The following is a 115,343-nucleotide window of genomic DNA, read 5'->3' on the forward strand; positions in this document are numbered from 1 at the left end:
CTCCCCCTTGCAAGCAGGGGGAGCGGGTGGATTCAGCGGACTGATGCCTTGTCTCCCTCCCCTGCTTGCAGGGGAGGGCCGGGGTGGGGTCGCTCTGCACCCTCAACCTGACTCCAGGTTCCGTAGCACTTCCTCCAGCACCGCATCGGTACGCAGCAACACATCGTCGTTCCAGAAGCGCAGCACTCGATAGCCAAGCGCCTCGATAGCACGCGTGCGTGCCGCGTCGTAACTCACCGCCTCCTGGTGCTGACCGCCATCGAGTTCAAGTACGAGCCTCGCAGGAATGCAGACGAAATCAACGATGTAACCTGCCAGCGGATATTGACGGCGAAACTTGAATCCGCCGAGTTGCTCGCCACGCAGATGGCGCCACAGGTGTCGTTCGGCGTCGGTGGCTGCATTGCGCAGCTGACGGGCGCGTTCCCATTTCCGTTGCATGGCCAGTCCTTGCCATTGGCGAGCGGGAAGCTTTACCCCCTCCCGACCTCCCCCTGCAAGCAGGGGGAGGAGAATGATGTGCGGCTCTCCCTCCCATACAAGCGCTAGGGAGCGATGTGCTGCCCATGCAAGCAAAGGGGAGTGATGTGCCGCCCCATGCAAGCATTGGCAATGTGATGTATTGGGCCCCCGGTAAGCAGGAGGAGAAAACCAACATATCGTGCCGCGTGAACTCCCTCCCCTGCTTGCAGGGGAGGGTTGGGGTGGGGTGCTTCGGCTACTGCTTCGCCGCAGCCTCCGGTGCCGTCCACTGCTTCAGCCACGCGTTCACCGTGTCGTGCCACAGCACGCTGTTGTGCGGCTTCAACACGAAGTGGCTTTCATCCGGAAAGGTGAGGAACTCGCTGGGGATGCCGCGCCGCTGCAGCGCGGTGAACGCGCCCAGGCCCTGGCTGAGCGGGATGCGGAAGTCGTGGCCGGAGTGCACCACCAGCATCGGCACGCGCCAGTCCTTGACGTGGGCTAGCGGGTTGAACTTCTCGTAGTTCGCGGGGACCTCGAACTGCGGGCCGCCGTTCTCGTGCTCCTCGAACCACAGCTCGTCGGTGGCGTAATACATCATGCGCATGTCGAACACGCCGTCGTGGTCGACGAAGCACTTCCACGGCTGGCTCCACACGCCGGCGATCCAGTAAGTCATGTAGCCGCCGTAGCTCGCGCCCAGCGCGCAGGCGCGGTTGCCGTCGAGGAAGGAGTACTTGGCCAGCGCGGCCTGCCAGCCGAGCTTCAGATCCTGCAGCGGCTTGCCGCCCCAGTCGCCCGAGATCGAGTCGGTGAACGCCTGGCCGTAACCGGTGGAGCCGTGGAAGTTGATCGTGACCACGGCGAAGCCCTGCCCCGCATAGGTCTGCGGATTCCAGCGGTAGCTCCAGCTGTTGGTCATGGCGCCCTGCGGACCGCCGTGGATGATGAAGGCCACCGGGTACTTCTTGCCGGGTTCATAGCCCGCCGGCTTCATCACGTAGCCCTGCACCGGCTCGTTGTTCCAGCCCTTGAACGTGAAGAACTCGAAATCGCCCTCGTGCGCGTTCCTGAGCAGGTCGGCGTTGTAGTGCGTGACCTGCCTGAGATCCTTGCCGTCGGCATCCACGGTGTACAGATCGGTGGGACGCTTGAGGTCGTTGCGGGCCAGCAGCAGGCGCGAACCGGCCAGCGAATAGCCGTCCACCTCGCCATCGCCCACCAGCTGGCGCACCTTGCCGCTGGCCGTGTCCACCGCGAACAGCGGGTGCCGGCCCTCGTCGTCGGCAGTCACGTAGAGCGTCTTGCCGTCGGCGGAAATGCCCATGCCGCCCGGCGAGCGATCCCAGTGCGGATCGATCTCGCGCTTCGCACCGGTCGCCAGGTCCAGCGCCATGATGGCGAAGCGGTCGGATTCGAACGCCGGTGTCTTCTGCGCGAGGTAGTAGAGCGTCCTGCCGTCCGGCGAGGGCACGGGCCAGCCATCCCAGGCCTTGTTTTCAGCCGTGAGGTTCACCGGGGCGGACGAACCGTCGGCCGGCACCTTGTAGATGTCGAAGTTGGTGGACCACGGCTCGCTGTGGCCGGCGATGCGCACGTCGAAATACACCGTCCTGCCGTCGGGCGAATAGGCGAACTCGCTGTCGTCGCCGAATGGCTTGCTGGGCACGTCGCCGTCGATGCCGCGCGTGAGCAGCGTCGGCTCCGCCGGCAGCTGGCCGTGCGCATCGAAGCGGCCGAGGTAAAGCTGGTTGCGCGTGCCGTCGGACCAGGTATCCCAGTGCCGCACGAACAGCTTCTTGTACAGCGTGCCGGTGGCCTTGTCCGCCGCGCGCTGGTCCAGCTTCGCCTTGGTGCAGGCCAGCGGGCCTGCGCAGTCGGTGAACACCGCGTAGGAAAGCAACACGCTCTTGCCGTCCGGTGCCAGCTTGTAGTCCTGGATGTCCAGCGGACCGTGGCTCACCTGCACCGGCGCGATGCTCATCGGCGCATGGTGCGCCCCGCCCAGCAGGTCGCCCACGCCGCGCCGCCACAACTGGGTCACGCCCTGCACCGGCGCGAGGAAGTACAGGCTGCGCCCGTCCGGCGACCAGCGCGGCGAGGAAGCCACCATGTTCACCAGCTTCACCGGCTTCGCACCGTCCTGCGCCAGGTCCAGCACGTAGATCGCGTTGACGCCCTTGTTCGCCGCGTAGTCCGTGCTGCGCACACCGAACGCCGCGTAGCGCCCGTCCGCCGACAGCTGCGGATCGCTCACCCGCTGCATCATCACCAGGTCGCGCACGTTGAACGGGTGCGGCGCGTGGTCCACGGTGATCGTGGTATCGATCGGCGCCACCGTGTCGGTGTCCGCCGCCAGCGCGGGCGAGGCCACCAGTGCCAGCAGCAGCAGCGCCGTCAGGGCTTGCTTCATGGTCGTTCCCCTAGGTGATGTCAAAGAGGCAAGGTAAGCGGCAAGCCGGCACCACGCAAGCGACCCGGCTCGACACGCCGAAAACCCACTAGACTGGCGGCGCAGCGCCAATGGCGGATGGGTTTCTCATGTCCACACTCCAAGTACAGCGCGTACTTACGACGCACCCGGAGATCGGGCTGGCCTATGTGTTCGGCTCGGTCGCCCAAGAGCGCGCCCGCCCGGAGAGCGACGTGGATGTGGCTGTGCAGGCGGCCAAGCCGCTCGACACCGCTCTGCGCATGCAACTGATCGAGGAGCTTGCCCTCGCCACCGGCCGGCCGGTGGATTTGATCGACCTGCATGCGGTCGGCGAGCCCCTGTTGGGCCAGATCCTCAAGCACGGCAAACGCATCATCGGCAGTACCGCTGCACACGCGAACCTGATGTCCCGTCATGTCTATGCCATGGAAGACTTCGTGCCCTATGTGACGCGCATGCTGGAGGAACGGAGGCGCGCATGGACGCACTGATCGTCGGCCGCAAGCTCGACTCGCTGCAGCGCTTCCTCCTACGCGTCCGCGACAAATGCCCTGCCACCGCAGACGCACTTGCAGCCAGTCCCGATCTGCAGGACATCGTGGTACTCAACCTCAGTCGCGCCGTCCAACTCTGCGTCGACCTGGCCTTGCACGTATTGGCCGACTCGGGCCTGCCACCACCCGACACCATGGGCCAAGCATTCGAGCAACTGACCTCGACGCACAAGCTGGATGCCACGCTTGCATCGCAGTTGCGCAAGGCTGTCGGCTTCCGCAACCTCGCCGTACACAGTTACAGCGCCATCGACTGGGCCATCGTCCACGCTATCGCCACCCGCCACCTGGACGATTTCACCCGCTTCGCCGATTGAGTCAGGACGCAAAGCTGACGGGATTCGCCACCCGTGATGCCGCATGCCCCCGCCAGGCAAAAGTGACCATTGCGGATCAGCCATCCATTGCCTTGGCACCAAGCAGCACACGCTGGACGAATGCGGCGCAAGCAAGGGCTGCCGGACATCAATAGTGGCAACGTATTCCCGCTTGCGGGCACATCTGCCCAAGCTCTTGGCACTCCATGCCGGGCACCCCACGCCACCTCGATCGGCCGCAAGCTGACAAATTGCGTCACAAGCTGCCCAAAATGATCAGGCCTCACGAAGCAACCGAAGTGCCGGCAAGCGCACAAAACCAGGCGCCCCCACTACCGGTGGCACCCTTTCGTGATCGCATGCACAACACACAAGCGCCGCGACATGAGGCAATATGCCAGCGGTGGTCGTGGCATGTTAGATGCTTCGATACCGCCAGCTTCCTGGTCGTTCCTGACCAAGTCGTGTTGGGGTTCGATCCCGCCTAGGGGGTATCGGGGCCGGAACCCAGGGGGCACACCGCTAGCTAGCCAACAGAAGGAACCACCATGAAGACCATGCAGAAAGGCTTCACCCTGATCGAACTGATGATCGTGGTCGCGATCATCGCGATCCTCGCAGCCATCGCCGTGCCGGCCTACCAGAACTACATCATCCGCTCCAAGGTGACCGAGGCGCTTTCCGCCGTCGACATGGCACGCACCGCCGTGGCAGAAACGGTCCAGTCGACCGGTACGGTCCCCAGCAAAAACGCTTCGGCCGGCCTGCCGGCCACACAAGCGAGCGTCGCCTCGCAATATGTTTCCGATCTGGAAGTCGGTACGAACGGTGTCATCACCGCCACGGTCACCGGCACGAACAGCGACGCAGATACCAAGACCGTCGTCTTCACGCCGTATGCCAACGGCGCTGCCATTACCGCCACCACCCAGGTCACCGGTCCGATCACCTGGAAGTGCACTGGCACCGTGCCGACCAAGTACCTCCCGGCCAGCTGCCGCTGATCGTTGTTTCCCGTGTCACTCTCGAAGGGCCGCCTTGTGCGGCCCTTCTTTTGTGGGCCGCAGGGTCATCATGGTCGCTGATACCCGAACCACGGGTTGGTCGAACCCATGGTTTAGTTAACATGCCTCATCCCCTATTTTTGGATTGACCCATTGCACATGAATGAACGTGCCCGCCCATGGTTGCCTTGGCTGTTGCTGGCACTCGCTGCGGCGGCGACAGCCGCCGTGTACTGGCCGGGCATCGCCGGCGGCTGGGTGTTCGACGACTACCCGAACATCGTGGACAACGCGGCCATCCACATCTCGCAAGGGCACTCGACGCTGGCGGCCTGGGTAAACTCGGCGCTGTCGTCCCCGTCCAGCTTCCTGCGCCGGCCACTGGCCTCGCTCACGTTCTCGCTCAACTGGATGATGGGCAACGGCAGCCCCTGGCCGTTCAAGGTCACCAACGTCGTCATTCACCTGATCAACGGCGTGCTGCTGTTTTGCATGCTGCGGGCACTGCTGCAATTGGCAGGTTGGCGGCAAAGCCGGTTTTCGCAAGCCTCTCCCTCCCTGCCCGACGGAGAGCTGGGCCACACCGCTTTCGACCCTGCCGCCGCAACGCGCCTCGCGCTGATCGTGAGCACGGCGTGGATGGTTCTGCCGATCAACCTGATGGCCGTGCTGTACGTGGTGCAACGCATGGAAAGCCTGTGTCAGGTATTCGTGTTGGCCGGCTTGTGGGCTTACCTGCACGGACGTTGGATGATGCTGACGGCGCGCGACAAGCGCCGCGACCACCGTGGATTTGCGCTGGTCGTCGGCGGCATCGTGTTGGGCACGTCGCTGGGACTGATGTCGAAAGAAACCGCCGTCTTGCTACCGGTGCTCGCGTTCCTGGCCGAATGGGTCATATTGCGGTTTGCACGCGCCACCCCGGCGGGCCACCCATTGCCCGGAGCATCCGAAAAGCAGACGCGGGACGCACGCCTCTGGTGGACCTTCGTCGTCACCCTGTTCGTTCCGGCCGTGCTGGGTACGGCGTGGCTGCTGCGTGTCGCCTTGCACCCCGGCTCCTGGGTTGGCCGCGATTTCACGCTTGCACAGCGTCTTCTGACCGAAGCGCGCGTGCTGGTGGATTACCTGCACTGGACACTTCTGCCCAATCCGACGGTATTGAGCCTCTACCACGACGAGATCGTGATATCGACCGGGCTGCTGACGCCGTGGACCACCTTGGCTGCGATCGTCTCGTTGGCCGCGTTGGGCGTACTTGCGGTTTGGCTACGCAATCGCCAACCACTGATTTCACTCGGCATCGGCTGGTTTTTCGCCGCGCAGCTGCTGACCGCGACCATCGTCCCGCTGGAACTGGTCTACGAGCAGCGCATGTACTTCGCGTCGATCGGCGTGTTGCTGGCAGCCGGCACGTGGTTGCTTGGCCTGCGCTGGAGGATCGCATTGCCGATACTGCGCGGGTTTCTGGTCGCCATTGGGTTGCTTTGGTTCGCCTTGGTCACTCACCTGAGAGCGCAGGACTGGTCCAATCCGCTGCGCTTGGCCGTTGCAGAAGCCACCAACCACCCGGATTCGGAACGTGCGGTATACGAGGCCGGCCGCCAATTCCTGATCGCGTCGAACTATCAGCCCGGCAAGGCATTGGACGCGTCCTGGAAATACTTCCTGCAGGCAGCTGCGATTCCGGGGGCGTCCGTGTCGCCCGATCAGGCGCTGATCATGCTCGTCGATCACGGCCAGCAAGGCGACGATGGTGCTTTATGGGACTCGATGGCGCGCAAACTACTCAACCAGCCAACGGGACAGGGGGACATCAACGCGCTGGTTACGCTGACCGCCTGTTACGGCAAAGGCATCTGCAAATTCGATGCCGCGCAGTTGCAGCGCGCCTATCTGGCAGCGCTCTCTCGGCCACACCCCATCGCGCGGCTCAACGGCGCCTATGCGGACTTCCAACGCGACATCCTGCACGACGACATGCTGGCGGCAAAATACCTCAATCTGGCAGTCATCGGCGCACCGAGCGAACCCGCCTACCGCATCGATCTGGCAGCACTCTACGCGCGCGCCGGACAGGCAGCCAAAGCACAGGAACAGATCGACGCACTGAGGCACTTGAACTACGCAGGGCGCCTCGACAAGCAGATCTCGGAGCTTGAGCTGCTCGTCAGACGCAACATTTCCGCCACGACACTGCACCAGTGATTCGCCTCCCCTTGCAGAAACTTCTGACCGTCTGCAGAGCCGGTACTGACCAAGGGCCCCATACCCGGCTTCCCGACCCCACGCCGATACGACTGGTCATTGACCGCGGGAATCGGCAGAGCGCGCGGCCACACGCCAGGATGCCGGCCACCATGCTCCCGTTGTGACGACATGATCCATTCCCTGAAACCGCCTATCGTGCGCCGGTTGCTGTTGCTCGCCCTGCTCATTACTGCCGCCGTCTATTGGTCCGGCCTCTCCGGCAGCTGGCTGTTCGACGACTACCCCAACATCGTGGATAACCCCGGCGTGCAGCCGCATGCGGCCAGCGTGCCCGCACTGGTGCGCGCCGCGCTGTCCTCGCCGGCCAGCGAGTTCAAGCGGCCACTGGCTTCGCTGAGTTTCGCCGCGAACTACCTGGTGAGCGGCTTGAATCCCTGGAGCTGGAAGCTGTTCAACCTTGCAGTGCACCTGTTGAACGGCACGCTCGTGTTCTTGCTCGCAAGAATGTTGCTGCTGGCCGTACCCCACTCCAGCCCTCCCCTGCATACAGGGGAGGGGGATTGGCGACGCGCAGGCATCCTCGCGGCACTGATCGCGGCAGGCTGGATGCTGTTGCCGATCAACCTCACCGCCGTGCTGTATGTAGTGCAGCGCGAGGAAAGCATGGCGAACCTGTTCGTGCTGCTGGGGCTGATTGGGTATGTCGCCGGGCGTCAGCGCATGCTGTGGTGTAGGAGCGCACCCTGTGCGCGAATGCTTTTGGAAAGCGCGCCGCCTCAAGACAGCTCGCAACGCCAATTCGCGCACAGGGCGCGCTCCTACACAGAAGGCGTGTGGGGTGGCTTCTGGCTCTGCGCCGTCAGCCTCGTCATTTCCACCGTCATCGGCCTGCTGGCCAAGGAAACTGCGGCGATGCTGCCGCTGTATGCGTTCCTGGTCGAATGGATCCTGTTTCGCTTCAAGCGCGTATCGCTATCCGTAGGAGCGGGCCCTGGACGTGATAATGCTCCGGATGAGGCGGTGGTCGCGCACAGGGTGCGCTCCTACCGGGAATGGGACGGGCGGATCGCGGGCTTGTTCGTGGTGGTGTTGGCACTGCCGCTGCTGGCGGGATTGATCTGGCTGTTGCCCGGAGTGCTGAATACCGCCAATTGGGCCACGCGCGATTTCACTCTGGGCGAGCGCCTGCTTAGCGAAGCGCGCGTGGTCTGCGATTACATCGGGTGGACGCTGCTGCCCACGCCACAGGTACTGTCCTTCTATCACGACCAGTTCCGCATCTCGACTGGCTTGCTGTCGCCATGGACAACGCTGACCAGCCTGCTTGGAATCACCGCGCTGTTCGTTCTGGTGTTCCGGTTGCGTCGCCGCCAGCCGTTGGTGGCACTGGGGATCGCCTTGTACCTGGGCTGCCACGTGATGACCGGCACCATCATCCCGCTGGAACTGGTTTACGAGCACCGCAACTACTTCGCCAGCTTCGGCGTGCTGCTGGCCGTGGTGCCATGGCTGGCGGCCGTCTCGCCGGGTGCCGTGCAGCCCGCCGTGCACCGACATCGCTGGCGGCTACCCCGGCGCGTGCTGCTGGCCTGCCTGCTGCTGTGGTGGGCCGGATTGACCACGGCTACCGCCTACGCCTGGGGCGACCCGCTGCGGCTGGCTCAAGACTTGGCCGCGCGCGCACCCGACTCGCCCCGCGCCCAGTACGAACTGGGTCGCATCTACATCATCTACTCACACTACGATCCAGCTTCGCCGTATACGCGGCTGGCCTACGCACCACTGGAAAAAGCGGCGAGCTTCCCAGAGTCCTCGATCCTGCCGCAGCAGGCACTGATCTTCATGAACTCGCGTATGGGCCTACCGCTCAAGCCGCAGTGGTGGGACAGCATGATCGCCAAGCTGAAGGCGCGAAAGCCCGGCGTGCAGGACGAAAGCTCGCTCGCCGCGCTGGCGCAATGCGCCAGGGACCGCGCGTGCGCGCTGCCCACCGCACGCATGGTGCAGGCATTCGAGGCCGCGCTGGATCACCACACTCCCAGCGCACGGTTGCAGGCCACGTACGGCGACTATGCGTGGAACGTGCTGGACAACCACGCCTTGGGCCTGCGCATGATCGAGGGCGCCGTAAAAGACGCACCGAGCGAACCGGCCTACCGCATCACACTGGTCCGCATGCTGGCCGCCTTGGATCGCTACAATGAAGCACGCAAGGCCTTGCAACAACTTCGCCCGCTGAATATCGGTGGCCGATTGAACGGAAGCATCCGCGAGCTACACATACTTCTCAATGGCGATCTAAAGTTTGGGTCATAGCGATCTTAAAGAGCCCCTGCACATAGTTGCATGCCTACGGGTTAGGCCCATCTGCCCACCCCGTCATACCAAAGCCACTACCGACATCAGCCATGCCGATCAAGGTCATCCGCGACAAATTCGACCTCGCCATCAACGGCGCGCCACCCGCATTTGCCGAACCGTTGCATGTCGGCCGCCCCAACTTGGGCAACCACGAGGCATTTTTGCAGCGGGCCGCCCAAGTCCTGGATAGTAAGTGGCTGACCAACAACGGTCCAATTGTGCAGGAGCTCGAGCGACGCATCGCCGACCATCTGGGCGTCAAGCACTGCATTGCCATGTGCAACGGCACTGTTGCTCTGGAAATCGCCATTCGTGCCCTGGGACTAACGGGCGAAGTCATCGTCCCGTCGTGGACTTTTATTGCCACGGCCCATGCCTTGCACTGGCAGGGCATCACGCCAGTCTTCGCCGATATCGACCCTGCGACACACAATCTCGATCCTGACGCCGTGCGCCGCATGATCACCCCTCGCACTAGCGGCATCATCGGCGTACACCTGTGGGGACGGCCCGCGCCCATCGACGCACTGCAGGCCGTCGCAGACGAGCACGGCCTGAAGCTGATGTTCGATGCCGCGCATGCTTTCGGTTGCACATATCGAGGCCAGACCATCGGTCGCTTCGGCGCCTGCGAGGTGCTGAGCTTTCACGCGACCAAGGTGTTCAACACCTTCGAAGGTGGCGCCGCGGTCACCGACGACGACGATCTGGCCGAGACCATGCGTCTGATGCGTAACTTCGGCTTCGTCGGCTACGACAACGTGATCCACCCAGGCACCAAAGGCAAGATGCCCGAGATCAACGCGGCGATGGGACTGGTCAACCTCGACGCCTTGCCCGGTTTCGTCGAAGCCAATCGCCACAATTACGAAACCTACGCCGCCGCCCTGGCCGGCATCGACGGCCTCCGGCTGCTCGACTATGACCCCGCCACCAACCCGAATTACCAGTACGTGGTCGTGGAAGTCGATTCGGGGCGCGACGGCAAGCGCCGCGACGATCTCGTCGCCGCATTGCATGCGGAAAACGTGCTTGTACGAAAATACTTCTGGCCGGGTTGCCACGGCATGCTGCCCTACCGGGAACTGTTTCCCCATGCAGGCCTGCTGCTCGAACACAGTGTGGCGATAGCCAATCGGGTCGCGATACTTCCGACCGGCGTGTCGCTGGGCACCGACGACATCGAGACCATTGCGGCGGTTTGCAGAGCCTGCATGAGCGACGGCGCATGATCGCGGCGGTGATGCAGCCGTACCCCCTACATCGGCTACTTTCAGCTTATGCAGGCCGTAGATACCTTCGTGTTCTTCGACTACGTGCAGTACATCAACCATGGCCGGGTCAATCGCAACCGTATCCGCCGAATACCAAAATACGCACCTGTCGTGGCTAAACTAGCTCGCCGTTGTGTTCGGCGGGCTGCTTCTGGTGCTAGCAGCTCTTTGGAGTTTCGTGCCACAGGTCACGGTGCCCAACTAGTCGGTTAACCGAGTGCTCACCCGCTACGTGGGCTCGCACCGGTTACCTCAAGCGTTTGGCCATCTATAGAGACTCGATTACATGAACAATCCTTTCGATCCTGGCTATTTCTCAGACGAACAGCTCGTCGACTTCGGGTTCAAGAAAGTCGGGAAAAATGTGCGAATTGCCAGGAGCTGCACAATCATTGGACTGAACAACATTGAGCTAGGAGATAACGTTCGTATTGACGGCTACTGCTCAATCATCGCCGCCGGCAACGGCTTCACAAAGATTGGATCGTTTGTCCACATTGCCGGCTATTGTGGACTCTATGCAGGCAGCGGCATTGTACTTGAAGACTTTTCTGGCCTGTCCGCTGGAGTGAGAATCTACACCGCCACAGACGACTACTCCGGACGAACCCTGACCAACCCCACAGTGCCGGAGAAATATCTGGGGGTAACTTCAGGTCCAGTTATACTTATGAAGCACGTGATTGTCGGTACCGGCAGCGTGATTCTTCCAGGCGTCACAGCAAATGAAGGAGTCTCTGTTGGGGCGCTATCGTTGATCACAAAAGACCTCGATGCATGGTCAATCTACGCTGGCATGCCAGCGCGGAGACTACGAGATCGCTCCAAGGACCTGCTTTCACTCGAAAAATCCCTGCTCGCAGAGTTGGACAGTGAATTGAACTCCGAGGTGCACGACGGTTGAAGGGTGCCTCGAAAACCTGTCTCGGTGTACGGAGTCCTAACCGCATTCTCGGACGCTCGTTGAGCTTGTCTTCGAAAGCCTGGAGATATTTGTCGGTGACGGCACTTGAAATCCTGAAGGTAAATTCATCTTGCGAACCAATCCCGATCCACGTAAGCCAGCGCGCCCTGCCGCAACGTGAGTGCATGCAATCAATAGCGGCCAAGGCCACTCACGCCACCATGTGGAGCGCGCTGGAAATCCTCGCGCGTTACGGTGTGCAGATCGCAGTCACGATCGTGCTCGCACGTTTGTTGACACCGACCGACTTCGGCCTGATCGCCATGCTGATCGTGTTCACCAGTGTCGGCGTGTTGCTGGTCGATTCCGGCTTCGGCACCGCACTGATCCAGCGGCAGGGCATCACAGCCGACGACGAGACCACTGTGTTCGCCTACAGCATGACGATCGGTGCTGCGGCGGGATTCGCGCTCTGGTTCGCTGCGCCACACATCGCCGCGTTCTACCACCAGCCGCAGCTGGTCCCTTTGACCCGACTCGTCGCCTGGGTGCTGCCGCTGGGTGCGCTGGCGGCTGTGCCCGATGCCCTGCTCACCAAGCGCCTAGACTTCGCTGCGCGTGCGCACGCCGAAATCGTCGCATCGGGCATTTCCGGCTTTGTCGCCGTTGCGTTGGCGCTGAATGGGTTCGGTGTCTGGAGCATCGCATGGCAGTCCGTCATCGCAATCGGCTTGCGGGCGACCCTACTGTGGCTGTACGCCCGCTGGAAACCCGTCGGGCGTGTCAATCACGCCTCGTTCCGTCGCCTGTTCGGATTTGGCGGCTTCATGCTACTGGCCCAGTTGCTCGACACGGTATACGTACGCGCACAAGCGCTACTGCTCGGCCGGCTATTCGACGCCGCGACACTTGGCTACTACACGCTGGCGCAGAACGCGCAGCAGGCGCCGGTCGGCTTCGTCGGAACGGTGCTCAGCCGCGTTGGCTTGCCGGTGTTCTCGGAGCTCTCGGGCGAGCCCGTGAGGCTTCGCCAGGCCCTGCGCCTGTCGTTGCGCGTCTCGCTGTTCCTGTTCCTGCCCTGCATGATCGGTCTGGCGCTGGCGGCAAAACCGCTGATTGCACTCGTCTACGGCGCACGTTGGCTTTCGGCGGCACCGGTGCTGACCCTCCTCGCACTGGCCGCGGCGCCATGGCCTTTGCACGTGTTGAACCTTGCCGCCCTCACCGCCTGCGGCAGATCCGACCTGTTGCTGCGACTCGAACTGTTCAAGAAGCCGGTGTCGATCGCGCTCGTACTGGTGGCCGCGCCGTTCGGTCCTATCGCCGTGGCGGCAGCCGTACTGCTGGGCAGCATGCTCAGCATCGCCGTCAATACGTACTACTCGCAGCGCATGCTCAGCTACGGTGTGCTGGAGCAGATCGTCGACCAGAAGCATACCTTGCTGCTGTGCCTCGCCAGCGCGGTGGCCGGATGGGGCATCCTGCATTGGAGCGCGCCTACCATCGTCGCGACGCTTACAAGCATACTGGCGGCAGCCGTGGTCTACCTTGGCGGCGCGGCCATATTCCGCAACCCTGCGGCTACGGAGCTCACGCACCTGTCTCGATCCGCGCTGGCGTCGCGCTTGCCTGGCAACAAAGACACGCAGCCATGACATCCGACGTACCCGCCCCCCCTGACCGACGCGAGACAGGCCGCAGCATGCCGCCCTCATCCGTATCCGTTTGCATCGCTACGTGCAACCAGCGCGCATACATCCGGCAGTGCTTGGACAGCGTCCTGCAACAACGGACCGACCGGCTGCTCGAAATCTTGGTCGGCGACGATTGCTCCGACGACGGCACCAGCGAAATCATTGCCGAATACGCCGCCGCAAATCCGCAGCGGGTGGTGCACTTGCGTCGGCCACAACGACTAGGCGCAAGCGCGAATATTCAAGACCTGCTGCGACGCGCAAGTGGATGCTATCTGGCACACCTCGACGGTGACGATTACTGGCTGCCTGGCAAGTTGGAGCACCAGATCGAGTTCTTGGACACCCACTCGGAATGCCCGGCAATTTACGCCAACGCCGTAGCCATCCGTGAAGACGGTGAGCGCATCGGCGTATTCAACGACGCGGGTGACGGCCACCACAGCTTGGCGTCCCTGTATCGCCGCGGCAATTTCCTCAACACAAGCTCCATGCTCTACCGGGCCATGTTCAAAGAAGAGTTGCTTTCGATCGACCGCCCCTTCATCGACTATCGCATGCACCTGTTGCTTGCCAGGCATGGCTCGCTGGCACATCTAGGGAGGCCACTTGTGGCCTACCGATTGAACTCGGTCGGATCCATGACGACAACCTCAAGCGATCTGGTACGCGAGTTGTACTGGGAAGCAATGAACAGCGTACCTGCCGGCATGCTTGGCGCCGCCGACCAGGCATCTGGCTTGGCAGATTTCCTTCGACGAGTATTCGGGACGGCACGTCGCCAAGGACGCTGGAATCTACTCCGTGTTTGGGCGCCACGGGTATTCACCGCATCACCCTATGGCCGCTTGCGTACCTGCCTGCTGGCAGTCGGATCGCTCCTCCGCATCATCTACGCCGAGGCGATTCACCGACTACGCATGATCTGGCGCGGTGACAAGGGCCGGGTGTTGTATCACCGCTGACAGTATGATTCAGACATGATCACGAAGTTGTTTCGATTTGCCCAAGGTATTGCACTCGCACTGTTGCCTGGAGGCCCCCGGCGCTGCGTACTGTGCGGTCGCAGGGCCTGGAAATTCCTGCCATATTGTGGCGGCTCCAAAAACCAGCCTCCACTGATGCGTGAGCTCCATGTGGTAGGTAGCGACTTGGATCGCTTTGCCTGTCCCCACTGTCGCGGGCATGATCGCGAACGCCACATGCTGATGTTCCTGCAGTCGTCTGGATTGCTGGAAACAATGCGCGGCAAGGCAATTTTGCACTTCGCACCGGAGCGCAACTTGTCTCACTGGATCGCTGCGGCGGAACCATCTACCTATGTTCGTTGCGATTTGGAGCCAACATCCCCCGCTGTGCGGCGCATCGATATGATGGCCATCGATGCAGAACCAGGGTCATTCGACTTCCTGATTGCCAACCATGTACTTGAACACGTTGCCGACGACAGGCGCGCACTGCAGGAGGTCTACCGTGTATTGAAGCCCGGAGGCCATGCAATCTTGCAAACTCCATTCGCCCGAAAGTTGCATGCTACTTGGGAGGATCAAGGTATCGCTGACGACAAGGCACGGCTGCAAGCCTATGGGCAAGCCGACCATGTCCGGTTGTACGGAAGTGATATATTCAAGCGATTCGCTGCAAGTGGCTTGGAGCCGTTGGCGTACCTGCACTCCGAACTGCTTCCAGACACCGACGCCGACACCCATGGCATCAATCAAGACGAGCCCTTCTTTCTCTTCCGTAAGAAACTCTAGGAGCTCGCATGCTCCCTCGCGATCCCACTCCCATCACGTAACGCTCGCAGCGGCGTCAGGCTGCGGAAACGCAAACTCCGCACTAGGCCTCGTACACCCAGCAAGATGACATGCAGCACAATGATCAACAGACGGTCAGCCCACCCGTTCGACAGCTTGCGCGCAATGAGCAACTGCGCAGCCACCACACGCGCCTCGTAGAACTGCGAACCCATGCGGCTGCTGGCCGAGCCTTCGTGATGCACGAGCAGCTTTGGCACATGCACCATCGCGCCGTTGCGTCGTGACAATCTGGCACCCAACTCAATGTCCTCCCCATACATGAAGAAGTCCTCGTCGAACAATGTCGCCCCCGACTTCGGAAGATTCACCAGCAGGCAGCATCCACTGGCATAGGGGAAGGAGCCAGGCAAACGGCGGTCCGTGATCAGGCCAGTCAAGCGATGGTAGTAGACCGTGCCGCGTACCCAGCCGCCATGATCGATGTCAGGGTACAGGACTTCGGCATTCGGACTCGCCTCCAGCGCATCCCGGAACACTCGGAGCGCATCCGGCAGCAGGGTTGCATCGTTGTTGATCAACAGCACTGGACTGTCCGGGAATTCAACAGCCAGCGTTTCCAGGCCCCGGTTGACGCCCGCGGCGAAGCCAAGATTCCTATTCGCCGTGACAATCCGGCATCGCCGTTCGCTACCCATCAAGCGTTCGAGTTCTGCGGCACTCGCCTCGCCATCCGCGCTGTTGTCCCAGACGAGTACGTGCGAAACCCCGTCTTCAAGCAGAGAGCGCAAGCAGTTGAAGGTCCGTGATGCATCACGGTAGTGCAAGGTCAAGCCGACGATGACACCGTTGCTCATGGATTGGCCTCACCCAAGATGCTTGCGCGGAGTGCGGTGAACGTTATCCGGTTGGCCAGCACGGCACCGTAAAATTCGCTCGCACGGCTGGCCATCACGCCACGCAGCGCCTCGTCATCGGCGAGCCTGGCAATTTCGGCGGCAAGGGCTTCGGCATCTGCAGCCGTGACGGCCGTGAACGGCATCTGCCCGAACCTTGCTGCGGCTCGCTCCAACCACGCGGTTCGTGCGGTGATTATCGGGCGCCCCATGCTTGCATAGGCATAGACCTTGTATGGACACACGCGCTGCGTCTTTGGACCGCCCCCGAACACGCCAAGGCAGATGTCGGCTTGCCTGATGCAGAACGCAAGTTGTGCCGGCGTCTTCCACTCCCGCTCCCATGTCATGTTGGCCGCTCCGGCACGCAGAGCCGACTCCAGGATTTCTGCCTGCTGCCCAGTACCAACGATGGTAAACCGAATGTCCTGCCGCCCCGCCAAGAGCTTGGCCGCATCGACGATCGTCGAGATTCCGTGCAGCGGTACCAATGTGCCGACGAACAGGACGTTGCATGCCCCACGGTGGACAGGTGGCGGCGAAAGCGTGAACTCGCGCTCGTTGGTCGCGAGCGGAACAGCGATGAACAGCTCGCGCGGAAGGCGAAACAGCGACGCGTAGAATTCTGCATTCTGGTCAGTGTCCACTATCACGGCATCTGCAATGCCATATGCCCGTCGTTCGATGCGCCACAGAATCCTGGCCCGCCAATCGGCTGGTCGAAGCAGGCCGCGATCATTTACCACCGTATCGAACAGTGAGATGAATGCGTCTGCCACTATGCGCCGTGGCCGCAAGCCGCGCGGCACCAGCGACCATGCGAAGAGCAGTATCGGCGCAGGATAGGGCACGTATGCGCGCACCGGTCGAGGACGCATTGCCAGCCCCTTTGCGATGACGCGCGCATGAGCCGATACAAACTTCCACGCCTTCGACAGCAGGCCGCCACGGGCGCGCATTGCGCCGCCTTCCCGAGGAAGCAGCGGGATGTTGATTTCGTTGACGTCGAAGTGCCGTCGAAGTCCTTGCATCGAATGAAGCGTGTTCGGGTAGGCTTCGCTTGCGGTATGAACGCCAATCACGGCCAATTTTGGCAGCGTACTCGCCGCCGCTGATTCAGCGCGCACGACGCACATCCACCATCACGCCATCCCTGATACCGCGCAAGAAGGCGCCAATCTTGGTGAAACGGCCTGTCTCGAACAACAGTATTCCGACAGCCTCCGCAATGACGCGTGCAAATTGCCGCAACGACCACAGCGGATGACGGTACGCATGCAGGCGCACGGTCCAGAGGGCATTTCGCGCGATGAAATACTTCCGCGAGGCCGGGTGGGCGGAAGACAGCGCACGTGCCCAGCGAACACCAGCGACAGGCGCTCCGATGGCATGACGCATCAACGGTTCCCGTGTCACGAAGACACCAGCACCATGATCCGCTGCGCGCAGGCAGAATTCATGATCCACCGAATCGATGAAAAAGTCCTCGCGGAACCCATCGATGGCGAGCGCGAAGCCCACCGGTAACAACATCCCGGAAGTGATCAATGTGGTCCTGCGGACTGGCGCGGATCTTTGCGAGCCCACGTGGTGCGCCAAGCGCCTCCGATGGACATCAACGTAGTTTGCTCCCAGCAAAAGCCTGCATGTTTTCAACGCACGCACAGAGGCAAGCATGGCTTCAGCAAAGCCTTCCACCGGCTCGGAATCCTGATCAAAGGTTACCGCCCACGCATAGCCCGCCGCGTGCGCATCCCGCAAGCCACGGTTCAGCGCGGCGGCAATCCCGACGTTGTGGTCGTTTTGCAAAACCCTGATCTTGTCGTCTTCCCGAATCCGCAACGAACTGGAAGCATTGTCGATGACGAACACACGGCGAAATTCGGTGGACAAGCGATCCAATCGATCCGGAAACTCCGCGTCCGGCTGAAATGTGACCACGATCGCGCAGATGCTGTCCAAGGTCGGAGGATGGACTGTTCGCCATGGATCCGGCTCCGCACCATGTGTTGGACTCGATCCCGACATGTGAGGCTCAGGTCAGCCGCCTGTACGTCAGCGCCGTGATCTGCTCGGACACTAGCCCGATCAGGAACACGATCACGGCTGCGCTCCATAGCAAGGTGCTGCCGTTGGTGAGGCGCCCATCGTGCGCGAAGGTCCATGCGTAGTTCGCGCAACCGAGCAGGAAGAATGTCGCCGCCGCCGGCACGAACAGCTTGAGCGGCGAATACAGCGTGGCGATCTTGAAGATGATCAGCAGGAAACGCACGCCGTCCTTGATCGGTTTGATATGACTCTTGCCCACGCGCTGCGCGGCCTTGATCGGCAGGTAGGCCACCGGGTAAGCGCTGCGGAAGAACGCCATGGTGCTGGTGGTGGGGTAGCTGAAGCCGTTGGGCAGCAGATGCAGGAATTCGCGGAACTTTTCCGCGCGCACGGCGCGGAAGCCGGAGGTGAGATCGGCCACCTCATGCCCTGTCATGCGGGTGGCCAGCCAGTTGTAAAGCGTATTGGCTACTCCGCGGCCCACTCCGGCCTGGCTGCCCCAGTCGCGGGCACCGACCACCATGTCGTAGCCCTCGTCGAGCCTCGCCAGCAAGCGCGCCACGTCGGCCGGATCATGCTGGCCGTCACCGTCCATGAAGACGAGGAGGTCGCCGCTGGCGGCACGGGCACCACGCTTGATCGCCGCGCCGTTGCCCATCGAATACGGCGAGGAGAGACAGGCAACCCCGGCTTCGGTGCAGATCCGGCGCGTCTCATCCGTCGAGCCATCGTCCACCACGATGACCTCGGCCTCGGGATGGGCGGCGCGCAACCGCGGCAACAGGTCGGCCAGCGCAGGGGCCTCGTTCTTGGCGGGCAGGATGATGCTTAGGTGGCTCAACGGCGTGTTCCCCTAGTCTCCGCGAATCATAACGTGAAGCTGGCACCACGACCGTGGCTCATGCACATGTTCGAAGCCTCCCGATGGCACTCTTGGGGATTTGCGCGTAGCCCATGCAAAAGCCAAAGACACCCCATCCCTCCCCTGCACGCAGGGGAGGGAGTCCCGCCAGTGCCTCGCCCCCCGTTGGTTGGGAAGGGAGGCAAACGTCTTGCTTTGGAGACTCGGGCGGCCTGCAAGACGCTTTTCGCGGATGACCCGCGGCCCCGACTGGGGTAGATTCGGCGCCAATAGGGTCCGGGGATCGTCACTCATGTCATCTGCAATGCAAACGCCGCTCACTGGGCTGACCGGGCTTGCGCGGCGGCTGGTAGCCGAAGGCCTGCTGCCTGAGGCCGACGCACGCCGCGCGGTTGTGGAAAGCGGCCAGCAACGCGTCACCCTGACCTCATGGCTGCTGGACCAGAATCTGGTGGACGGCCTGCGCCTGCTGCGCCTGGCTTCGCTGGAATTCGGCATGCCGATGCTGGACGTGGCTGCAATGAACCCGGCGCAACTCCCGATCAACCTGGTCAGCGAGGCCCTGCTGACCAAGCATCGTGCGCTACCGCTGTTCCGGCGCGGCAAGCGCCTGTTCGTGGGCATCGCCGACCCCATGCAGCTGGATGCGTTGGAGGAGATCAAGTTCCACTCCAATTGCATGGTGGAGCCGATCCTGGTGGAGCGCAGCCAGCTCAACCGCACCATCGACATCGCGCTCAGCAGCATGCACGACGTGATGCCAGACATGGGTGGCGACGACCTGGAGGACTTGGACACCGAGGGCGGCGATGTCGATGAGGCGCCAGGCGGTATAGACGCTACAGGCATCGACGACGCACCAGTGGTGAAGTTCGTCAACAAGATCCTGGTGGACGCGATCAAACGCGGCGCCTCGGACATCCATTTCGAACCATTCGAGAGTCATTACCGCGTGCGCCTGCGCATGGACGGCATGTTGCGAGCGGTGGCCAGTCCGCCGCTGAAGCTCGCCAGCCGTATTTCCTCGCGCCTGAAGGTGATGGCGCAGTTGGACATCGCCGAGAAGCGGGTTCCGCAGGACGGTCGCATCAAGCTCAATCTCAGCAAGACCCGCGCGATCGACTTCCGTGTGAGCTCGCTGCCCACGCTGTTCGGCGAGAAGATCGTGCTGCGTATCCTGGACGGCTCGGCGGCGAAGATCGGCATCGAGAAACTCGGTTACGAGCCGAACCAGCAGAAGCTCTACGTCGATGCCATCCACAAGCCCTACGGCATGGTGCTGGTCACCGGACCCACAGGTTCGGGCAAGACAGTGTCGCTGTATACCGGCCTCAACATGCTGAACACCGCCGAGCGCAACATCTCCACGGTGGAAGACCCGGTGGAAATCCGCGTCGAGGGCATCAACCAGGTGCAGCAGAACGTCAAGCGCGGCATGACCTTCGCCGCCGCGTTGCGCTCCTTCCTGCGCCAGGACCCGGACGTGATCATGGTGGGCGAGATCCGCGACCTGGAAACCGCCGAGATTGCGATCAAGGCTGCCCAGACCGGCCACATGGTGCTCTCCACCCTGCACACCAACGACGCGGCGCAGACCGTCGCGCGCCTGATGAACATGGGCATCGCGCCGTACAACATCACCTCCTCGGTCACCCTGATCATCGCCCAGCGCCTGGCGCGTCGCCTGCACAGCTGCAAGAAGCCGCAGAGCCTTCCGCCGCAGGTGCTGCTGGCCGCCGGCTTCAGCCAGAAAGACATCGATGACGGCCTGACTCTTTACGAAGCAGGGGGCTGCGACGAGTGCAACGAGGGTTACAAGGGTCGCGTGGGCATTTACCAGGTGATGCCGATGCTGGAGGAAATCCAGAAGATCATCCTGCAAGGCGGCAATGCGCTGCAGATCGCCGAGGTGGCCAAGGCGGCCGGCATCAACGACTTGCGCGCCTCCGCCCTGCTCAAGGTGAAACAGGGCCTCACCAGCCTCACCGAGATCGACCGGGTGACCAAGGATTGAGCTTCCGACCCGGTAGGAGCGCACGGGTCATGCCGCGAAGCTGCGGTCGCCGCCACGGTTTCACGGCAGGAAAATGACGTAAGCTTCGGTATCAGAATGGTTCCGCGGTCCGAACGGCCCGCCGGAACGCACCATCAGGGGGACAGCGCATGGCCACGGCTTCCGCAACTGCCAAGAGAGACCCGCGCGCGCTCGGCGCCGAGCGTTCCGCGGTCAGCAAACTCACCGTCTACGAGTGGGTGGCGCTGGACAAGCGCGGCAAGCGCATGAAGGGCGACATGCCGGCGAAGAATGCCTCGCTGGTGAAGGCCGAACTGCGCCGCCAGGGCATGAACCCGCAGACCGTGCGCGAGCGCGCCAAGCCGCTGTTCGGCGCTACCGGCAGCTCGGTGAAGCCGCGCGACGTGGCGGTGTTCAGCCGCCAGATCGCCACCATGATGAAGTCCGGCGTGCCACTGGTGCAGTCCTTCGACATCATCGCCGATGGCCAGAAGAACGTCCGCTTCAAGAACATACTGATGGATGTGAAACAGGGCCTGGAAGGTGGTCAGGCGCTGCACGAGGCGCTTGGCCGCTACCCGGTGCAGTTCGACGAGCTGTACCGTAACCTGGTGCAAGCCGGCGAGGCTTCCGGCGTGCTGGACACCGTGCTGGACACCGTGGCCACCTACAAGGAGCGCACCGAGGCGCTGAAGAAGAAGATCAAGAAGGCGCTGTTCTACCCGATCATGGTGGTGGCGGTGGCCTTCCTGGTCTGCATGGTCATGCTGCTGTTCGTGGTGCCGGTGTTCGCGGAGACCTTCAAGAATGCCGGGGCCGCTCTGCCAGCCCCCACGCAGTTTGTGGTCGCCGCATCGGAGTTCATGAAGAGCTGGTGGTGGCTGGTGCTGTTCATCATCATCGGCAGCGTGGTGGGCCTGATCGCAGGCAAGCGGCGTTCAGTGAAGTTCGCTCATTTTCTGGACCGCGTGACGCTGAAATTACCGGTGTTCGGCAAGATCATGCGTGAATCGGCGATCGCTCGCTTCGCCCGCACCCTGGGCGTGACTTTCCATGCTGGTGTGCCGCTGGTGGAGGCGCTGGACGCGGTCTCCGGCGCCACCGGCAGCGTGGTTTACGGTGATGCCGTGAAGCAGATGCGCGACGACATCTCGGTCGGTCACCAGCTGCAGTTGGCGATGAAGCAAACCGGGCTGTTCCCGAACATGGTGGTGCAGATGACCGCGATCGGCGAGGAATCCGGCGCGCTGGACACCATGCTGTTCAAGGTCGCCGAGTTCTACGAGGAAGAGGTCGAGAACGCGGTCGATACCCTGTCCACCCTGCTCGAACCCATGATCATGGTGATCCTGGGTGTAGTGGTGGGTGGCATGGTGATCGCGCTGTACCTGCCGATCTTCAAGCTCGCCGGCACCGTGGGCTGATCGCGTTGCCGTAGGAGCGCACCCTGTGCGCGATTGCTTTTGGCCTTGATCGAAGCGCGAGGTCATTCGCGCACAGGGTGCGCTCCTACCGGCAAGTCCGTAAGCTTGGGCGCCCTGTAGCCACCACTCGACCCACATGCCCGATCTGCCCCTGACCGCCTGGATCACCCTCGCCGCCGTGCTCGGCCTGCTGGTGGGCAGTTTCCTCAACGTGGTGATCCTGCGCCTGCCCGAGCGCATGGCGGCCGAATGGCGGCGCGAGGCGCGCGACGTGCTGGAGCTGGAGGCTGGCGACGAGGCCCTGCCGCCCGGCATCGTGCGCGAGTCTTCGCACTGCCCGCACTGCAAGCATCCCCTGTCGGCCGCGGACAACATCCCGCTGTTCGGCTGGCTGCTGCTGGCCGGACGTTGCCGCTACTGCAAGGCGCGGATCTCGATCCAGTACCCGCTGGTGGAGCTGCTGAGCGGCGTGCTGAGCGCCGCCGTGGTGTGGAAGCTGGGTCCGACCTGGCCCGCGCTGGCCGGGCTCGTGCTGACCTGGACGCTGGTCGCGTTGTCCGGCATCGACTTCCGCACCCAGCTGCTGCCTGACCAACTCACCCTGCCCCTGCTGTGGCTGGGCCTGCTGCTGGCGCTGAAGCCGCTGTTCGTGGAGCCCACCACCGCGATCCTCGGCGCGGCCATCGGCTACCTCAGCCTGTGGAGCGTGTACTGGCTGTTCAAGCTGCTGACCGGCAAGGAAGGCATGGGTCACGGCGACTTCAAGCTGCTGGCCGCGCTGGGCGCGTGGATGGGGCCGCTGGCGATCCTGCCGATCGTGCTGCTGTCCTCGCTGATCGGCGCCATCGTGGGCGGCAGTCTGATCGCGCTCTCCCGCCATGAGCGTGGCGTGCCGATGCCGTTCGGCCCGTTCATCGCGATGGCCGGCTGGGTGTGGTTCATCGCCGGCGACGCCCTGCTGCACGCCTACCTGCAGTTCACCGGGCTGCGATGAACAGCTACGTCGTCGCCCTCACCGGCGGCATTGCCGCCGGCAAGAGCGCGGTGACGCGCCGTTTCGCCGCGCTGGGGGTGCCGGTGCACGACGCCGACGTCGCTGCACGTGAGGTGGTCGTGCCTGGCAGCGAAGGCCTGGCCGCCGTGGTCTCCGCCTTCGGCGACGAGGTGCTGGATGCCGAAGGCCGGCTGGATCGTCCGGCCATGCGTCATCGCGTGTTCGCCGATCCGGCGGCGCGACGCACGCTGGAAGGCATCATCCATCCCCGCGTGCGCCAGTGGCTGCACGAATGTGCGCTGGCCGGCACCACGCCTTACTGCCTGCTGGCGATCCCCTTGCTGGCCGAGAACATCGGGCACTACCGTTGGGTCGACCGCGTGCTGCTGGTCGATGCGCCGGTGGAGCTGCAACTGGCCAGGCTGATCGCCCGCGATGGCATCGACGAGGCGCTGGCCCGGCGCATGCTTGCACAGCAGGCCCGCCGCGAGCAGCGGCTGACGCTGGCCCACGACGTGATCGACAACAGCGGCGACGAGGCGGCGCTGGATGCGGCTGTCGCGAAGCTGCATCAACGTTACCTGGTACTGGCTGTGAACCGGTAAGACCGGCCACCAATCACCCCTCCTCCTGCGCGCAGGGGGAGGCTGGGAGGGGGTGAGGCTTTTGCCACAAGAGCACCCCACCCCGGCCCTCCCCTGCAAGCAGGGGAGGGGGAAACAGCCCAGTCTTCGCGCGATGGATTACTTGAGGTGCGGGTAGCCGGCGAAATCCAGCTGCGCCCCCGCGCCCTTCACACGCAGCCGCGCCGGCACGCCGAACGGCAGGGTGAACTTGTCCGGCACGTGGCCGAACGGCAGGCCGTCCAGCACCGGGATGCCGGCGACGCGCCGGATCTGCGCGAAGCCTTCGGCCAGGCCGTAGCCGTTGTCGTAGGTGCTGGGCCGGCAATCGGTGAAATCGCCGAGGATCAGCGCGCGCTGGCGACCCAGCACGCCGGACAGATGCAGCTGGTAGAGCAGGCGCTCGATGCGGAACGGCGGCTCGCCCACGTCCTCCACGAACAGGATGCCGCCGTCGATGCGCGGGAAGTACGGTGTGCCGAGCAGGCTGCAGATCATCGCGAGATTGCCGCCCCACAGCGGGCCTTCGAGGTCCAGTGCATGCTCGCCGCTGCTGGTCCACTCCGCACTGCCCTGCGCCGCGCGCACGATGCGCCAGAAATGCGGCACGGTCAGTGCGCTCAAAGTCTCGACGCCGAAGTCGGGCCCGAGCATGGGGCCGCCGAAGCTGACGAGGCCGCACTTCGCGTGCAGCGCCAGCTGGATCGCGGTGAAGTCGCTGTGACCTACCAGCACCGTATTCGTGCCAGCCAGCCGCTCGCGCAATGCGTCGTAGTGCAGGTGTTCCAGCAGGCGCGTGGCACCGTAGCCGCCGCGGATCGCCAGTGCGATGTCGGGCAGCGCGTCCAGCGCGGCGAGCGCGTTGAGGTCGGCGGCACGTTCGACGTCGCTGCCGGCGTAGCGCAGTTCGGTGCGTTCCAGCACGTCGAGGCCATCCAGCGTGCAGCCGGCCTCGCGCAGGCGGGTCACGCCGCGCGCCATCGCGGCGCGATCATGCGGGTAGCCGGAGGGGGCGATCAGGCGGACGCGGGTGGCGGGCATGGGAACAGCCGAGGGTTGGGACAGCTGATTATGCGGGCAAGCATCTGGCCGACGCATGACGAAAATGTTCACCAGGGCGGCGTAGGAGCGGCTTCAGCCGCGATTCGTGCAGTCAGTCGCGGCTGAAGCCGCTCCTACGGATACGCAGGCCGCGTCACGCCACGTGTTCGACGACTTCCAGGCCGAAGCCGGCGAGGCCCACCAGCTTGCGCGGCGTGCCCAGCACGCGCAGCTTGCGCACGCCGAGGTCGGCCAGCATCTGCGCGCCCAGTCCGAGCTGGCGCCATTCCTGCTGCTGCGCGTCCTCGGGTGCCAGCGTCGCCGGCTGCCGTTTCAGGCGCGCCAGCAGCGCTTCGGGCGTGTCCTCGCCGGAGAGCACCAGCAGCACGCCGCGGCCCTCGTCGGCGATACGCCGCAGCGCGCTGGTGACGGTAAGGCCGAGGTCGTCGCGCTTGAGGTGCAGCACGTCGGACAAGGTGTTGCGCACGTGCACGCGGCTCAGCACCGGCGCGCCGTCGTCCACCGTGCCGCGCACCAGCGCGTAGTGCAGGCCGTGGCGAATCGCATCGCGGTACGCCACCAGCCGGAACGGGCCGAACTCGGTTTCGACCTCTTCCTCGTGCACGCGCTGGACGGTCTTCTCGGTTTCCAGCCGGTAGCGGATCAGGTCGGCGATGCTGCCGATCTTGAGGCCGTGCTTGTGCGCGAATACCTCCAGCTCGGGGCGGCGCGCCATCGAGCCATCCTCGTGCAGGATCTCGATCAGCACCGACGACGGCTCCAGCCCCGCCAGCGCGGCGAGATCGCAGCCGGCCTCGGTGTGGCCCGCGCGTGTGAGCACGCCGCCAGGCTGGGCGGTGAGCGGGAACACGTGGCCAGGCTGGGAGAGATCCTGCGGCTTCGCATCCGACTTCACCGCCACCTGGATGGTGCGTGCGCGGTCGTGCGCCGAGATGCCGGTGGTGACGCCCTCGGCCGCCTCGATGGAGACGGTGAAGTTTGTGTGGTATGGCGAGGTGTTGTCACTCACCATGGGGCGCAGGCCGAGCTGGCGCGTACGCTGTTCGGTGAGCGTGAGGCAGAGCAGGCCGCGCGCCTCGCGCACCATGAAGTTGACGTCTTCGGGCCGCACCATCTGCGCGGCCATCACGATGTCGCCTTCGTTCTCGCGATCCTCGTCGTCGAGGATCACGACCATGCGGCCGGCGCGGAGGTCGTCGAGGATTTCGGGGATGGTGTTGAAGGGCATGGGATATATCCGTTCGTTTTTGTCGTCGTGAGTATCGTGGCGCCTTGGACATCCTTTCCGTCATCCCGGCGAAAGCCGGGATCCAGTGCCTTCATGCTTTTCGTACAGGAACGCAGTGCAAGGACTAAAGACGCTGGATGACCAGACATTCGTCTGTTGAAAACCCGGCTTTCGCCGGAATGACGGTCGGAAAGATCACGCGAAGCCGTGCTGCCTGAGGAAGGCCTCATCGAGCTTCGGCGCCTCGCCGCTGCCGATCAGCCGTTCCACGTAACGCGCGATCACGTCCACCTCGATGTTCACCGCATCATCCGCGCGCTTTGCATGGAACGCCGTGTGTTCCACCGTGTGGGGGATAAGGTTGACCCCGAAGCGGTGGCTGGCCACCTCGTTGACGGTGAGACTGGTGCCGTCGATGCACACCGAACCCTTGGCGGCGATGTAGCGGGCCAGGTTCGCCGGCACCTCGAAAGTCCATCGCTGCGAGCGGCCGTCGGGCGTGATCGACACCACCTTGCCCAGGCCGTCGACATGACCGGAGACCAGATGGCCGCCCAACCGGTCGGCGAGGCGCAGCGCCTTCTCAAGGTTCACCGGGTCGCCGGCCTTGAGTTCGCCCAAGGTGGTCAGCGACAGCGTTTCGTTCGAGACGTCGGCGCTGAAGCCGCGTGCTTCCAGCGTCACAGCGGTCAGGCAAACGCCGGAGACCGCGATGGAATCGCCCAGCTGCACGTCGGCAAGGTCGAGGCCGGCGGTGTCCACATGCAGGCGCAAATCGCCGCCACGCGGTTCGAGCCGCGCGATGCGGCCCACGGACTGGATGATGCCGGTGAACATCAGCGCACCTCCCGACAGGAGGCAGCCGTCTTGCTTGCAATGGAAGGAATCATGAAACGTTCTCCGCGTGTCGGCATGCGAGAACGCCCCAAGGCATGAGGCCGGCGCGTGGCAGGACCGCGCGTCGAACCGTCTTCTTTCATCCGGACTGTGAGCCGCCCCGGCAAACCGGGTTGACCTGACCGTCGGCTCCGGCGTTCGACCGGATCTGCTGACCCTTCGCCATGTGGCGAAGGCGCTCGCGGGCTCGCCTCGAAAGGCCTACCGCCGGTGGGGAATTCCGCCCCGCCCTGAAGACGTCGTGGTTGTCTGCCGGAAAACCGGCGACGCGAGTTTACCACCATGCCCCTCAGGCCGGCGCCAGCGCCACGGCCAGGTAATCGATCAGCCGCCGCAACGCCGGTGTGCGATCTGCGCCGGGCAGCCACAGCAGGTGGACCGGGAAGGACGGCAACTGCCAGTCCGGGAACAAGTCGACCAGCCGCCCCTCGGCGACCAAGCCGTCGGCCATGTAATCGCCCTGCAGGCCGACGCCCACGCCGGCCAGCACCGCGTCGCGGATGGCCTGCGAGTCGTTGCAGACCAGTACCGGATCGATGCGCACCGCGCGCCGCTGGCGCTGTCGGCTGAACGACCACAGCGTGCCGCGGCGATAGCCGCTGAAAGCGACGCAGCGGTGCGCCTTGAGATCGGCCGGGTCGCGCAGCGGCGGCATCGCGGCCAGGTAATCGGGCGAAGCGCAGGGGAACACGCGCACCGTGCCCACCCGGCGCGCCACCACTTGCACGTCGGCCAGCCGGCCCAGGCGCACGGCCAGGTCGACCTTGCCGGCCACCATGTCGACGTAGGCGTCGTCGTATACCGCCTCGATGCGCACCCCGGGGTGCTCGCGCATGAACCCGGCCAGCAACGGCGCGATGCGGTAACGGCCGAAGCTGGCCGGCAGGTGCACGCACAGCCGTCCGGCCAGCGCACCGTCGGGCGGGCGCAGGCCGGCGGCCAGTTCCGTCATCACCGTCTCCATCCGCTGCCACTGCGCCAGCAACTGCTCGCCGCGCGCGGTGAGTGCCATGCGCCGGGTGGTACGCAGGAACAGCCGCGCGCCCACGGCTTCTTCCAGTGTGGCGATGCGCCGGCTCAGCACCGACGCCGTGCAGCCGACCTCCAGCGCCGCGCGCGAGAAGTTGAGCCGGCGCGCGGCGGCGGCAAAGGCGCGCAATTCGCGCAGACGGGCGGGCGTGAGCTCGAAGGATTGATTCATGACGTGAACAAAAGATCACCCATTCGTGTGGATTATCGCAAGCCTCCGATGGCGGGACCATGCCCGCATCCCCACCACGGAGTCCCGTCATGCGTGCCATCCAGCTTTCCGCCTTCGGCCTCGATCACCTGCAGCAGGTCGACCTGCCCGCCCCGCGCCCCGGCTCGAACGAGGTGCTGGTGCGCATGGAGGCCGCCTCGCTCAACTTCCGCGACTGGATGCTGGTCGACGGCCAGCTGTATCGCGGCGTGTCGCTGCCCATCGTGCCGGTGTCCGACGGCGCCGGCACGGTGGTGGGGGTCGGCGCGGCGGTGACCCGCTTCAAGCCCGGCGACCGCGTCACCACGTTCTACAAGTCGCGCTGGATCGCCGGCGCGATGCGACCGGAATGGGAAGGCGCCGAGATCGGCGGCCCCGAGCCCGGCGTGATGCGCGAGCTGGCCTGCTTCGATCAGTATTCGCTGGCGCGTGCGCCGGCGCATCTGACCAGCCTGCAGGCCGCCACGCTACCGATCGCCGCACTCACCGCCTGGCAGGCACTGGAGCTGGCCGGCATTACCACCGGCCGGACCGTGCTGCTGCTCGGCACCGGCGGCGTTTCCCTGTTCGCGCTGCAGTTCGCCAAGCTGCGCGGCGCCCGCGCGATCGTGCTGTCGTCCAGCGACGACAAGCTGGCGCGCGCGAAGGTGCTGGGCGCCGACATCGGCATCAACTACGCGAAGCACCCGCAGTGGGGCGCGCTGGTGCGCGAAGCCAGCGACGGCATCGGCGTGGATGCAGTGATCGAGACCGTCGGCGCGGCCACCCTGCCGCAGTCGCTGGAGGCGGTGCGCATGCACGGCTTCATCGGCGTGCTCGGCTGGCTCGGCGGGATGGAGGCCACCCTGCCGCTGTCCAAGGTGGTGCTCAAGCGCGTGCGGATCCAGGGCATCTCGGTTGCCCCGCTGGAAGAGCACGAACGGATGGTGGCCGCCATCGAGGCCACGCACCTGGAGCCGGTGATCGACCACGTCTACGGCTTCGGCCAGTTGCGCGAGGCCTTCGAGCACCTCGTCGCCGGCCGCCACTTCGGCAAGCTCACCATTGACTTCAACCGCTGAGGTTGCGGGCGGCCCGCGCGGCGGCGGCCCGTGCGCGACGCATCTGCCTCCTCGGGCCTGCGACGCGACCGGCCCGATCAGACCAGCCGCTGGCCGCCATCGACATACAGCGTGGTGCCGCTGACGCCGCGGTTGGTCGCAGCCAGTTCGATCATCTGCGCCACGTCCTCGACCGTGACTATCCGGCGCGCAGGGATTTTTTCGCGCATCGCCGCGAACAGGCTCTCGCGGCGCTCGTCGCTGGCGACCCGCTTCCAGAACGGCGTTTCCACCCAGCCCGGCGACACCGCGTTCACCCGGATCGGCGCCAGCTCCAGCGCCAGCCCATGCACCATCGCGTTGATCGCGCCGTTGACCATCCCGGTCACGCTGCCGCCGGGGCTCGGCCGCTCGGCGGCGACGCCGGACACGAAGGTGATGCTGCCTGCCGCCGGCATCCTGCCCGCTATCGCGCCGCTCAACAGGTACGGCCCGACCACCTTGGAGCGCACCGCGCGCATCACCTCGGCATCGTCCAGATCGCGCGAGGGCTTGTAGACCAGATCCGCCGCCGTGAACACCAGATGGTCGAGACGATCCACTGCGGCCAGGATGCGCGCGCGCCCTTCCTCGCCGGATACGTCCGCGGAAAGCGCTTGCAGGCGCTCGTGGCCGATGCCGGCCGCGGCATCGCGCAAGCGCTCCGGATCACGCGCCACCATCCACACGGTGGCGCCGCGCTCCCAGAAGCGGCGCGCCGCAGCCAGGCCCATGCCCGAACTGGCGCCAACGACGACTACGGTCGAGTGATGCATGGAAGTTCCCTTTTCTTTCGGTCCTTGAAATCCGCGAGCATGGCGGCGTGCCGCACGATCTTCTTGCCGATGGTCGCCAGCGCCTGTTGCCGCACTTCGATCTGCCGCGTCAGCTCGGCCTGCCAATCGCCGAAAAACGCGATCCGCGCCTCCAGCGATGCGTCGCCCTGCTCCACCATCGCCGCCAGCTGACGGATGCGGCGGATCGACATGCCGGTGCCACGCAACACCTTGAGCATCTCCAGCCATTGCAGGTCCTGCTCGCGGTAGATGCGACGGCCGGCCTCGGATCGGCCGACCCGCTTCATCAGGCCCACGCTCTCGTAATAGCGAAGCGTGTAGCTGCTGATGCCCGTGCGCCGACAGGCTTCGCTCATCGAAATTGCTTGGCTCATGCGTTCGAGTCTAGGACTTCGAGCGCGCTCGAAGTCAAGCGCAGCCAGGCCTTGCGCAAACGCGCGGAACTCGGCGATATCGGCTTCCGGCCTTGCGCGCCGCAGAGGCGGATCAGGCTTCCGGCCGAAGCCGCCAACGCATGTCGCTCCCGACAAGGCGCTGGTCGCATACCGCCAGCCGCCAGCGCGCAGCCATGTCGGTGAGCGTCGGCAGTTTTAGCAGCGGACGGGCGGCGTCGCCCAGCAGCAGCGGGGCGACGTAGAGCAGCAGCTCGTCCACCAGGCCGGCGGCGAACAGCGCGCCGCACAGGGTGGGGCCGGCTTCCACGTGCACTTCGTTGACGTCGCGCGCGGCGAGTTCGGCTAGCACGGCGGCGAGGTCGAGCGCGTCGCCGCGCTCCGCCACCGCGGCGAGCCCGGCGCGCGCGTAGCGATCGTCGGCGCACGACGCACCCGCGCCATGCAGCACCAGCGTGGGTGCGCTGCCGTCCAGCACATGGCTGCCGGAGGGAGTGCGCAGTTGGCGGTCCAGCACCACACGCAGTGGGGCAAAAGCCCCCCCCTCACCCCGACCCTCTCCCCCGGCTGAGCCGGGAGAGAGGGAGTCAAGGCCCGCCCGAGGCGAGCCGCCTGCACCGCCAGCGCTACCCGCACCAAGCCGCACGGTAAGCTGCGGATTGTCCGCCAGCACGGTGCCGCTGCCGGTGAGGATGGCGCTGCTGCGCGCGCGCCAGCGCTGCACGTCGGCGCGAGCGGCCTCGCCGGTGATCCACTTAGACTCGCCGTTGGCGAGCGCGGTGCGGCCGTCCAGGCTCATCGCCAGCTTCACGCGCACGAAGGGGCGACCGCGTTCGATGCGACTGAAGAAGCCGCAGTTCAATGCGCGCGCCTCGTCGCGCAGCAGCCCGATGTCCACGGCAATGCCGGCAGCACGCAGTTTTTCGATGCCGCGCCCGGCTACTTGCGGGAACGGGTCCTCCACGGCAATCACCACGCGCGCCACGCCGGCGGCAACCAGCGCATCCGCGCAAGGCGGCGTGCGACCGTGGTGGGCGCAGGGTTCCAGCGTCACGTAGGCGGTGGCGCCGCGGGCGCGTTCGCCGGCCTCGCGCAGCGCGAACACCTCGGCATGCGGCCCGCCGGCGCGCCGGTGCCAACCGGCACCGACCACCTCGTCACCGTGCGCGATCACGCAGCCCACGCGCGGGTTGGGCTGGGTGGTGCAAAGCCCAAGCTCGGCCAAGCGCAGGGCGTGCGCCATGTGGGTGTGGTCGGTGGAGGTGAAGCTCATGCGGGTCATCCACTCCCAGGAAGGGTGAGGCGAGGCCGTACCCTCGCCCCGACCCTCTCCCGGCGGGGAGAGGGAGAAAAGCGTCAACCCTTGCGCGGGCGACGTGGCTCCGCAGCCGCGGCTTCGCCGCCGGCCAGCAGCGACAGCTGCAGTTTCTCCAGCTCCGGCAAGTCGTGCTCCAGCTTCGCGATTTCCTCGAGGAAGGCCTGCACGTCCTCGAACTTGCGGTAGACCGAGGCGAAACGCACGTAGGCCACCTGGTCGAGCTTCTTCAGCTCGCGCATCACCAGCTCGCCGACCTGGCGCGACGGCACCTCGCGCTCGCCGCTGCGGCGCAGGTCGTTGACGATCTCGCGCACCGCCGCATCCACCGCGTCACTGGCCACGGGCCGCTTCTGCAACGCACGCTCGAAACTCACCCTGAGCTTGCGCTCGTCGAACGCCTCGCGCCGCTCGCCGCTCTTCACGATCGCCGGCAGTTTCAGTTCCGCCGTCTCGAAGGTGTTGAAGCGTTCGCCGCAGGCAGGACACTCGCGGCGCCGGCGCACGGTGGAGCCGTCCTCGGTGAGCCGCGAGTCGATCACGCGGGTGTCTTCGTGCTGGCAGAAGGGGCAATGCATAAGTCAGGAGTGAGAGTAGAGAAGTGAGAAACGAGAGGGAAGCATCCGTGTCGGCTTTCCCTCACTTCTCACCCCTTTCCACTCACTGCTCGCGCTCAGCCATACACCGGATATTTCTTGCACTGCGCCTCGACCTTGGCGCGCACGGCGGCGATCACCGTCTCGTCGTTCGGCGCGTCGAGCACGTCGCAGATCCAGTTGGCCAGGTCCACACAATCGGCTTCCAGATAGCCGCGGGTGGTGACGGCGGGCGTGCCCACGCGCAGGCCGGAGGTGACGAACGGCTTCTGCGGGTCGTTCGGCACGGCGTTCTTGTTCACCGTGATGTGCGCCTTGCCCAGCGCGGCCTCCGCGTCCTTGCCGGTGATCGGCTTGCCGATCATGTCGACCAGCATCAGGTGGTTCTCGGTGCCGCCGGAAACGATCTTGTAGCCACGCGCGATGATGGCCTTGGCCATCGCCTGGGCGTTCTTCACCACCTGCGCCTGGTAGTCCTTGAAGGCCGGCTCCAGCGCTTCCTTGAACGCCACCGCCTTGGCGGCGATCACGTGCATCAGCGGGCCGCCCTGGATGCCGGGGAACACGATGGACTGCAGCTTCTTCTCGATCTCCTCGGCCGACGCGCCCATGCCCTGCTTGCTCGCCACGATCAGGCCGCCGCGCGGGCCGCGCAGCGTCTTGTGCGTGGTCGAGGTGACCACGTGAGCGTGCGGCAGCGGGCTGGGGTACACGCCCGCGGCGACCAGGCCGGCGACATGGGCCATGTCCACGAACAGATACGCACCGACCTTGTCGGCGATGGCGCGGAAGCGCGCCCAGTCCATCACCTGCGAATAGGCGCTGAAGCCCGCCACGATCATCTTCGGCTTGTGCTCGACGGCGAGGCGCTCGACCTCGGCCATGTCCACGATGCCATTGGCATCCACGCCGTACTGCACCGCGTTGAGGATCTTGCCCGACAGGTTGACCTTGGCGCCGTGGGTGAGGTGGCCGCCGTGCGCCAGCGACATGCCGAGGATGGTGTCGCCCGGCTGCAGCAGCGCGAAATACACCGCCTGGTTGGCCTGCGAACCGGAGTGCGGCTGCACGTTGGCGTAGTCGGCGTCGAACAACTGCTTGAGGCGGTCGATCGCCAGCTTCTCGGCCACGTCCACGTACTCGCAGCCACCGTAGTAGCGCTTGCCCGGATAACCTTCCGCGTACTTGTTGGTGAGCTTGGAACCCTGCGCTTCCATCACCCGCGGACTGGCATAGTTCTCCGAGGCGATCAGCTCGACATGGTCTTCCTGGCGGCGGCCCTCGTCGGCGATGGCCTTGGCCAGTTCGGGGTCGTAACCGGCAATCCGCATTTCGTGGCTGTACATCGGGATCCTCTGGCTGGGCTTGAAGGCAACTGGGGGATTCTAGCGGTTTTGGCCGTCCATCGGCTCGGGCCCTTCGGACCGGCTCAACGAAGCTGCTACATTCGATGCCTTCACACCAGGCGGATCCGCGCCCATGCGCCCCGGAATCTCCCGCATCCTCAAACGTGGCTGGCTGGCCTTGGCATTGTGCTGCGCGCCGCTGGCCCTGTTCGCCCAATCCATCACCGGCGTGGGTTTCCAACCCATCACCATCCACGACCCGGTCAATGGCGGCGCCATGCCCGGCTATGTCTTCTACCCGGCGGCGCATGCCGAGGGGGCAACCTGGGTCGGGCCTTACCAACTCCACGCGACCAGGAACGCAGCCGCCATCCCCGGCACCAAGCCGCTCGTGGTGATTTCGCACGGCCACGGTGGATCGGATCTCGGCCATCACGATCTTGCGGTCTATCTCGCCAGCCACGGATTCATCGTCGCCACGCTGGAACATCCCAGGGACAATTTCCACGATGCCAGCGGCGACGGGCACCCGGAAGTCGAGATAGGCCGGCCGATCCAGGTCAAGGCCGCCATCGACATGCTGCTGGCCGACCCGCGTTGGAAAACTTCGATAGATCCGCAACGCATCGGCGTGGCGGGTTTCTCGAATGGCGGCTACACCAGCCTGTTGCTGGTCGGTGCGGTACCGCGCTTCACCCGGTTCATGGACTACTGCAAGGCGCATCCGGACGATTCGAACCAGTGCGGCGGCTTCGGCGCCTTCAAGGCGGAGGCCGCGCGACACGGCCAGACGCCGGAACAGATGCTGGCCGCGATGCAGGGCGAGTTCCACCGTTGGGGCGATCCGCACGACCCGCGCGTGAAGGCCGCTTTCGCGATGGCGCCGCAGAGTCTCGTCTTCGACAAGTCGGGCCTGGCCTCGATCGACCGCCCCGTGTTCCTCTACTACGGTCAGGACGACCGCGTACTGGTGCCGCGATACAACGCCCTGCACATCGCGCCGCTGATCAAGACGCTGGCCGGCATCAAGATGATTCCCAAGGCCGGACACTACGTGTTCCTGAGCCCATGCTCGCCGCAGCTCACCAAGGACGTACCGGAGATTTGCCTCGATCCGCCGGGCGTGGACCGTGTTGCCGTGCATCGCCAGATCGATGCCGACGCGTTGGCGTTCTTCCGCAAGACGCTGACCGGCGCCGGACACTGATAGTCACGGGCAGGCCTCAGCGGGGGACCCTCGCCGGCGCATTCCGCCGGTGCAGCGCGGACACCATCACGTAGCTGATGATCATCAGCAGCAGCCACGCGCCCAGCTTGCCAAACGGCACCATGTGCCAGCCCTGCCGCTGCGCCGGATACAGCCAGGCGTGGCTGAAAGTGCCCACGTTCTCCGCCAGCCAGATGAACAGCGCCACCAGCACGAAGCCCAGCAGCAGCGGCATGTGCCGGTGCACGCGGCGGATGCGGTAGTGGATCCAGCACGGCCCGAACAGCCACGCCACCGCCACGAACAGCAGCGGCCGCGCGTCCGGCAGGAAGTGATGGGTGAAGAAGTTGAGGTAAATGGCCGCGGCCAGTGCCACCGTTGCGCCGAACGGCGGATGCCGGGTGAAGCGGAAGTCGAACAAGCGCCACGCGCGGGCGATGTAGCTGCCGACTGCCGCGTACATGAAACCGGTGAACAGCGGCACGCCGCCCAGCCGCAGCAGGGACGGCTCCGGGTAGCTCCACGACCCCACTGCCGTCTTGAACAGCTCCATCGCCGTGCCCACGACATGGAACAGCAGGATCACCCTCGCCTCCTCGCGGCTCTCCAGCTTCGTGGCCAGCAACACGCCCTGGATGGCCAGCGCCGCCAGGGTCAGGAAGTCGTAGCGCGACAACCCCGCATCGCGCGGATACCAGCGCCAGCTGGCCAGCAGCAGTGCCACCATCAGCCCACCGAACAGGCAGGCCGCGGCCTGCTTGAGGCCGAACACCACGAATTCGTGGGCGACAACGGCAAGCCGGCCGCGGGGGCGCGCCCGATGCGCGGCCCACCGGTCCAGCCGGGTCAGCACCCGCCTTGCTCCGTATGCCATGCCATCCATTCGCCCGCCCCAACCCCAGCCTCGTCGGCGAAAGCTTGCACGGGGAATCGGGCCGCGGAAGGCGCCCGGCATGGCGGCAAAACGACCTATCGGCGATAATTGGCGGTCTTTATCCCACCTACCCGTCCGGGCCGCGCCAGCAGTGGCCGGCGCACCGCAGCCAGGGAGCACGCATGCAATACATCTACACCATGAACGGGGTGAGCAAGATCGTCCCCCCGAAACGCCAGATCATCAAGGACATCTCGCTGTCGTTCTTCCCGGGCGCGAAGATCGGCCTGCTCGGCGTCAATGGCGCGGGCAAGTCCACCGTGCTGAAGATCATGGCCGGCGTGGATACCGACTTCCAGGGCGAGGCGCGTGCGCAACCCGGCACCAAGATCGGTTACCTGGCGCAGGAGCCGGATCTGAACCCGGAAAAGACCGTGCGCGAAGTGGTCGAGGAAGGCGTGTCGGTGATACTCGACGCGCAGAAGCGGCTGGAAGAGGTCTACGCCGCCTACGCCGAGGAAGGCGCCGACTTCGACGCGCTGGCCAAGGAGCAGGAGCAACTGGAAGGCATCCTCGCCGCGAACGACGCCCACGCGCTGGAGCGCCAGCTCGAAGTGGCCGCCGACGCGCTGCGCCTGCCGGCGTGGGATGCGGTGATCGGCCCGCTGTCCGGCGGCGAGAAGCGCCGCGTGGCGCTGTGCCGCCTGCTGCTGTCCAAGCCCGACATGCTGCTGCTGGACGAACCGACCAACCATCTCGACGCCGAGTCCGTCGACTGGCTGGAGCAGTTCCTGCACGACTACCCTGGCACCGTGGTGGCGGTCACCCATGACCGCTACTTCCTGGACAACGCCGCCGAGTGGATCCTCGAACTCGACCGCGGCCGCGGCATCCCGTGGAAGGGCAACTACACCGAATGGCTGGAGCAGAAGGACGCGCGCCTGAAGCAGGAAGCCAACCAGGAGAAGTCGCGCCAGAAGGCGATCGAGAAGGAACTGGAATGGGTGCGCTCGGCCGCCAAGGGCCGCCAGTCCAAGGGCAAGGCGCGCCTGGCCCGCTTCGAGGAGCTGAACTCGGTCGACTACCAGCGCCGCAACGAGACCAACGAGATCTTCATTCCGCCGGGCGAGCGCCTGGGCCAGGAAGTGATCGAGTTCAAGAACGTCACCAAGTCGTTCGGCGACCGCCTGCTGATCGAGGACTTGTCGTTCAAGGTGCCGCCGGGCGCGATCATCGGCGTAATCGGCCCCAACGGCGCCGGCAAATCCACCCTGATGAAGATGATCATGGGCAAGGAGACGCCGGACTCGGGCGAGGTGAAGCTGGGCCACACCACCAAGCTGGCCTACGTCGACCAGTCGCGCGACGCGCTCGACCCGAAGAACAACGTGTGGCAGGAAGTCTCCGGCGGTTCGGACATCCTCACCATCGGCAACTTCGAGATCCAGTCGCGCGCCTACATCGGCCGCTTCAACTTCAAGGGCACCGACCAGCAGAAGATCGTCGGCAGCCTGTCCGGCGGCGAGCGCGGCCGCCTGCACATGGCCAAGACCCTGCTGCAGGGCGGCAACGTGCTGCTGCTCGACGAACCGTCCAACGACCTCGACGTGGAAACCCTGCGCGCGCTGGAAGACGCGCTGCTGGAATTCCCCGGCGCGGCGATCGTGATCTCGCATGACCGCTGGTTCCTCGACCGCATCGCCACCCACATCATCGCCTTCGAAGGCGACTCGCACGTGGAGTTCTTCCCGGGCAACTACAACGAGTACGAGGCCGACAAGAAGCGCCGCCTGGGCGACGAAGGCGCGCGCCCGCATCGGGTGAAGTACAAGAAGCTGGCCTGATCAAGCCTTGCTCCCTCTCCCCTCCGGGGAGGGGGATGGGGGGAGAGAAGCCAGGCTTGCGATCAGGCCAGCAGCCGGAACGCCCGGCAAGACTGCCCCTCGCCCTCGACCTTCCTCTCAGGGTCAAGGGGAAAGATCACTGCCCATGCGCCGACATCGACGGCGGCGCATCGGCCGGATCGGCACCCCAGGCCTTGTTCGGCGCGGGCCCCATCGTGAGCACCAGGGTGGCGCCGTTCGCGATGTCCGCCTGGCTGAACCAGGGCTTGTTCCATGGCTTGCCGTTGAGCGTGGCGGACTGGATGTACTGATTCTTCGCCGAATTGTTGCGCGCGACGATCTCGAAGATCTTGCCGTTGCCCATGTCCAGGCGGACGCGGTCGAAGATCGGGCTGCCGAGGATGTAATCCGGCATGGACGGATCGACCGGGTAGAAGCCCATCGCGCTCAGGACGTACCAGGACGAAGTCGAACCCTGGTCGTCCATGCCGGGGAAACCGTAGCCGCTGGCGTCGCTGCCGTACATCTCGGCAAGGATGCGCCGCGCCAGCGCCTGCGTCTTCCACGGCTGACCGCTCCAGGCGTAGAGGTAGGCCGCCTGCTGGTCCGGCTGGTTGCCCTGCACGTATTGCCCGATCAGGCCGGTGCAGTCGCGGCAGATGCCCTTGGCCGTGTAGGGCGTGGAGAAGAACGCATCGAGCTTGGCGTTGAACGCGGCGCGGCCGCCGAGCAGGTCGATCAGGCCCTGCACGTCCTGCGGCACCAGCCACAGCGTGGACCAGCCCGAGGCCTCCTTCATCATGAAGTTGTAGTACGGTTCGCCCGGGTCGAACGGCGAGATCCACTTGCCGTCCGCGGTCCTGCCGCGCATGAAGCCGGTCGACGGGTCGAACACGTTGCGGTAATTCGCGGCGCGGCGCAGGAACATCTGCGCGTCGTCCGTCTTGCCGAGCCGGCGCGCGACGTCGGCCAGTGCATGATCGTCCCAGGCGTATTCCAGCGTGGTGGCCACGCCCGCCTTGCCGCCCGCATACGGCGGACTGGGATTGCCCGGCGGCACGATGTCGGAAATCCAGCCGTTCTTCATGTATTCGGCGAGATAGCCGCGCGGCCCCTTGGGATCGGTCGCGTTCTTGCGCAGGTACTCGTAGGCAGCGGCGTAATCGAACGGGATGCCGCGCTGCCAGGCGCCATCGTAGAGCAGCACGGCGTGGTCGCCATGGAACGAGGTGTCCATGTAACCGCGTTCGCGCGCGCGATCCAGCTCGGAGCGCATGATGTCCTGCACGATCTTCGGTTCGAGCAGCATCAGCAGCACGATCTGGTTGCGGCCGGTATCCCAGAACGGGACCGGGCTGTAGCGGTCGTAGCTGGCGACGTGGACCTTGCCGTCCGCACCGGTGAAGCGCTCGCCCTTGCGCGCCAGCCGCCGCGGGCTGGCGAAGGAGTGGTACAGCGTCGAGTAGAACAGCATGCGCTGCTTCGGCGTGCCGCCGCTGACTTCGACACGGTCGAGCAATCGCGCCCACGCCGCACGCGCCTGGGCATGCACGCGCTCGAAATCCCAGCCCGGTTCTTCGTCGCGCAACCGCTGTTCGGCTTCTTCGGCACTGTGGCCGTGGGCGATCTTCACCAGCACCTGCTCGCCGGCCCTGGTGTCGAAAGTGACGTAGGCGCCCGCGTAACTGCCGGACACCGCACGCCGGCCCGATTGCACGTCCGCATCGCCGATGCCGTAGCCCTCGTGATCGTGGTCCGCGCGGAAGGTGCCGAAGCCCGCGAACGGCCGCGAGAACTCGGCGACGAACCAGGCGCCATCCGAATCGCGTTCCGGGCGCCCGCCCGTGGAGACGCCGCGGATGGTGCGGTCGTCGACCACCTCCACGTTGCCGCCGGAGCGGCGCAGGTTGATGACGACATTCGATCGGTGGCTCGCCGGGAAGGTGAAGCGCATCAGGCTGGTGCGCTGCGTCGCGGTGAGCTCGACCCTGGTGTGGAACGTGGCGAGATCGACCGTGTAGTAGCCCGGCGACGCCTTCTCGCTCGCCTTGTCGTAATACGACCGCGCGTAGTCGGGCGGCACGGTCCAGTCGCCCACCACCGGCATGATCATCGGCGAGGCCTGGCCGCCATAGGTCGAGCCGCCGCCGGTGAATCCGATCATCGTCGGATTGGGGTAGTAGTACGACATGCCGACGCCCGCGGGATAGCTGAGATCGACATTGAGGTTGACCGGCGTCGCCTCGGTCGAGCTTTGCGGCAGGCTCGCACCCGGCGAGGTCATGCCCGAATACAACGGCTCGCCCGGCGGCGGCGCGTTGCCGATCAGCGACTGCCGGTCCAGCGGCGCGGTACCGACCAGCGGGTTCGCTTCGTCGACGGCCTGCGTCGCATGCTGCGACGCGTTGTCGCCTTGGGCATGGACCGCGCCCATGGTTCCAAGCGCGAGGGCTGCCATCGCGAAGACCTGTGCAACGTGCCTGCAGATCGACGAAGCGGGGCGGCAAGAGAGTACGGGAAATGGATGCATGGTCCGTTCCGGTGCGTGCAATGAATGGAGGCGCGTCACCCGTCACGCCGGCGGCGCTTTGCTCCCTCTCCCTGACGGGGAGAGGGAGCAAAGCTCATGGGCAGGCCAAGATTGAACCCGCCCGTCGTGCTCAATCGCCGGAGCCGAACTTGTACGTGACGCCCATGTAGTACTGGCGTCCGGCGTATTCGAGCTGATTCAGCCGCGCCGTCGTGTCGCTTCCCAGGTACGAGCGCGGCTTGGCCTTCGTCAGGTTGATGATCGACGCGGTCACCATCAGGTGCTTGTTGAACTTGTAGTCGCCGTTCAGATCGACCTGGTGGTAAGGCTCCGTGTAGACGGGCAGACCGGCGGCAAGCCCTTGCATGGTGCGGCCCGTCCAGTTGCTGGTGGCACGCAGCAGCAGCCCGTGCTTCTCGTAGAACAGCGACACGTTCGCCGCGTACTTGGCGCTGCCGATCAGTTCCGACTTGCCCACCTGGGTGTCGCCGAGCGAAACCGCGGTTTCGTTGGTCTTGTTGAGCGTGTAGTTGGCGATGTAGCCGAAGCCCGACTGGAAGGTGTGCTGCGTGTAGAGCTCCACGCCCTTGGATGTGCCCGAACGGCCGTTGGCGTTGGTGCTGTACTGCAGGAAGTTCTCCTGGGTGCCGCCGACATCCACGTTGATGTTGTTGACGGTGACCGGCACGACGAAGTTCTTCACCTTCTTGTCGAACAGGTCCAGGCCGACGACCGACTCGGGCGCGTAGTACCACTCGCCTGCCAGGTCGAACTGGGTGGCCGTGAACGGCTTGAGGTCGGCGTTGGCGCCGCTGCCGTACCAGCCCGGCGGGGGCGCGCCGAACTGCTTGCGGTCGTTGTAGTACGCCTGCGTGTTGTTGGTGAGGCTGCCCAGCTCGGCCAGGTCGGTGTAGTTGGCACGGGCCATCGCCTGCGAACCGGCGGCGCGCAGCACGAAGTTGTCTGCAACGGTCCACGCGACGTTGAAGCTGGGCAGCAGCTTGTTGTAGCGCTTGGAGGTGGTGGCGTTGGAGTAGGTCTGCACCACCGACTGCTCGCGCGGCAGGTACTGGAAATCGCCCGGCGCGCACGGGCCGCCGCCGGCGTTCACGCCGCTGGCCGGGCAGATCAGGATGTTGCCGCTCGCGTCGTGGTAGTACACCGCGTTGTTGGTGGTGATCTGGTCGGCGACGGTGAGGTCCTGCTGCGTGCTGACGAAGCGCAGGCCCACGTTGCCGCGCAGCGTGCCCGTGTCGAAGTTCGCCTGCACGTAGGCCGCCGAGATCTTTTCCCGGACCGTGGACTTGTCTTCGGGATGGTTGTAGACCACCCGGTCGTAGGTGGAGTTGAGGTGGCTGTAGTAGGCCGGGAAGTTGATCGCCGGGAAGATGCTGTCGTTGTAGGCCTCGGTGTTGCCGTCGAGCATGCTCGGTTCGAGGAAGCCCGCCGGCAGCTGGCCGGCGTTCGGGTCGCAGGTCTGGAACTGCAGCGTGGTGCCCTTGCAGTACCAGCGCAGTTCGTTGTTCTGCTGCTCGGCGCGGTTGTCGCGGTACTTCGCACCGAACTGCAGCGATTGCAGCCAGCCGTTGTCGAAGGCCCAGGTGAAGTCCGCCTGGGCGAAATTCTGCGAGGTGCGGGTATTGACCATGTTGGAGCCGGTCGAACCGAGGTCCACCTGGCCCTCGCCGGCCAGCATGTTCTGCAGCACGTCAGGCGCCGCCGTGATGGTCGGCTTGCCGTTCAGCGTCCACGCGGCCCCGTTGCTGCCGTCCACCCACTGGCCGTTGACGAAGTTGCGCGGCTTGGCCGCCATGCCCAGCTCGATCGACGGGCCGCCCGTCGCCCAGGTACGGCCGACGTTGAACGTCCCGCTGAGGTCGCCGCCGTTGTCCCATTCGCCTTCGAGGTTGAGGGTCTGCGAGGTGGCCTTCTCCACGGAGTAGTTGCCGTTGAGCCAGGGGATCTCCGTCGAGCAGACGTCCACCGGCTGCCGCTGCGCGCCGGTGCTGGGGTTCGTCGTCGCATTGCAGCCCTGGCCCGGGGGCGGCAGCACGTAGTTCGCACCGGTAACGACGGTGTGCGAGGGATCGAACGTCAGGCCATTGGGCGCGAGCAGCCGGCCCTGCTGGTCGTCAAAATTGTTGTTGCTGGGCAGGCCCCACTCGGGAACCTCCAGGGTATTGGTGATCTGGGTCTGCTGCCGCTGGAAGCGGAAGTAGTTGCCCGTCAGCAGGAAATGATCGCTGGGCTTGAACTGCATGGTGGCCTGGACGCCCTTGGTCTTCAGGTCCAGCTGGTTCCGGCTGGTGGAGAACTGCTGCGGCATCCAGTAGCCCGAATACTGCCTGCCGGATTGGTCGACCTCGCCGTTGCCCCACAGGTCGATGTTGGAGGCCACGGCGGGGTCGTACTGGTTGCCGTGTACATCCGTGGGCGGCTGGGTGCACGTTGCGTGGTCGGAGCAGTTGTCGGCCCACCAGTGCCAGCTCGACGCATTGGCCGTGTAGTCGATGTCCCGGCGCTTCTGGTACGTGCCCGCAAGCAGGACGCCAAAGGTCTGGTCCTTGTTCTTCCACGACCACAACGCCGAGACCTGCGGCGTGATCTTGCCGCTGTTGTCGGAACCCGCGCCGTTGACGGACACGAAGCCGTCGTTCGCCGCCATCTCCAGCGGACGGCGCGTGCGCAGGTCCACGTTGCCGCCGATGCCGCCCTCGTCCAGGCGCGCTTCCAGGCTCTTGTAGAGCTTGATGTCCGAGAACATGTTGGCCGGCATCATCGAATAGTTGAACGAGCGCGTCAGACCGGCCGAGGTATCGGCCGAGGCCACGTAGTTGCCGTTCAATTCCGTCAGCGTCAGCTCGGGCGCGAGGCCGCGGATGCTGACTGTCTTGCCTTCGCCGGATTCGCGGGTGATGACCACGCCGGGCACGTGCGCCAGCGCGTCGGCGATGTTCTTGGCGGGGAACTGCGCGATGTTCTGCGCGTTGATGACCTCGACGATGGCGTTGGAATCGCGCTTGTCCTGCAGGTTCTGGTCGATCGACTGGCGGTAGCTCGTGACGATCACGCCGGGCAAGAGGATGGGCTTGCCGTTCTTGTCGCTCTTTTTCTTGCCTGCCGTCTTTGCCGCCGTGTCGTCGGATGATTGCGCGCCGCCGGATGTTTGTGCCGGCGGTGGCGTCGCGGTCGCGACGGGCGTCGCCGTCTGGGCGGCCAAGGCGGCCGCGGGGATTCCGAGACCACCGAGCGACAGGCTCGCCGCGGCTAACGCGGCGTAGAGCGGCTTGCGGGCAAAGGCATGAGGCAGGTAAGTCATCTTCAGTATCTCCGTTGATATGCGTTCACTGGAATCGGCGCAAGGCGCTCCGTTCGATCGCATGAACCGGATGCGTGGTCGCCGCTTTCTTGCTCCCTCCAACACTGAATCGATCCAAATTTTCATCAGCCAACGGGCGCATGCCCGTCGTCGACCGACACTTCAAAATCCCGAACGCGTTACTGCGATTGCCCGGATCGAAGGCCGCGAAAGCGGCCGGTTGCCACGGAACCTGCTGGGACAGGAATTCCGCCCACGCACCCGCACATGCCTGGTGCATGCAGGCACGTCACAGGGGAAATACCGATGGCTTCGGTGGTTGCATTTCTCAAACCCCGTCAACCCGCCAGACAGGAGCCGTGACATCCCGGGCAGCCCACTCCTGCCCAATCGTCACGCGGCCGAAGCCGCATCCACCCCTCGTGTCACTGGCGTGATGTGGATCACAATGACTTGGATCGATCTTAAGGCTTCAGCCGAAACCTACACCTCGAACTCGATAAGTCACGCTGCGGCGCAAAAAATGGCGCCGCGAACGGTCGGCGGCCCCCGTCGACCCGCTATCCCATGACGAAGTCGCAGCGCAGGAGCGGGCGCAGGCTGGCCCACTGGTCTCCTGCCAAGTCCCATCGGCCTGGCTAATGAGCAGGCTGCTGCATGCTTCGTACGGCGAGGGGCGCGAAGATGCCGCCTTGCACCGGACGTGCCTGGAAAGCAACACGAGCAGCGGTGACGGTGTTGTAGAGATCGCAGAACGGCACGCGGTCGGGTGTGCCATCGGCGTAGGCATAGACGCGATCGATCAACTCCTGCGCCACCGGCTGGTCGGCCAGCCATGCCGCCGTGAACAGCGCCCAGTCCGACTTGGCATAACTGTGCGGCACCTGCAACGGGAGCCCGAAGGCATTGCATTGCCCTCGATACCAGGCCGCCTGCATGGCACGGATTTCCGCTGGAATCAGGCCCGTGCCCAGCACGGTGTCCGCAAAGCCGTTGTAGAGCGTCCCCCACGTACCTTGCCCGCCCGCATCGTGATAGGTCAGGTCCAGGTGCGGGGCTTGCGGATCCTTCGCACGCGCGGCCCAGTACGTGATGTCCTTGCGCGCCCGGTCGCGGTAGTGCGCTGCATCGTCGGCATGGCCGGCGAGCCCGGCCACCTGCCCCATCGCGGCCAAGGCCACGATGCCTTTCAGCGCCAGGTTGACGCTGTGCGCGATCGAGCCGGCGAAGTCATCCGTCTGGTTCTGGAAGCCCGGATCAGGCAGGTTCCGTTCCAGGTACTGCGCCCACTTTTCCAGCAGCGGGTAATGGCGGCTGGCGAAGGCCTGTGCATCGGCGCGCGGCACGCGGCGCAGCCAGGTGGCGATCATGATCAGCATGTCGCCGCTCTCCTCCACCGGCATGTCCTCTTCCTTGCCGTCGTTGTGGCCGGTCGCCTGCGGGTAGGCGGAGCCGAGGTCGTGCTCGGCATAGGGCTTCGGCCATCCGCCATGCCCGGCATAATCGAGCAGGGGCAGCAGCAGCATGCGCAGATAGTCGGGATCGAGGTACATCCACACGGGCGAGGCCGGGTAAAGCACGTCCACGGTGGACACGTTGCCGTCGCTGGAAATCTCCTTCAGGAACGCCCACGGCGTACCGTCCGGCCCCAGCACCAGTTCGGTACCGGCATAGGCTTGTCGCAACGCGAGCACGCATAACCCTTCGTAGCGCTCCCCGCCGAAGGCACGCGCGTCGCGACTGATGCGCACATCGAGCGTATCGGCCCGCTGCCGTGCCGCCGCGGCATCGCCATGGAAGAAATCCAGCATCGCCTTCCAGTCACCGAAATGCTTCGTCCACAGCGCGCGCAACGGCCGCCCCAGGTAGTTGATGCACTGCTCGCGCACCTGGCCGACCACGAAATCCGCCGCGCTTGCAGCAGCACCGCAATGGCCGAGATCGACCGCCAGCGCCAACGCCGGCAGTGCCTTGACCGTGCTGAGCGCTGCCTCGTTGCTGCCGTCGAGCGAACCGTGTCCGGCGAAGCGTGCCCGCAGTTTCAGTCGGTCGCCCGCCTGCAGGCTGACGCCGTCGCGCGCCGGCGTCGACCACAGCACCCGGCCCCAGGCCGCGAACTCGTGCTGCTCCGCCAGCGGCTGCGGTTTGGCGAGTGCCAGCGTCCAGGTCCGGGCGGCCGGTGAATCGCCGCGCGCGACCACCAGCTCCTGCGCGGCATCGTCGCCGGCCCAGTCGCCGGTGATTTCCATGTAGACCTGCACGGTGTGGGATGCGCCATCAGCGCTGCGCGCCGACACGCGCACGTAGCTCATCGGAATCGACTGGCGGCGGTTGTCGCCCGGCTCCACCGGCGAAAGAAAGTCCACCGCCAGCTCGACGCCGCCGCCTTGCAGGGTGAAGCACGAGCGCGTCGCCGTGACGCGCAACGCGGTCTGTCGCATGGCGCGCGGGAAGTCCTCGACCGTGGCCTGCTTGCCGTGGTTGCCGTCGGGAATGGCCTGGACGATCTTGCCGTCGCCCATGAACAGCCAGGCCACGCCATCGATGCGGACCAGACCCACCATCCCCGTGGAACTGCCCTGCCAGAACTGCGGCGCATTGCCGGGCAACAGCGTTGCTGGCAGCCAGGTGCTCAGGTAGGGCTGGCGCACCGCCAGGGGCACGGCCGGCGGACGGATCGGCGTCGCGATGGCGGCCTGCACAGCAAAGCCGGCCCCGGCCGCCACCGGTTCGACGGATGCCGTACCTGTCTCGGCCTTTGCTTCGGCGGGCAGCAATGCCGAACCGGCGAGTGCCAGGCCGGCGATGCCCGAGAGCCGCAGGACGTTGCGGCGCGAAGGGTCGACGACGGTGGAAGCATCGGCGGAAGGCGTGCATTTTTTCGACATGGTGAAACCCTTGGTCAGGTGCGTCGCGATCGGCGAAAGATGCGGGGAATGTCCCGATGGATTCGGCACATTCCTTGGGACCTTAGGTCCGATCAGGCACAAATGGAAAGCCAAACATGTCCATCGGCACGATCCTGCCAACCCGTTCGCCATGCCGCGTGCCCGCTGCGCTTCGCTTAGACTACGCAGCCACTTCCTTGCCCGAGGCACTTGCCATGCGCTTCCACGACACCTTGCAGCGGCGCTGGCGCGAGCATGGCACGCTGGTCTGCGTGGGCCTCGATCCGGAACCGGCGAAATTCCCCGCGCACCTGCGCGACATGCCCGACGCCGTGTTCGCGTTCTGCGCCGCCATCGTCGACGCCACCGCCGACCTCGCCTGCGCGTTCAAGCCGCAGATCGCGCACTTCGCGGCGCTGCGCGCGGAAGAGGCGCTGGAGCGGCTGATCGCGCATATCCACGAGAAACATCCCGGCGTGCCGGTGATCCTCGACGCCAAGCGCGGCGACATCGGCAGCACCGCGCAGCACTACGCCAGCGAGGCGTTCGAACGCTACCGCGCCGATGCGGTGACGCTGAACCCCTACCTCGGTCGCGACTCGGCGCAACCCTTCCTCGACCGCGCCGACAAGGGCGTGGTCCTGCTCTGCCGCACCTCCAACCCCGGCGGCGCGGACTTCCAGGCGCTGGACTGCGGTGGCGTTCCACTCTACCTGCGCGTGGCCGAAACCATCGCGCGCGAATGGAACGCCCACGGCAACTGCGCCCTGGTCACCGGCGCCACCTGGCCGGAGGAACTGGGCCAGGTGCGCGACGTGGTGGGCGGCATGCCGCTGCTGGTGCCCGGCATCGGCGCCCAGGGCGGCGACGTGGCCGCCGTGCTCAGGCACGGGCTCACCGCCGATGGCACCGGCCTGATGATCAGCTCCTCGCGCGCCATCCTCTACGCCGGCAGCGGCGAGGATTTCGCGCAGGCCGCGCGTGCCGCCGCAATGGAACTGCGCGACACCATCAACAAGCATCGTACCTACGCGGCCTGATTCCGCTTGCAGGAGCGCACCCTGTGCGCGAAAGCTTTTCGCCCTGATCGAAGGCCAAGGCCATCGCGCACAAGATGCGCTCCTACAAACATGCTGGACGCATCCAGACATGCCCGACACCCAGCTCGACCACCACGCGCACCGCCCGGCGACAGGCAGGTATCCGCTCTGCCTGCTTGCGCAGAACGTGCGGCGGCCGGCGAACGTGGGCAGCCTGTTCCGCCTCGCGGATGCGTTGGGCGTGGAAAAGCTCTTCCTCGCCGGCACGACCTGCACGCCGCCGCATCCCAAGCTGCACACCGCCGCGCGCCACACCGAGCAGCACGTGCCTTGGGAGTACGCCAGCGATCCCCTGCCCGTGGTGGCCGCGCTGAAGGCCGTCGGCTACCGCATCATCGGCCTCGAACTCAGCTCGGCCAGCATCGCATTGGAGCAACTGCGGATTGCTCCGGGCGACCGGATCTGCCTGGTGCTCGGCAACGAGAGCGTCGGCATCTGCCAGGCCCTGCTCGACGCCACGGACGCCACCGTGCATATCCCGATGCGGGGCCACAATTCGTCGATGAATGTCGCCAACGCCTGCGCCATCGCCACTTACGTGATCACGCAGAAGTTGGGATGATCCCCGGGCGGGGCATCGGGCCTCGCCGCCCGCACCCTGCATCGGGCAGGCAGCGGCATGGAGATCCGCTCATGCGCAGCAATCGATCCATCCCGAACGCCACCATCATCCCCGTGCTCGGCTACGCCGATGTGCCTGCGGCGGCCGACTGGCTGTGCCGGGCATTCGGGTTCCGCCCACGGCTGCGCATCGGCGACCACCGCGTCCAGCTCGCCTACGGCGACGGCGCGGTAGTGGCCAGCGATGCCGGTCCGGAAAACGGCGAACATTTGCCGCGGCAGTCCGTGATGGTGCGGGTGGACGACGCCGATGCGCACCATGCGCAGGCCCTCGCGGCAGGAGCCCGCATCGTCAGCGAGCCGGCCAGTTGGCCCTACGGCGAGCGCCAGTATTCGGCGATGGATCCCGGCGGCCACCTGTGGACGTTCACGCAGACCGTCGCCGATGCGGATCCCGCCAGCTGGGGCGGCGAGCTGGTCGAACCCTGAGCCGCCCGTGGCCGCCCGGCAGCGGGGCTGCCGGGGGCGCCCGCGTTTTGTCAGCCCTGCCCCTGCCGTACAATTCCAAGCTTTGACGCCAGATCCCGCACCCGACCGGTGCGCGCCATCGCGAGCCCCCATGGAAAAGAGTTTCGAACCCGCCCAGATCGAGTCGACGTGGTACGCCCGCTGGGAAGCCAGCGACGCGTTCAAGCCCACGGGCTCGGGCGAGCCCTACTGCATCCTGCTGCCGCCGCCGAACGTCACCGGCACGCTGCACATGGGCCATGCCTTCCAGCAGACCGTGATGGACATGCTGGTGCGCTACCAGCGCATGCGCGGCATGAACGTGCTGTGGCAGGTGGGCACCGATCATGCGGGCATCGCCACCCAGAAGATCGTGGAGAACCAGCTCGCCGCCGAGGGCAAGACCCGCCACGACCTGGGCCGCGAACCGTTCGTGGAGCGCGTGTGGCAGTGGAAGGAGGAGTCCGGCTCCACCATCACGAACCAGATGCGCCGCATCGGCGCCGCCGCCGACTGGTCGCGCGAGCGCTTCACCATGGACGAAGGCCTGTCCGCCGCGGTGCGCAAGGTGTTCGTGGAGTGGTACCGCGCCGGCCTGATCTACCGCGGCAACCGGCTGGTGAACTGGGATCCGGTGCTGGGCACCGCCGTGTCCGACCTCGAAGTGAACAACGTCGAGCGCGATGGGCACATGTGGTCGATCCGCTATCCGGTTGCCGGCAGCGACGAATCGCTGGTGGTCGCCACCACCCGTCCGGAAACCATGCTGGGCGACGTGGCCGTGGCCGTGCACCCGGAGGACGAGCGCTACGCCCACCTGGTCGGCAAGACGCTCACCCTGCCGCTCAGCGGCCGGCAGATCCCGGTGATCGCCGACGACTATGTGGACCGCGAGTTCGGCACCGGCTGCGTGAAGATCACCCCGGCGCACGACTTCAACGATTACGCCATCGGCGTGCGCCACAAGCTGCCGCCGATCACCATCTTCACGCTGGACGCCAAGGTCAACGACAACGCGCCCGAGACCTATCGCGGGCTGGATCGCTACGACGCCCGCAAGCGCGTGTTGGCCGACCTGGAAGCCGCCGGCCTGCTGGTCGAGACCAAGTCGCACAAGCTGCAGGTGCCGGTGAGCCAGCGTTCGGACGCGGTGATCGAACCGATGCTCACCGACCAGTGGTTCGTCGATCTCACCTCGGACGTCCAGACGGATGGCCGTCCGGGCGGCCGCAAGGCGATCACCGAACCCGCGCTCGATGCCGTGCGCTCGGGCGAGATCAAGTTCGTGCCGGAGAACTGGAGCACCACCTACACGCAGTGGCTGGACAACATCCAGGACTGGTGCATCAGCCGCCAGCTGTGGTGGGGCCATCGCATCCCGGCGTGGTACGACGACGCCGGCAACATCTTCGTGGGCGAGGACGAGGCCGACGCGCGCGCGCATGCGCAGGTCGCGCCGGCGGGCGCGCTGAAGCAGGACGAGGACGTGCTGGACACCTGGTTCAGCTCCGCGCTGTGGCCGTTCTCCACCTTGGGCTGGCCGCTGGATGGCCCGGTGAAGGACGCAAACGGCAACGTCGTCGCCGACTGGTCGCACGACCGCATCTACCTGCCCAGCGCCGTGCTGGTCACCGGCTTCGACATCATCTTCTTCTGGGTCGCCCGCATGGTGATGGCGACCAAATACTTCACCGGCCAGGTGCCGTTCCGCGAGGTCTACATCAACGCCATCGTGCGCGATGCCGAAGGCCAGAAGATGTCCAAGTCCAAGGGCAACACCCTGGACCCGCTGGATCTGATCGACGGCATCGAGCTGGAACCGCTGGTGGCGAAGTCCACCAAATCGCTGCTGATACCGCAGGTGCGCGAGAAGGTGGAGAAGCGCATCCGCAAGGAATACCCCGACGGCATCAAGCCGATCGGCACCGACGCGCTGCGCTTCACCTTCGCCGCGCTGGCCAGCTACAGCCGCACCATCAACTTCGACCTGAAGCGCGCCGAGGGCTACAAGGCGTTCTGCAACAAGCTGTGGAATGCGGCGCGCTTCGTGCTGATGAATCTGCCCGAAGGACAGGCTCCCACCCCTGCCGGCACACCGGCGACCGAGGCTGAGCGGTGGATCTTGACCCGCCTCGGCCAGACGCTGGCCGAAGTCGAACAGCACTTCGTTTCGTACCGCTTCGATCATCTGGCGCAAGCGCTGTACGAGTTCGTGTGGAACGAGTACTGCGACTGGTTCCTTGAGCTGTCGAAGCCGGCACTCAACGGCGAAGACGCGGCCGCCGCGGCGTCCACGCGGCACACGCTGCTGGTGGTGCTGGAAGCCGTGCTGCGTGCGCTGCACCCGGTGATTCCGTTCATCACCGAAGAAATCTTCCAGGAAGTGGCGCCACGTCTCGGCGTGGCCGAATCCAGCGTGTATGCGCGCCCCTACCCGCACGCCGCAGACTTCGCCTCCGACGACGCGGCAACCGCCGAGATCGAATGGTTCAAGGCGGTGCTGTCGGGTATCCGCAGGATCCGTTCGGAGATGAACATCGCGCCGGGCAAGACCATTCCGCTGTTGCTCGCCGGCGGCGAGGCCACGGATCGCGCCCGCGCCGCGAAGTTCGCCGCGCAGATCGCCTTCCTCGCCCGCACCGAGGCACCGCAATGGATAGCCCCTGGCGCCGCGGAACCGGCCGCCGCGGCCGCCGTGGTGGGCTCGCTGCGCGTGCTGATTCCGCTGGCCGGGCTGATCGACCTCGGCGCCGAACAGGCGCGCCTCGCCAAGGAAATCGCCCGCGTCGAAGGCGAGATCAAAAAGTGCGAGGGCAAGCTCGGCAACGCGAACTTCGTGGCCAATGCCCCCGCGGAAGTGGTGGCACAGGAACGGCAGCGCATCGTGGACTGGAATACCCAGCTTGCAGCGATGCGCGAGCAGGCGGGAAAGCTGGAAGGCTGAGCAACTTGCTCCCCTCCCCCGCTTGCGGGGGAGGAGTTGGGGGAGGGGTGCTTGGCAGGAAGAGCCAGAGCGTCCTTTACCTATTTCTCAATATCGCTTCCAGCGATATTGAGGGCCATCACGATCGCATCCTCGCGCCCATCCTTCGCCGGGTAATAGCGCGGCCTGCGGCCGATCTCGCGAAAGCCCACCGACTCGTACAGCGCCTTGGCCAGCGGATTCGACGGCCGCACTTCGAGGAACACGCGCTGCGCGCCGCTCCAGCGCGCTACGTCCAGCAAGCGACCCAGCAGGTGCCGCCCCAGGCCCTGGCCACGGTACGCGGGGGCGATGCAGATGTTGAGCACGTGTGCCTCGCCCGCGCCCACCGACAACACGCCGTAGCCGGCGACATCGTCGTCGATGCACAGCACCCAGCACGGATGACCCGCCTTGAGGCAGTCGGCGAAGATGCCGCGCGTCCACGGGAAGTCATAGGAGGCCTGCTCCACCGCCGCGACCTCGTCAAGGTCGTCCATGCGCATCAGGCGCATGTGGCTGGCCGGCCGGGCGACCGCGACCATGGCGCTCAGTGCCCCGTCGTGGCCAGGCTGCGGCGCAGGGTGCGCAGGGCGATCCACAACCGCCGCTTGGCGGCCGCGTCGCCCAGCAGGAGGCCTGGCTCGTCCACCAGCACGATCTGCGCCTGCGCGGTCGCCTGCATCGGCAGGCTGCGACCCAGCGCATGCGCCTGCGCCTCGCCGCAGGCCAGGTAGGCGCGCGCCTGCGGCACGGCGATCTCCGCTTCACCGGGCTGCACCCGCACGCGTCCGGCGCGCGCCAGGGCGGCGCCGGCGGAGTTCAGGGCACGGCCCAGCAGATCCAGCTCGCGCGTGCCGCACGTCGCCGGCAACAGCACCACGCAATCGGCATTGGCGCTGGCCGGCGACGGCTCGTCGTCCAGCGACGGCATCACGCCGTCCGCCCCCACCTGCCGACGCAACCATGGCGTCAGGCCCAGCGCACGCAGCACGCGGGCACGGTGCGAGGCACCGGCGGGCGCGACAGCCTGCGCGTTCACGCCACACCCCCGCGCCGTCCACGACGGCGGTGCGCAGCCAGCCCCCACAGGGTCAGCACCGGGCCGGACAGCAGGTAGACCGTGAAACCGGCCAGCAACACGCGCGGCGGATCGAGGTAGAGCAGCACGAGGATCAGCAGTGCCGCCACGATCCACACGAAAGGCACGAGCTGGCGGTCGCCCAGCGGCAGCGACTTGAAGCTGAAATAGCGGAAGCGGCTGACCATCAGCAGGCCGGTGATCGCCGCGATCCACGGCGTGATGAAGCACAGCTCGGCACCGGTGACATCCGACTTGTCCATGCTCCACACGAAGGACATGCACACCGCCGCCGCGGCCGGACTGGCCAGGCCCTGGAAATAGCGCTTGTCCGCCACGCCCACCTGGGTGTTGAAGCGCGCCAGCCGCAGCGCGGCGCAGGCGGCGTAGATGAAGGCCGCAGCCCAGCCCAGCTTGCCCCACAGCGGGCCGAAGTCGCGCAACGTGGACAGCGACCACGTGTACATCACCAGTGCCGGCGCCAGGCCGAAGCTGACCAGGTCGGACAACGAGTCGTACTGCACGCCGAATTCGCTCTGGGTGCCGGTAAGCCGCGCCACGCGGCCATCCATGCCGTCCAGCAGCGCTGCGATGAACACCGCCACCGCCGCGTCACCATAACGGCCGCCGATGCTGGCGACGATCGCGTAGAAACCGGCCGCCATCGCCCCGGTGGTGAACAGGTTCGGCAGCAGGTAGATGCCGCGATGCCGGGGCGGGCGCACGGGCAGGAAGTCGCTCATGGATCAATCCGTGACGGGATAGACCCAGTGTAAACCATCACCCGCTTGTGTCCGGACGACGCGGGCGGTTAACTAATGCGATGCACCGGGGTGGGGAGCCCCGGCCATTTCCGCGTTGCCCTGGAGAATTCCATGTCCCGCTCGCTGATCGTCGTGGCGCTGCTGCTGGTCGCCCCGCTGGCCGTCGCCCAACAAATCTACAAGTGGACGGACGCCAAGGGCACGGTGCACTACTCGCAATCGGCGCCGCCCGAGGGCACCCGTTTCCAGCAGGTGAAGCTGGCCGGCGGCGTGGAGTCCCCTGCCAGCCCGGCCGCGCAACCGGCCGCCGAAACCGCGCCGGCGCCCGCCAGCGCACCGGCCCCGGCAGGCCCGGTGGCCGACACCCCGGACAACCGCGCCAAGCTGTGCGCCACGCTGAAATCCAACCTCGCCACCCTGCAGGGCAGCGGCCCGGTGGTGATGCAAGAGAACGGCAAGCCCGCGTTGCTGGACGACACCCAGCGCAAGCAGCAGGTCGAAAGCGCCCAAGCGCAATACGAACAGTATTGCGCGGGAAAATAACAGGGCGTTTCGAGGCTGTAGCTCGTTTCGCGCAAGAACAGCTTCAGTCGTTAGCTTGACGACCAGAGCCAGAGCAAGCCATGCCTCTGCGGAACCGTCGAGACGGTTCCGCGCGGCTATAATCCGGCTTCTTTCAGTCCGGAATCGCCCTGCATGCGCCTCAGCCAATTCCATCTGGCCACCGTCAAGGAAGTGCCCGCCGACGCCGAGATCGCCAGCCACCAGCTGATGCTGCGCGCCGGCATGATCCGCAAGCTCGCTTCCGGCCTCTATACCTGGTCGCCTCTGGGCCTGCGCGTGCTGCGCAAGGTGGAAAACGTGGTGCGCGAGGAAATGAATCGCGCCGGCGCCGTCGAAATGCTGATGCCCACGATCCAGCCGCGGGAACTGTGGGAGGAAACCGGCCGCTGGCAAAAATTCGGCCCCCAGCTGTTGAAGATCAAGGACCGCAAGGAGCAGGAATTCTGCTATGCGCCCACTGCCGAGGAAGTGATCACCGATTACGCGCGCAACGAGCTCAACAGCCACAAGCAGCTGCCCGTGAATTTCTACCAGATCCAGACCAAGTTCCGCGACGAGATCCGCCCGCGCTTCGGCGTGATGCGCGCGCGCGAATTCCTGATGAAGGACGCCTATTCCTTCCATCTCGGCCAGGATTCGCTGGCGGAAACCTACCAGGCGATGTACGACGCCTACGCGCGCATTTTCACCCGCCTTGGCCTGAAATTCCGCGCGGTGCAGGCCGACACCGGCGCGATCGGCGGCAATGCCAGCCACGAATTCCAGGTGCTGGCCGATTCGGGCGAGGATGCCATCGTGTTTTCCGATGGATCCGATTACGCCGCGAATGTGGAAAAGGCTGAGGCATTGGCGCCGGCGACGAGCCGCCCCGCTCCTGCCGCCGAACTGCAGCGAGTGGATACGCCCGTCCAGAAAACCATCGACGAGGTGAGTGCCTTCCTCAAGGTCGTGCCCGCGCGATGCGTGAAGACCCTGCTGGTGAAAGGCCGCGACGGCCTGGTGGCGCTGTGCCTGCGCGGCGACCACGAACTCAACGAGGTGAAGGCCGGCAAGCTGGCGGAATTGCCTGATGAATTCGCGCTCGCCAGCGAGGCGGAAATCCTCGCCGCCACCGGCACGCACCCCGGTTTCATCGGCCCGGCCGGCCTGCCAGACGCCATCCCGGTGATCGTGGACCGCAGCGCCGCCGTGCTGGCCGACTTCGTCTGTGGCGGCAACCAGGACGGCACCCACTACACCGGCGCCAACTGGGAACGCGATGCGCGCGTCACCCGCGTCGAGGACATCCGCCAGGTGGTCGAGGGCGACCCCTCGCCCGACGGCAAGGGCACGCTACACCTCGCCCGCGGCATCGAAGTAGGCCACGTGTTCCAGCTCGGCCCCAAGTACGCCGAGGCACTGGGCGCCACCGTGCTGGACGACCAGGGCAAGGCGCAGGTGATGCTGATGGGCTGCTACGGCATCGGCATCAGCCGCATCGTGGCGGCCGCGATCGAGCAGCGCCACGACGAGGCCGGCATCGTCTGGCCGGAGGCGATGGCGCCGTGGCGCGTGGCGGTCTGCGTGATCAATCCGAAGGGCAATCCGGAGATCGCCGCCGCCGCCGAATCGCTCTACCAGGAGCTCGCCGCACGCGGCATCGAGACCGTGCTGGACAATCGTGGCCTGCGCCCCGGCGCGATGTTCGCCGACATGGAACTGATCGGCATCCCGCACCGCGTGGTGGTCAGCGAACGCGGCCTCGCCGCCGGCACGCTGGAATACCGCGCCCGCCACGAGGCGGAAAGCCGCGCCGTGACCCGTGATGAACTGCTCGGCCTGCTCGATTAAAACCGGTCGCCAATGCCACGACAAACGGCCGCCATGCGCGGCCGTTTGTTTTCACGGCCGGGGCGTTTCTCCGGGCCATTATCCCGGTTAATGGCCACGCGCAATACCGCCACGCTACCATGGTTTTTTTGTGAAACCGCTCGCTTTGCAAAGACGGTTTATTTGCGCAAGAATGACCACCGCGCCGGCAATGCCATTTGTCCTGCATTGATCCGAGCCACCACCATTTCATCGTTCCGGGAGTCTCCGATGGCCGTCGATATCAAGAATCTCAACCACAATCAGCTCAATGACCTGATCACCAAGGCGCAATCGCGCCAGCATGAATTGCGCAAGGAAAAGGTGGTCAAGCTGCGCGAAAAGGTCCACGCCTTGATCAAGGCCGAGGGTTACAGCTTCGACGACATCTTCGGCGGCGCCCGCGGCAAGCGCCGCAGTGGCGGTACCGTGCCCCCGAAATACCGCAACCCGGCAAATGCGGAACAGACCTGGTCCGGCCGCGGCAAGCGCCCGCGCTGGTTCAACGAGGCGCTGAAGGCCGGCAAGAAGGAAAAGGATCTGCTGATCTGATTGGGTGCGGTACCTTGCGATCATCCATGATCGCGAGGATCAAATGGGCGGCCGTTCTTGGCCGCACTTTTCACGAGACACCCCATCATGAAAACGCCGGCCCTGCGGGTCGGCGTTTTTTTGTGGGGATTCACAAGCGGGTATTCGCGTGCGCGCGCCCTCTCCCCAACCCTCTTCCTCGCTCCTCAGAACAGGGCCATCCATGGCCCTTCTTCGCGTCCGCAAGCGGGAGAGGGGGGCAAACGGGCCGAGCGGGTTCGCGATCGTGGCGGCATTCGCAGCGGGACGCTGGCCGGTTTCGGTCGGTTTTTGTTTCATAAAGATCTTCGGGGTGACACCAGCAGTTCGCCGAACAGCAGGCCGGCCACCAGTGATACCAGCAGGGTGAGCAGCAGCAAGGCGGTGTCCATGCCCAGGGTGGTATCGCGTTCGAGCAGGAAGGACACGCTGCGGAAACCCACGCTGCCCGGCACCAGCAGCAGGATGCCCGGCTCGCGGATTACCGCACCCGGCCGCTGCCGCAGCCGCGCATAGAGGTTGGCCAGCGCGCTGACCAGCAGGCCACCGACGAACACGCCGAACGGCGCGCTGGGCAGGTGCCCGGAGAATTCGCCGCCCCAGCGCGTGGCGAGGTAGCCGGCGATCACCGCCACGACCACCGCCGGCCAGTCGCGCCGTGCCGCGCGGAACAGCATGGCGAACGCCACCGCCGCCACCAGCAGCGCCGGCCAGTCGGTCCAGCCCGGTAGCGGTGGCAGGGCGAAATCGCGCGCGTGGATGCCGAACGCGGCGCAGACCTCGGTGGCCGCCACGGTGCCGAAAGTGAGCTTGAGCAGGGTTGCCGTGGCGCCGCCCAGGCGCGCCATGCCGGACACCAGGTGCCCGCTGGACACCTCGCGCACCGCGGTGGTGAGCGACATGCCCGGCACCAGGATGATCAGCGCCGCCAGCACCACCGACTTGATCGCCAGCGGCACCACGAAGGCACTGACCAGGATCGCCACCGCGGTGGCCACGATCGCGCTGATCGCGTCGCTGGCTACCGCCAATCGCGGCCGCGTGGCGGAAAGGATGGTGATGCCGCCGATCAGCGAGCCGATCACCCCGGCCACCACCAGGTCCACCCAGGAGCTGTGCAAGAACAGCGCGGCGATGCTGGCGGCGGACAGACCGTAGCTGGCAACGGTCGTGATCCTGGCCTTGCGCGTGTCCGGCGCGCCCAGCGCGCGCAGCAGGCGGAAGCCTTCGCGCAGGTCCAGCTCGCCCGCGATCACCCGGTCGGCGATCTCATCCGCCTCGCACAGTCGCGCCAGGTTCACGTCGCCGGGGGCGAGACGCATCACCTGGGTGGTCTGCGCCACGCCCTCGTCGCCCTGCCCCAGGTCGGAGAACGAGATGATGATCGCGGTGGGGCTGGACCACACGTCGGCCTGCAGGCCCAGTCGCCGCGCCGAAAGGTCGATCGCCATCTCCAGTCGCGGCGCCGAGGTGCCGTACTGGTGCAACCGCCGCGCCAGTTCCAGCAGGAAGGCGATGCGCGTGTTTGGGAGCCTGCTCATGATCTCCAGATACCCCGCGTTGCCATCGAGCGGTCGTCAGGTGGTGGTGCGTGGCGCAGCGCCTGACTGGCCGTCAGGCCAAGCCGCGCGCTGCCGCATGGCGGCCACTCGATGACAACCCGCAGGGCCGGGGCTGTTTGCCCGCATGACCACGTCATCACTTGGTCGTGGACGGACGTCCACTTCCTCGTTCTTCCTCGCCCTGCGGGCAAACAGCCTCCGGCGCGGCGCGCCTGGAGAACATGAGCAGGCTCCAACGCCGCGGTGGCGATTGGCCGGGAACCCGCGGCTGGTGTATTCATGCAGCGGCGCGCACCTTGAGCGTGGTGCCGTCCACCGCCACCACCTCCACCGTGCTGCCCAGCGGCAGGTCCGGCCCGCTGACCAGCCACTGGCCATCGCCCACGCGCACCTTGCCACGGCCGTTGACGATGGGCTCGATCAGCTCGTAGCGCTGGCCGATCATCTGCTCGCCGCGGCGGTTCAGCCGTTCGCCGCCGGGCACGCGCCGCTCGATCCGCGGCCGCAGCCAGCGCGCGTAGGCGAAGCAGGCAGCCAGCGCCAGCAGCGCGAACAACACCGCCTGCGCCAGCAGGCCCAGGCCGGGAATCAGCCACAGCAGCACGCCCATCGCGGCCGCGGCGATGCCGATCCACAGCAGGAAATAGCCGGGCACCATCACCTCACCCGCGATCAGCAGCAGGGCGAGGATCCACCACAGGTAGTGCGTTGCGATCTGTCCGAGCATGGGAAATCCTGGCTATTGGCTCCCCTCTCCCGCCTGCGGGAGAGGGGCTGGGGGAGAGGGCACGGCTTCGACGAATTGCCCGATGCGCTCCAGCACGTTTTCCGTTCGATCCATCACGTCGTGGTTCCAGAAGCGCAGTACGGTCAATCCCTGCCCCGCCAGCCACGCATCACGCTCAAGATCATAGGCGACTTGATCGCCATGTTGGCTGCCGTCGAGTTCGATCACGAGGCCGCGTTCCATGCAAATGAAGTCGACGATATAGGGGCCGACCGGTTTCTGGCGCTTGAACTTGAGGCCGAGGAAGCGGTGGGCACGCAGAAAATACCAAAGCCGCTCCTCGGCAAGGGTCTGCGCCGAGCGCATGGATTTGGCGTGATCCAGGTTGCTCATGCCTGATTCCTCCGTGAAAAGCCCCCCTCTCCCCCGGCCCCTCTCCCGCAAGCGGGAGAGGGGAGAAACTCCCGCAGCCCCCTCGCCCGCTTGCGGGAGAGGGGCCGGGGGAGAGGGGCTTTCCGTCAGCGCGGTGGCGGCACCGCCTTGGCGGCCGCCTGCTGCTGCCCCAGCGACTCCTTGGCCAGCTCCGCGATGCCGGCCATCGCGCCGATCACGCCGGTGGCCTCGATCGGCAGCAGCAGCATCTTCTGGTTCGGCGAGGCGGCCATCGCCTTCAGCGCATCCACGTAGTTGTTGGCGACGAAGTAGTTCAACGCGTTGACGTTGCCGCTGGAAATCGCATCGGACACCAGGGTGGTGGCCTTGGCTTCGGCGGCAGCGGAACGCTCGCGCGCCTCGGCGGCGCGGAACGCGGCTTCCTTCTCGCCCTCGGCGGCGAGGATCACCGACTGCTTCTCGCCCTCGGCCTTGAGGATCGCCGCCTGGCGGAAGCCCTCGGCGTCGAGGATGTTCGCGCGCTTCTCGCGCTCGGCCTTCATCTGGCGCGCCATCGCGTCCACCAGGTCGCGCGGCGGGGCGATGTCCTTGATCTCGATGCGGTTGACCTTGACGCCCCAGGGGTGCGTGGCCTCGTCCACCACGCGCAGCAGCTTGGCGTTGATCGCGTCGCGCTGGCTCAGGGATTCGTCCAGGTCCAGCGAGCCGAGCACGGTACGGATGTTGGTCATGATCAGCGCCAGCGTGGCCTGCTCCAGCTGCGCCACCTCGTAGGCCGCCTTGGCCGCGTCCAGCACCTGATAGAACACCACGCCGTCCACGCGCACCACGGCGTTGTCCTTGGTGATGACGTCCTGCGAGGGCACGTCCAGCACCTGTTCCATCATGTTCATCTTGCGGCCGACGCCCTGGTAGACCGGGATCAGCAGATGCAGGCCCGGCGTGAGCGTGCGGGTGTACTTGCCGAAGGTCTCCACCGTCCATTCGTAGCCTTGCGGCACGATGCGCACCATCTTGAGCAGGGTGACCACCACCAGCACCACGATGACCAGCGCAAGAAACTGTCCCATGACCTGCTCCATTCCCCAGTGAGAGCTGCAGTATAGGCGAGCACATCGGTTGTCGTAGGAGCGGCTTCAGCCGCGACCGGCGTGGCGGGAGATCGCGGCTGAAGTCGCTCCTGCAGCCGCTCCTGCGGCCGTCCCCGCAATCGCATCTAGCGCGAACCGATCTGCGGCAGGCGCAGGCTCACGCGCAGGCCCCCGCCTTCGCGGTTGGCCAGCAGCACCCGTCCGCCATGCGCCTCGGCGATCTCGCGCGCCAACGCAAGGCCGAGGCCGGTACCGGAGCGCTTGGTGGAATAGAACGGCAGCAACGCCTGCGCCAGCACGGTTTCGCTCATGCCCGGGCCGCGATCGGCCACCTCGATGCGCAGCTCGCTGCCGGCATCGAGGATGGTCAGGCTGACCTCATCCTCCGCGCCGCCGGATTCGTGCGCGTTCTTGATCAGGTTGATCAGCACCTGCTCGATCTGCACCGGATCGAAGCGGCCGGGATGCGCAGGTGCCGGCGCGGCAAGCCGGTAATGGCAGTGCAACGCCAGCGAGGCGAGGAACGGCTCCCACTCCACCGTCTGCGGCTGCGGCGCCGGCAGCTTGGCGAAACTGGCGTAGCCGGCGATGAAGCCGTGCAGGTGCTTGGCGCGCTCGCCGATGGTGGCGAACACGCCGGGCAGGCGCTCCAGGTTGCCGCGGCGTGCCAGTTCGGCACCGGAGTGCGCCAGCGAGGAGATCGGCGCCAGCGAGTTGTTGAGCTCGTGGCTGATCACCCGGATCACCCGCTTCCAGGTCGCCACTTCCTGCCGCGACAGCTCGCGCGTCATGCGCCGGAACAGGTGCAGTCGGTGCGGCCGCCCCTGCAGGCGGAACGCGCGCTGTGACAGGTGGAAGGTTTCCTCGCTGCCGTCCATCTCCACGCTGAGCAGCGCGTCCTCGCCGCCCTGCACTGCGCGCGACAAGGCCTCCGGCGCCTCGGTCAGCAACTCGGTGAAATCCAGCCCGTTGAGGCTCTTGCCCTCGTTGAACAGGTGGCGCGAGGCGATGTTGGAATAGACCACGCGGCCGTTGCCGTCGGTGAGCACCAGCGCCACCGGCGTGTTCTGCACCACCGTCTCCAGCAGCAGCTCGCGCTGCACCAGGTGCTGGCGCTGCTCGCGCAGGGTCTGGCCCAGCGCGTTGTGCATGCGGATCAGTTCGCCCAGTTCGTCGCTGCGGCGTGCCGCGATGGAGAAGCTGAAATCGCCGTCGCGGTAGCTCGCCACCGCGCCTTCCAGCGCGCGCAGCAGCCGGCTCAGCGGCGACATCACCAGATATGCCAGCCACCAGGCCAGCGGCAGCAGCACCAGCGCACTGACCACGAGGCCACCGTACATGCCCAGTTGCGCCGGCGTGCGCAGCGACACCGACAAATCCTTGTGCAGCCAGTCGAACAGTTGCGGCAGCGGCCACTGGGTCAGGCCCACGTAGACCAGCGCGCCAGCCACCGCGGCCACCGCGAGCAGCAGGGTCAGCCGGAACTGCAACGAATTCAGGCGGCGCCACATCAGCGGCAACCCTGCTTGGGCGTGGCGAGGCTCAACGGCATGCCGGATCGTGCGGCGTCTGCGCGCAGCTCACCGGCGGCTGGCCGTTCTGCCAGGCGCGCCCGGTGCCCATCACCGCGTTCTGGTCGTTCGCGCGCGGCGCCGGCGGCTCCTTCTCCCAGGTCTTGCGCGATTCCTTGAACTTGAACGGCGAGGGCTTGGCCTTGTCGGCGTGCACGGCGTAGTCGCGCGGAGCGGCGACACTGGCGGAAGGCGCGACGCGCGCCCACTGGTCGGGCGCCGTCTGTGCCGTGACCGCGAAGGCCAGCAGGCACAGCGGCAGGACAACGAGGTTTCTGGTACGCATGGCAATCCCCGGATCCGGAAGCATGAACGCTGCGGCAGCTTTCCATGCCGCCATGATGACGGCAAGGGACATACGTCACGCCGACGCCGTCAGCCCGTAACGCTCCATGCGCCGGTACAGCGCCTGTCGCGACAAGCCCAGCACCTGCGCGGCGCGGCTCACCACGCCCTCGGCCTGGTGCAGCGCGCCCTCCACCGCCTCGCGGCTGGGTTCGTCGAGGTTGCGCACGGCGGCCGGTGCGACTTGCGGCAGGTTGAGCAGCTCCGGCGTGATCGGCTTGCCGCCAGCCAGCAGCGCCGCGCGCTCGATCGCGTTCTTCAGCTCGCGCACGTTGCCCGGCCACGGATAGGCCAGCAGCGCCTCGCGCGCGGCGTCGCCCAGCATGGCGCGGTCGGCCAGGAAATGCTCGGCCAGCGGCAGGATGTCGTCGATGCGCTCGGCCAGCGGCGGCAGGTTCACCTCGATCACGTTGAGGCGGTAGTACAGGTCCTCGCGGAAGGTGCCGGCGCGGATCATCGCCTTGAGGTCGGCGTTCGTCGCCGACAGCACGCGCACCTTGGCTTGGCGCGTCTTGCCCGAGCCCAGCCGCTCGAACTGGCCGGTTTCCAGCACGCGCAGCAGCTTCATCTGGCCCGGCAGCGGCAGGTTGCCGATCTCGTCGAGGAACAGCGTGCCGCCGTCGGCCAGCTCGAAGCGGCCCTCGCGCGCCTTGTTCGCGCCGGTATAGGCGCCAGCGTCGGCGCCGAACAGCTCGGCCTCGATCAGCTCGCCCGGCAGCGCGCCGCAGTTCACCGCCACGAACGGGCCCTTCTTCACCAGCGAGTTCGCATGCACGATCGCCGCGATGCGCTCCTTGCCCGCACCATTCGGCCCGGTGATCAGGATCGGCACCTCGGCGCGCGCCACTTGGCAGGCCAGCTCCAGCGTGCGCGCCATCGCCTCGGAGGCGAACACCAGGCTGTCCAGGTCGTAGGTGCTCTGCAGCACTTCGCGGCGGCGGCGGCGCTCGCGCCGCGCGCGGCTCACCTCGCGAGTGGATTCGGAGAGTTCCAAGAGGTTCTCCACCGTGGCCAGCAGCTTGTGGTCGTCCCAGGGCTTGGCGAGATAATCCGCGGCGCCGGCCTTCACCAGCTCCACCGCCGTCTCCAGGTGGGTCCACGCGGTCAGCAGGATCACCGGCAAGTCGGGGTGGCTCTCGCGGATCGCGCGGAACAGCTCCACGCCCTCCTCGCCCGAGGTGGTGTCGGCGGTGAAGTTCATGTCCTGGATCACCACGTCCACCCGCTCGCGCTCCAGCGTGGCCAGCCCCTCGGCCTGGTTCAGGGCCACCAGCGGGCGGATATCGTGCAGCGACAGCAGCAGCGACAGCGCCTCGCCCACGGCGGGGTTGTCGTCGACGATCAGTACGGTACGCATGGATTTCCTGCACATGTCCGCATGGATGCGGCTCCGGTTGAAAAGGTTGCCATGACCACTGGCCTACGTACATGAAAATTTCCGCGCATTACACGCTCCGCGTCGCCACCACCGGCGGCACCGCCGCCGCGCGGAGCGCGGGACCGAGCACGGCAAGCTGGCCGAGCAGCCACAGTGCCAGCGCACCGACCGCAAGGTAGTGCGACGGCAAATGCGCCAGCTCGAAGCGGTGCATCAGGAACAGGTTCAGCGCATAGGCGAACAGCGCACCCAGCAGCACGCCGCCGCTGACGATGAGCAGGTTTTCCATCTGGAAGTAGTGCAGGATGTCCCGGCGCGTGGCGCCGAGCGCGCGGCGCATGCCGATCTGCCTTCTCCGCTGCTGCACCCAGAAGCTGGCCAGGCCGCTCACGCCCAGCGCGGTGACGATCAGCAGGATCAGCATGATCGCCACCAGCATGCGGCCGGCGGCGAGGTCGCTCTCGAAATAGTTTTCGCGCAGCTCGGCCATGGTGAGCACCTTGCTCTCCACATGGCCCGGATTGGCTTTCTGCAGGGCTGCCGCGGCGGCACGCAGCGCTTCCGGCAGGCGACCTGGCTGGCTGCGCACGAGGTAGCCGCCGCCCATGTTCTGTGTACCGACGCGGAATTCGTACACCAGCGAATCATCGTCGCTCGCACTGCCGGTGATCTCGCCGCGCAGGTGATCCACGATGCCGATCACCCGCAGGCTTTTGGTTCCGTCGTAAAGGATGCTGCCCAGCGCGTTCCCGTCCGGATACAGGCGTTGGGCGAGCGACTCCGTCAGCAGCGCCTGAACAGGCGCGGCAATCTTGCCCATGAGGACGTCCATGACATCGGGAAGCTCGGTATCCGTGAAGTCGCGCCCACGCACGACGTGCAGCCCCAGCGTACGGTTCAAGCCCTGGCTGCCCACGAACTCGTAGGCATGCACGGCGGGGTGCTGCCGCGAGGCATCGAGAAAGAGTGGGCCGCGATCCGCGTGCCACAGGGGCAGAAAGCCGTAAGCGGCATCCGCCACGCCGGGCGCGGCGCGCATCGTGGCGAGATTGCCCGCGACGGTGCCGGGATTGTCTTCGCCGATCACACCGATGCTCTGGATCAGGCCGATCTGGCTCTCCGCCACACCTGTCGGCGTATGCGAGCGCTGCATGGTGCCGTACACGATGAACACCAGGTTGCCGAGCACCGCCATGGTCAGCGCGATCTCCAGCACCAGCAACAGCACCGCGGTCTTGTGGCTGCGCAGCGCGGCGAAGATGGGGCGAATCTGGAAGAAGATTCTCATAGCGATTTCACCTGCAGGGCGGGAGCCACGCGCGAGGCGCGCAAGGCGGGCCACACGCCGGCGGCGAGTGCCGACAACACGGCCAGCGCCAGCGCGATGCCCAGCATGGAAGGATCGAAATGCGCGGACGCGGCAAAGCTCACCGGCTGCTGGCGCACCATCCACAGGCCCAGCCACGCCAGCGGCAGGCCGAGCAGGCCGCCGGCCACGCCCACCACGCCGGCCTCCACCAGGCATTGCAGGAACACCGCGCGGCGCGAGGCGCCCAGCGCGCGACGCACGCCGATCTCGCCCGACTTGCGCAGGAACTTCGCCACCATCAGGCCCACGGTGTTGACCATGCAGATCAAGAGCACACCGAAGGCGATCCAGGTCTGCATGCGCACGGTCACCGGGATCACGTGCTTGACGTCCAGCCAATCGAGCAGGCCACGCAGGCGCACGTTGGGTTCGCGCTGGTAGCGGCCCAGCTGATGCTGCTGCGCGCTGTACTGGGTGAGCACCGCGCGGTACTCGGCCACCTGCGCGGGCGTATCCAGTTGCACCCAGAACTGCGCCCAGGTGCATTGCTTGGCCTTGGGGTCATGCAGCCCCGCGCCCGGGTCGTTGCCCCAGCAGCGCATGGGACCGTAGCCGTAGTCCTGCGGCAGATCGAGCCAGGTAAAGAACGGCAGGTACATCTGCTCAGCCTTCGCGAAGGGACCGTCGTTGATGTCGTAGAAGCGCGGCTGCGGGTTCCAGTCGTCGATCACGCCCGCCACGCGGAAGGTCTTGGTGGCGATCACCAGGGTCTTGCCCACGCTGTTCTCGCCGCCGAACAGCTTCTGGTTCATCGCCCGCGACAGCACCACCACCTGCGCGTGGTTCGCATCGTCCTGCGCCGACCAGGCCGAACCGTAGAGGAAGGGCACGCCGAACATCGCGAAGAAATCGGCGGTGGTGGCGCGATCGGTGAACATCGCCAGCGGGCTGTCCGGCGCATCCTTGCGCACCGGCAGCCAGTTGCTACTCATCACCGCGCGGCGCGGCGCAATGCCGAGCTGGTACAGGTTCACCGCATCGACATAGGTGAGATCGTCCGGCGGCTCCTCCGTCGCACCCGGCAGATCCGCCGGCCGCGGATCCACCTGCGGATGGAACAGCATGTCGCTGCGCCCCGGCAGCGGGTTGCCCGACAGGTTGTGCAACACCGCCAGCATGGTGACCGATGCGCCGATGCCCAGCGCGATCGCCAGCATCATCAGACCGGCGAGTATGGGCGTGCGCTTCAGGCTGCGCAGCGCCAGATCAAGGTAATAACCGAACACTCCACTTCTCCTTGTTGAACTCCCCTTCCTTCGAGGAGGTCTTGCATATCTCCCCTCTCCCGCTGGGAGAGAGGCTGGGGGAGAGGGTTCGGCCAGTGCGCAATGCCGCGCTCCGACCGTACCCTCTCCCGCCCGTTGGGCACCCTCCCCCGGCGGGGGAGGGGAAGATCACACGCTCCGTGTCGCCACCACCGGCGGCACCTGCGCGGCGCGCAGCGCCGGCGACAGCACCGAGAGTTGCCCCAGCGCCCACAGCACCGCTGCGCCGATTGGCAGATACCACAGCGGCAGGCGCGGCAGTTCGTAGTGCGTCATCAGCAGGAGATTCATCAGCACGGCCAGCAGCACGCCCAGCACGATGCCCACCGTGACGATCAGCAAGTTCTCGGTCTGGAAATAGCGCAGGATGTCGCCACGGGTGGCGCCGATGGCACGACGAATGCCGATGCTGCGCGTGCGCTGCTGCACCCAGAAATTCGCCAGCCCCGCGATGCCCAGCGCGGTGACGAACAGCAGGCCCAGCGCCGAGGCGATCAGCAGGCCGATCATGGTGGTGTCGCGCTGGAAATAAGCATCGCGAATCTGCGAGTACGTCTGCACCTGATCCGGGTCGATGACGCGGGTGGGATCGACCTTGAACAGCACCGCCTCCGCAGCTTTCAAAATGTGCTCGCGATCACTCGGCGCACTGCGCAGCACGTAGATCTCGCTGGTGCTGTCCGGCAACTGCGGCATGATCACGCTGGCGTAGCCATCCCCCATGCCGTGCAACTCTGGACGCGCCAACGTGGCGACAACACCTGACACCTGCAAGGCATTGCCACCCAAGATCATCACCTTGCCGAGCGCGTCCTGCCCCGGATAGAGCTTGTCGGCCAGCGCGCGACTGATGATCGCGACATGTGGATTGTTTTCCGCCGTGTATTCCCCCGGAAGGAAATCGCGCCCTGCCACCAGTTGCAGCCCCAGCGTGTTGAGCAGACCGGGCGTGCCATCGTAAAAACTGGACAGTGGGCAATCGCCACCCTTGAACAACGACGAGGTACGCATCGCCTGCTCGAACACCTGACGGCTCGGGCACGCGGGGCCAAACGAATCGTTGCGGTTCAGCGGCAACGCACTACTCACCGCCACGACGGATTCCACGCCGGGAATCGCACGCAATGCCGCAAGGTCGGTATCGTGCAGCGCCTGCGCATTCTGGTGGAGATCAGTCCCGGTGCTCTGGATCGTGGACAGCTCGCTTTCGGCAATGCCAGTCGGCATCGAAACATCCGCGATGCGGCTGGCGATCATGAAAGCCACATTGCAGACGATCGCGCAGGTGAGGGCCACTTGCAGCGTCAGCAGCATGGCAGTGAGTCTGTGGTGGCGCAGGGTGGAAAGAATCGGTCGAAGTTGCATGGCGATCTCCCTCAAAGCGTCTTGAGTTGCAACGCGGGCGCCACGCGGCAGGCCCGCCACGCGGGAAGCAAGCCGGCGATCATGCTGGCGAAAACCGCCAGCGCCAACGTCGTCAGCAGCATCGACGCGTCCATGCGCGCGATGTGGGCGTAGTCGTCAGGTCGGTGCCGCACACTCCACAGCCCGAGTTCCGCGATCAGCACACCAAGCACGCCGCCGGCCACGCCAATGACCGCCGACTCGATGCCGAACTGTACGAAGATGTCGCGCCGCCGCGCACCCAAGGCGCGGCGCACGCTGATCTCGCCGCTACGGCGAAGGAACTTCGCCAGCAGCAAGGCCATGACGTTCACCATGCACACGAGCAGGAAACCCAGCGCCAGCCACATTTGCAGGCGCACGTCGCCGGGCACGAGGTTTTCGTGCACCAGCCAGCCCATCAGGCTGTACAACCTGGCGTTGGTTGCCGGGCGCTGGAATCGGCCCAGCGATTTCTGCTGCGCGGAGTAGTCGATCAGGAACTGCCTGTACGCAGCCACCTGCGTGGGCGTGTCGAGTTGCACCCAGAACTGCAACCACGTGGTAGTCGCGCTGCGCATGTCGCCATTGGGCATCTTGCCCCAACTGTCCACGTTGCCGTCGGTGCCCAAATTCAAATCCACTGCCGTGGAAAGCGGCAGGAAGAACAGGTCACGGTCGCTGTACCGCTTGGTCCGGCTGTCGGCATAGAACAGCGGCGACGGTTGCCAGTTGGTGGTTACGCCGATCACGCGAAGATCGTTTTCGCCCATCCTGACCATCTTGCCAACGGCGTCAGTGCCGCCGAACAGCTTGCGCGCAAGCGAATCGGCCAGCACCACCACATGCGCGCCGGCCGCATCGTCGGCCGCGCTCCAACTGCTGCCGCGCTCGAATGGCACGCCGAACATGGTGAAGAAATCCGCCGTGGTGTAGCGACCATCCACGTAGAACGATCGCATGCCCACAGCCGATGGACGCACCAGCAAGTGACCTGCCGCCATCGCTGACTGCCGCCGGGCACTCTGTGCATTGAGCAAGGCCATCGCATCCGGCCAGGTGAGGTGATCGGAGGGGTCATAACCATTGGCGAAAAAGTTGCCTTTGAGCGGCAACGGATTGAGATGCGGCACATACAGATGCGAGCTGCGCCCCGGCAGCGGATCGTCGGTCATCACGTGCAGCACCGTGAGCATGGTCATCGACGCACCGATGCCCAGTCCGATGGCGAGCACCATCAGGCCGGTGAGGATCGGTGTGCGCTTGAGGCTGCGCAGGGCCAGGTCGAGGTAGTAGCCGAACATTCGATGCCTCCTTGATTGAACTCCCCTCTCCCGCTTGCGGGAGAGGGGTTGGGGAGAGGGCGCTTTGGCGTTGCTGCCGACCCATGCCCTCTCCCGCCCTTTGGGCACCCTCCCCCGCAAGCGGGGGAGGGAAAAGCTCACACCGAACGCGTCGCCACCACCGGCGGCACCTGCGCGGCGCGCAGCGCGGGCGACAGCACCGAGAGCTGGCCCAACGCCCACAGCACCGCTGCGCCGATTGGCAGGTACCACAGCGGCAGGCGCGGCAGTTCGTAGTGCGTCATCAGCAGGAGATTCATCAGCACGGCCAGCAGCACGCCCAGCACGATGCCCACCGTGACGATCAGCAAGTTCTCGGTCTGGAAGTAGCGCAGGATGTCGCCGCGCGTCGCTCCAATCGCGCGGCGGATGCCGATGCTGCGCGTACGCTGCTGCACCCAGAAATTCGCCAGCCCGGCGATGCCCAGCGCGGTGACGAACAGCAGGCCCAGCACGGAGGCGATCAGCAGGCCGATCATGGTGGTATCGCGCTGGAAGTAGGCATTGCGAATCTGCGTGTAGGTCTGCATCTGCTTGGGGTCGATGATGCGGTTGGAGCTGGCCTGAAGCAGCGCGGCCTCGGCGGCCTTGAGCACGCGCTGGCGATCCTGCGGCGCGCTGCGCAGCACGTAGGTGACGCTGGAGCCGTCGGGACGCTGCGGCCAGATCATGCTGTCGCCGTCGACGCCCGGCTTGCTCAGGGCCGGCCGCAATAGCGTGTCCACGATGCCGACGACACGAAAGAAGTTGTCGCCGTCGTACATGCTCTGCCCCAGCGCCGAGCGCCCCGGATACAGTTTCTGCGCCAATGCGCGCGTAATGATCGCGACCGCGGGCTTGCCCTTGCTCACGTACTCGTCTGGCAGGAAATCACGCCCCGCAGCAAGATGCAGGCCCAACGTGGCGATCAAACCCGGCGTACCGTCGTACAAGGCAGGTTGCACGCAACCGCTGCCATCGATCGAATTGCGCTGTATCGCCCGATCCAGCGCCTGCTTGCTGGGGCACATGCCACTGGACGATTCGCTCTGGTTCAGCGGCAGCGAATAACTGACCGCCACGGCGGAACGCACCCCGGGAATCGCGCGCAAGGCGGCCAGGTCGGCCACATGCCGCGCCTGCACGTTCTCGCCTTTTTCGATGCCACGGCTGTGGATCGCCGACAGCTCGTTCTCGGCGATGCCGGTGGGCACGCTGATGCGTTGCACGCGCTGGGCCACCATGAACACCACGTTGCAGACGATGGCGCAGGTGAAGGCCACCTGCAGGGTCAGCAGGATGGCGGTGAGCTTGTGGTGGCGCAGGGTGGAAAGGATCGGTCGGATCTGCATGGGTCAACCCCCTTTGAGTTGCAGCGCGGGCGGCACGTGGCAAGCACGCCATGCCGGCAGCAAGCCGGCCAGCACGCTGGCGAGCACCGCGAGCGCCAATGTCCCGAGCAGCATCGACACGTCCATCTGCGCCAGCTTGGCGTAGTCGTCCGGGCGCTGGCGGATGCTCCACAGGCCGAGTTGCGCGATGGCCACGCCCAGCACCCCGCCAGCCACGCCGATCAGCGCCGACTCGATGCCAAGCTGCACGAAGATGTCGCGTCGTCTGGCACCCAGCGCGCGACGCACGCTGATCTCGCCGCCGCGACGCAAAAACTTCGCCAGCAGCAGCGCCACGATGTTGACCATGCACACGAACAGGAAACCCAGCGCCAGCCACAGCTGCAGGTCCACGTCGTTGGGCACCAGGTTTTCGTGCGCCAGCCAGCCCATCAGGTTGTACAGCTTCGCGTTGGTGGGCGGACGCTGGAAACGGCCCAGCGCCTTCTGCTGCGCGGAGTAGTCGATCAGGTATTGCCGGTACGCCGCCACTTGCGCCGGCGTGTCCAGTTGCACCCAGAACTGCAGCCAGCTCATGTTCGCGCTGGTCAGCGAATTATCGTCGCCCTTGACCCAGCCGGACTGGTTGCCATTGACTTGAAACTTCTCGTCCACCGCCACCGAAAGCGGTAGAAAGAACAGATCGGCATCGCTGTATTGGGTGCCCGTTTGATCGGCATAGAACAAGGGTTTCGGCGCCCAATCGGCAGTGACGCCGATCACCCGGAAATCATGCTCGCCCAGGTGCACCGTCTGGCCGACCGCAGTGCCCGTGCCGAACAGCTTGCGCGCCAGTATCTCGGACAGCACCACCACGTGCGCGCTGGCCGCGTCGTCCGCCGCGCTCCAGCCGCTGCCGCGCTCGAACGGCACGCCGAACAGCGCGAAGAAATCCGCCGTCGCATAGCGACCTGCCACGTAGAACGGCCGCAGGTCCGCGCGCGCCGGGCGCAACAGCAGCGAACCGCCCGACATCGCCGCCTGCCGCACGGCGCGATGTGCCTTGAGCAGCGCCATCGCATCGGGCCACGTCATGTCGTCGGTGGGGTCGGGGCTGTCGCCGCGCCGCTTGTGGTCCAACGGCAACGGATCGAGATGCGGCGTGTACAGCTGCGCGCTGCGCCCCGGCATCGGATCGTCGGTCATCACATGCAGCACGGTGAGCATGGTCATCGATGCGCCGATGCCCAGCCCGATCGCCAGCACCATCAGGCCGGTGAGGATCGGCGTGCGCTTGAGGCTGTGCAGTGCAAGATTCAGGTAATAACCGAACATGATTCCTCCATAGGTGCACTCAAGTCCTTCCCGGCAGCACGCCGAATTCAGCGATCGCGTTCCACTTCGGCGGGCGCCGCATCACCCGTCGTTTTCGCGTAAGGCAGCACGTCGTCCACCAGGTGAACCAGGAAGCGGCCGGGCTGCTCCAGCATGATCATGTGCGCCGAATCGGCGAACACCACCAGCCGCTTGGACGGCGCCTGCAGTGTGTCGAACCACTGTTCGGCCAACGTGTGCGACGTGGTGTTGTCGTGTGCGCCGACAAACATCACCACGGGGCAACCGAACCGGGTGGTGTGATCGAAATCGACCGACAGCAACGGCTTGAGCAGGTGTTTCAGCGAGAACACGCTGCCTTTGCCGATGGCGCGGACGTCGCTTTCGCTGTAATCGGGCGACAGATCCCAGGTATCCGCCGCGAACTGGTAATCCTGGCGCCCCCAGGCGAGGCCGCCGTAGTACATCTCCCACTTGTCGCGCACGCCGATCTGGTCGAGCGTGATGTCCTTCGGCCCCGGATAGGGCGCGATCGCATCCAGCTCGCGCACGGCAGCGGCATTGCCGTGCGCCTTGGCCTCGCGCAAGGCGAAGGCGTAGCCGTCCTCTTCGTTCCGGCGCATGTTCACGACCTGGCCCACGCTGACATAGGCGTAGAACCAGTCCGGGTGACGCTGCGCCAGTTCCACGCCCAGCACGCTGCCCCAGGAGTGCCCCATCACGAAGATCTTCCGTTTATGGAAGCGTTGGCGCAGGTACTCGACGACCTGCGCCGCATCGTCGGTCATGCCCGCGATGCTCAATCCCGGCGCCATCTGCGCTTCGGTATTGGCGGCATAGGTCTTGCCAGCGCCGCGTTGGTCCCATTCGACCACGGTGAAGTAGTCCTGCCACGGCGACTCGAATGTCCAGGCCTGCGGCATGTCCGGCGAAGCCGGGCCGCCATGCAGCACCAGCAGCACCGGATTGCGCAGATCGCGGCCGCGTATCGTCAGCCACTGGTCGATGCCGCCGATGCGCACCTTGACCTGCTCCTCGATCCCGTTCGGCGAGACGATCTTCTGGTTGGCGGCGATGACCCCGGTGACCTGGGCACGTGTCATCCAGTGCGCGGCGTCCTGCTCCGCCGGGGTTGCGCTCGCGGCACCTGCAGCCGCAAGCGCGGCCGCAGCCAGCAGGGTGCCGATTGCCCGCCGAATCTTCTTCATGCATCACTCCATCAAGGCCAACGATTGGTGGCGGATTCCCGCGCACCCTGGAAAATCACACGGATCGTGTCGCCACCACCGGCGGCACCGCCGCCGCGCGCAGCGCGGGGCCGAGCACGGCGAGCTGGCCGATGGCCCACAGCGCCAGCGCGCCGACCGGGAAGTAGATGCCCGGCAGGTGCGGCAATTCGTAGTGCAACATCAGCCACAGGCTCAGCCCATAGGCCAGCACCATCCCGATCACGATGCCCAGCGTGACGATCAGGAAATTCTCGGTCTGGAAGTAATGCAGGATGTCGGTGCGCGTGGCACCCAGTGCGCGGCGGATGCCGATCTGCTTGCGGCGCTGCGATACCCAGAAGCTGGCAAGCCCGACGATGCCCAGCCCTGTCACCAGCAGCAGCGCCACGATCACGCTGACCAGGATGCCCGCCATCGCGCGGTCGTCCTTGAAGTAATCGCTGCGGATCTCGTCGTAGGCGCGCATGTGCGTGATCACGCGCGTGGGGTCGGCGTGCTTCAGCGCCGCCACCGCCGCGGCGATCACTTGCTGCCGGTCCGCGGGCCGGGTGCGCAACAGGTAGCTCTGGTCCTTGTCCGCACCCATGTGCACCGGAATGATCATCGAGTATTGCGCGGTGGCGATGTTGTAGGCATTGGCGCGCGCCAGCGTCGCCACCACACCCACCACGCGGAAGCTCGCGGTGGGCGCCAACCAGAGCAACTTGCCGAGCGGGTTTTGCTGCGGCCACAGACGCGTGGCCAGCGCCTGGCTGACAAGCATCGGCATCGGGAAGCCCTTGTCATTGCCGTCGGCGAGGGCCTTGATCACCACATCCGCATTGACGTATTCGTCGGGGCGCAAGGGGCGCCCCGCGACCAGCTGCAAACCCATGGTTTGCACCAGGTTCTCGCCGAAATATTCAGCCGCATTCAAGGTTGGGTGCGGCTGCGTCGGCGAGAGCATCACGTTGCCGTTCGACGAAGCGCCACCGAACGGAACCTGGTTGCTCATGGCGACCGCCTGCACGCCGGGAATCTGCCGCAGCGTCGCGAGGTCTTCCTGCGCCCGCGCGAAACGATCGGCGGGCGGCTCGATCGGCGCCTGCTGGATCTGTACCAATTCGCGTTCCGCGATGCCGCTGGGCATGTCCATGTGCTGCAGGCGCTGCACGATCAGGAACACGCCGTTGCAGATGATGGCGCAGCTCAACGCGATCTCCAGCATCAGCAGCCAGAGGATGACCTTGTGCCGGCGCAGCGTGGCAAGTATCGGTCGCAGTTCCATGTCAATGGCTCTTGAGTTGCAGCGCCGGCGCGACGTGGCAGGCGCGCCACGCCGGCAGTATTCCGGCCAGCAGGCTGGCGCCGATCGCCAGCGCGAACGTGACCAGCAACATGGCCGGATCAAGGTGCGCCAGGGAGGCATAGTCGGACGCACGGTGCCGGACCATCCACAAGCCGAACAGGGACAGCAGGAGGCCGCCGGCCCCGCCGGCGATCCCGATCACCCCGGATTCGGTCAGCAACTGTGCGAACAACGCGCGCCTGGACGCCCCCAGCGCGCGCCGCACGCTCAGCTCGCCCGAACGGCGCAGGAATTTCGCCAGCATCAGGCCGACGGTGTTGACCAGGCATACCAGCAGGAAACCGAACGCCAGCCACGCCTGCAGGCGCACGTCGCCCGGCACGACGCGGTTGTAGTCCAGCCACTGCATCAGGTTGCGCAACTGCACGTTCGGTGCGCGCTGGAAGCGGCCCAGCGCCTTCTGTTCTTCCGAGTTGTGGACCAGGAACTGCCGGTACGCCGCGGCCTTGGCCGCACTGTCCAGCTCCACCCAGAACTGCAGCCACACGCAGGTCGCCGAGGGATAGGCATTGCCCTCCACGCCACCGGTGCCGTTGCCCCAGCAATCGTTGGAGCCGTTCTTGGCGAAATGCAGTTCCAGCGCCGTCTGCAGCGGCAGGAATGCCTGTTCGTAGTAGTTGTACGAGCCGGTGGTGAGATCGTAGAAATGCGGGTTCGGTCGCCAGCTGTCGAGCACGCCGACGACGCGGAACGTGATGCCGCCCAAGCGCAGGCTGCGTCCCGTGCTGTCGGCACCGTCGAACACTTTGTCGTTGAGCTGGCGCGTGATCACCACGTCGCGCGCGTGCGCCTCGTCGTCGGCACCGGTCCAGCCGCGGCCGTACAGGAACGGCGTGTCGAACATCGCGAAAAAATCCGCGCTGGTGTAGCGAGCCTCCACGTAGAACGGATCGAGTGACGATGAACCCGGCTGGATCGGCACCGCGCCACCGGCCATCAACGCCTGCCTGTCGGCACGCTTCGCCCGCAGCAGATTCATGCCGTCGATCAAGGTGACCTGCTCCGGCGCCAGCGTGCCGGGCATCATGCCGCGCGCGTCCTGCGGGTCGATCTGCGGGTAGTACAACTTGCCGCTCTTGCCCGGCAGCGGGTCGCCCGACAGCACGTGCAAAACGGTCAAGGTGGTCATGCACGCGCCGATGCCCACCGCGATCGCCAGCACCATCAGCGCGCCCAGCACCTTGTTGCGCGTGAGGCTGTGCAAAGCGAGGTCGAGGTAGTAGCCGAACATTCCATGCCTCCTTGATTGGACCCCCTCTCCCGCAGGCGGGAGAGGGGAAACCTCAAACGCTGCGCGTCGCCACTACCGGGGGCACCGCCGCCGCGCGCAGCGCGGGGCCGAGTACCGCGAGCTGACCGATCAGCCACAGCGCGATCGCGCCGCATGGCAGGTAGTACCAGGGCATGCGGCTCGTCGCGTAATGGCTCATCAGGTACAGGTTGATGCCGAAGGCCAGCACCATACCGACCGCCACACCCATGCTGCTGAGCAGGAAATTCTCGGTCTGGAAGTACTGCAGGATATGGCCACGGGTGGCGCCCACCGCGCGGCGGACGCCGATCTGCCGGCGCCGCTGGCCGACCCAGAAGCTGGTGAGGCCGACGATGCCGAAAGCGGTGACCGCCAGCATCACCACGCAGACCAGCACCAGCATCCACACCATGCTGCTGGTGTCGGCGAAGTAGTCGGTGCGCATCTGCGCGTAGGTCTTGCCCTCCACCACCGCACCCGGCTCCAGCCGGCCCAGTGCCTGCACCGCTTCGCGCACGACGCGGTCGCGATCCTGTGGTGCGTTGCGCAGCACGTAGTCGCCCATCATCTCGTCCGGATGCGATGGATAGAACACGCTGGAATACCGGCCACCGGGACCGCTGAACTTGGGATCCTGCGCCAGCACGTCGCCGACCACGCCCACCACCGTCCAGCTTTCACCATTGGCATACAGCGTCTTGCCCAGCGCACCCTGGCCGGGCCACAGGCGTTGCGCGTCGCTTTGCGTGACCAGCAGGACGTGGCTGGTGGACTGGAAATTCTTCAGGCCGCTGTCCGCGTATTCGTCGGCGTTGAAGAAGCGCCCTTGCAGCAGGTGCAGCCCCAGCGCCTGCTCGCCACCGCTGCCGAGGAAATACACCGAGGTGTTCACCGTGGTCTTCCCGTCCGGCGTGGTGGTGAAACCGGTCAGCGCAGGATTCTGGTCCAGCGGCATGCTGGTCGCCGCGGCTGCCGCCGTGACCCCAGCGATGCCGCGCAGGGCGGCCAGGTTGCGTGGGATATCACTGGCAGCGAGGGCGGGGTCGGTACCGTTCACCGTGATGACCGAGATACCTTGCTCGTCGATCGCGTTTGGCCAGTGGATGTCGGCCATGCGCTGGCCGATCATGAACACGGCATTGCACAGCACCGCGCAGGCCAGCGCGATCTCCAGCACGATCAGCGCGGCCGGGATGCGGTGCCTGCGCAGGCTGGCGAGTATCGGGCGGATTTCCATGGTGCGGTTCCTTTGGGAAGTGCGGTCGCGGACGGCCGCTTTTTTGCGCGGTGGAAGCGGATCAGACAGCTTTCAACTGTGGAGCGGGCGCCACCACGCAGGCGCGCCACGCAGGCAGCAGGCCGGCGACCAGGCTGGCCAGCAGCGCCACCACGAAGGTAAACAGGAACATCGACAGGTCCAGATGCGCGAGGCTGGCGTACTGCGCCGGCTGGTGGCGGATGCCCCACAGCCCCAGCTCGGCAAAGACCAGCCCCAGCACGCCGCCGGCCACGCCCACGATGGCGGCCTCGACCATGAACTGCGTGAAGATCGCGCCGCGCGAGGCGCCCAGCGCGCGGCGCACGCCGATCTCGCGTGAGCGGCGCAGGCACTTGGCCAGCAGCAGGCCCACCGTGTTCACCACGCAGATCAGCAGGAAGCCGAACGCCAGCCCGGCCTGCAGGCGCACGTCGTCCGGCACCACGTGTTCGCTGCGCATCCATTCCATCAGGCCCGACAAGGCCGTGTCGGTACGCTGGTACCGCCCCAGCGCCACCTGCTCCTTCGCGTAATTGCCGAGGAACATCTTGTAGGCCGCGACATCGGCGGCATTCGGCAACTGCACCCACAGACCCAGCCAGATCGCCGGGGCCGTTTCCAGATGTTCGACGTCGATCGATTTCCCGTAGCCCATCATCGTGCTCGGCATCAGGTCGTCGGCGCGTGCGCCCTGCAGCGGCACGAACACCGCGTCGCCCTCGCCGTAGCTGTGGCCGCCCAGATGCACCGCGTAGAAGCGTGGCTGCGGCGCCCACGTGCGCAGCACACCGATGATGCGGAAGTCGTGATCCTCGATGCGGATCATGCGCCCCACGCTGTTCGCGCCGCCGAACAGCTTGTCGTTGAGCGAGCCGGCGATCACCGCGACCTGCGCGCGGCCCTCGTCGTCCGCCGCGGTCCAGCCCGAACCGTATTGGAACGGCGCATCGAACATCGGGAAGAAGTCGGTCGTGGTCAGCACGCCCTGCGCATAGAACGGCTTGCCGACACCCGATGGCGGGGTCAGCTTGACCTGCGACATGGCCATCGCCGCCTGCCGTTCCGCCTTGCGCGCGTGGATCAGGTTCATCGCGTCGATGTAGCTCATCAGATACGGCACCCGCTTCCCGCTGCGCGAGAACGGCTGGTTCGCCGGGTAGGGATCGAGCTGCGGATAGAACAGCTGCGCGCTCTTCTGCGGAATCGGGTCGCCCGACAGCAGTCGCAGCACGGCCAGCGTGGTGATCGTGGCCCCAATGCCCAATGCCAGCGCGAGCACCATCAGGGTGGTGAGCACCTTGTTGCGCTTCAGGCTGCGCAGGGCCAGGTCGAGGTAATAGCCGAACATCACGCATCTCCTTCATGGGTCTCCCCTCTCCCTTCGGGAGAGGGGCCGGGGGAGAGGGTCCGGTCAAGGCGTATCGCCTCGCTCCGCCCGTACCTCTCCCGCCCTCGTGGGCACCCTCTCCCGGAGGGAGAGGGAAAATCACACCGACCGCGTCGCCACCACCGGCGGCACCGCCGCGGCGCGCAGCGCGGGGCCGAGCACGGCGAGCTGGCCGATGGCCCACAGCGCGAGCGCGCCCACCGGGAAATAGATGCCCGGCAGCCGCGGCAATTCGTAATGCGTCATCAGGAACAGGTTGATGCCGTAGGCCAGCGCCATGCCGAGCACGATGCCGAAGGTGGCGAGCAGGAAGTTCTCGGTCTGGAAGTAGCGCAGGATGTCGCCGCGGGTGGCGCCCAGCGCGCGGCGCACGCCGATGGTGCGGCGGCGCTGCCCCACCCAGAAGCTGGCCAGGCCGACGATGCCCAGCGCGGTCACCGTGAGCAGCGCCACGATCACGCCGACCAGGATGCCGGCCATCGCGCGGTCGCTGGCGAAGAATTCGCGTCGCGCCTCGTCGTAGGTGCGCTTCGTCACCACCACGCGGTTGGGGTCGAGTTGCTTGAGCTTGGCCACGGCAGCCTTGATCACCGCTTCGCGATCCTGCGGTGCCGTGCGCAGCACGTAGCTCGCGCCATCGGCCAAGGTCATGTGGATCGGCCACATCACGCTGTACTGCGGCCCCATGCGCAGCATATTGGGCCGCGCCAGCGACGCCACCACGCCGATGACGCGTAGCGCGATGTCCTTCCCTACATAGGCCGTCTGGCCGAGGGGGTCCTTGCCCGGCCACATGCGTTCGGCGAGCGCACGCGTCACGATCATGGTTTGCGGCAAGCCTTTCGTGTCGCCGGTCTTCAGGGCCGCCATGGCGGTGTCCAGGTCGACGTATTCGCCCGGCCCGAAGTCGCGCCCGGCCACCAGCCGCACGCCCAGCGTGGGCAGGATGTTCTGCCCCATGTACTGCGACACGTTGACGGTGGGCTGCTGCTGGTGCGGATCGAGCATGAGCCCGCTGTTCGACGAACCGCCGTAGCTGAAGGGCAATTCCTCGACCACCCCCACCTGCCGCACGCCGGCAATCTGTCGTAGCGCTGCCAGGTCCGTTTCCGTCTGCGCCTTGGCATCGGGGCTCTTGCCGATGTGGCCCAACTGGATCTGCACCAGCTCGTGTTCGGCGATGCCACTGGGCATGTCCATGCGCTGCAGGCGCTGGCCGATCAGGAACACCGCGTTGCACACGATGGCGCAGGTCAGCGCGATCTCCAGGATCAACAGGCACGCGGTGACCTTGTGCCGGCGCAGGGTCGAGAGTATGGGTCGCAGTTCCATGCCGATGCTCCTCAATTGCTCTTGAGCTGGAGGGCCGGCGCCACCTGGCAGGCGCGCCACGCGGGCAGCAGGCCAGCGAGCAGGCTCGCGCCCAGCGCCAGCAGGAAGGTGGTGAACAGCATCGCGGGGTCGAGATGCGCCAGCGCGGCATAGCTGGCTGGTTGCCGTCGCACCAGCCACAGGCCGATGAAGGCCAGCAGCAGGCCGCCCATGCCGCCGACCAGGCCGACCACGCCGGACTCCACCAGCAACTGCGCGAACAGCGCCTTCTTCGACGCACCCAGCGCGCGGCGCACGCCCAACTCGCTCGCGCGGCGCAGGAACTTCGCCAGCATCAGGCCCACGGTGTTCACCAGGCAGACCAGCAGGAACCCGAGCGCCAGCCAGGTCTGCAGGCGCACGTCGTCGGGCACCACCTGGTTGTAGTCCAGCCACTGCATCACGTTGCGCAACTCGACGTTGGGCGGCCGCTGGAAGCGGCCCAGCGCCTTCTGCTGTTCGGAGTAGTGGACGAGGAAAGTCTTGTACGCCGCCGCCTTGGCCGGGCTGTCCAGTTGCACCCAGAACTGCAGCCACACGCAGGGCGCATTGTGGTCGGGCGTGTTCCCGCCGCCACCGTTGCCCCAGCAATCGACGCTGCCGTCATGAACCATGCCCACGTCCTGCGAAGTGGACAGCGGCACGAACACGCCCTCGTTCTCGTCGTAGCTCTTGCGGTTCAGATCGTAGAAGTTCGGGTTGGGGCTCCAGTCGCCGGTCACGCCCACGATGCGGAAATCCGTACCGTCCAGTCGCAGCGCCTTGCCGGTGCTGTCGCCGCCGCCGAACAGCTTGTCGTTGAGCCGGCTGCTGATCACCGCCACGCGCTCATGCGCCTCGTCTTCTGCCGCGCCCCAGGCATGGCCGTACTGGAACGGCACGCCGAACATCGTGAAAAAATCGGCGGTGGTGTAGCGCGCATCCTCATAGAACGGATCGAGCGTGGAGTTGCCTGGCTGCACCGCCACGTCGCCGCCGGTCATCAGCGCCTGCCGATCCGCGCGCTTCGCCTGCAGCAGGTTCATGCCGTCGATCCAGGTCACCTGATCCATCGGCTTCGACTTGCCGGGCAGGTAGCCGCGGCTGTCCTGCGGATCGATCTGCGGGTAGTACAGCGTGCCGCTGCGCCCCGGCAGCGGATCGCCCGACAGCACGTGCAGCACGGTGAGCGTGGTCATCGAGGCGCCGATGCCCAGCGCGATCGCCAGCACCATCAGTGCGGTGAGCACCTTGTTGCGCGCGAGGCTGCGTAGTGCGAGGTCGAAGTAATAGCCGAACATTCCGTGCCTCCGTCATTGCACTCCCCTCTCCCTTCGGGAGAGGGTTGGGGGAGAGGGTTCGGCCAGCGCGCAATGCCACGCTCCGCCCGTACCCTCTCCCGCCCTGCGGGCACCCTCCCCCGGAGGGGGAGGGGAAAACTCACACGCTCCGTGTCGCCACCACCGGCGGCACTGCCGCGGCGCGCAGTGCGGGGCCGAGCACGGCGAGCTGGCCCAACCCCCACAGCACCAGCGCGCCCACCGGCAGGTAGTACAAAGGCAGATGCGGCAGCTCGTAGAACTTCATCAGCACCGCGTTGAGCACGAAGGCCAGCAGCATGCCCAGCGCGATGCCGAACGTGACGATCAGGAAGTTCTCGGTCTGGAAGTAGCGCAGGATGTCGCCGCGCGTCGCGCCGATCGCGCGGCGTATGCCGATCTGCTTGCGCCGCTGCGCCACCCAGAAGCTGGTGAGGCCGACAATGCCAAGCGCGGTAACGCCAAGCATGAGGACAACCACGCCGAGCAGCAGGCCGATCATGATGCGGTCGGTCTTGAAGTAGTTCATGCGCAGGTCACCCAGGGTTTTGCTGTTGTCCTGGTCCAGCACCACGTCGGGGGCGATCTTCGGCACGGCGGCGCGCGCTGCCTGCAGCACGCGCTGCACATCCTGCGGCCGGGCTCGCAGCAGGTAGGTGCCGGCCAACGAGCCGCCCGGCACGACCGGCGTGAACACCGTCCACTCACCCTGCTGCAGGTCGTATTGGCTGGGTTGAGCACGCGCGTAGTGGTCCACCACGCCCATGACGCGAAAGTGCATTTTGTCGCACCAGAAGTCCTTGCCCAGCGGGTTCTCGCCCGGCCACGCATGTTCCGCCCACTGGCGGGTCACCAGCACCTGCGCATCGTCGGGAAGGAAGCTGGTGGCGGGCCGATAGTCGTCGGGCTGCGGGAGGCGCCCCTCGACCAGTTTCAAGCCCAATGCCTTGAACGTGCCCGGCCCGGCCAGCACGAAATCCACTACGCCGATCAGGTTCTTGAAATCGCCCGGCTCATGCGTGACGCCCGCCGCACCCGTTTGCGGTCCGAACGGCACCTCGCTGATGAGGGTGGCCGACTGCACGCCCGGAATTGACCGCAAGCCGGTCAGCATGCGCGCGTTGACGTCGGCCGCCTGATTCGGATCGAAGCCGTTGACCGTCAATACCGCCAACGAACTCTCGTCGACGCCGCTGTTGATCTGGATCATCGTCCAGCGCCGCGCCACCAGGAAGCAGGCGTTGCACAACACGGCGCAGGCCAGCGCGATCTCCATCGCGATCAGCAAGGTGGCCAGACGATGGCGGCGCAGCGCCGCGAGTATCGGTTTGATCTGCATGGTCGGCCTCCTCACAACGCCTTGAGTTGCCAGCCGGGAACCACGCGACTGGCGCGCAGCGCAGGTATCAGCCCGGCGAGCAGGCTGGTGCCGACCGCCAGTACGAACGTGACGAGGAACATGGCGGTGTCCAGGTGCGCGAGGTGGGCGTAGTCCACCGGTTGCTGCCGCACCAGCCACAACCCGAACAGCGTCAGCAGCCAGCCGAAGCCGCCGCCGAGCAAACCGATCAGACCGGCCTCGACCAGGCACTGAGCGAAGATCGCGCCGCGGCTGGCGCCCAGCGCGCGGCGCACGCCGATCTCGCCACTGCGACGCAGGAACTTCGCCAGCAGCAAGCCCACCGCGTTGAACAGGCAGATGACGAGGAAGGCCGACGCCAGCCACGCCTGCAGACGCACGTCGCCGGGCACCTGGCCGCGGTAGGTCAGCCAGGTCATCAGGTCGCGCAGCCGCGCATGCTCGCTGCCCACGGCGAAGCGGCCCAGCGACTTCTGCGTGTTCGCGTAATCGTCCAGGAAGCGCGCGTAGTCGCGCACCTTGGCCGGGCTGTCCAGCTCCACCCACAGCCACACCCACACGCAATCGGCGTTCTGCAGGTCGCCCATGGATGGCGGCACATGCCAGCAGGTATAGGCTTGGAAGTTGCCCTTGTTGATTTCCATGCTGCTGGTGAACGGGGCAAAGACATCTTCCGACTTGCTGAAGTTCTGGCTCCACGGGTCGTAGAACAGCGGCGTGGGGCGCCACGGCTTCAGTACGCCGACGATGCGCATGTCGGCATCGCGCACGCGCAGGATGCGGCCCACGCTGTTGGCGCCGCCAAACAGTTTCTGGTTGAGGTCGGCCGAAATCACCGCCACGCGCGCATGGTGCGCGTCGTCGTCCGCGCTCCAGCCGGAGCCGTACTGGAACGGCACGTCGAACATCGGGAAGAAATCCGCCGAAGTGGAGAGCATGCTCGGCAGCAGCGGTGGCTGGCCACTGTCCGGCAAGCGCACCTTCACGGGGCTGCTGGTGATGATCGCCTGGCGGTCGGCGCGATGCGCGTTCCACAGGTCCATGGCCGAGCGGTAATCCATCGCCGGACGCGGCTCGGTGCTTCCCCCCACGACGGGATTCTCCGGATCCACCTGCGGGAAAAACAGCGTGCTGCTCTTGCCGGGCAGCGGATCGCCGGACAACAGATGCACCACCGTCAGCGTGGTCATGCACGCACCGATGCCCACCGCGATGGCCAGCACCATAAGCGCGGTGAGCACGCGGTTGCGCTTGAGGCTGCGCAGGGCGAGGTCGAGGTAGTAAGCAAACATTCCAAACTCTCCTCAGTTTGCAGACTCCCTCTCCCCCAACCTTGTTGGGGGAGAGGGTTGGGGTGAGGGGGCGCTCCTCGCCAAGCGAAAATGCAAAAGCGCCCCCTCACCCTGCCCTCTCCCCCGGCGCAGCCGGGGGAGAGGGTTCAAGCAATCACGCCGCCCGCGTCGCCGTCACCGGCGGCACGTTGGACGCGCGCCGCGCGGGTACGAACACCGCGCACTGGCCCAGCACCAGCACTGCCGCCACGCCGATCAAGGTGTAGACCACCGGCAGGCGGTCCATCTGATAGAGGCGCATCAGCCACAGGTTGAGGCCGATCGCCATGACGATGCCGATCACTGCGCCACTGCCGGCGATCAGCAGGTTCTCCAGCTGGAAGTAGTGCAGGATGTCGACCTTGCGCGCGCCCAGCGCGCGGCGCACGCCAATCTGGCGGTGGCGCTGGCCGACCCAGAAGCTGGTGAGGCCCACGATGCCCGCCGCGGTGACGCTGAGCAGGACCAGGCAGATCACGCCCATCAGGATCGCCATGCCCACGTCGGCGCGATAAGCCTCGGCGCGGATGTCGGCGTACGACTTGACGCTGTCGTCGTCGAGCACGCGCAGCGGGTTCACCTTGTACAGCGTGGGCGCCGCCGCCTTCATCGCTGCTTCCAGCTGGCCCGGTTTGGTACGCACTGCGTAACGCGCGAAGCCCGCGTCCAGCCGCGTGGGCACCAGAGTGGCGTTCCAGGTGAACCCGTTGACCCAGCTGCCAGTGGAAGGCACTTGCAGGCGCGTCACCACGCCGACGATGGTGCTGGGGGCGCTGCTGCCGTCGACATAGATCGGCTTGCCCACCGCGTCACCTTTCGGGAACAGCTTGTCCGCCAGCGCCTTGGTGACGATGACGATCGGGCGCGGCGGGTTGTCGCGGAAGCCCTGGTTTTGCACGTCGCCGGCATTGAACCAGCGGCCGGCCGCCAGTTTCACGCCCAGCGTCGACATGGCCTGGTCGTCCGTGAAGTAGTAGGTGGTGCGCACGTTGTTGCCCGTGTCGCTGAACTTGGCATCGGGCTTGAGCGAGACCGCGCCGTTCCAGGAGGAATTCAGCAACGGCAGCGAGTTGATCGGCGCCACCGAGGCCACGCCGGGCAGGTTGCGCAGCGCCACGAGATCCTCCTTCTGCATGGCGTCGAGCTTGGCCACGCCATCGGGCGTGTCGGCGCTGGGCGCGCCCACCCATTGCTGGGTGACCAGGAACAGGTTGCTCTCGTCCAGTCCGGTGGGGCGGTTCACCCGGTCGATGCGCTGGCCGATGATGAAGATGGCGTTGCAGACGATCGCCAGGGTCAGCGCGATCTGCAGCGCGATCAGCACCACGCCCGCCTTGTGCTTGCGCAATGCCGCGATCATGGGATGCAGTTTCATGGCGCGCTCCTTAGTTGCTCTTCAGCTGCCAAGCGGGTTGCACCCGCGAGGCACGGTAGGTCGGATACAGGCCGGCCAGCATGGTGGCGACCACCGCCACCAGCAGGGTCAGCAGCAGCAGCGAGACGTCCAGCCGCGCCAGCGCGGCGATATCCTTCGGCATCACCCAGCCCACGCTGGCCACGCCCGCGCAGGTGAGCAGCAGGCCCAGCACGCCGCCGGCCACGCCGACGATGCCGGCTTCGGTGAGGAACTGCGCGTAGATCGCCATGCGCGGCGCGCCCAGTGCGCGCCGCACACCGATCTCGGCGCTGCGGCGCAGGAACTTCGCCAGCAGCAGGCCGATGGTGTTGACCAGGCACACCAGCAGCAGGCCGAGCGCCACCAGCAGCGAGACCTTGGTGTCGCTGGGCACCACGTGCTGGTTGTCCAGCCAGGCCGGCAGGTTGCGCAGGCGGTTGTTCGGCGCCCAGCCGAAGCGCCCGTTCTGCTGCTGCTCGCGTGCGTAACCCTGCAGGTAGTTGCGGTAGGTCGACACCGCCGAGGCGTCGTCCAGCTCGGCCATGTAGGCAATCCACACGCACTCGGAGTGCTGCAGGCCGACGAAGCCGGATTCCTTGGGCACCGCGTTGCAATTGGTGTTGCCGTCGTTCTGCATGTTCGCCTGGATGGCGGTCAGGAACGGCAGGAACACGTCGTCGGACTGGCTGTTGAAGCCGCCCGAGTTGACCACGTCGTAGAAGCGCGGCTGCGGGTTCCAGTCCTTCAGCACGCCGACCACGCGGTAGTCGTGGCTTTCGATGTTGACGCTCTTGCCCACGCTGTTGGCGCCGCCGAACAGCTTCTGGTTGAGCTTGCTGCTGATCACCACCACCTGCGCCCGGTTGGTGTCATCGCTGGCGCCCCAGCCGCTGCCGTACTGGAACGGCACGTCCAGCATCGGGAAGAACTCGCCGTACACCGCATGGCCGCTGACGTTGATCGGATGCTTGGTGGCCTCCGCCGGCACGACCGAGGGCGAGATCTGGTACATCGCCGACTGCAGCTTGGCGCGGTGGTCGCGCATCAGCGCCGTCGCGTCGGCGTAGTCCATCGCGTTCGGCGGCTCACCCTGGGAAAGGGGGTTGTTGCTCGGCCCCCAGTTGTCGATCTGCGGCACGAACAGCTGCGCGGATTTCCACGGGATCGGGTCGCCCGACACGGCACGGAACACCGACCACGAGGTCATCGAGGCGGCCACGCCGAAGCCGATCGCCAGCACCATCAAGGCGGTGAGGCCGGGACTGCGTTTCAGGCTGCGCAATGCGAGGTCGAGGTAGTAGGCGAACATTTCGTTCTCTCCGGTGATGGGTCTCCTCCCCCTGCTTGCCCCAAAGGGACTTCCTTCGGTCGCAGGGGGAAGTCGGGAGGGGGTGCGTCCCCGAGGTCGAAAGCACCCCACCCCAGCCCTCCCCTGCACACAGGGGAGGAGGTAAATGCGTCACACGCTGCGCGTCGCCTCCACCGGCGACACGCGCGAAGCGCGCAGCGCCGGCGCCAGTACCGCGCCTTGTCCCAGCAGCAACAGCACGATCACGCCGACGCCTACATAGGCCAGCGACATGTGATCCAGCGCGAAGCGGGTCACCGTCCACAGGTTGAAGGCGTACGCCAGCACCACGCCCAGCGCCACGCCCGCCGCGCTGATCAGGAAGTTCTCGGTGAGGAAGTAGGCGAGGATGTCGCGCTGCCGCGCGCCCAGCGCCCGGCGCACGCCGATCTGCTTGCGGCGCTGGCCCACCCAGAAGCTGGTGAGGCCCACGATGCCGGCGGCCGTGATCGCCAGCAGCACGGCGCAGATGATGCCCATCAAGATCGCCATGCCGCGGTCGCTGTCGAAGACCTTGTGGCGGATCGTGGCGTAGTCCTGGAGGCCATCCTTGGCATCGATGATGCGCAGGCGGCTCTGCGCGTACAGCGCCTTGGGCGCCTCGCGCATCGCGGCAGCGAGCTGGCCCGGCTTCGCCCGCACGATGTAGTAGAGGCCGCGCGAGTCGGCCGACCGTATCGGCCAAATCAGCGATTGCCCGGTAAAGGCCTTGTTCCACTGGCTCACGCCCTGCCGGTGCAAGGTATCGACGACGCCGATGATGGTGCTGGGCGTGGCACCCATCGCGTAGAAGCTCTTGCCCAGCGCGTTGCCATCGGGAAACAGCCGGTCGGCCAGCGCCTGGCTCACGATCACCGTTGAGGGCGTGATCGCCTGCTGGGTGCCCATCACCATCACTTCGTCGGGGCGGAAGTTGCGCCCCGCGACCAGCTTCAGCCCCAGCGTGTCGATGAAGTGCTCGTCACCCAGGTACACCGCGCTGTCGGTGACCGGCTGGGTCTGCTCGGGCGTCAGCGTGACGAAGTTGTCCCAGCCGCCGCCCTGCAGGGGATAGCCGTTGGCCGGCGTGGCATCGCGCACGGCCGGCAGCTGCCGCAGCGCGAGCAGATCGGCCTGCACCTGCGCATCGACCTGTGCCGTCGGCCATTCGGCCGCCCACTGGTTCCGGATGACGAAGACGCTGGATTCGTCCACGCCACTGGCCTCGCCCAGATTGGCCAGCCGCGCGTGGATGATGAACAAGGCGTTGCACACGATCGCCAGGGTCAAGGCGATCTGCAGCGTGATCAGCACGGTGCCGGCCTTGTGACGGCGCAGCGCGGTGAGGACGGGCTTGATCTGGATAGTCATGGTGCTCTCCTCAGCTCGACTTCAACTGCCACGCCGGCTGCACGTGCGCCGCCCGCCATGCCGGATAGAACGCCGCCAGCACGGTGGCGACGATGGCCACGAGCAGGGTGAGCCCCACCAGCGAGACATCGAGCTGCGCCAGCTGCGCGATCTGCGGCGGAAACAGCACGCCCACGCCGGACACGCCCAGCGCGGTGAGCAGCAGGCCCAGCACGCCGCCGACCAGGCCCACCGTCGCCGCCTCGATCAGGTATTGCGTGTAGATCTCCCTGCGCGTGGCGCCCAGTGCGCGGCGCACGCCGATCTCGCCCGCGCGGCGCATGAATTTCGCCAGCAGCAGGCCGATGGTGTTGACCAGGCAGATCACAAAGAAGCCCAGCGCCACGGCCAGTGAAATGCGGCTCTCGGGCGGCACCACGTGCTCGTGGTCCAGCCACTGCGCCACGTCGCGCAGGCGCACGTTGGGCGCCCAGCCGAAGCGGCCGGCGTGTTGCTGGTCAGCGGCGTAGTGGGTGAGGAAACTGCGATAGCTCGCGACTTCGGCCGGGGTGTCCAGCTCCACCCATGGCGTGATCCATACACAATTGCTTTGTGTGTAATCTTCCCAGTTGGTGAACTTGAGCTGCCCGCGGCAGCTGTTGCGGCCGCTGGGATACATCTTCAGGTCCATGGCCCGGGTGAACGGCATGTAGATATCCGGTTCATCGGCAAAACCGTCGGTGCTGAACAGGTCGTAGAACCGCGGGCGCGGGTTCCAGTGGTTGGTGACGCCGACCACGCGGTAATCGTGGCCGCCAAGATTGATCGTGCGCCCCACGCTGTTCGCGCCGGCGAACACCTTCTGGTTGAGCTCGCTGCTGATGACCACGTCGGCGGCGCGTGCCTCGTCGTCCTGCAGGCCCCAACCGCTGCCATAGCGGAACGGCACCTCGAACATGGCGAAGAAGTCGCTGCCCACGGCATAGCCGCTGACGGAGATGGGCAGTTCGCGGTTGCCGCCCGGCATCACAGACATCAGCACCTGGTACAGCATCGTCTTGCGCTTTGCCTCATGTGCCCGCAGCAGCGCCATCGCATCGATGTAGCTCACCGCTTCCGCCGGTTCGCCCTTGAGGTTCTGCTGCGGCCCCCAACCGTCGATCTGCGGAATGAACAGCTGCGCCGACTTGTCCGGTATCGGATTGCCCGACACCGCGCGGAACACCGAGTACGTGATCATCGACGCGGCCACGCCGAAACCGATCGCCATCACCATCAGGAGGGTGAGGGCGGGGTTGCGGCGCAGGCTGCGCAGGCCGAGCTGGAAGTAATAGGCGAACATCACGTTCCTCTGTCGATTTACCCCTCCCCCTGCTTGCAGGGGGAGGCCGGGTGGGGGTGCCTTTCGTCAGGATCAAATGCACCCCACCCCAACCCTCCCCTGCACGCAGGGGAGGGAGCGAAACTCATTGCAGCAACCCGTTGACCGCTTCCAGGTCGCGCATGTCGATCGTCCCGGCCGCCTGCTTGAGCAGCAGCTTGTTGAGCACGAACTGGTGGCGCACCACGGTGTATTCGCTCTGCATGTTCGCGAGGTACTGGATCGCGAACACCACGTTGGTCAGCGACTGCGTGCCGATGGTGTAGCCCGCGCGCATCGAGGCCACGGTCTTCTGCGCGGCTTCCACCGAATCGCGCGCGCTGTCCACCTGCTCGATGCCGTCCACCACCAGGTTGAAGTAGTTGGCGGCGTCGCGCGCGGCCTGGCGACGCTGGGTTTCCAGCACGCCCTGGTCGGCATCGCGCTGGTACAACGCCTGCTTCACCTGCGCATGCGTGAGGCCGCCGCTGAACAGCGGGATGGTGAGCGTGAGGCCTACCGTGGTGGTGGCCGGCCCGTAGGCGCCCGTGCCCGGCATGGCGTTCGACCACTGGCCGAACTTGTTGTAACCCACGCCCGCGGTGAGCGTGGGCAGGTGCCCGGCGCGCGCCGCCGCCACCTTGTGCTCGTCGCTGCTCACGGCGTAACGCGCGGCGAGCACGGTGGGGTTGGTCTTCAGCGCCGCGTCCACCCAGGCCTGCTCGTTGTCCGGCTGCGGCGCCTGCATGGGCAGGTCGTCGCGCAGCTTCTTCAACTCGCCCACCGGCTTGCCGGTGATCTGCTGCAACGCACGGCGCGCATCCTTGAGGGCATCTTCGGCGCTGATCCGCTGCGCCTTGATGTACAGGTAGAGCGCCTTCGACTGGCTGACGTCCGCGGCCATCGACAAACCGTTCTTGAAGCGCGAGGACGTCTGGTCGTACTCCTGCTTGTAGGCGTCCTCGTAGGCGCGATCGATGTCCAGCATGTCCCGCGACACCAGCACGTTGAAGTACGCATTGGCCACGCGCACGTACAGGTTCTGCAACGCGGCCTGGTAGACCTGCTCCTGCGCGTCGCGGGCGGCGTGCGCCGCGCGCAGGTTGGCGATCGCGGACAGGTCGATGATCGGCTGGCTGAGGTTGCCGGTGAGGCTGCGGTCGCGCACGTGGCCACCGCCGCCGGTCTGCACGATGTTGCCGTTGCCGGACGTGGTCTGGGTGCTGCCGCCGCTGTGGATCTGGTCCATCTCCAGTCCCGCTGACAACTGCGGCAGCAACGCGGCGCGGGCCACCGGGACGCCTTCGGCCACCAGCAGCCGTTGCGCATCGGCGGTGGCCAGCACCGGGTCGTTGGCGACGGCCTGACGGTAGGCATCCATCAGGTCCTCGCCGTGCCCCGGGAACGGGGCGACGGCGAGCAGGAGCAGCACGGGCAGCAGCTTCACACGCATGGACTGGACTCGCAGTGGGCGGGCATGGGGGCGACGGATGCGGAAGGCATCAGGCCGGGCTGGCGTTGCCGCGTGCCGCGGTCACGCTGTTGTGGAAACGCGGGTCCTCTGCGAGATCCACCACCTGGCCATCGATGATGTGCACGTTGCGCTGCGCGCGCGCGGCCAGCTCGGGGTCGTGCGTCACCATCACGATGGTGGCGCCTTCGCGATGGATCTCCTCCAGCAGCTCCAGCACGCCGCGGGCCATCTGCGTGTCCAGGTTGCCGGTGGGTTCGTCGGCGAGCAGCAGGCGGGGCGAACCGGCCAGCGCACGGGCGATCGCCACGCGCTGCTGCTGGCCGCCGGAGAGTTCGGCCGGGTAGTGCTTGAAGCGCGAGGCCAGGCCCACGCGCTCCAGCGCGTCCATGATGCGCTGCTTGCGCTCCGGCGCCTTCATGCCGCGGTAGCGCAGCGGCACTTCCACGTTGTCGTACACGTTGAGGTCGGGGATCAGGTTGAACGCCTGGAAGATGAAGCCGATCTTCTCGTTGCGGATCTTCGAGCGCGCGTTGTCGTTGAGGTTGCTCACCTCGATGCCGTCGAGGTGGTACTCGCCGCCGGTGAAGGTTTCCAGCAGGCCGGCGATGGTGAGGAAGGTGGTCTTGCCCGAACCGGACGGACCGGTGACGGCGACGAACTCGCCCTCCTTCACGTCGATGTTGAAGTCGCGCAGCGCGTAGGTCTCCACCACTTCGGTGCGGTAGACCTTGGACAGGTGGGTCATCTTGAGCATGGTTCACGTTCCTCGGTGGTGGTGGATGGTTCTGCTTTCTTCCCCTCCCCCTGCGCGCAGGGGCAGGGGAAGAAAGCAGAACCATCCACCACCACCGAGGAACGTGAACCATGCTCAAGATGACCCACCTGTCCAAGGTCTACCGCACCGAAGTGGTGGAGACCTACGCGCTGCGCGACTTCAACATCGACGTGAAGGAGGGCGAGTTCGTCGCCGTCACCGGTCCGTCCGGTTCGGGCAAGACCACCTTCCTCACCATCGCCGGCCTGCTGGAAACCTTCACCGGCGGCGAGTACCACCTCGACGGCATCGAGGTGAGCAACCTCAACGACAACGCGCGCTCGAAGATCCGCAACGAGAAGATCGGCTTCATCTTCCAGGCGTTCAACCTGATCCCCGACCTCAACGTGTACGACAACGTGGAAGTGCCGCTGCGCTACCGCGGCATGAAGGCGCCGGAGCGCAAGCAGCGCATCATGGACGCGCTGGAGCGCGTGGGCCTGGCCTCGCGCTTCAAGCACTACCCGGCCGAACTCTCCGGCGGCCAGCAGCAGCGCGTGGCGATCGCCCGTGCGCTGGCCGGTTCGCCCCGCCTGCTGCTCGCCGACGAACCCACCGGCAACCTGGACACGCAGATGGCCCGCGGCGTGCTGGAGCTGCTGGAGGAGATCCATCGCGAAGGCGCCACCATCGTGATGGTGACGCACGACCCCGAGCTGGCCGCGCGCGCGCAGCGCAACGTGCACATCATCGATGGCCAGGTGGTGGATCTCGCAGAGGACCCGCGTTTCCACAACAGCGTGACCGCGGCACGCGGCAACGCCAGCCCGGCCTGATGCCTTCCGCATCCGTCGCCCCCATGCCCGCCCACTGCGAGTCCAGTCCATGCGTGTGAAGCTGCTGCCCGTGCTGCTCCTGCTCGCCGTCGCCCCGTTCCCGGGGCACGGCGAGGACCTGATGGATGCCTACCGTCAGGCCGTCGCCAACGACCCGGTGCTGGCCACCGCCGATGCGCAACGGCTGCTGGTGGCCGAAGGCGTCCCGGTGGCCCGCGCCGCGTTGCTGCCGCAGTTGTCAGCGGGACTGGAGATGGACCAGATCCACAGCGGCGGCAGCACCCAGACCACGTCCGGCAACGGCAACATCGTGCAGACCGGCGGCGGTGGCCACGTGCGCGACCGCAGCCTCACCGGCAACCTCAGCCAGCCGATCATCGACCTGTCCGCGATCGCCAACCTGCGCGCGGCGCACGCCGCCCGCGACGCGCAGGAGCAGGTCTACCAGGCCGCGTTGCAGAACCTGTACGTGCGCGTGGCCAATGCGTACTTCAACGTGCTGGTGTCGCGGGACATGCTGGACATCGATCGCGCCTACGAGGACGCCTACAAGCAGGAGTACGACCAGACGTCCTCGCGCTTCAAGAACGGTTTGTCGATGGCCGCGGACGTCAGCCAGTCGAAGGCGCTCTACCTGTACATCAAGGCGCAGCGGATCAGCGCCGAAGATGCCCTCAAGGATGCGCGCCGTGCGTTGCAGCAGATCACCGGCAAGCCGGTGGGCGAGTTGAAGAAGCTGCGCGACGACCTGCCCATGCAGGCGCCGCAGCCGGACAACGAGCAGGCCTGGGTGGACGCGGCGCTGAAGACCAACCCCACCGTGCTCGCCGCGCGTTACGCCGTGAGCAGCGACGAGCACAAGGTGGCGGCGGCGCGCGCCGGGCACCTGCCCACGCTCACCGCGGGCGTGGGTTACAACAAGTTCGGCCAGTGGTCGAACGCCATGCCGGGCACGGGCGCCTACGGGCCGGCCACCACCACGGTAGGCCTCACGCTCACCATCCCGCTGTTCAGCGGCGGCCTCACGCATGCGCAGGTGAAGCAGGCGTTGTACCAGCGCGATGCCGACCAGGGCGTGCTGGAAACCCAGCGTCGCCAGGCCGCGCGCGACGCCGCCAACTACTTCAACCTGGTGGTGGACGGCATCGAGCAGGTGGACAGCGCGCGCGATTCGGTGGAAGCCGCGCAGAAGACCGTGGCCTCGATGCGCGCGGGCTACACCATCGGCACGCAGTCGCTGACCAACGTGGTGTTCGCGATCCAGTACCTCGCGAACATGCAGAGCGAATACACCGTGGTGCGCCACCAGTTCGTGCTCAACAAGCTGCTGCTCAAGCAGGCGGCCGGGACGATCGACATGCGCGACCTGGAAGCGGTCAACGGGTTGCTGCAATGAGTTTCGCTCCCTCCCCTGCGTGCAGGGGAGGGTTGGGGTGGGGTGCATTTGATCCTGACGAAAGGCACCCCCACCCGGCCTCCCCCTGCAAGCAGGGGGAGGGGTAAATCGACAGAGGAACGTGATGTTCGCCTATTACTTCCAGCTCGGCCTGCGCAGCCTGCGCCGCAACCCCGCCCTCACCCTCCTGATGGTGATGGCGATCGGTTTCGGCGTGGCCGCGTCGATGATCACGTACTCGGTGTTCCGCGCGGTGTCGGGCAATCCGATACCGGACAAGTCGGCGCAGCTGTTCATTCCGCAGATCGACGGTTGGGGGCCGCAGCAGAACCTCAAGGGCGAACCGGCGGAAGCGGTGAGCTACATCGATGCGATGGCGCTGCTGCGGGCACATGAGGCAAAGCGCAAGACGATGCTGTACCAGGTGCTGATGTCTGTGATGCCGGGCGGCAACCGCGAACTGCCCATCTCCGTCAGCGGCTATGCCGTGGGCAGCGACTTCTTCGCCATGTTCGAGGTGCCGTTCCGCTATGGCAGCGGTTGGGGCCTGCAGGACGACGAGGCACGCGCCGCCGACGTGGTCATCAGCAGCGAGCTCAACCAGAAGGTGTTCGCCGGCGCGAACAGCGTGGGGCGCACGATCAATCTTGGCGGCCACGATTACCGCGTGGTCGGCGTCACCAACCACTGGAACCCGCGCCCGCGGTTCTACGACCTGTTCAGCACCGACGGTTTTGCCGATGAACCGGATATCTACATGCCGTTCACCCGGGCCATGGACCTGAAGATGTATCCCAGCGGCCGCAACAGCTGCCGCGGGCAGCTCAAGTTCACCAACTGGGAAGATTACACACAAAGCAATTGTGTATGGATCACGCCATGGGTGGAGCTGGACACCCCGGCCGAAGTCGCGAGCTATCGCAGTTTCCTCACCCACTACGCCGCTGACCAGCAACACGCCGGCCGCTTCGGCTGGGCGCCCAACGTGCGCCTGCGCGACGTGGCGCAGTGGCTGGACCACGAGCACGTGGTGCCGCCCGAGAGCCGCATTTCACTGGCCGTGGCGCTGGGCTTCTTTGTGATCTGCCTGGTCAACACCATCGGCCTGCTGCTGGCGAAATTCATGCGCCGCGCGGGCGAGATCGGCGTGCGCCGCGCACTGGGCGCCACGCGCAGGGAGATCTACACGCAATACCTGATCGAGGCGGCGACGGTGGGCCTGGTCGGCGGCGTGCTGGGCCTGCTGCTCACCGCGCTGGGCGTGTCCGGCGTGGGCGTGCTGTTTCCGCCGCAGATCGCGCAGCTGGCGCAGCTCGATGTCTCGCTGGTGGGGCTCACCCTGCTCGTGGCCATCGTCGCCACCGTGCTGGCGGCGTTCTATCCGGCATGGCGGGCGGCGCACGTGCAGCCGGCGTGGCAGTTGAAGTCGAGCTGAGGAGAGCACCATGACTATCCAGATCAAGCCCGTCCTCACCGCGCTGCGCCGTCACAAGGCCGGCACCGTGCTGATCACGCTGCAGATCGCCTTGACCCTGGCGATCGTGTGCAACGCCTTGTTCATCATCCACGCGCGGCTGGCCAATCTGGGCGAGGCCAGTGGCGTGGACGAATCCAGCGTCTTCGTCATCCGGAACCAGTGGGCGGCCGAATGGCCGACGGCACAGGTCGATGCGCAGGTGCAGGCCGATCTGCTCGCGCTGCGGCAGCTGCCGGCCGTGCGCGATGCCACGCCGGCCAACGGCTATCCCCTGCAGGGCGGCGGCTGGGACAACTTCGTCACGCTGACGCCCGAGCAGACCCAGCCGGTCACCGACAGCGCGGTGTACCTGGGTGACGAGCACTTCATCGACACGCTGGGGCTGAAGCTGGTCGCGGGGCGCAACTTCCGCCCCGACGAAGTGATGGTGATGGGCACCCAGCAGGCGATCACGCCCTCAACGGTGATCGTGAGCCAGGCGCTGGCCGACCGGCTGTTTCCCGATGGCAACGCGCTGGGCAAGAGCTTCTACGCGATGGGTGCCACGCCCAGCACCATCATCGGCGTCGTCGATACCTTGCACCGGCAGGGCGTGAGCCAGTGGAACAAGGCCTTTACCGGGCAATCGCTGATTTGGCCGATACGGTCGGCCGACTCGCGCGGCCTCTACTACATCGTGCGGGCGAAGCCGGGCCAGCTCGCTGCCGCGATGCGCGAGGCGCCCAAGGCGCTGTACGCGCAGAGCCGCCTGCGCATCATCGATGCCAAGGATGGCCTCCAGGACTACGCCACGATCCGCCACAAGGTCTTCGACAGCGACCGCGGCATGGCGATCTTGATGGGCATCATCTGCGCCGTGCTGCTGGCGATCACGGCCGCCGGCATCGTGGGCCTCACCAGCTTCTGGGTGGGCCAGCGCCGCAAGCAGATCGGCGTGCGCCGGGCGCTGGGCGCGCGGCAGCGCGACATCCTCGCCTACTTCCTCACCGAGAACTTCCTGATCAGCGCGGCGGGCGTGGCGCTGGGCGTGGTGCTGGCGTACGCCTTCAACCTGTGGACGGTGACCCGCTTCGCGCTGGATCACATGTCGCTGGCCTATGTAGGCGTCGGCGTGATCGTGCTGTTGCTGCTGGGACAAGGCGCGGTACTGGCGCCGGCGCTGCGCGCTTCGCGCGTGTCGCCGGTGGAGGCGACGCGCAGCGTGTGACGCATTTACCTCCTCCCCTGTGTGCAGGGGAGGGCTGGGGTGGGGTGCTTTCGACCTCGGGGACGCACCCCCTCCCGACTTCCCCCTGCGACCGAAGGAAGTCCCTTTGGGGCAAGCAGGGGGAGGAGACCCATCACCGGAGAGAACGAAATGTTCGCCTACTACCTCGACCTCGCATTGCGCAGCCTGAAACGCAGTCCCGGCCTCACCGCCTTGATGGTGCTGGCGATCGGCTTCGGCGTGGCCGCCTCGATGACCTCGTGGTCGGTGTTCCGTGCCGTGTCGGGCGACCCGATCCCGTGGAAATCCGCGCAGCTGTTCGTGCCGCAGATCGACAACTGGGGGCCGAGCAACAACCCCCTTTCCCAGGGTGAGCCGCCGAACGCGATGGACTACGCCGACGCGACGGCGCTGATGCGCGACCACCGCGCCAAGCTGCAGTCGGCGATGTACCAGATCTCGCCCTCGGTCGTGCCGGCGGAGGCCACCAAGCATCCGATCAACGTCAGCGGCCATGCGGTGTACGGCGAGTTCTTCCCGATGCTGGACGTGCCGTTCCAGTACGGCAGCGGCTGGGGCGCCAGCGATGACACCAACCGGGCGCAGGTGGTGGTGATCAGCAGCAAGCTCAACCAGAAGCTGTTCGGCGGCGCCAACAGCGTGGGCAAGAGCGTCAACATCGAAAGCCACGACTACCGCGTGGTCGGCGTGCTGAAGGACTGGAACCCGCAGCCGCGCTTCTACGACGTGGTCAACTCGGGCGGCTTCAACAGCCAGTCCGACGACGTGTTCCTGCCGTTCCTGACCGCCATCCAGGCGAACATGCAGAACGACGGCAACACCAATTGCAACGCGGTGCCCAAGGAATCCGGCTTCGTCGGCCTGCAGCACTCCGAGTGCGTGTGGATTGCCTACATGGCCGAGCTGGACGACGCCTCGGCGGTGTCGACCTACCGCAACTACCTGCAGGGTTACGCACGCGAGCAGCAGCAGAACGGGCGCTTCGGCTGGGCGCCGAACAACCGCCTGCGCAACCTGCCGGCCTGGCTGGACAACCAGCACGTGGTGCCCAGCGACACCAAGGTCTCGCTGCTGGTGGCGCTCGGCCTGCTGCTGGTGTGCCTGGTCAACACCATCGGCCTGCTGCTGGCGAAGTTCCTGCGCCGCAGCGCCGAGATCGGTGTGCGGCGCGCACTGGGCGCGCCGCGCATGGCGATCTACGCGCAGTTCCTCACCGAAGCCGGCATCGTCGGCGTGGCCGGCGGCGTGCTGGGCCTGCTGCTCACCTGCGCGGGCGTGGCCAGCGTGGGCTGGGTGATGCCGAAGGATATCGCCGCGCTGGCGCGGCTGGACGTCTCGCTGCTGCTGCTGACCCTGCTGGTGGCGGTGGTCGCCACCATGCTGGCCGGCCTGTATCCGACCTACCGTGCCTCGCGGGTGCAACCCGCTTGGCAGCTGAAGAGCAACTAAGGAGCGCGCCATGAAACTGCATCCCATGATCGCGGCATTGCGCAAGCACAAGGCGGGCGTGGTGCTGATCGCGCTGCAGATCGCGCTGACCCTGGCGATCGTCTGCAACGCCATCTTCATCATCGGCCAGCGCATCGACCGGGTGAACCGCCCCACCGGACTGGACGAGAGCAACCTGTTCCTGGTCACCCAGCAATGGGTGGGCGCGCCCAGCGCCGACACGCCCGATGGCGTGGCCAAGCTCGACGCCATGCAGAAGGAGGATCTCGTGGCGCTGCGCAACCTGCCCGGCGTGGCCTCGGTGGCGCCGATCAACTCGCTGCCGTTGCTGAATTCCTCCTGGAACGGCGCGGTCTCGCTCAAGCCCGATGCCAAGTTCAGCGACACGGGCAACAACGTGCGCACCACCTACTACTTCACGGACGACCAGGCCATGTCGACGCTGGGCGTGAAACTGGCGGCCGGCCGCTGGTTCAATGCCGGCGACGTGCAAAACCAGGGCTTCCGCGACAACCCGCCGCGCCCGATCGTCATCGTCACCAAGGCGCTGGCGGACAAGCTGTTCCCGAAAGGTGACGCGGTGGGCAAGCCGATCTATGTCGACGGCAGCAGCGCCCCCAGCACCATCGTCGGCGTGGTGACGCGCCTGCAAGTGCCTTCCACTGGCAGCTGGGTCAACGGGTTCACCTGGAACGCCACTCTGGTGCCCACGCGGCTGGACGCGGGCTTCGCGCGTTACGCAGTGCGTACCAAACCGGGCCAGCTGGAAGCAGCGATGAAGGCGGCGGCGCCCACGCTGTACAAGGTGAACCCGCTGCGCGTGCTCGACGACGACAGCGTCAAGTCGTACGCCGACATCCGCGCCGAGGCTTATCGCGCCGACGTGGGCATGGCGATCCTGATGGGCGTGATCTGCCTGGTCCTGCTCAGCGTCACCGCGGCGGGCATCGTGGGCCTCACCAGCTTCTGGGTCGGCCAGCGCCACCGCCAGATTGGCGTGCGCCGCGCGCTGGGCGCGCGCAAGGTCGACATCCTGCACTACTTCCAGCTGGAGAACCTGCTGATCGCCGGCAGTGGCGCAGTGATCGGCATCGTCATGGCGATCGGCCTCAACCTGTGGCTGATGCGCCTCTATCAGATGGACCGCCTGCCGGTGGTCTACACCTTGATCGGCGTGGCGGCAGTGCTGGTGCTGGGCCAGTGCGCGGTGTTCGTACCCGCGCGGCGCGCGTCCAACGTGCCGCCGGTGACGGCGACGCGGGCGGCGTGATTGCTTGAACCCTCTCCCCCGGCTGCGCCGGGGGAGAGGGCAGGGTGAGGGGGCGCTTTTGCATTTTCGCTTGGCGAGGAGCGCCCCCTCACCCCAACCCTCTCCCCCAACAAGGTTGGGGGAGAGGGAGTCTGCAAACTGAGGAGAGTTTGGAATGTTTGCTTACTACCTCGACCTCGCCCTGCGCAGCCTCAAGCGCAACCGCGTGCTCACCGCGCTTATGGTGCTGGCCATCGCGGTGGGCATCGGTGCGTGCATGACCACGCTGACGGTGGTGCATCTGTTGTCCGGCGATCCGCTGCCCGGCAAGAGCAGCACGCTGTTTTTCCCGCAGGTGGATCCGGAGAATCCCGTCGTGGGGGGAAGCACCGAGCCGCGTCCGGCGATGGATTACCGCTCGGCCATGGACCTGTGGAACGCGCATCGCGCCGACCGCCAGGCGATCATCACCAGCAGCCCCGTGAAGGTGCGCTTGCCGGACAGTGGCCAGCCACCGCTGCTGCCGAGCATGCTCTCCACTTCGGCGGATTTCTTCCCGATGTTCGACGTGCCGTTCCAGTACGGCTCCGGCTGGAGCGCGGACGACGACGCGCACCATGCGCGCGTGGCGGTGATTTCGGCCGACCTCAACCAGAAACTGTTTGGCGGCGCCAACAGCGTGGGCCGCATCCTGCGCGTGCGCGATGCCGACATGCGCATCGTCGGCGTACTGAAGCCGTGGCGCCCCACGCCGCTGTTCTACGACCCGTGGAGCCAGAACTTCAGCAAGTCGGAAGATGTCTTTGCCCCGTTCACCAGCAGCATGGAAATCAACAAGGGCAACTTCCAAGCCTATACCTGCTGGCATGTGCCGCCATCCATGGGCGACCTGCAGAACGCCGATTGCGTGTGGGTGTGGCTGTGGGTGGAGCTGGACAGCCCGGCCAAGGTGCGCGACTACGCGCGCTTCCTGGACGATTACGCGAACACGCAGAAGTCGCTGGGCCGCTTCGCCGTGGGCAGCGAGCATGCGCGGCTGCGCGACCTGATGACCTGGCTGACCTACCGCGGCCAGGTGCCCGGCGACGTGCGTCTGCAGGCGTGGCTGGCGTCGGCCTTCCTCGTCATCTGCCTGTTCAACGCGGTGGGCTTGCTGCTGGCGAAGTTCCTGCGTCGCAGTGGCGAGATCGGCGTGCGCCGCGCGCTGGGCGCCAGCCGCGGCGCGATCTTCGCTCAGTGCCTGGTCGAGGCCGGTCTGATCGGTTTGCTCGGCGGCGGCTTCGGCTGGCTGCTGACGCTGTTCGGGTTGTGGCTGGTGCGGCAGCAACCGGTGGACTACGCCCACCTCGCGCACCTGGACACCGCCATGTTCCTCGTCACGTTCGTACTGGCGGTCGGCACCAGCCTGCTCGCCGGGCTGATACCTGCGCTGCGCGCCAGTCGCGTGGTTCCCGGCTGGCAACTCAAGGCGTTGTGAGGAGGCCGACCATGCAGATCAAACCGATACTCGCGGCGCTGCGCCGCCATCGTCTGGCCACCTTGCTGATCGCGATGGAGATCGCGCTGGCCTGCGCCGTGTTGTGCAACGCCTGCTTCCTGGTGGCGCGGCGCTGGACGATGATCCAGATCAACAGCGGCGTCGACGAGAGTTCGTTGGCGGTATTGACGGTCAACGGCTTCGATCCGAATCAGGCGGCCGACGTCAACGCGCGCATGCTGACCGGCTTGCGGTCAATTCCGGGCGTGCAGTCGGCCACCCTCATCAGCGAGGTGCCGTTCGGACCGCAAACGGGTGCGGCGGGCGTCACGCATGAGCCGGGCGATTTCAAGAACCTGATCGGCGTAGTGGATTTCGTGCTGGCCGGGCCGGGCACGTTCAAGGCATTGGGCTTGAAACTGGTCGAGGGGCGCCTCCCGCAGCCCGACGACTATCGGCCCGCCACCAGCTTCCTTCCCGACGATGCGCAGGTGCTGGTGACCCGCCAGTGGGCGGAACATGCGTGGCCGGGCGAGAACCCGCTGGGCAAGGACTTCTGGTGCGACAAAATGCACTTTCGCGTCATGGGCGTGGTGGACCACTACGCGCGTGCTCAACCCAGCCAATACGACCTGCAGCAGGGTGAGTGGACGGTGTTCACGCCGGTCGTGCCGGGCGGCTCGTTGGCCGGCACCTACCTGCTGCGAGCCCGGCCGCAGGATGTGCAGCGCGTGCTGCAGGCAGCGCGCGCCGCCGTGCCGAAGATCGCCCCCGACGTGGTGCTGGACCAGGACAACAGCAAAACCCTGGGTGACCTGCGCATGAACTACTTCAAGACCGACCGCATCATGATCGGCCTGCTGCTCGGCGTGGTTGTCCTCATGCTTGGCGTTACCGCGCTTGGCATTGTCGGCCTCACCAGCTTCTGGGTGGCGCAGCGGCGCAAGCAGATCGGCATACGCCGCGCGATCGGCGCGACGCGCGGCGACATCCTGCGCTACTTCCAGACCGAGAACTTCCTGATCGTCACGTTCGGCATCGCGCTGGGCATGCTGCTGGCCTTCGTGCTCAACGCGGTGCTGATGAAGTTCTACGAGCTGCCGCATCTGCCTTTGTACTACCTGCCGGTGGGCGCGCTGGTGCTGTGGGGGTTGGGCCAGCTCGCCGTGCTCGGCCCCGCACTGCGCGCCGCGGCAGTGCCGCCGGTGGTGGCGACACGGAGCGTGTGAGTTTTCCCCTCCCCCTCCGGGGGAGGGTGCCCGCAGGGCGGGAGAGGGTACGGGCGGAGCGTGGCATTGCGCGCTGGCCGAACCCTCTCCCCCAACCCTCTCCCGAAGGGAGAGGGGAGTGCAATGACGGAGGCACGGAATGTTCGGCTATTACTTCGACCTCGCACTACGCAGCCTCGCGCGCAACAAGGTGCTCACCGCACTGATGGTGCTGGCGATCGCGCTGGGCATCGGCGCCTCGATGACCACGCTCACCGTGCTGCACGTGCTGTCGGGCGATCCGCTGCCGGGGCGCAGCGGCACGCTGTACTACCCGCAGATCGATCCGCAGGACAGCCGCGGCTACCTGCCCGGCAAGTCGAAGCCGATGGATCAGGTGACCTGGATCGACGGCATGAACCTGCTGCAGGCGAAGCGCGCGGATCGGCAGGCGCTGATGACCGGCGGCGACGTGGCGGTGCAGCCAGGCAACTCCACGCTCGATCCGTTCTATGAGGATGCGCGCTACACCACCGCCGATTTTTTCACGATGTTCGGCGTGCCGTTCCAGTACGGCCATGCCTGGGGCGCGGCAGAAGACGAGGCGCATGAGCGCGTGGCGGTGATCAGCAGCCGGCTCAACGACAAGCTGTTCGGCGGCGGCGACAGCACCGGCAAGGCGCTGCGACTGGACGGTACGGATTTCCGCATCGTGGGCGTGACCGGCGACTGGAGCCCCAACCCGAACTTCTACGATCTGAACCGCAAGAGCTACGACGAGAACGAGGGCGTGTTCGTGCCGCTGTCCACTTCGCAGGACGTGGGCATGGTTCATGACGGCAGCGTCGATTGCTGGGGCAACGGTGGCGGCGGGAACACGCCCGACCACAATGCGCCCTGCGTGTGGCTGCAGTTCTGGGTGCAACTGGACAGCCCGGCCAAGGCGGCGGCGTACAAGACTTTCCTCGTCCACTACTCCGAACAGCAGAAGGCGCTGGGCCGCTTCCAGCGGCCGCCCAACGTCGAGTTGCGCAACGTGATGCAGTGGCTGGACTACAACCAGGTGGTGCCCGACGACGTGCGCCTGCAGACCTGGCTGGCGCTCGGGTTCCTGCTGGTCTGCCTGGTGAACACCGTGGGCCTGATGCTGGCGAAGTTCCTGCGCCGCGCGAGCGAGTTGGGCGTGCGCCGCGCGCTGGGTGCGTCGAAGAAGGCGCTGTTCGCGCAGTTGCTGGTGGAGTCCGGCGTGGTCGGCCTGGTCGGCGGCATGGGCGGCCTGCTGCTGGCCTTCATCGGCCTGTGGCTGGTGCGACGGCAACCAGCCAGCTATGCCGCGCTGGCGCATCTCGACCCCGCGATGCTGTTCACCACCTTCCTGCTGGCGCTGGGCGCGAGCCTGCTCGCTGGCCTGCTGCCCGCGTGGCGCGCCTGCCAGGTGGCGCCGGCCCTCCAGCTCAAGAGCAATTGAGGAGCATCGGCATGGAACTGCGACCCATACTCTCGACCCTGCGCCGGCACAAGGTCACCGCGTGCCTGTTGATCCTGGAGATCGCGCTGACCTGCGCCATCGTGTGCAACGCGGTGTTCCTGATCGGCCAGCGCCTGCAGCGCATGGACATGCCCAGTGGCATCGCCGAACACGAGCTGGTGCAGATCCAGTTGGGCCACATCGGCAAGAGCCCCGATGCCAAGGCGCAGACGGAAACGGACCTGGCAGCGCTACGACAGATTGCCGGCGTGCGGCAGGTGGGGGTGGTCGAGGAATTGCCCTTCAGCTACGGCGGTTCGTCGAACAGCGGGCTCATGCTCGATCCGCACCAGCAGCAGCCCACCGTCAACGTGTCGCAGTACATGGGGCAGAACATCCTGCCCACGCTGGGCGTGCGGCTGGTGGCCGGGCGCGACTTCGGGCCGGGCGAATACGTCGACCTGGACACCGCCATGGCGGCCCTGAAGACCGGCGACACGAAAGGCTTGCCGCAAACCATGATCGTGACGCGTGCGCTCGCCGAACGCATGTGGCCGGGCAAGGACCCCCTCGGCCAGACGGCCTATGTAGGGAAGGACATCGCGCTACGCGTCATCGGCGTGGTGGCGTCGCTGGCGCGGCCCAATATGCTGCGCATGGGGCCGCAGTACAGCGTGATGTGGCCGATCCACATGACCTTGGCCGATGGCGCGAGCTACGTGCTGCGCACGGCACCGCAGGATCGCGAAGCGGTGATCAAGGCTGCCGTGGCCAAGCTCAAGCAACTCGACCCCAACCGCGTGGTGGTGACGAAGCGCACCTACGACGAGGCGCGACGCGAATTCTTCGCCAGCGACCGCGCGATGGCCGGCATCCTGGTCGGCGTGATCGTGGCGCTGCTCACGGTGACCGCGCTGGGCATCGTCGGCCTGGCCAGCTTCTGGGTGGGGCAGCGCCGCCGCACCATCGGCGTGCGCCGCGCGCTGGGCGCCACCCGCGGCGACATCCTGCGCTACTTCCAGACCGAGAACTTCCTGCTCGCCACCTTCGGCATCGTGCTCGGCATGGCGCTGGCCTACGGCATCAACCTGTTCCTGATGACGCATTACGAATTGCCGCGGCTGCCGGGCATCTATTTCCCGGTGGGCGCGCTCGCGCTGTGGGCCATCGGCCAGCTCGCCGTGCTCGGCCCCGCGCTGCGCGCCGCGGCGGTGCCGCCGGTGGTGGCGACGCGGTCGGTGTGATTTTCCCTCTCCCTCCGGGAGAGGGTGCCCACGAGGGCGGGAGAGGTACGGGCGGAGCGAGGCGATACGCCTTGACCGGACCCTCTCCCCCGGCCCCTCTCCCGAAGGGAGAGGGGAGACCCATGAAGGAGATGCGTGATGTTCGGCTATTACCTCGACCTGGCCCTGCGCAGCCTGAAGCGCAACAAGGTGCTCACCACCCTGATGGTGCTCGCGCTGGCATTGGGCATTGGGGCCACGATCACCACGCTGGCCGTGCTGCGACTGCTGTCGGGCGACCCGATTCCGCAGAAGAGCGCGCAGCTGTTCTATCCGCAGCTCGATCCCTACCCGGCGAACCAGCCGTTCTCGCGCAGCGGGAAGCGGGTGCCGTATCTGATGAGCTACATCGACGCGATGAACCTGATCCACGCGCGCAAGGCGGAACGGCAGGCGGCGATGGCCATGTCGCAGGTCAAGCTGACCCCGCCATCGGGTGTCGGCAAGCCGTTCTATGCGCAGGGCGTGCTGACCACGACCGACTTCTTCCCGATGTTCGATGCGCCGTTCCAATACGGTTCGGGCTGGACCGCGGCGGACGACGAGGGCCGCGCGCAGGTCGCGGTGATCGCCGGCTCGCTCAACGACAAGCTGTTCGGCGGCGCGAACAGCGTGGGGCGCATGATCCGCATCGAGGATCACGACTTCCGCATCATCGGTGTGCTGCGCACGTGGGCGCCGCAGCCACGCTTCTACGCGGTGCATCTGGGCGGCCACAGCTACGGCGAGGGCGACGCGGTGTTCGTGCCGCTGCAGGGCGCACGCGCCGACGACCTGATGCCGAGCACGATGATGGGCTACGGGAAATCGATCGACGTCGAACATCTGGAAACGGCCCCGGCGATCTGGCTGGGTCTGTGGGTGCAGTTGCCGAATGCCGCCGATGTCGCGGCCTACAAGATGTTCCTCGGCAATTACGCGAAGGAGCAGGTGGCGCTGGGGCGGTACCAGCGTACCGACACGGCCTTGTCGGGCCTGATGGAATGGATGCGCAGCGAACACGTGGTGCCGGACGACGTGCGCCTGCAGGCCGGGCTGGCGTTCGGCTTCCTGCTGATCTGCGTGGTGAACACGGTGGGCCTGCTGCTGGCCAAGTGCCTGCGCCGCTCACGCGAGATCGGCGTGCGCCGCGCGCTGGGCGCCTCGCGCGGCGCGATCTTCACGCAGTTCATGGTCGAGGCCGCCATCGTGGGCGTGGCCGGCGGCGTGCTGGGGCTGGTCTTTGCCGAGCTGGGGCTGTGGGGCATCCGCCACCAGCCGGCGCAGTACGCCAGCCTCGCGCATCTGGACCTGTCGATGTTCCTGTTTACCTTCGTGGTGGCGCTGCTGGCCAGCCTGGTCGCCGGCCTGCTGCCTGCGTGGCGCGCCTGCGTGGTGGCGCCCGCTCCACAGTTGAAAGCTGTCTGATCCGCTTCCACCGCGCAAAAAAGCGGCCGTCCGCGACCGCACTTCCCAAAGGAACCGCACCATGGAAATCCGCCCGATACTCGCCAGCCTGCGCAGGCACCGCATCCCGGCCGCGCTGATCGTGCTGGAGATCGCGCTGGCCTGCGCGGTGCTGTGCAATGCCGTGTTCATGATCGGCCAGCGCATGGCCGACATCCACTGGCCAAACGCGATCGACGAGCAAGGTATCTCGGTCATCACGGTGAACGGTACCGACCCCGCCCTCGCTGCCAGTGATATCCCACGCAACCTGGCCGCCCTGCGCGGCATCGCTGGGGTCACGGCGGCAGCCGCGGCGACCAGCATGCCGCTGGACCAGAATCCTGCGCTGACCGGTTTCACCACCACGCCGGACGGGAAGACCACGGTGAACACCTCGGTGTATTTCCTCGGCAGCGGTGGCGAGCAGGCGCTGGGGCTGCACCTGCTGCAAGGGCGCTTCTTCAACGCCGACGAATACGCGGACAGCGGCCTGAAGAATTTCCAGTCCACCAGCCACGTCCTGCTGGTCACGCAAAGCGACGCGCAACGCCTGTGGCCCGGCCAGGGTGCGCTGGGCAAGACGCTGTATGCCAATGGTGAAAGCTGGACGGTGGTGGGCGTGGTCGGCGACGTGCTGGCGCAGGATCCCAAGTTCAGCGGTCCCGGTGGCCGGTATTCCAGCGTGTTCTATCCATCGCATCCGGACGAGATGATGGGCGACTACGTGCTGCGCAACGCACCACAGGATCGCGACCGCGTCGTGCGCGAAGCGGTGCAGGCACTGGGCCGGCTGGAGCCGGGTGCGGTGGTGGAGGGCAAGACCTACGCGCAGATGCGCACCGACTACTTCGCCGACACCAGCAGCATGGTGTGGATGCTGGTGCTGGTCTGCGTGGTGATGCTGGCGGTCACCGCTTTCGGCATCGTCGGCCTCACCAGCTTCTGGGTCGGCCAGCGGCGCCGGCAGATCGGCGTCCGCCGCGCGGTGGGCGCCACCCGTGGCCATATCCTGCAGTACTTCCAGACCGAGAATTTCCTGCTCAGCAGCATGGGTGTGGCGGTCGGTATGGTGCTGGCCTTCGGCATCAACCTGTACCTGATGAGCCATTACGCGACGAGCCGCATGCCCTGGTACTACCTGCCATGCGGCGCGATCGCGCTGTGGCTGATCGGTCAGCTCGCGGTACTCGGCCCCGCGCTGCGCGCGGCGGCGGTGCCCCCGGTAGTGGCGACGCGCAGCGTTTGAGGTTTCCCCTCTCCCGCCTGCGGGAGAGGGGGTCCAATCAAGGAGGCATGGAATGTTCGGCTACTACCTCGACCTCGCTTTGCACAGCCTCACGCGCAACAAGGTGCTGGGCGCGCTGATGGTGCTGGCGATCGCGGTGGGCATCGGCGCGTGCATGACCACCTTGACCGTTTTGCACGTGCTGTCGGGCGACCCGCTGCCGGGCAAGAGCGGCAAGTTGTACTACCCGCAGATCGACCCGCAGGACGCGCGCGGCATGATGCCCGGCACGCTGGCGCCGGAGCAGGTCACCTTGATCGACGGCATGAATCTGCTGCGGGCGAAGCGTGCCGACAGGCAGGCGTTGATGGCCGGTGGCGCGGTGCCGATCCAGCCGGGTTCATCGTCACTCGATCCGTTCTACGTGGAGGCTCGCTACACCAGCGCGGATTTTTTCGCGATGTTCGACACGCCGTTCCTGTACGGCCGCGGCTGGACCGGTGCCGACGACGAGGCGCACGCGCGCGACGTGGTGATCACGCGCCAGCTCAACGACAAAGTGTTCGACGGTGCCGACAGCACGGGACGCAGCCTGCGCTTGGGCGGCATCACGTTCCGCGTCGTCGGCGTGCTCGACAGCTGGCGACCGAACCCGCATTTCTACGATCTCACCACCGGCTCGTACAACTACTACGAACAGGCATTCCTGCCGCTGCAGACGGCGCTGGAACTGCATTTCGCCAAGAACGGCTCCAACGATTGCTGGGGCAACGGCACCGGTGGCGTGGAGGGCAATGCCTATCCCTCGGCGACCTGCGTGTGGCTGCAGTTCTGGGTGGAGCTGGACAGTGCGGCCAAGGCCGCGGCGTACCGGCAGTTCCTGGTCCACTACTCGGAAGAACAGAAGGCGCTGGGCCGCTTCCAGCGCGCACCGAACGTGCAGTTGCGCAACCTGATGCAGTGGCTGGACTACAACCGCGTCGTGCCGGGCGACGTGCGCCTGCAGGCGTGGCTGGCGTTCGGTTTCCTGCTGGTATGCCTGGTCAACACCGTCGGCCTGATGCTGGCGAAATTCCTGCGCCGTTCGGGCGAGCTGAGCGTGCGGCGCGCGCTGGGGGCGTCCAGGCGCGCGTTGTTCGCACAGTTGCTGACCGAATCCGGGGTGATCGGGATCGCCGGCGGGGCCGGCGGCCTCCTGCTGTCCCTGTTCGGCTTGTGGATGGTCCGGCACCGTGCGTCCGACTATGCCTCCCTGGCGCACCTTGATCCGGCCATGTTGCTGGTCACGTTCGCGCTGGCGATCGGCGCCAGCCTGCTGGCCGGAATACTGCCGGCGTGGCGCGCCTGCCACGTCGCGCCGGCGCTGCAACTCAAGAGCCATTGACATGGAACTGCGACCGATACTTGCCACGCTGCGCCGGCACAAGGTCATCCTCTGGCTGCTGATGCTGGAGATCGCGTTGAGCTGCGCCATCATCTGCAACGGCGTGTTCCTGATCGTGCAGCGCCTGCAGCACATGGACATGCCCAGCGGCATCGCGGAACGCGAATTGGTACAGATCCAGCAGGCGCCGATCGAGCCGCCCGCCGATCGTTTCGCGCGGGCGCAGGAAGACCTCGCGACGCTGCGGCAGATTCCCGGCGTGCAGGCGGTCGCCATGAGCAACCAGGTTCCGTTCGGTGGCGCTTCGTCGAACGGCAACGTGATGCTCTCGCCGACGCAGCCGCACCCAACCTTGAATGCGGCTGAATATTTCGGCGAGAACCTGGTGCAAACCATGGGTTTGCAGCTGGTCGCGGGGCGCCCCTTGCGCCCCGACGAATACGTCAATGCGGATGTGGTGATCAAGGCCCTCGCCGACGGCAATGACAAGGGCTTCCCGATGCCGATGCTTGTCAGCCAGGCGCTGGCCACGCGTCTGTGGCCGCAGCAAAACCCGCTCGGCAAGTTGCTCTGGTTGGCGCCCACCGCGAGCTTCCGCGTGGTGGGTGTGGTGGCGACGCTGGCGCGCGCCAATGCCTACAACATCGCCACCGCGCAATACTCGATGATCATTCCGGTGCACATGGGTGCGGACAAGGACCAGAGCTACCTGTTGCGCACCCGGCCCGCGGACCGGCAGCAAGTGATCGCCGCGGCGGTGGCGGCGCTGAAGCACGCCGACCCCACGCGCGTGATCACGCACATGCGCGCCTACGACGAGATCCGCAGCGATTACTTCAAGGACGACCGCGCGATGGCGGGCATCCTGGTCAGCGTGATCGTGGCGCTGCTGCTGGTGACAGGGCTGGGCATCGTCGGGCTTGCCAGCTTCTGGGTATCGCAGCGCCGCAAGCAGATCGGCATCCGCCGCGCACTGGGTGCCACGCGCACCGACATCCTGCATTACTTCCAGACCGAGAATTTCCTGATCGTCACGCTGGGCATCGTGATCGGGATGGTGCTGGCCTATGGGCTGAGCCTGTGGCTGATGTTGCACTACGAATTGCCGCACCTGCCGGGCATCTACTTCCCGGTCGGCGCGCTGGCGCTGTGGGCCATCGGCCAGCTCGCCGTGCTCGGCCCCGCGCTGCGCGCGGCGGCGGTGCCGCCGGTGGTGGCGACACGATCCGTGTGATTTTCCAGGGTGCGCGGGAATCCGCCACCAATCGTTGGCCTTGATGGAGTGATGCATGAAGAAGATTCGGCGGGCAATCGGCACCCTGCTGGCTGCGGCCGCGCTTGCGGCTGCAGGTGCCGCGAGCGCAACCCCGGCGGAGCAGGACGCCGCGCACTGGATGACACGTGCCCAGGTCACCGGGGTCATCGCCGCCAACCAGAAGATCGTCTCGCCGAACGGGATCGAGGAGCAGGTCAAGGTGCGCATCGGCGGCATCGACCAGTGGCTGACGATACGCGGCCGCGATCTGCGCAATCCGGTGCTGCTGGTGCTGCATGGCGGCCCGGCTTCGCCGGACATGCCGCAGGCCTGGACATTCGAGTCGCCGTGGCAGGACTACTTCACCGTGGTCGAATGGGACCAACGCGGCGCTGGCAAGACCTATGCCGCCAATACCGAAGCGCAGATGGCGCCGGGATTGAGCATCGCGGGCATGACCGACGATGCGGCGCAGGTCGTCGAGTACCTGCGCCAACGCTTCCATAAACGGAAGATCTTCGTGATGGGGCACTCCTGGGGCAGCGTGCTGGGCGTGGAACTGGCGCAGCGTCACCCGGACTGGTTCTACGCCTATGTCAGCGTGGGCCAGGTCGTGAACATGCGCCGGAACGAAGAGGACGGCTACGCCTTCGCCTTGCGCGAGGCCAAGGCGCACGGCAATGCCGCTGCCGTGCGCGAGCTGGATGCGATCGCGCCCTATCCGGGGCCGAAGGACATCACGCTCGACCAGATCGGCGTGCGCGACAAGTGGGAGATGTACTACGGCGGCCTCGCCTGGGGGCGCCAGGATTACCAGTTCGCGGCGGATACCTGGGATCTGTCGCCCGATTACAGCGAAAGCGACGTCCGCGCCATCGGCAAAGGCAGCGTGTTCTCGCTGAAACACCTGCTCAAGCCGTTGCTGTCGGTCGATTTCGATCACACCACCCGGTTCGGTTGCCCCGTGGTGATGTTTGTCGGCGCACACGACAACACCACGTCGCACACGTTGGCCGAACAGTGGTTCGACACACTGCAGGCGCCGTCCAAGCGGCTGGTGGTGTTCGCCGATTCGGCGCACATGATCATGCTGGAGCAGCCCGGCCGCTTCCTGGTTCACCTGGTGGACGACGTGCTGCCTTACGCGAAAACGACGGGTGATGCGGCGCCCGCCGAAGTGGAACGCGATCGCTGAATTCGGCGTGCTGCCGGGAAGGACTTGAGTGCACCTATGGAGGAATCATGTTCGGTTATTACCTGAATCTTGCACTGCACAGCCTCAAGCGCACGCCGATCCTCACCGGCCTGATGGTGCTGGCGATCGGGCTGGGCATCGGCGCATCGATGACCATGCTCACCGTGCTGCATGTGATGACCGACGATCCGATGCCGGGGCGCAGCGCGCAGCTGTACACGCCGCATCTCGATCCGTTGCCGTTGGACCACAAGCGGCGCGGCGACAGCCCCGACCCCACCGACGACATGACGTGGCCCGATGCGATGGCGCTGCTCAAGGCACATCGCGCCGTGCGGCAGGCGGCGATGTCGGGCGGTTCGCTGCTGTTGCGCCCGGCGCGCGCGGACCTGCGGCCGTTCTACGTGGCAGGTCGCTATGCGACGGCGGATTTCTTCGCGCTGTTCGGCGTGCCGTTCGAGCGCGGCAGCGGCTGGAGCGCGGCGGACGACGCGGCCAGCGCGCACGTGGTGGTGCTGTCCGAGATACTGGCGCGCAAGCTGTTCGGCACGGGCACTGCGGTCGGCCAGACGGTGCACCTGGGCGAGCATGATTTCCGGGTGATCGGCGTCACTGCCGATTGGGCGCCGAAACCCTTGTTCTATGCCGATCAAACGGGCACCCAATACAGCGATGCCGATCTGTTCTTTCTACCGCTTTCGGTGGCGGTGGACGAGAAGTTTCAAGTCAATGGCAACCAGTCCGGCTGGGTCAAGGGCGACGATAATTCGCTGACCAGCGCGAACATGAGCTGGCTGCAGTTCTGGGTGCAACTGGACACGCCGGCGCAAGTGGCGGCGTACCGGCAATACCTGATCGACTACTCCGCGCAGCAGAAGGCGCTGGGCCGTTTCCAGCGTCCGCCCACCAACGCGAAGCTGTACAACCTGATGGGCTGGCTGGCGCACGAAAACCTGGTGCCCAACGACGTGGACCTGCAGCTGTGGCTGGCGCTGGGTTTCCTGTTCGTGTGCATGGTCAACATCGTGGCGCTGCTGCTGGCGAAGTTTTTGCGTCGCGGCGGCGAGATCAGCGTGCGTCGCGCGCTGGGTGCCAGACGACGCGACATCTTCGTGCAGCTTGGCATCGAGTCGGCGCTGATCGGCGTGGCTGGCGGGGTGCTGGGCGTGGCCATCGCGCAACTCGGCCTGTGGAGCATCCGCCAGCGCCCGGACGACTACGCCAAGCTGGCGCAGATGGACGTGTCGATGCTGCTCGGGACATTGGCGCTCGCGGTGCTCGCCAGCGTGCTGGCCGGCTTGCTGCCGGCATGGCGTGCTTGCCACGTGCCGCCCGCGCTGCAACTCAAAGGGGGTTGACCCATGCAGATCCGACCGATCCTTTCCACCCTGCGCCACCACAAGCTCACCGCCATCCTGCTGACCCTGCAGGTGGCCTTCACCTGCGCCATCGTCTGCAACGTGGTGTTCATGGTGGCCCAGCGCGTGCAACGCATCAGCGTGCCCACCGGCATCGCCGAGAACGAGCTGTCGGCGATCCACAGCCGTGGCATCGAAAAAGGCGAGAACGTGCAGGCGCGGCATGTGGCCGACCTGGCCGCCTTGCGCGCGATTCCCGGGGTGCGTTCCGCCGTGGCGGTCAGTTATTCGCTGCCGCTGAACCAGAGCGAATCGTCCAGTGGCATGTGCCCCAGCAAGCAGGCGCTGGATCGGGCGATACAGCGCAATTCGATCGATGGCAGCGGTTGCGTGCAACCTGCCTTGTACGACGGTACGCCGGGTTTGATCGCCACGTTGGGCCTGCATCTTGCTGCGGGGCGTGATTTCCTGCCAGACGAGTACGTGAGCAAGGGCAAGCCCGCGGTCGCGATCATTACGCGCGCATTGGCGCAGAAACTGTATCCGGGGCGCTCGGCGCTGGGGCAGAGCATGTACGACGGCGACAACTTCTTTCGTGTCGTCGGCATCGTGGACACGCTATTGCGGCCGGCCCTGAGCAAGCCGGGCGTCGACGGCGACAGCATGATCTGGCCGCAGCGTCCCGACGGCTCCAGCGTCACCTACGTGCTGCGCAGCGCGCCGCAGGATCGCCAGCGCGTGCTCAAGGCCGCCGAGGCCGCGCTGCTTCAGGCCAGCTCCAACCGCATCATCGACCCCAAGCAGATGCAGACCTACACGCAGATTCGCAATGCCTACTTCCAGCGCGATACCACCATGATCGGCCTGCTGATCGCCTCCGTGCTGGGCCTGCTGTTCGTCACCGCGCTGGGCATCGCCGGGCTGGCGAATTTCTGGGTGCAGCAGCGTACGCGCAGCATCGGCATCCGCCGCGCGATTGGAGCGACGCGCGGCGACATCCTGCGCTACTTCCAGACCGAGAACTTGCTGATCGTCACGGTGGGCATCGTGCTGGGCGTGCTGCTGGCCGTGCTGATGAATCTCCTGCTGATGACGCACTACGAACTGCCGCGCCTGCCGCTGTGGTACCTGCCAATCGGCGCAGCGGTGCTGTGGGCGTTGGGCCAGCTCTCGGTGCTGTCGCCCGCGCTGCGCGCCGCGCAGGTGCCGCCGGTGGTGGCGACGCGTTCGGTGTGAGCTTTTCCCTCCCCCGCTTGCGGGGGAGGGTGCCCAAAGGGCGGGAGAGGGCATGGGTCGGCAGCAACGCCAAAGCGCCCTCTCCCCAACCCCTCTCCCGCAAGCGGGAGAGGGGAGTTCAATCAAGGAGGCATCGAATGTTCGGCTACTACCTCGACCTGGCCCTGCGCAGCCTCAAGCGCACACCGATCCTCACCGGCCTGATGGTGCTCGCCATCGGACTGGGCATCGGTGCGTCGATGACCATGCTCACGGTGCTGCACGTGATGACCGACGATCCGCTGCCGGGGCGCAGCTCGCATCTGTATGTGCCGCATCTCAATCCGTTGCCGCTCAAAGGCAACTTTTTCGCCAATGGTTATGACCCCTCCGATCACCTCACCTGGCCGGATGCGATGGCCTTGCTCAATGCACAGAGTGCCCGGCGGCAGTCAGCGATGGCGGCAGGTCACTTGCTGGTGCGTCCATCGGCTGTGGGCATGCGATCGTTCTACGTGGATGGTCGCTACACCACGGCGGATTTCTTCACCATGTTCGGCGTGCCATTCGAGCGCGGCAGCAGTTGGAGCGCGGCCGACGATGCGGCCGGCGCGCATGTGGTGGTGCTGGCCGATTCGCTTGCGCGCAAGCTGTTCGGCGGCACTGACGCCGTTGGCAAGATGGTCAGGATGGGCGAAAACGATCTTCGCGTGATCGGCGTAACCACCAACTGGCAACCGTCGCCGCTGTTCTATGCCGACAGCCGGACCAAGCGGTACAGCGACCGTGACCTGTTCTTCCTGCCGCTTTCCACGGCAGTGGATTTGAATTTGGGCACCGACGGCAACGTGGACAGTTGGGGCAAGATGCCCAATGGCGACATGCGCAGCGCGACTACCACGTGGTTGCAGTTCTGGGTGCAACTCGACACGCCCACGCAGGTGGCTGCGTACAGGCAGTTCCTGATCGACTACTCCGCGCAGCAGAAATCGCTGGGCCGATTCCAGCGCCCGGCAACCAACGCCAGGTTGTACAGCCTGATGGGCTGGCTGGTGCACGAAAACCTCGTGCCCGGCGACGTGCGCCTGCAAATGTGGCTGGCGCTGGGTTTCCTGCTCGTGTGCATGGTGAACGTCATGGCCTTGCTGCTGGCGAAGTTCCTTCGCCGTAGCGGCGAGATCAGCGTGCGCCGCGCCTTGGGTGCGCGGCGGCGCGACATCTTCGTACAGTTCGGCATCGAGTCGGCGGTCATTGGCGTGGCCGGCGGCGTGCTTGGTGTGCTGATCGCGGAACTCGGGCTGTGGAGTGTGCGGCACCGACCTGACGACTACGCCCACATCGCGCGCATGGACGCGTCGATGCTGCTGACGACGTTGGCGCTGGCGGTTTTCGCCAGCATGATCGCCGGCTTGCTTCCCGCGTGGCGGGCCTGCCGCGTGGCGCCCGCGTTGCAACTCAAGACGCTTTGAGGGAGATCGCCATGCAACTTCGACCGATTCTTTCCACCCTGCGCCACCACAGACTCACTGCCATGCTGCTGACGCTGCAAGTGGCCCTCACCTGCGCGATCGTCTGCAATGTGGCTTTCATGATCGCCAGCCGCATCGCGGATGTTTCGATGCCGACTGGCATTGCCGAAAGCGAGCTGTCCACGATCCAGAGCACCGGGACTGATCTCCACCAGAATGCGCAGGCGCTGCACGATACCGACCTTGCGGCATTGCGTGCGATTCCCGGCGTGGAATCCGTCGTGGCGGTGAGTAGTGCGTTGCCGCTGAACCGCAACGATTCGTTTGGCCCCGCGTGCCCGAGCCGTCAGGTGTTCGAGCAGGCGATGCGTACCTCGTCGTTGTTCAAGGGTGGCGATTGCCCACTGTCCAGTTTTTACGATGGCACGCCCGGTCTGCTCAACACGCTGGGGCTGCAACTGGTGGCAGGGCGCGATTTCCTTCCGGGGGAATACACGGCGGAAAACAATCCACATGTCGCGATCATCAGTCGCGCGCTGGCCGACAAGCTCTATCCGGGGCAGGACGCGCTCGGCAAGGTGATGATCTTGGGTGGCAATGCCTTGCAGGTGTCAGGTGTTGTCGCCACGTTGGCGCGTCCAGAGTTGCACGGCATGGGGGATGGCTACGCCAGCGTGATCATGCCGCAGTTGCCGGACAGCACCAGCGAGATCTACGTGCTGCGCAGTGCGCCGAGTGATCGCGAGCACATTTTGAAAGCTGCGGAGGCGG

The 115,343-nt window shown here is 66.1% G+C and carries 93 protein-coding genes and 1 riboswitch (1 of these 94 running past the window's edge); of the genes, 43 read left to right on the plus strand and 50 right to left on the minus strand.

Translation table 11 applies throughout. From position 1 onward, the window contains the following. Nucleotides 1-102: 102 nt before the first annotated feature. Both B0E52_RS16755 and B0E52_RS16760 read right to left on the minus strand, forming a co-directional pair. The gene (locus tag B0E52_RS16755) at nucleotides 103-441 is read right to left on the minus strand and encodes an endonuclease domain-containing protein (protein ID WP_077485704.1); all 339 of its coding nucleotides are present in this window, start codon (nucleotides 439-441) and stop codon (nucleotides 103-105) included. 277 nt (nucleotides 442-718) lie between these two features. Further along, nucleotides 719-2,875, minus strand: coding sequence for a S9 family peptidase (locus B0E52_RS16760; RefSeq protein WP_077485706.1), 2,157 nt, complete (start codon nucleotides 2,873-2,875; stop codon nucleotides 719-721). A 128-nt stretch (nucleotides 2,876-3,003) separates the two neighbouring features. Between B0E52_RS16760 and B0E52_RS16765 the strand changes: the two genes are divergently transcribed. From B0E52_RS16765 to B0E52_RS16815, 10 genes are all read left to right on the plus strand, one after another. Beyond that, on the plus strand, nucleotides 3,004-3,387 hold the full coding sequence (locus tag B0E52_RS16765) for a nucleotidyltransferase domain-containing protein (RefSeq protein ID WP_077485848.1): 384 nt from the start codon (nucleotides 3,004-3,006) through the stop codon (nucleotides 3,385-3,387). Further along, nucleotides 3,375-3,767 carry a DUF86 domain-containing protein gene (locus B0E52_RS16770; RefSeq protein WP_077485708.1) on the plus strand — a complete coding sequence of 131 codons (393 nt, stop codon included), beginning with the start codon at nucleotides 3,375-3,377 and terminating at the stop codon, nucleotides 3,765-3,767. The genes B0E52_RS16765 and B0E52_RS16770 overlap by 13 nt, the downstream gene beginning before the upstream one ends. A 548-nt stretch (nucleotides 3,768-4,315) precedes the next feature. Beyond that, entirely contained in the window at nucleotides 4,316-4,771 is a 456-nt protein-coding gene (locus B0E52_RS16775) for a pilin (protein ID WP_077485710.1), read from the plus strand. Nucleotides 4,772-4,930: 159 nt separating this feature from the next. Then, nucleotides 4,931-6,979 carry a hypothetical protein gene (locus B0E52_RS16780; protein WP_077485712.1) on the plus strand — a complete coding sequence of 683 codons (2,049 nt, stop codon included), beginning with the start codon at nucleotides 4,931-4,933 and terminating at the stop codon, nucleotides 6,977-6,979. A 171-nt stretch (nucleotides 6,980-7,150) separates the two neighbouring features. Next, on the plus strand, nucleotides 7,151-9,298 hold the full coding sequence (locus tag B0E52_RS16785) for a hypothetical protein (RefSeq protein WP_077485714.1): 2,148 nt from the start codon (nucleotides 7,151-7,153) through the stop codon (nucleotides 9,296-9,298). Between the two features lie 92 nt (nucleotides 9,299-9,390). Then, nucleotides 9,391-10,575, plus strand: a complete 1,185-nt coding sequence (locus tag B0E52_RS16790; protein WP_077485716.1) for an aminotransferase class I/II-fold pyridoxal phosphate-dependent enzyme — start codon at nucleotides 9,391-9,393, stop codon at nucleotides 10,573-10,575. Between the two features lie 328 nt (nucleotides 10,576-10,903). Continuing rightward, nucleotides 10,904-11,521 carry an acyltransferase gene (locus tag B0E52_RS16800; protein WP_077485718.1) on the plus strand — a complete coding sequence of 206 codons (618 nt, stop codon included), beginning with the start codon at nucleotides 10,904-10,906 and terminating at the stop codon, nucleotides 11,519-11,521. 95 nt (nucleotides 11,522-11,616) lie between these two features. Continuing rightward, on the plus strand, nucleotides 11,617-13,176 hold the full coding sequence (locus tag B0E52_RS16805) for a lipopolysaccharide biosynthesis protein (RefSeq protein ID WP_139351736.1): 1,560 nt from the start codon (nucleotides 11,617-11,619) through the stop codon (nucleotides 13,174-13,176). A gap of 47 nt (nucleotides 13,177-13,223) precedes the next feature. Further along, entirely contained in the window at nucleotides 13,224-14,180 is a 957-nt protein-coding gene (locus B0E52_RS16810) for a glycosyltransferase (protein ID WP_256363993.1), read from the plus strand. Nucleotides 14,181-14,417: 237 nt separating this feature from the next. Next, nucleotides 14,418-14,972 (plus strand): class I SAM-dependent methyltransferase, encoded by a 555-nt coding sequence (locus B0E52_RS16815; RefSeq protein WP_168174218.1) that lies wholly within the window; start codon nucleotides 14,418-14,420, stop codon nucleotides 14,970-14,972. On the opposite strand, the gene B0E52_RS16820 is transcribed toward B0E52_RS16815, so the two are convergent. The 4 genes from B0E52_RS16820 to B0E52_RS16835 form a co-directional block, all read right to left on the minus strand. Beyond that, a complete protein-coding gene (locus tag B0E52_RS16820) occupies nucleotides 14,969-15,829 on the minus strand; it encodes a glycosyltransferase (protein WP_077485724.1) in 861 nt (286 codons plus the stop codon). The two genes, B0E52_RS16815 and B0E52_RS16820, sit on opposite strands and share 4 nt — an antisense overlap. Further along, complete coding sequence (locus tag B0E52_RS16825) at nucleotides 15,826-16,995, minus strand: glycosyltransferase (protein ID WP_168174219.1); 1,170 nt, start codon at nucleotides 16,993-16,995, stop codon at nucleotides 15,826-15,828. Before B0E52_RS16825 ends, B0E52_RS16820 begins: the two co-directional genes overlap by 4 nt. After that, nucleotides 16,985-17,830 carry a glycosyltransferase gene (locus tag B0E52_RS16830; RefSeq protein ID WP_168174220.1) on the minus strand — a complete coding sequence of 282 codons (846 nt, stop codon included), beginning with the start codon at nucleotides 17,828-17,830 and terminating at the stop codon, nucleotides 16,985-16,987. The genes B0E52_RS16825 and B0E52_RS16830 overlap by 11 nt, the downstream gene beginning before the upstream one ends. Before the next feature lie 73 nt (nucleotides 17,831-17,903). Then, a complete protein-coding gene (locus tag B0E52_RS16835) occupies nucleotides 17,904-18,758 on the minus strand; it encodes a glycosyltransferase family 2 protein (protein ID WP_077485730.1) in 855 nt (284 codons plus the stop codon). Between the two features lie 313 nt (nucleotides 18,759-19,071). Here B0E52_RS16835 and pilB point away from each other — a divergent pair, with 313 nt between their 5' ends. The 4 genes from pilB to coaE all read left to right on the plus strand — a co-directional run bounded on the left by pilB (nucleotide 19,072) and on the right by coaE (nucleotide 23,816). Then, on the plus strand, nucleotides 19,072-20,793 hold the full coding sequence (pilB, locus tag B0E52_RS16840) for a type IV-A pilus assembly ATPase PilB (RefSeq protein ID WP_077485732.1): 1,722 nt from the start codon (nucleotides 19,072-19,074) through the stop codon (nucleotides 20,791-20,793). Between the two features lie 149 nt (nucleotides 20,794-20,942). Beyond that, a complete protein-coding gene (locus tag B0E52_RS16845) occupies nucleotides 20,943-22,217 on the plus strand; it encodes a type II secretion system F family protein (protein WP_077485734.1) in 1,275 nt (424 codons plus the stop codon). Nucleotides 22,218-22,353: 136 nt separating this feature from the next. Continuing rightward, nucleotides 22,354-23,211, plus strand: a complete 858-nt coding sequence (locus tag B0E52_RS16850; protein ID WP_077485736.1) for an A24 family peptidase — start codon at nucleotides 22,354-22,356, stop codon at nucleotides 23,209-23,211. Beyond that, a complete protein-coding gene (gene coaE / locus B0E52_RS16855; protein WP_077485738.1) occupies nucleotides 23,208-23,816 on the plus strand; it encodes a dephospho-CoA kinase in 609 nt (202 codons plus the stop codon). The genes B0E52_RS16850 and coaE overlap by 4 nt, the downstream gene beginning before the upstream one ends. Before the next feature lie 138 nt (nucleotides 23,817-23,954). Here the strand turns inward: coaE and ldcA are convergent, their stop codons facing one another. The 4 genes from ldcA to B0E52_RS16875 form a co-directional block, all read right to left on the minus strand. Beyond that, complete coding sequence (ldcA, locus tag B0E52_RS16860) at nucleotides 23,955-24,875, minus strand: muramoyltetrapeptide carboxypeptidase (protein WP_077485740.1); 921 nt, start codon at nucleotides 24,873-24,875, stop codon at nucleotides 23,955-23,957. Between the two features lie 154 nt (nucleotides 24,876-25,029). Beyond that, the gene (gene ribB, locus B0E52_RS16865; protein ID WP_077485742.1) at nucleotides 25,030-26,124 is read right to left on the minus strand and encodes a 3,4-dihydroxy-2-butanone-4-phosphate synthase; all 1,095 of its coding nucleotides are present in this window, start codon (nucleotides 26,122-26,124) and stop codon (nucleotides 25,030-25,032) included. A 195-nt stretch (nucleotides 26,125-26,319) separates the two neighbouring features. Continuing rightward, a complete protein-coding gene (locus B0E52_RS16870) occupies nucleotides 26,320-26,961 on the minus strand; it encodes a riboflavin synthase (RefSeq protein WP_077485744.1) in 642 nt (213 codons plus the stop codon). Between the two features lie 127 nt (nucleotides 26,962-27,088). Next, a riboswitch (FMN riboswitch) is annotated at nucleotides 27,089-27,263 on the minus strand. Nucleotides 27,264-27,310: 47 nt separating this feature from the next. Continuing rightward, entirely contained in the window at nucleotides 27,311-28,222 is a 912-nt protein-coding gene (locus B0E52_RS16875; RefSeq protein WP_077485746.1) for a LysR family transcriptional regulator, read from the minus strand. An 89-nt stretch (nucleotides 28,223-28,311) separates the two neighbouring features. Here B0E52_RS16875 and B0E52_RS16880 point away from each other — a divergent pair, with 89 nt between their 5' ends. After that, the gene (locus B0E52_RS16880) at nucleotides 28,312-29,322 is read left to right on the plus strand and encodes an NAD(P)-dependent alcohol dehydrogenase (RefSeq protein ID WP_077485748.1); all 1,011 of its coding nucleotides are present in this window, start codon (nucleotides 28,312-28,314) and stop codon (nucleotides 29,320-29,322) included. Nucleotides 29,323-29,399: 77 nt separating this feature from the next. Here the strand turns inward: B0E52_RS16880 and B0E52_RS16885 are convergent, their stop codons facing one another. The 5 genes from B0E52_RS16885 to glyA all read right to left on the minus strand — a co-directional run bounded on the left by B0E52_RS16885 (nucleotide 29,400) and on the right by glyA (nucleotide 33,786). Beyond that, on the minus strand, nucleotides 29,400-30,116 hold the full coding sequence (locus B0E52_RS16885) for an SDR family oxidoreductase (protein ID WP_168174221.1): 717 nt from the start codon (nucleotides 30,114-30,116) through the stop codon (nucleotides 29,400-29,402). Beyond that, nucleotides 30,098-30,493 (minus strand): MerR family transcriptional regulator, encoded by a 396-nt coding sequence (locus B0E52_RS16890; RefSeq protein WP_168174222.1) that lies wholly within the window; start codon nucleotides 30,491-30,493, stop codon nucleotides 30,098-30,100. Before B0E52_RS16890 ends, B0E52_RS16885 begins: the two co-directional genes overlap by 19 nt. A 130-nt stretch (nucleotides 30,494-30,623) precedes the next feature. After that, the gene (gene ribD / locus B0E52_RS16895) at nucleotides 30,624-31,802 is read right to left on the minus strand and encodes a bifunctional diaminohydroxyphosphoribosylaminopyrimidine deaminase/5-amino-6-(5-phosphoribosylamino)uracil reductase RibD (RefSeq protein WP_254426853.1); all 1,179 of its coding nucleotides are present in this window, start codon (nucleotides 31,800-31,802) and stop codon (nucleotides 30,624-30,626) included. 83 nt (nucleotides 31,803-31,885) lie between these two features. Further along, nucleotides 31,886-32,422 carry a transcriptional regulator NrdR gene (gene nrdR, locus B0E52_RS16900; RefSeq protein WP_077485754.1) on the minus strand — a complete coding sequence of 179 codons (537 nt, stop codon included), beginning with the start codon at nucleotides 32,420-32,422 and terminating at the stop codon, nucleotides 31,886-31,888. Between the two features lie 95 nt (nucleotides 32,423-32,517). Then, the gene (glyA, locus tag B0E52_RS16905) at nucleotides 32,518-33,786 is read right to left on the minus strand and encodes a serine hydroxymethyltransferase (RefSeq protein WP_077485756.1); all 1,269 of its coding nucleotides are present in this window, start codon (nucleotides 33,784-33,786) and stop codon (nucleotides 32,518-32,520) included. A gap of 133 nt (nucleotides 33,787-33,919) precedes the next feature. Between glyA and B0E52_RS16910 the strand changes: the two genes are divergently transcribed. Further along, nucleotides 33,920-34,993: a hypothetical protein gene (locus B0E52_RS16910; protein ID WP_139351738.1), complete on the plus strand. Its 1,074-nt coding sequence runs from the start codon at nucleotides 33,920-33,922 to the stop codon at nucleotides 34,991-34,993. Between the two features lie 16 nt (nucleotides 34,994-35,009). On the opposite strand, the gene B0E52_RS16915 is transcribed toward B0E52_RS16910, so the two are convergent. Next, entirely contained in the window at nucleotides 35,010-35,867 is an 858-nt protein-coding gene (locus tag B0E52_RS16915) for a DUF817 domain-containing protein (protein ID WP_254426854.1), read from the minus strand. Between the two features lie 182 nt (nucleotides 35,868-36,049). Between B0E52_RS16915 and ettA the strand changes: the two genes are divergently transcribed. Next, on the plus strand, nucleotides 36,050-37,711 hold the full coding sequence (gene ettA, locus B0E52_RS16920) for an energy-dependent translational throttle protein EttA (protein ID WP_077485762.1): 1,662 nt from the start codon (nucleotides 36,050-36,052) through the stop codon (nucleotides 37,709-37,711). Nucleotides 37,712-37,847: 136 nt separating this feature from the next. On the opposite strand, the gene B0E52_RS16925 is transcribed toward ettA, so the two are convergent. The 3 genes from B0E52_RS16925 to B0E52_RS16935 form a co-directional block, all read right to left on the minus strand. Continuing rightward, a complete protein-coding gene (locus B0E52_RS16925) occupies nucleotides 37,848-40,145 on the minus strand; it encodes a GH92 family glycosyl hydrolase (protein WP_254426855.1) in 2,298 nt (765 codons plus the stop codon). A 226-nt stretch (nucleotides 40,146-40,371) separates the two neighbouring features. After that, nucleotides 40,372-43,560 carry a TonB-dependent receptor gene (locus tag B0E52_RS16930; protein ID WP_077485766.1) on the minus strand — a complete coding sequence of 1,063 codons (3,189 nt, stop codon included), beginning with the start codon at nucleotides 43,558-43,560 and terminating at the stop codon, nucleotides 40,372-40,374. Nucleotides 43,561-44,198: 638 nt separating this feature from the next. Next, nucleotides 44,199-46,448 carry a glutaminase family protein gene (locus B0E52_RS16935; RefSeq protein ID WP_077485768.1) on the minus strand — a complete coding sequence of 750 codons (2,250 nt, stop codon included), beginning with the start codon at nucleotides 46,446-46,448 and terminating at the stop codon, nucleotides 44,199-44,201. A 215-nt stretch (nucleotides 46,449-46,663) separates the two neighbouring features. On the opposite strand from B0E52_RS16935, the gene pyrF reads away from it, so the two are divergent. The 4 genes from pyrF (at nucleotide 46,664) to B0E52_RS16955 (ending at nucleotide 51,560) form a co-directional block, all read left to right on the plus strand. Then, nucleotides 46,664-47,488 carry an orotidine-5'-phosphate decarboxylase gene (pyrF, locus tag B0E52_RS16940; protein ID WP_077485770.1) on the plus strand — a complete coding sequence of 275 codons (825 nt, stop codon included), beginning with the start codon at nucleotides 46,664-46,666 and terminating at the stop codon, nucleotides 47,486-47,488. Between the two features lie 109 nt (nucleotides 47,489-47,597). Further along, complete coding sequence (locus tag B0E52_RS16945) at nucleotides 47,598-48,110, plus strand: TrmH family RNA methyltransferase (protein ID WP_077485772.1); 513 nt, start codon at nucleotides 47,598-47,600, stop codon at nucleotides 48,108-48,110. A 71-nt stretch (nucleotides 48,111-48,181) separates the two neighbouring features. After that, nucleotides 48,182-48,598, plus strand: coding sequence for a VOC family protein (locus tag B0E52_RS16950; protein WP_077485774.1), 417 nt, complete (start codon nucleotides 48,182-48,184; stop codon nucleotides 48,596-48,598). Between the two features lie 130 nt (nucleotides 48,599-48,728). After that, nucleotides 48,729-51,560, plus strand: coding sequence for a valine--tRNA ligase (locus tag B0E52_RS16955; RefSeq protein WP_077485775.1), 2,832 nt, complete (start codon nucleotides 48,729-48,731; stop codon nucleotides 51,558-51,560). An 80-nt stretch (nucleotides 51,561-51,640) separates the two neighbouring features. On the opposite strand, the gene rimI is transcribed toward B0E52_RS16955, so the two are convergent. The 3 genes from rimI to B0E52_RS16970 are packed head-to-tail and all read right to left on the minus strand — an operon-like array spanning nucleotide 51,641 to nucleotide 53,402. After that, complete coding sequence (rimI, locus tag B0E52_RS16960; RefSeq protein WP_077485777.1) at nucleotides 51,641-52,123, minus strand: ribosomal protein S18-alanine N-acetyltransferase; 483 nt, start codon at nucleotides 52,121-52,123, stop codon at nucleotides 51,641-51,643. A 5-nt stretch (nucleotides 52,124-52,128) separates the two neighbouring features. Continuing rightward, entirely contained in the window at nucleotides 52,129-52,620 is a 492-nt protein-coding gene (locus tag B0E52_RS16965) for a hypothetical protein (RefSeq protein WP_077485779.1), read from the minus strand. Then, a complete protein-coding gene (locus tag B0E52_RS16970) occupies nucleotides 52,617-53,402 on the minus strand; it encodes a phosphatidylcholine/phosphatidylserine synthase (RefSeq protein ID WP_077485781.1) in 786 nt (261 codons plus the stop codon). Before B0E52_RS16970 ends, B0E52_RS16965 begins: the two co-directional genes overlap by 4 nt. 132 nt (nucleotides 53,403-53,534) lie before the next feature. Here B0E52_RS16970 and B0E52_RS16975 point away from each other — a divergent pair, with 132 nt between their 5' ends. From B0E52_RS16975 to B0E52_RS16985, 3 genes are all read left to right on the plus strand, one after another. Then, the gene (locus tag B0E52_RS16975) at nucleotides 53,535-53,966 is read left to right on the plus strand and encodes a DUF4124 domain-containing protein (protein ID WP_077485783.1); all 432 of its coding nucleotides are present in this window, start codon (nucleotides 53,535-53,537) and stop codon (nucleotides 53,964-53,966) included. Nucleotides 53,967-54,119: 153 nt separating this feature from the next. Beyond that, entirely contained in the window at nucleotides 54,120-55,817 is a 1,698-nt protein-coding gene (locus tag B0E52_RS16980) for a proline--tRNA ligase (RefSeq protein ID WP_077485785.1), read from the plus strand. Nucleotides 55,818-56,066: 249 nt separating this feature from the next. After that, the gene (locus B0E52_RS16985) at nucleotides 56,067-56,387 is read left to right on the plus strand and encodes an H-NS histone family protein (protein ID WP_077485787.1); all 321 of its coding nucleotides are present in this window, start codon (nucleotides 56,067-56,069) and stop codon (nucleotides 56,385-56,387) included. Nucleotides 56,388-56,701: 314 nt separating this feature from the next. On the opposite strand, the gene B0E52_RS16990 is transcribed toward B0E52_RS16985, so the two are convergent. The 28 genes from B0E52_RS16990 to B0E52_RS17125 form a co-directional block, all read right to left on the minus strand. Beyond that, a complete protein-coding gene (locus B0E52_RS16990; RefSeq protein ID WP_077485789.1) occupies nucleotides 56,702-57,946 on the minus strand; it encodes a threonine/serine exporter family protein in 1,245 nt (414 codons plus the stop codon). Between the two features lie 298 nt (nucleotides 57,947-58,244). Further along, nucleotides 58,245-58,694, minus strand: a complete 450-nt coding sequence (locus B0E52_RS16995; protein WP_077485791.1) for an NfeD family protein — start codon at nucleotides 58,692-58,694, stop codon at nucleotides 58,245-58,247. A gap of 12 nt (nucleotides 58,695-58,706) precedes the next feature. Further along, nucleotides 58,707-59,087 (minus strand): endonuclease domain-containing protein, encoded by a 381-nt coding sequence (locus tag B0E52_RS17000; protein WP_077485793.1) that lies wholly within the window; start codon nucleotides 59,085-59,087, stop codon nucleotides 58,707-58,709. Nucleotides 59,088-59,212: 125 nt separating this feature from the next. Next, on the minus strand, nucleotides 59,213-60,157 hold the full coding sequence (locus B0E52_RS17005; protein WP_077485854.1) for an SPFH domain-containing protein: 945 nt from the start codon (nucleotides 60,155-60,157) through the stop codon (nucleotides 59,213-59,215). Between the two features lie 146 nt (nucleotides 60,158-60,303). Next, nucleotides 60,304-61,689: an ATP-binding protein gene (locus tag B0E52_RS17010; RefSeq protein WP_077485856.1), complete on the minus strand. Its 1,386-nt coding sequence runs from the start codon at nucleotides 61,687-61,689 to the stop codon at nucleotides 60,304-60,306. A gap of 31 nt (nucleotides 61,690-61,720) precedes the next feature. After that, a complete protein-coding gene (locus B0E52_RS17015; RefSeq protein ID WP_077485795.1) occupies nucleotides 61,721-62,035 on the minus strand; it encodes a hypothetical protein in 315 nt (104 codons plus the stop codon). Nucleotides 62,036-62,110: 75 nt separating this feature from the next. After that, on the minus strand, nucleotides 62,111-63,451 hold the full coding sequence (locus tag B0E52_RS17020; RefSeq protein ID WP_077485797.1) for a sigma-54 dependent transcriptional regulator: 1,341 nt from the start codon (nucleotides 63,449-63,451) through the stop codon (nucleotides 62,111-62,113). A gap of 88 nt (nucleotides 63,452-63,539) precedes the next feature. Then, a complete protein-coding gene (locus tag B0E52_RS17025) occupies nucleotides 63,540-64,760 on the minus strand; it encodes an FtsX-like permease family protein (RefSeq protein ID WP_077485799.1) in 1,221 nt (406 codons plus the stop codon). Further along, a complete protein-coding gene (locus tag B0E52_RS17030; RefSeq protein WP_077485801.1) occupies nucleotides 64,757-66,067 on the minus strand; it encodes an ABC transporter permease in 1,311 nt (436 codons plus the stop codon). The genes B0E52_RS17025 and B0E52_RS17030 overlap by 4 nt, the downstream gene beginning before the upstream one ends. Nucleotides 66,068-66,235: 168 nt before the next feature. Then, nucleotides 66,236-67,471, minus strand: coding sequence for an FtsX-like permease family protein (locus B0E52_RS17035; RefSeq protein WP_077485803.1), 1,236 nt, complete (start codon nucleotides 67,469-67,471; stop codon nucleotides 66,236-66,238). Nucleotides 67,472-67,482: 11 nt separating this feature from the next. Next, entirely contained in the window at nucleotides 67,483-68,793 is a 1,311-nt protein-coding gene (locus tag B0E52_RS17040; RefSeq protein WP_077485805.1) for an ABC transporter permease, read from the minus strand. Nucleotides 68,794-68,930: 137 nt separating this feature from the next. After that, nucleotides 68,931-70,163, minus strand: a complete 1,233-nt coding sequence (locus B0E52_RS17045) for an FtsX-like permease family protein (protein ID WP_077485807.1) — start codon at nucleotides 70,161-70,163, stop codon at nucleotides 68,931-68,933. Nucleotides 70,164-70,166: 3 nt separating this feature from the next. After that, entirely contained in the window at nucleotides 70,167-71,477 is a 1,311-nt protein-coding gene (locus B0E52_RS17050; protein WP_077485809.1) for an ABC transporter permease, read from the minus strand. 47 nt (nucleotides 71,478-71,524) lie between these two features. Then, on the minus strand, nucleotides 71,525-72,685 hold the full coding sequence (locus B0E52_RS17055) for an alpha/beta hydrolase (RefSeq protein WP_077485811.1): 1,161 nt from the start codon (nucleotides 72,683-72,685) through the stop codon (nucleotides 71,525-71,527). Between the two features lie 55 nt (nucleotides 72,686-72,740). Then, nucleotides 72,741-73,973: an FtsX-like permease family protein gene (locus B0E52_RS17060; protein WP_077485813.1), complete on the minus strand. Its 1,233-nt coding sequence runs from the start codon at nucleotides 73,971-73,973 to the stop codon at nucleotides 72,741-72,743. Between the two features lies 1 nt (nucleotide 73,974). Beyond that, nucleotides 73,975-75,285, minus strand: coding sequence for an ABC transporter permease (locus B0E52_RS17065; RefSeq protein ID WP_077485815.1), 1,311 nt, complete (start codon nucleotides 75,283-75,285; stop codon nucleotides 73,975-73,977). Nucleotides 75,286-75,337: 52 nt separating this feature from the next. Next, entirely contained in the window at nucleotides 75,338-76,543 is a 1,206-nt protein-coding gene (locus B0E52_RS17070; RefSeq protein ID WP_077485817.1) for an FtsX-like permease family protein, read from the minus strand. 61 nt (nucleotides 76,544-76,604) lie between these two features. Next, on the minus strand, nucleotides 76,605-77,912 hold the full coding sequence (locus tag B0E52_RS17075; protein ID WP_168174223.1) for an ABC transporter permease: 1,308 nt from the start codon (nucleotides 77,910-77,912) through the stop codon (nucleotides 76,605-76,607). 138 nt (nucleotides 77,913-78,050) lie between these two features. After that, complete coding sequence (locus B0E52_RS17080; protein WP_077485821.1) at nucleotides 78,051-79,283, minus strand: FtsX-like permease family protein; 1,233 nt, start codon at nucleotides 79,281-79,283, stop codon at nucleotides 78,051-78,053. An 11-nt stretch (nucleotides 79,284-79,294) separates the two neighbouring features. Continuing rightward, nucleotides 79,295-80,602, minus strand: coding sequence for an ABC transporter permease (locus B0E52_RS17085; RefSeq protein WP_077485823.1), 1,308 nt, complete (start codon nucleotides 80,600-80,602; stop codon nucleotides 79,295-79,297). A 139-nt stretch (nucleotides 80,603-80,741) separates the two neighbouring features. Further along, nucleotides 80,742-81,959, minus strand: coding sequence for an FtsX-like permease family protein (locus tag B0E52_RS17090; RefSeq protein WP_077485825.1), 1,218 nt, complete (start codon nucleotides 81,957-81,959; stop codon nucleotides 80,742-80,744). An 11-nt stretch (nucleotides 81,960-81,970) separates the two neighbouring features. Next, the gene (locus B0E52_RS17095) at nucleotides 81,971-83,272 is read right to left on the minus strand and encodes an ABC transporter permease (RefSeq protein ID WP_077485827.1); all 1,302 of its coding nucleotides are present in this window, start codon (nucleotides 83,270-83,272) and stop codon (nucleotides 81,971-81,973) included. Nucleotides 83,273-83,426: 154 nt separating this feature from the next. After that, nucleotides 83,427-84,686, minus strand: a complete 1,260-nt coding sequence (locus B0E52_RS17100; protein ID WP_077485829.1) for an ABC transporter permease — start codon at nucleotides 84,684-84,686, stop codon at nucleotides 83,427-83,429. A 10-nt stretch (nucleotides 84,687-84,696) separates the two neighbouring features. Continuing rightward, nucleotides 84,697-86,016 carry an ABC transporter permease gene (locus B0E52_RS17105; protein ID WP_077485831.1) on the minus strand — a complete coding sequence of 440 codons (1,320 nt, stop codon included), beginning with the start codon at nucleotides 86,014-86,016 and terminating at the stop codon, nucleotides 84,697-84,699. Nucleotides 86,017-86,166: 150 nt separating this feature from the next. Next, on the minus strand, nucleotides 86,167-87,405 hold the full coding sequence (locus tag B0E52_RS17110) for an FtsX-like permease family protein (protein ID WP_077485833.1): 1,239 nt from the start codon (nucleotides 87,403-87,405) through the stop codon (nucleotides 86,167-86,169). Nucleotides 87,406-87,415: 10 nt separating this feature from the next. After that, on the minus strand, nucleotides 87,416-88,726 hold the full coding sequence (locus B0E52_RS17115; protein ID WP_077485835.1) for an ABC transporter permease: 1,311 nt from the start codon (nucleotides 88,724-88,726) through the stop codon (nucleotides 87,416-87,418). Between the two features lie 124 nt (nucleotides 88,727-88,850). Continuing rightward, the gene (locus B0E52_RS17120) at nucleotides 88,851-90,197 is read right to left on the minus strand and encodes a TolC family outer membrane protein (RefSeq protein WP_077485837.1); all 1,347 of its coding nucleotides are present in this window, start codon (nucleotides 90,195-90,197) and stop codon (nucleotides 88,851-88,853) included. A 49-nt stretch (nucleotides 90,198-90,246) separates the two neighbouring features. Beyond that, nucleotides 90,247-90,972 carry an ABC transporter ATP-binding protein gene (locus B0E52_RS17125; protein ID WP_077485839.1) on the minus strand — a complete coding sequence of 242 codons (726 nt, stop codon included), beginning with the start codon at nucleotides 90,970-90,972 and terminating at the stop codon, nucleotides 90,247-90,249. 110 nt (nucleotides 90,973-91,082) lie between these two features. Here B0E52_RS17125 and B0E52_RS17130 point away from each other — a divergent pair, with 110 nt between their 5' ends. The 19 genes from B0E52_RS17130 to B0E52_RS17220 all read left to right on the plus strand — a co-directional run. Then, nucleotides 91,083-91,808: an ABC transporter ATP-binding protein gene (locus tag B0E52_RS17130; protein WP_077485839.1), complete on the plus strand. Its 726-nt coding sequence runs from the start codon at nucleotides 91,083-91,085 to the stop codon at nucleotides 91,806-91,808. A gap of 49 nt (nucleotides 91,809-91,857) precedes the next feature. Then, nucleotides 91,858-93,204, plus strand: coding sequence for a TolC family outer membrane protein (locus B0E52_RS17135; protein WP_077485837.1), 1,347 nt, complete (start codon nucleotides 91,858-91,860; stop codon nucleotides 93,202-93,204). Nucleotides 93,205-93,328: 124 nt separating this feature from the next. Then, the gene (locus tag B0E52_RS17140) at nucleotides 93,329-94,639 is read left to right on the plus strand and encodes an ABC transporter permease (RefSeq protein WP_077485835.1); all 1,311 of its coding nucleotides are present in this window, start codon (nucleotides 93,329-93,331) and stop codon (nucleotides 94,637-94,639) included. A 10-nt stretch (nucleotides 94,640-94,649) separates the two neighbouring features. Next, the gene (locus tag B0E52_RS17145) at nucleotides 94,650-95,888 is read left to right on the plus strand and encodes an FtsX-like permease family protein (RefSeq protein WP_077485833.1); all 1,239 of its coding nucleotides are present in this window, start codon (nucleotides 94,650-94,652) and stop codon (nucleotides 95,886-95,888) included. A gap of 150 nt (nucleotides 95,889-96,038) precedes the next feature. Then, nucleotides 96,039-97,358: an ABC transporter permease gene (locus B0E52_RS17150; RefSeq protein WP_077485831.1), complete on the plus strand. Its 1,320-nt coding sequence runs from the start codon at nucleotides 96,039-96,041 to the stop codon at nucleotides 97,356-97,358. Between the two features lie 10 nt (nucleotides 97,359-97,368). Further along, nucleotides 97,369-98,628: an ABC transporter permease gene (locus B0E52_RS17155; protein WP_077485829.1), complete on the plus strand. Its 1,260-nt coding sequence runs from the start codon at nucleotides 97,369-97,371 to the stop codon at nucleotides 98,626-98,628. 154 nt (nucleotides 98,629-98,782) lie between these two features. Beyond that, nucleotides 98,783-100,084: an ABC transporter permease gene (locus tag B0E52_RS17160; RefSeq protein ID WP_077485827.1), complete on the plus strand. Its 1,302-nt coding sequence runs from the start codon at nucleotides 98,783-98,785 to the stop codon at nucleotides 100,082-100,084. 11 nt (nucleotides 100,085-100,095) lie between these two features. Next, nucleotides 100,096-101,313 carry an FtsX-like permease family protein gene (locus B0E52_RS17165; protein ID WP_077485825.1) on the plus strand — a complete coding sequence of 406 codons (1,218 nt, stop codon included), beginning with the start codon at nucleotides 100,096-100,098 and terminating at the stop codon, nucleotides 101,311-101,313. A gap of 139 nt (nucleotides 101,314-101,452) precedes the next feature. Continuing rightward, entirely contained in the window at nucleotides 101,453-102,760 is a 1,308-nt protein-coding gene (locus B0E52_RS17170) for an ABC transporter permease (RefSeq protein ID WP_077485823.1), read from the plus strand. 11 nt (nucleotides 102,761-102,771) lie between these two features. Beyond that, complete coding sequence (locus B0E52_RS17175) at nucleotides 102,772-104,004, plus strand: FtsX-like permease family protein (RefSeq protein WP_077485821.1); 1,233 nt, start codon at nucleotides 102,772-102,774, stop codon at nucleotides 104,002-104,004. 138 nt (nucleotides 104,005-104,142) lie between these two features. Continuing rightward, complete coding sequence (locus tag B0E52_RS17180) at nucleotides 104,143-105,450, plus strand: ABC transporter permease (protein ID WP_168174223.1); 1,308 nt, start codon at nucleotides 104,143-104,145, stop codon at nucleotides 105,448-105,450. A 61-nt stretch (nucleotides 105,451-105,511) separates the two neighbouring features. Beyond that, entirely contained in the window at nucleotides 105,512-106,717 is a 1,206-nt protein-coding gene (locus tag B0E52_RS17185; protein ID WP_077485817.1) for an FtsX-like permease family protein, read from the plus strand. A 52-nt stretch (nucleotides 106,718-106,769) separates the two neighbouring features. Beyond that, nucleotides 106,770-108,080 carry an ABC transporter permease gene (locus B0E52_RS17190; protein ID WP_077485841.1) on the plus strand — a complete coding sequence of 437 codons (1,311 nt, stop codon included), beginning with the start codon at nucleotides 106,770-106,772 and terminating at the stop codon, nucleotides 108,078-108,080. A gap of 1 nt (nucleotide 108,081) precedes the next feature. Next, nucleotides 108,082-109,314, plus strand: a complete 1,233-nt coding sequence (locus B0E52_RS17195) for an FtsX-like permease family protein (RefSeq protein ID WP_077485813.1) — start codon at nucleotides 108,082-108,084, stop codon at nucleotides 109,312-109,314. A 55-nt stretch (nucleotides 109,315-109,369) separates the two neighbouring features. Continuing rightward, nucleotides 109,370-110,530, plus strand: coding sequence for an alpha/beta hydrolase (locus B0E52_RS17200; protein WP_077485811.1), 1,161 nt, complete (start codon nucleotides 109,370-109,372; stop codon nucleotides 110,528-110,530). A 47-nt stretch (nucleotides 110,531-110,577) separates the two neighbouring features. Beyond that, on the plus strand, nucleotides 110,578-111,888 hold the full coding sequence (locus tag B0E52_RS17205) for an ABC transporter permease (protein WP_077485809.1): 1,311 nt from the start codon (nucleotides 110,578-110,580) through the stop codon (nucleotides 111,886-111,888). Between the two features lie 3 nt (nucleotides 111,889-111,891). Then, entirely contained in the window at nucleotides 111,892-113,124 is a 1,233-nt protein-coding gene (locus B0E52_RS17210; RefSeq protein WP_077485807.1) for an FtsX-like permease family protein, read from the plus strand. Between the two features lie 137 nt (nucleotides 113,125-113,261). Further along, a complete protein-coding gene (locus B0E52_RS17215; RefSeq protein WP_077485805.1) occupies nucleotides 113,262-114,572 on the plus strand; it encodes an ABC transporter permease in 1,311 nt (436 codons plus the stop codon). Between the two features lie 11 nt (nucleotides 114,573-114,583). After that, nucleotides 114,584-115,343 carry the 5' portion of an FtsX-like permease family protein gene (locus tag B0E52_RS17220; protein ID WP_077485803.1) on the plus strand. It continues 476 nt past the right edge of the window, so only the first 760 of its 1,236 coding nucleotides appear in the window; the start codon lies at nucleotides 114,584-114,586; its stop codon lies beyond the right edge, outside the window.

Source organism: Rhodanobacter sp. C06 (assembly GCF_002001105.1).
In the GTDB taxonomy this organism is placed as follows: domain Bacteria; phylum Pseudomonadota; class Gammaproteobacteria; order Xanthomonadales; family Rhodanobacteraceae; genus Rhodanobacter_A.

Coding starts and splice junctions, on each gene's coding strand:
- B0E52_RS17100 (WP_077485829.1), bottom strand. CDS start 84,686: ATGAAACTGCATCCCATGATCGCGGCATTGCGCAAGCACAAGGCGGGC.
- B0E52_RS17160 (WP_077485827.1), top strand. CDS start 98,783: ATGTTTGCTTACTACCTCGACCTCGCCCTGCGCAGCCTCAAGCGCAAC.
- B0E52_RS17035 (WP_077485803.1), bottom strand. CDS start 67,471: ATGCAACTTCGACCGATTCTTTCCACCCTGCGCCACCACAGACTCACT.
- B0E52_RS17125 (WP_077485839.1), bottom strand. CDS start 90,972: ATGCTCAAGATGACCCACCTGTCCAAGGTCTACCGCACCGAAGTGGTG.
- B0E52_RS16880 (WP_077485748.1), top strand. CDS start 28,312: ATGCGTGCCATCCAGCTTTCCGCCTTCGGCCTCGATCACCTGCAGCAG.
- B0E52_RS16910 (WP_139351738.1), top strand. CDS start 33,920: ATGCGCCCCGGAATCTCCCGCATCCTCAAACGTGGCTGGCTGGCCTTG.
- B0E52_RS17095 (WP_077485827.1), bottom strand. CDS start 83,272: ATGTTTGCTTACTACCTCGACCTCGCCCTGCGCAGCCTCAAGCGCAAC.
- B0E52_RS16955 (WP_077485775.1), top strand. CDS start 48,729: ATGGAAAAGAGTTTCGAACCCGCCCAGATCGAGTCGACGTGGTACGCC.
- B0E52_RS16995 (WP_077485791.1), bottom strand. CDS start 58,694: ATGCTCGGACAGATCGCAACGCACTACCTGTGGTGGATCCTCGCCCTG.
- B0E52_RS17110 (WP_077485833.1), bottom strand. CDS start 87,405: ATGACTATCCAGATCAAGCCCGTCCTCACCGCGCTGCGCCGTCACAAG.
- B0E52_RS17135 (WP_077485837.1), top strand. CDS start 91,858: ATGCGTGTGAAGCTGCTGCCCGTGCTGCTCCTGCTCGCCGTCGCCCCG.
- B0E52_RS17155 (WP_077485829.1), top strand. CDS start 97,369: ATGAAACTGCATCCCATGATCGCGGCATTGCGCAAGCACAAGGCGGGC.
- B0E52_RS16945 (WP_077485772.1), top strand. CDS start 47,598: ATGCCCGACACCCAGCTCGACCACCACGCGCACCGCCCGGCGACAGGC.
- coaE (WP_077485738.1), top strand. CDS start 23,208: ATGAACAGCTACGTCGTCGCCCTCACCGGCGGCATTGCCGCCGGCAAG.
- B0E52_RS17165 (WP_077485825.1), top strand. CDS start 100,096: ATGCAGATCAAACCGATACTCGCGGCGCTGCGCCGCCATCGTCTGGCC.
- B0E52_RS16890 (WP_168174222.1), bottom strand. CDS start 30,493: ATGAGCGAAGCCTGTCGGCGCACGGGCATCAGCAGCTACACGCTTCGC.
- ettA (WP_077485762.1), top strand. CDS start 36,050: ATGCAATACATCTACACCATGAACGGGGTGAGCAAGATCGTCCCCCCG.
- B0E52_RS16875 (WP_077485746.1), bottom strand. CDS start 28,222: ATGAATCAATCCTTCGAGCTCACGCCCGCCCGTCTGCGCGAATTGCGC.
- B0E52_RS17010 (WP_077485856.1), bottom strand. CDS start 61,689: ATGTGGCGCCGCCTGAATTCGTTGCAGTTCCGGCTGACCCTGCTGCTC.
- B0E52_RS16765 (WP_077485848.1), top strand. CDS start 3,004: ATGTCCACACTCCAAGTACAGCGCGTACTTACGACGCACCCGGAGATC.
- B0E52_RS17215 (WP_077485805.1), top strand. CDS start 113,262: ATGTTCGGCTACTACCTCGACCTGGCCCTGCGCAGCCTCAAGCGCACA.
- B0E52_RS17115 (WP_077485835.1), bottom strand. CDS start 88,726: ATGTTCGCCTATTACTTCCAGCTCGGCCTGCGCAGCCTGCGCCGCAAC.
- B0E52_RS17055 (WP_077485811.1), bottom strand. CDS start 72,685: ATGAAGAAGATTCGGCGGGCAATCGGCACCCTGCTGGCTGCGGCCGCG.
- B0E52_RS16980 (WP_077485785.1), top strand. CDS start 54,120: ATGCGCCTCAGCCAATTCCATCTGGCCACCGTCAAGGAAGTGCCCGCC.
- B0E52_RS17065 (WP_077485815.1), bottom strand. CDS start 75,285: ATGTTCGGCTACTACCTCGACCTCGCTTTGCACAGCCTCACGCGCAAC.
- B0E52_RS17185 (WP_077485817.1), top strand. CDS start 105,512: ATGGAAATCCGCCCGATACTCGCCAGCCTGCGCAGGCACCGCATCCCG.
- B0E52_RS16810 (WP_256363993.1), top strand. CDS start 13,224: ATGCCGCCCTCATCCGTATCCGTTTGCATCGCTACGTGCAACCAGCGC.
- B0E52_RS17130 (WP_077485839.1), top strand. CDS start 91,083: ATGCTCAAGATGACCCACCTGTCCAAGGTCTACCGCACCGAAGTGGTG.
- B0E52_RS17190 (WP_077485841.1), top strand. CDS start 106,770: ATGTTCGGCTACTACCTCGACCTCGCTTTGCACAGCCTCACGCGCAAC.
- B0E52_RS17085 (WP_077485823.1), bottom strand. CDS start 80,602: ATGTTCGGCTATTACTTCGACCTCGCACTACGCAGCCTCGCGCGCAAC.
- B0E52_RS17025 (WP_077485799.1), bottom strand. CDS start 64,760: ATGAGAATCTTCTTCCAGATTCGCCCCATCTTCGCCGCGCTGCGCAGC.
- B0E52_RS17060 (WP_077485813.1), bottom strand. CDS start 73,973: ATGGAACTGCGACCGATACTTGCCACGCTGCGCCGGCACAAGGTCATC.
- glyA (WP_077485756.1), bottom strand. CDS start 33,786: ATGTACAGCCACGAAATGCGGATTGCCGGTTACGACCCCGAACTGGCC.
- B0E52_RS16820 (WP_077485724.1), bottom strand. CDS start 15,829: ATGAGCAACGGTGTCATCGTCGGCTTGACCTTGCACTACCGTGATGCA.
- B0E52_RS17090 (WP_077485825.1), bottom strand. CDS start 81,959: ATGCAGATCAAACCGATACTCGCGGCGCTGCGCCGCCATCGTCTGGCC.
- B0E52_RS16775 (WP_077485710.1), top strand. CDS start 4,316: ATGAAGACCATGCAGAAAGGCTTCACCCTGATCGAACTGATGATCGTG.
- ldcA (WP_077485740.1), bottom strand. CDS start 24,875: ATGCCCGCCACCCGCGTCCGCCTGATCGCCCCCTCCGGCTACCCGCAT.
- B0E52_RS16800 (WP_077485718.1), top strand. CDS start 10,904: ATGAACAATCCTTTCGATCCTGGCTATTTCTCAGACGAACAGCTCGTC.
- B0E52_RS17175 (WP_077485821.1), top strand. CDS start 102,772: ATGGAACTGCGACCCATACTCTCGACCCTGCGCCGGCACAAGGTCACC.
- B0E52_RS16790 (WP_077485716.1), top strand. CDS start 9,391: ATGCCGATCAAGGTCATCCGCGACAAATTCGACCTCGCCATCAACGGC.
- B0E52_RS17145 (WP_077485833.1), top strand. CDS start 94,650: ATGACTATCCAGATCAAGCCCGTCCTCACCGCGCTGCGCCGTCACAAG.
- B0E52_RS17105 (WP_077485831.1), bottom strand. CDS start 86,016: ATGTTCGCCTACTACCTCGACCTCGCATTGCGCAGCCTGAAACGCAGT.
- B0E52_RS16755 (WP_077485704.1), bottom strand. CDS start 441: ATGCAACGGAAATGGGAACGCGCCCGTCAGCTGCGCAATGCAGCCACC.
- B0E52_RS17170 (WP_077485823.1), top strand. CDS start 101,453: ATGTTCGGCTATTACTTCGACCTCGCACTACGCAGCCTCGCGCGCAAC.
- rimI (WP_077485777.1), bottom strand. CDS start 52,123: ATGGTCGCGGTCGCCCGGCCGGCCAGCCACATGCGCCTGATGCGCATG.
- B0E52_RS17020 (WP_077485797.1), bottom strand. CDS start 63,451: ATGCGTACCGTACTGATCGTCGACGACAACCCCGCCGTGGGCGAGGCG.
- B0E52_RS16915 (WP_254426854.1), bottom strand. CDS start 35,867: ATGGCATACGGAGCAAGGCGGGTGCTGACCCGGCTGGACCGGTGGGCC.
- B0E52_RS17045 (WP_077485807.1), bottom strand. CDS start 70,163: ATGCAGATCCGACCGATCCTTTCCACCCTGCGCCACCACAAGCTCACC.
- B0E52_RS17080 (WP_077485821.1), bottom strand. CDS start 79,283: ATGGAACTGCGACCCATACTCTCGACCCTGCGCCGGCACAAGGTCACC.
- pilB (WP_077485732.1), top strand. CDS start 19,072: ATGTCATCTGCAATGCAAACGCCGCTCACTGGGCTGACCGGGCTTGCG.
- B0E52_RS17070 (WP_077485817.1), bottom strand. CDS start 76,543: ATGGAAATCCGCCCGATACTCGCCAGCCTGCGCAGGCACCGCATCCCG.
- B0E52_RS16930 (WP_077485766.1), bottom strand. CDS start 43,560: ATGACTTACCTGCCTCATGCCTTTGCCCGCAAGCCGCTCTACGCCGCG.
- B0E52_RS17015 (WP_077485795.1), bottom strand. CDS start 62,035: ATGCGTACCAGAAACCTCGTTGTCCTGCCGCTGTGCCTGCTGGCCTTC.
- B0E52_RS17075 (WP_168174223.1), bottom strand. CDS start 77,912: ATGTTCGGCTATTACCTCGACCTGGCCCTGCGCAGCCTGAAGCGCAAC.
- B0E52_RS16850 (WP_077485736.1), top strand. CDS start 22,354: ATGCCCGATCTGCCCCTGACCGCCTGGATCACCCTCGCCGCCGTGCTC.
- B0E52_RS16870 (WP_077485744.1), bottom strand. CDS start 26,961: ATGTTCACCGGCATCATCCAGTCCGTGGGCCGCATCGCGCGGCTCGAA.
- B0E52_RS16935 (WP_077485768.1), bottom strand. CDS start 46,448: ATGTCGAAAAAATGCACGCCTTCCGCCGATGCTTCCACCGTCGTCGAC.
- B0E52_RS16845 (WP_077485734.1), top strand. CDS start 20,943: ATGGCCACGGCTTCCGCAACTGCCAAGAGAGACCCGCGCGCGCTCGGC.
- B0E52_RS16770 (WP_077485708.1), top strand. CDS start 3,375: ATGGACGCACTGATCGTCGGCCGCAAGCTCGACTCGCTGCAGCGCTTC.
- B0E52_RS17200 (WP_077485811.1), top strand. CDS start 109,370: ATGAAGAAGATTCGGCGGGCAATCGGCACCCTGCTGGCTGCGGCCGCG.
- B0E52_RS17050 (WP_077485809.1), bottom strand. CDS start 71,477: ATGTTCGGTTATTACCTGAATCTTGCACTGCACAGCCTCAAGCGCACG.
- B0E52_RS16760 (WP_077485706.1), bottom strand. CDS start 2,875: ATGAAGCAAGCCCTGACGGCGCTGCTGCTGCTGGCACTGGTGGCCTCG.
- B0E52_RS17000 (WP_077485793.1), bottom strand. CDS start 59,087: ATGAGCAACCTGGATCACGCCAAATCCATGCGCTCGGCGCAGACCCTT.
- B0E52_RS17195 (WP_077485813.1), top strand. CDS start 108,082: ATGGAACTGCGACCGATACTTGCCACGCTGCGCCGGCACAAGGTCATC.
- B0E52_RS16815 (WP_168174218.1), top strand. CDS start 14,418: ATGCTGATGTTCCTGCAGTCGTCTGGATTGCTGGAAACAATGCGCGGC.
- B0E52_RS16950 (WP_077485774.1), top strand. CDS start 48,182: ATGCGCAGCAATCGATCCATCCCGAACGCCACCATCATCCCCGTGCTC.
- B0E52_RS16985 (WP_077485787.1), top strand. CDS start 56,067: ATGGCCGTCGATATCAAGAATCTCAACCACAATCAGCTCAATGACCTG.
- B0E52_RS17120 (WP_077485837.1), bottom strand. CDS start 90,197: ATGCGTGTGAAGCTGCTGCCCGTGCTGCTCCTGCTCGCCGTCGCCCCG.
- B0E52_RS16975 (WP_077485783.1), top strand. CDS start 53,535: ATGTCCCGCTCGCTGATCGTCGTGGCGCTGCTGCTGGTCGCCCCGCTG.
- pyrF (WP_077485770.1), top strand. CDS start 46,664: ATGCGCTTCCACGACACCTTGCAGCGGCGCTGGCGCGAGCATGGCACG.
- B0E52_RS16780 (WP_077485712.1), top strand. CDS start 4,931: ATGAATGAACGTGCCCGCCCATGGTTGCCTTGGCTGTTGCTGGCACTC.
- B0E52_RS16885 (WP_168174221.1), bottom strand. CDS start 30,116: ATGCATCACTCGACCGTAGTCGTCGTTGGCGCCAGTTCGGGCATGGGC.
- B0E52_RS16785 (WP_077485714.1), top strand. CDS start 7,151: ATGATCCATTCCCTGAAACCGCCTATCGTGCGCCGGTTGCTGTTGCTC.
- B0E52_RS16970 (WP_077485781.1), bottom strand. CDS start 53,402: ATGAGCGACTTCCTGCCCGTGCGCCCGCCCCGGCATCGCGGCATCTAC.
- B0E52_RS16990 (WP_077485789.1), bottom strand. CDS start 57,946: ATGAGCAGGCTCCCAAACACGCGCATCGCCTTCCTGCTGGAACTGGCG.
- B0E52_RS17210 (WP_077485807.1), top strand. CDS start 111,892: ATGCAGATCCGACCGATCCTTTCCACCCTGCGCCACCACAAGCTCACC.
- B0E52_RS16925 (WP_254426855.1), bottom strand. CDS start 40,145: ATGGGCGCGGTCCATGCCCAAGGCGACAACGCGTCGCAGCATGCGACG.
- ribB (WP_077485742.1), bottom strand. CDS start 26,124: ATGCCCTTCAACACCATCCCCGAAATCCTCGACGACCTCCGCGCCGGC.
- ribD (WP_254426853.1), bottom strand. CDS start 31,802: ATGAGCTTCACCTCCACCGACCACACCCACATGGCGCACGCCCTGCGC.
- B0E52_RS17040 (WP_077485805.1), bottom strand. CDS start 68,793: ATGTTCGGCTACTACCTCGACCTGGCCCTGCGCAGCCTCAAGCGCACA.
- B0E52_RS17140 (WP_077485835.1), top strand. CDS start 93,329: ATGTTCGCCTATTACTTCCAGCTCGGCCTGCGCAGCCTGCGCCGCAAC.
- B0E52_RS17005 (WP_077485854.1), bottom strand. CDS start 60,157: ATGGGACAGTTTCTTGCGCTGGTCATCGTGGTGCTGGTGGTGGTCACC.
- nrdR (WP_077485754.1), bottom strand. CDS start 32,422: ATGCATTGCCCCTTCTGCCAGCACGAAGACACCCGCGTGATCGACTCG.
- B0E52_RS17180 (WP_168174223.1), top strand. CDS start 104,143: ATGTTCGGCTATTACCTCGACCTGGCCCTGCGCAGCCTGAAGCGCAAC.
- B0E52_RS17205 (WP_077485809.1), top strand. CDS start 110,578: ATGTTCGGTTATTACCTGAATCTTGCACTGCACAGCCTCAAGCGCACG.
- B0E52_RS17150 (WP_077485831.1), top strand. CDS start 96,039: ATGTTCGCCTACTACCTCGACCTCGCATTGCGCAGCCTGAAACGCAGT.